103 protein-coding genes, 1 tRNA gene and 4 pseudogenes (2 of these 108 running past the window's edge) are annotated in these 111736 nt (G+C 63.4%); 56 read left to right on the top strand and 52 right to left on the bottom strand.

Annotated features, from left to right (window positions below; translation table 11 throughout):
* Positions 1-938 carry the 5' portion of an MFS transporter gene (locus AC56K1_RS07200; RefSeq protein WP_497157145.1) on the bottom strand. The gene continues 274 nt to the left of window position 1, outside the view, so the window shows 938 of its 1212 coding nt (coding positions 1-938); it begins with the start codon at positions 936-938; the stop codon falls past the left edge of the window.
* A gap of 173 nt (positions 939-1111) precedes the next feature.
* Between AC56K1_RS07200 and AC56K1_RS07195 the strand changes: the two genes are divergently transcribed.
* Genes AC56K1_RS07195 through AC56K1_RS07175 form a run of 5 tightly spaced genes read left to right on the top strand, consistent with a single transcriptional unit; the run spans position 1112 to position 4302 of the window.
* Positions 1112-1441 (top strand): ArsR/SmtB family transcription factor, encoded by a 330-nt coding sequence (locus AC56K1_RS07195; protein ID WP_497157144.1) that lies wholly within the window; start codon positions 1112-1114, stop codon positions 1439-1441.
* A gap of 28 nt (positions 1442-1469) precedes the next feature.
* Positions 1470-1949 (top strand): arsenate reductase ArsC, encoded by a 480-nt coding sequence (locus AC56K1_RS07190; RefSeq protein WP_497157143.1) that lies wholly within the window; start codon positions 1470-1472, stop codon positions 1947-1949.
* A 5-nt stretch (positions 1950-1954) separates the two neighbouring features.
* Entirely contained in the window at positions 1955-3235 is a 1281-nt protein-coding gene (locus AC56K1_RS07185; protein ID WP_497157188.1) for an arsenic transporter, read from the top strand.
* Between the two features lie 12 nt (positions 3236-3247).
* Positions 3248-3964: an arsenical resistance protein ArsH gene (gene arsH / locus AC56K1_RS07180; RefSeq protein WP_497157142.1), complete on the top strand. Its 717-nt coding sequence runs from the start codon at positions 3248-3250 to the stop codon at positions 3962-3964.
* An 8-nt stretch (positions 3965-3972) separates the two neighbouring features.
* Entirely contained in the window at positions 3973-4302 is a 330-nt protein-coding gene (locus tag AC56K1_RS07175) for a DUF4326 domain-containing protein (RefSeq protein ID WP_497157141.1), read from the top strand.
* Between the two features lie 19 nt (positions 4303-4321).
* Here AC56K1_RS07175 and AC56K1_RS07170 read toward each other — a convergent pair whose 3' ends face one another.
* Positions 4322-4951 (bottom strand): GIN domain-containing protein, encoded by a 630-nt coding sequence (locus AC56K1_RS07170; RefSeq protein ID WP_497157140.1) that lies wholly within the window; start codon positions 4949-4951, stop codon positions 4322-4324.
* 286 nt (positions 4952-5237) lie between these two features.
* Here AC56K1_RS07170 and AC56K1_RS07165 point away from each other — a divergent pair, with 286 nt between their 5' ends.
* Positions 5238-5705: a GyrI-like domain-containing protein gene (locus tag AC56K1_RS07165; protein WP_497157139.1), complete on the top strand. Its 468-nt coding sequence runs from the start codon at positions 5238-5240 to the stop codon at positions 5703-5705.
* A 256-nt stretch (positions 5706-5961) separates the two neighbouring features.
* On the opposite strand, the gene AC56K1_RS07160 is transcribed toward AC56K1_RS07165, so the two are convergent.
* The gene (locus AC56K1_RS07160) at positions 5962-6234 is read right to left on the bottom strand and encodes a hypothetical protein (protein WP_497157138.1); all 273 of its coding nucleotides are present in this window, start codon (positions 6232-6234) and stop codon (positions 5962-5964) included.
* A 267-nt stretch (positions 6235-6501) separates the two neighbouring features.
* Between AC56K1_RS07160 and AC56K1_RS07155 the strand changes: the two genes are divergently transcribed.
* Together AC56K1_RS07155 and AC56K1_RS07150 are read left to right on the top strand one after the other, a co-directional pair.
* Positions 6502-7293, top strand: coding sequence for a DUF4142 domain-containing protein (locus tag AC56K1_RS07155; RefSeq protein WP_497157137.1), 792 nt, complete (start codon positions 6502-6504; stop codon positions 7291-7293).
* A 116-nt stretch (positions 7294-7409) separates the two neighbouring features.
* Positions 7410-8024 (top strand): DUF4142 domain-containing protein, encoded by a 615-nt coding sequence (locus AC56K1_RS07150; protein ID WP_497157136.1) that lies wholly within the window; start codon positions 7410-7412, stop codon positions 8022-8024.
* Positions 8025-8129: 105 nt separating this feature from the next.
* Here the strand turns inward: AC56K1_RS07150 and AC56K1_RS07145 are convergent, their stop codons facing one another.
* Both AC56K1_RS07145 and AC56K1_RS07140 read right to left on the bottom strand, forming a co-directional pair.
* Positions 8130-8660, bottom strand: a complete 531-nt coding sequence (locus tag AC56K1_RS07145) for an FMN-binding negative transcriptional regulator (protein WP_497157135.1) — start codon at positions 8658-8660, stop codon at positions 8130-8132.
* Entirely contained in the window at positions 8660-9124 is a 465-nt protein-coding gene (locus tag AC56K1_RS07140; RefSeq protein ID WP_497157134.1) for an OsmC family protein, read from the bottom strand. Before AC56K1_RS07140 ends, AC56K1_RS07145 begins: the two co-directional genes overlap by 1 nt.
* A gap of 90 nt (positions 9125-9214) precedes the next feature.
* Here AC56K1_RS07140 and pdxR point away from each other — a divergent pair, with 90 nt between their 5' ends.
* From pdxR to mnmC1, 3 genes are read left to right on the top strand one after another with little or no spacing between them, the layout of a single operon-like run.
* Positions 9215-10705, top strand: coding sequence for a MocR-like pyridoxine biosynthesis transcription factor PdxR (gene pdxR / locus AC56K1_RS07135; RefSeq protein ID WP_497157133.1), 1491 nt, complete (start codon positions 9215-9217; stop codon positions 10703-10705).
* Between the two features lie 14 nt (positions 10706-10719).
* Positions 10720-11283: a DNA-3-methyladenine glycosylase I gene (locus tag AC56K1_RS07130; protein ID WP_497157132.1), complete on the top strand. Its 564-nt coding sequence runs from the start codon at positions 10720-10722 to the stop codon at positions 11281-11283.
* Positions 11249-12937, top strand: a complete 1689-nt coding sequence (gene mnmC1, locus AC56K1_RS07125) for an FAD-dependent 5-carboxymethylaminomethyl-2-thiouridine(34) oxidoreductase MnmC1 (RefSeq protein WP_497157131.1) — start codon at positions 11249-11251, stop codon at positions 12935-12937. The genes AC56K1_RS07130 and mnmC1 overlap by 35 nt, the downstream gene beginning before the upstream one ends.
* 37 nt (positions 12938-12974) lie before the next feature.
* Here mnmC1 and AC56K1_RS07120 read toward each other — a convergent pair whose 3' ends face one another.
* Positions 12975-14282 (bottom strand): dipeptidase, encoded by a 1308-nt coding sequence (locus tag AC56K1_RS07120; protein ID WP_497157130.1) that lies wholly within the window; start codon positions 14280-14282, stop codon positions 12975-12977.
* Positions 14283-14522: 240 nt separating this feature from the next.
* Between AC56K1_RS07120 and AC56K1_RS07115 the strand changes: the two genes are divergently transcribed.
* The 5 genes from AC56K1_RS07115 (at position 14523) to AC56K1_RS07095 (ending at position 21430) form a co-directional block, all read left to right on the top strand.
* On the top strand, positions 14523-16145 hold the full coding sequence (locus tag AC56K1_RS07115; RefSeq protein WP_497157129.1) for a S10 family peptidase: 1623 nt from the start codon (positions 14523-14525) through the stop codon (positions 16143-16145).
* Positions 16142-16486, top strand: a complete 345-nt coding sequence (locus tag AC56K1_RS07110) for an EF-hand domain-containing protein (RefSeq protein WP_497157128.1) — start codon at positions 16142-16144, stop codon at positions 16484-16486. The genes AC56K1_RS07115 and AC56K1_RS07110 overlap by 4 nt, the downstream gene beginning before the upstream one ends.
* 424 nt (positions 16487-16910) lie before the next feature.
* A complete protein-coding gene (locus AC56K1_RS07105) occupies positions 16911-18734 on the top strand; it encodes a M2 family metallopeptidase (protein ID WP_497157127.1) in 1824 nt (607 codons plus the stop codon).
* A 285-nt stretch (positions 18735-19019) separates the two neighbouring features.
* Entirely contained in the window at positions 19020-19727 is a 708-nt protein-coding gene (locus AC56K1_RS07100; RefSeq protein ID WP_497157126.1) for a sensor histidine kinase, read from the top strand.
* Positions 19724-21430 carry a tetratricopeptide repeat protein gene (locus tag AC56K1_RS07095; protein ID WP_497157125.1) on the top strand — a complete coding sequence of 569 codons (1707 nt, stop codon included), beginning with the start codon at positions 19724-19726 and terminating at the stop codon, positions 21428-21430. Before AC56K1_RS07100 ends, AC56K1_RS07095 begins: the two co-directional genes overlap by 4 nt.
* A 93-nt stretch (positions 21431-21523) precedes the next feature.
* Here AC56K1_RS07095 and AC56K1_RS07090 read toward each other — a convergent pair whose 3' ends face one another.
* A complete protein-coding gene (locus AC56K1_RS07090) occupies positions 21524-24739 on the bottom strand; it encodes a patatin-like phospholipase family protein (protein ID WP_497157124.1) in 3216 nt (1071 codons plus the stop codon).
* Positions 24740-24861: 122 nt separating this feature from the next.
* Positions 24862-25563 (bottom strand): PhaM family polyhydroxyalkanoate granule multifunctional regulatory protein, encoded by a 702-nt coding sequence (locus tag AC56K1_RS07085; RefSeq protein ID WP_497157123.1) that lies wholly within the window; start codon positions 25561-25563, stop codon positions 24862-24864.
* Between the two features lie 114 nt (positions 25564-25677).
* On the opposite strand from AC56K1_RS07085, the gene AC56K1_RS07080 reads away from it, so the two are divergent.
* Entirely contained in the window at positions 25678-26787 is a 1110-nt protein-coding gene (locus AC56K1_RS07080; RefSeq protein WP_497157122.1) for a DUF3108 domain-containing protein, read from the top strand.
* A gap of 1 nt (position 26788) precedes the next feature.
* Positions 26789-27541, top strand: a complete 753-nt coding sequence (locus tag AC56K1_RS07075) for a DUF3108 domain-containing protein (protein ID WP_497157121.1) — start codon at positions 26789-26791, stop codon at positions 27539-27541.
* A gap of 49 nt (positions 27542-27590) precedes the next feature.
* Here AC56K1_RS07075 and katG read toward each other — a convergent pair whose 3' ends face one another.
* Entirely contained in the window at positions 27591-29813 is a 2223-nt protein-coding gene (gene katG / locus AC56K1_RS07070; RefSeq protein WP_497157120.1) for a catalase/peroxidase HPI, read from the bottom strand.
* 302 nt (positions 29814-30115) lie between these two features.
* Between katG and AC56K1_RS07065 the strand changes: the two genes are divergently transcribed.
* From AC56K1_RS07065 to AC56K1_RS07055, 3 genes are read left to right on the top strand one after another with little or no spacing between them, the layout of a single operon-like run.
* Positions 30116-31492 carry a hypothetical protein gene (locus AC56K1_RS07065; RefSeq protein ID WP_497157119.1) on the top strand — a complete coding sequence of 459 codons (1377 nt, stop codon included), beginning with the start codon at positions 30116-30118 and terminating at the stop codon, positions 31490-31492.
* Entirely contained in the window at positions 31485-32219 is a 735-nt protein-coding gene (locus tag AC56K1_RS07060) for a hypothetical protein (protein ID WP_497157118.1), read from the top strand. The genes AC56K1_RS07065 and AC56K1_RS07060 overlap by 8 nt, the downstream gene beginning before the upstream one ends.
* 8 nt (positions 32220-32227) lie before the next feature.
* Positions 32228-35050: an ATP-binding protein gene (locus tag AC56K1_RS07055; protein ID WP_497157117.1), complete on the top strand. Its 2823-nt coding sequence runs from the start codon at positions 32228-32230 to the stop codon at positions 35048-35050.
* Between the two features lie 419 nt (positions 35051-35469).
* On the opposite strand, the pseudogene AC56K1_RS07050 reads toward AC56K1_RS07055, so the two are convergent.
* The 4 genes and pseudogenes from AC56K1_RS07050 to AC56K1_RS07035 all read right to left on the bottom strand — a co-directional run.
* Positions 35470-35951, bottom strand: a pseudogene (locus tag AC56K1_RS07050) (IS5/IS1182 family transposase); the annotation flags it as partial.
* A 220-nt stretch (positions 35952-36171) separates the two neighbouring features.
* Positions 36172-36263: transfer RNA gene (locus AC56K1_RS07045), tRNA-Ala, on the bottom strand.
* A gap of 96 nt (positions 36264-36359) precedes the next feature.
* A pseudogene (locus AC56K1_RS07040) lies at positions 36360-36464 on the bottom strand (phosphate acyltransferase); the annotation flags it as partial.
* Between the two features lie 57 nt (positions 36465-36521).
* Positions 36522-36764, bottom strand: a complete 243-nt coding sequence (locus tag AC56K1_RS07035; protein WP_497157187.1) for a hypothetical protein — start codon at positions 36762-36764, stop codon at positions 36522-36524.
* A 125-nt stretch (positions 36765-36889) separates the two neighbouring features.
* Here AC56K1_RS07035 and AC56K1_RS07030 point away from each other — a divergent pair.
* Positions 36890-37071 (top strand): annotated as a pseudogene (locus AC56K1_RS07030) (GntR family transcriptional regulator); the annotation flags it as partial.
* A gap of 79 nt (positions 37072-37150) precedes the next feature.
* Positions 37151-37849, top strand: coding sequence for a hypothetical protein (locus AC56K1_RS07025; protein ID WP_497157190.1), 699 nt, complete (start codon positions 37151-37153; stop codon positions 37847-37849).
* A 19-nt stretch (positions 37850-37868) separates the two neighbouring features.
* Here the strand turns inward: AC56K1_RS07025 and AC56K1_RS07020 are convergent, their stop codons facing one another.
* From AC56K1_RS07020 to AC56K1_RS06980, 9 genes are all read right to left on the bottom strand, one after another.
* The gene (locus AC56K1_RS07020) at positions 37869-38615 is read right to left on the bottom strand and encodes an SDR family oxidoreductase (RefSeq protein ID WP_497157116.1); all 747 of its coding nucleotides are present in this window, start codon (positions 38613-38615) and stop codon (positions 37869-37871) included.
* Positions 38616-38627: 12 nt separating this feature from the next.
* Positions 38628-39134 (bottom strand): RNA 2',3'-cyclic phosphodiesterase, encoded by a 507-nt coding sequence (gene thpR, locus AC56K1_RS07015; RefSeq protein WP_497157115.1) that lies wholly within the window; start codon positions 39132-39134, stop codon positions 38628-38630.
* Between the two features lie 10 nt (positions 39135-39144).
* Positions 39145-39993, bottom strand: coding sequence for a 3-methyl-2-oxobutanoate hydroxymethyltransferase (gene panB, locus AC56K1_RS07010; protein WP_497157114.1), 849 nt, complete (start codon positions 39991-39993; stop codon positions 39145-39147).
* Between the two features lie 74 nt (positions 39994-40067).
* Positions 40068-40193 (bottom strand): hypothetical protein, encoded by a 126-nt coding sequence (locus AC56K1_RS07005; protein ID WP_497157113.1) that lies wholly within the window; start codon positions 40191-40193, stop codon positions 40068-40070.
* A 2-nt stretch (positions 40194-40195) separates the two neighbouring features.
* On the bottom strand, positions 40196-40669 hold the full coding sequence (gene folK, locus AC56K1_RS07000; protein ID WP_497157112.1) for a 2-amino-4-hydroxy-6-hydroxymethyldihydropteridine diphosphokinase: 474 nt from the start codon (positions 40667-40669) through the stop codon (positions 40196-40198).
* Positions 40666-42117, bottom strand: a complete 1452-nt coding sequence (gene pcnB, locus AC56K1_RS06995) for a polynucleotide adenylyltransferase PcnB (protein ID WP_497157111.1) — start codon at positions 42115-42117, stop codon at positions 40666-40668. Before pcnB ends, folK begins: the two co-directional genes overlap by 4 nt.
* Positions 42110-42784 (bottom strand): histidinol-phosphatase, encoded by a 675-nt coding sequence (locus tag AC56K1_RS06990; protein ID WP_497157110.1) that lies wholly within the window; start codon positions 42782-42784, stop codon positions 42110-42112. Before AC56K1_RS06990 ends, pcnB begins: the two co-directional genes overlap by 8 nt.
* The gene (hda, locus tag AC56K1_RS06985; protein ID WP_497157109.1) at positions 42781-43464 is read right to left on the bottom strand and encodes a DnaA regulatory inactivator Hda; all 684 of its coding nucleotides are present in this window, start codon (positions 43462-43464) and stop codon (positions 42781-42783) included. The genes AC56K1_RS06990 and hda overlap by 4 nt, the downstream gene beginning before the upstream one ends.
* Complete coding sequence (locus AC56K1_RS06980; protein ID WP_497157108.1) at positions 43461-44615, bottom strand: AI-2E family transporter; 1155 nt, start codon at positions 44613-44615, stop codon at positions 43461-43463. Before AC56K1_RS06980 ends, hda begins: the two co-directional genes overlap by 4 nt.
* Positions 44616-44747: 132 nt before the next feature.
* Here AC56K1_RS06980 and purM point away from each other — a divergent pair, with 132 nt between their 5' ends.
* A complete protein-coding gene (gene purM / locus AC56K1_RS06975) occupies positions 44748-45791 on the top strand; it encodes a phosphoribosylformylglycinamidine cyclo-ligase (RefSeq protein WP_497157107.1) in 1044 nt (347 codons plus the stop codon).
* Between the two features lie 70 nt (positions 45792-45861).
* Here the strand turns inward: purM and AC56K1_RS06970 are convergent, their stop codons facing one another.
* The 6 genes from AC56K1_RS06970 to AC56K1_RS06945 all read right to left on the bottom strand — a co-directional run bounded on the left by AC56K1_RS06970 (position 45862) and on the right by AC56K1_RS06945 (position 54737).
* Positions 45862-47886 (bottom strand): alpha/beta hydrolase family protein, encoded by a 2025-nt coding sequence (locus AC56K1_RS06970; RefSeq protein ID WP_497157106.1) that lies wholly within the window; start codon positions 47884-47886, stop codon positions 45862-45864.
* A gap of 24 nt (positions 47887-47910) precedes the next feature.
* Positions 47911-49953 carry an alpha/beta hydrolase family protein gene (locus tag AC56K1_RS06965; protein WP_497157105.1) on the bottom strand — a complete coding sequence of 681 codons (2043 nt, stop codon included), beginning with the start codon at positions 49951-49953 and terminating at the stop codon, positions 47911-47913.
* Between the two features lie 123 nt (positions 49954-50076).
* Positions 50077-52149: a sodium:solute symporter family protein gene (locus tag AC56K1_RS06960; RefSeq protein WP_497157104.1), complete on the bottom strand. Its 2073-nt coding sequence runs from the start codon at positions 52147-52149 to the stop codon at positions 50077-50079.
* Entirely contained in the window at positions 52146-52466 is a 321-nt protein-coding gene (locus AC56K1_RS06955) for a DUF4212 domain-containing protein (protein ID WP_497157103.1), read from the bottom strand. The genes AC56K1_RS06960 and AC56K1_RS06955 overlap by 4 nt, the downstream gene beginning before the upstream one ends.
* Positions 52447-54030, bottom strand: coding sequence for a sensor histidine kinase (locus AC56K1_RS06950; protein WP_497157102.1), 1584 nt, complete (start codon positions 54028-54030; stop codon positions 52447-52449). The genes AC56K1_RS06955 and AC56K1_RS06950 overlap by 20 nt, the downstream gene beginning before the upstream one ends.
* Complete coding sequence (locus tag AC56K1_RS06945) at positions 54027-54737, bottom strand: response regulator (protein ID WP_497157101.1); 711 nt, start codon at positions 54735-54737, stop codon at positions 54027-54029. Before AC56K1_RS06945 ends, AC56K1_RS06950 begins: the two co-directional genes overlap by 4 nt.
* A 235-nt stretch (positions 54738-54972) precedes the next feature.
* Here AC56K1_RS06945 and recA point away from each other — a divergent pair, with 235 nt between their 5' ends.
* From recA to AC56K1_RS06915, 6 genes are all read left to right on the top strand, one after another.
* Entirely contained in the window at positions 54973-56064 is a 1092-nt protein-coding gene (gene recA / locus AC56K1_RS06940; protein WP_497157100.1) for a recombinase RecA, read from the top strand.
* A 24-nt stretch (positions 56065-56088) separates the two neighbouring features.
* The gene (gene recX / locus AC56K1_RS06935; protein WP_497157099.1) at positions 56089-56547 is read left to right on the top strand and encodes a recombination regulator RecX; all 459 of its coding nucleotides are present in this window, start codon (positions 56089-56091) and stop codon (positions 56545-56547) included.
* A gap of 544 nt (positions 56548-57091) precedes the next feature.
* A complete protein-coding gene (locus tag AC56K1_RS06930) occupies positions 57092-57667 on the top strand; it encodes a DUF2889 domain-containing protein (RefSeq protein ID WP_497157098.1) in 576 nt (191 codons plus the stop codon).
* A 67-nt stretch (positions 57668-57734) separates the two neighbouring features.
* Complete coding sequence (sucC, locus tag AC56K1_RS06925) at positions 57735-58904, top strand: ADP-forming succinate--CoA ligase subunit beta (RefSeq protein WP_497157097.1); 1170 nt, start codon at positions 57735-57737, stop codon at positions 58902-58904.
* Between the two features lie 15 nt (positions 58905-58919).
* Complete coding sequence (sucD, locus tag AC56K1_RS06920) at positions 58920-59801, top strand: succinate--CoA ligase subunit alpha (RefSeq protein WP_497133420.1); 882 nt, start codon at positions 58920-58922, stop codon at positions 59799-59801.
* 342 nt (positions 59802-60143) lie between these two features.
* Positions 60144-60641: a pilin gene (locus AC56K1_RS06915; RefSeq protein WP_497157096.1), complete on the top strand. Its 498-nt coding sequence runs from the start codon at positions 60144-60146 to the stop codon at positions 60639-60641.
* A gap of 102 nt (positions 60642-60743) precedes the next feature.
* Here AC56K1_RS06915 and AC56K1_RS06910 read toward each other — a convergent pair whose 3' ends face one another.
* Positions 60744-62795, bottom strand: a complete 2052-nt coding sequence (locus tag AC56K1_RS06910; protein WP_497157186.1) for a S9 family peptidase — start codon at positions 62793-62795, stop codon at positions 60744-60746.
* A 147-nt stretch (positions 62796-62942) separates the two neighbouring features.
* On the bottom strand, positions 62943-63656 hold the full coding sequence (locus tag AC56K1_RS06905; protein ID WP_497157095.1) for a flagellar brake protein: 714 nt from the start codon (positions 63654-63656) through the stop codon (positions 62943-62945).
* A gap of 175 nt (positions 63657-63831) precedes the next feature.
* On the opposite strand from AC56K1_RS06905, the gene AC56K1_RS06900 reads away from it, so the two are divergent.
* Together AC56K1_RS06900 and AC56K1_RS06895 are read left to right on the top strand one after the other, a co-directional pair.
* Positions 63832-65325: a DUF4214 domain-containing protein gene (locus AC56K1_RS06900; protein WP_497157094.1), complete on the top strand. Its 1494-nt coding sequence runs from the start codon at positions 63832-63834 to the stop codon at positions 65323-65325.
* A gap of 76 nt (positions 65326-65401) precedes the next feature.
* On the top strand, positions 65402-66175 hold the full coding sequence (locus AC56K1_RS06895; protein WP_497157093.1) for a DUF4386 domain-containing protein: 774 nt from the start codon (positions 65402-65404) through the stop codon (positions 66173-66175).
* A gap of 2 nt (positions 66176-66177) precedes the next feature.
* On the opposite strand, the pseudogene AC56K1_RS06890 reads toward AC56K1_RS06895, so the two are convergent.
* Positions 66178-66351 (bottom strand): annotated as a pseudogene (locus AC56K1_RS06890) (cyclic pyranopterin monophosphate synthase MoaC); the annotation flags it as partial.
* Positions 66352-66877: 526 nt separating this feature from the next.
* Between AC56K1_RS06890 and AC56K1_RS06885 the strand changes: the two are divergent.
* The 3 genes from AC56K1_RS06885 to AC56K1_RS06875 are packed head-to-tail and all read left to right on the top strand — an operon-like array spanning position 66878 to position 68470.
* Positions 66878-67141 (top strand): hypothetical protein, encoded by a 264-nt coding sequence (locus tag AC56K1_RS06885; protein ID WP_497157092.1) that lies wholly within the window; start codon positions 66878-66880, stop codon positions 67139-67141.
* 11 nt (positions 67142-67152) lie between these two features.
* Positions 67153-67443, top strand: coding sequence for a helix-turn-helix domain-containing protein (locus AC56K1_RS06880; protein ID WP_497157091.1), 291 nt, complete (start codon positions 67153-67155; stop codon positions 67441-67443).
* Positions 67424-68470, top strand: a complete 1047-nt coding sequence (locus tag AC56K1_RS06875) for a reverse transcriptase family protein (protein ID WP_497157090.1) — start codon at positions 67424-67426, stop codon at positions 68468-68470. The genes AC56K1_RS06880 and AC56K1_RS06875 overlap by 20 nt, the downstream gene beginning before the upstream one ends.
* A 376-nt stretch (positions 68471-68846) precedes the next feature.
* Here AC56K1_RS06875 and AC56K1_RS06870 read toward each other — a convergent pair whose 3' ends face one another.
* The 4 genes from AC56K1_RS06870 to AC56K1_RS06855 all read right to left on the bottom strand — a co-directional run bounded on the left by AC56K1_RS06870 (position 68847) and on the right by AC56K1_RS06855 (position 72603).
* Entirely contained in the window at positions 68847-70187 is a 1341-nt protein-coding gene (locus tag AC56K1_RS06870; protein WP_497157089.1) for a hypothetical protein, read from the bottom strand.
* A 171-nt stretch (positions 70188-70358) separates the two neighbouring features.
* Complete coding sequence (locus tag AC56K1_RS06865; RefSeq protein WP_497157088.1) at positions 70359-70658, bottom strand: hypothetical protein; 300 nt, start codon at positions 70656-70658, stop codon at positions 70359-70361.
* A complete protein-coding gene (locus tag AC56K1_RS06860) occupies positions 70655-70963 on the bottom strand; it encodes a hypothetical protein (RefSeq protein ID WP_497157087.1) in 309 nt (102 codons plus the stop codon). The genes AC56K1_RS06865 and AC56K1_RS06860 overlap by 4 nt, the downstream gene beginning before the upstream one ends.
* A gap of 1055 nt (positions 70964-72018) precedes the next feature.
* Positions 72019-72603 (bottom strand): recombinase family protein, encoded by a 585-nt coding sequence (locus tag AC56K1_RS06855; RefSeq protein ID WP_497157086.1) that lies wholly within the window; start codon positions 72601-72603, stop codon positions 72019-72021.
* 760 nt (positions 72604-73363) lie between these two features.
* On the opposite strand from AC56K1_RS06855, the gene AC56K1_RS06850 reads away from it, so the two are divergent.
* From AC56K1_RS06850 to AC56K1_RS06840, 3 genes are all read left to right on the top strand, one after another.
* Complete coding sequence (locus AC56K1_RS06850) at positions 73364-74446, top strand: DNA cytosine methyltransferase (RefSeq protein ID WP_497157085.1); 1083 nt, start codon at positions 73364-73366, stop codon at positions 74444-74446.
* A 23-nt stretch (positions 74447-74469) separates the two neighbouring features.
* Positions 74470-74868: a very short patch repair endonuclease gene (locus AC56K1_RS06845; RefSeq protein WP_497157185.1), complete on the top strand. Its 399-nt coding sequence runs from the start codon at positions 74470-74472 to the stop codon at positions 74866-74868.
* 81 nt (positions 74869-74949) lie between these two features.
* Positions 74950-75849, top strand: a complete 900-nt coding sequence (locus tag AC56K1_RS06840; RefSeq protein WP_497157084.1) for an HNH endonuclease — start codon at positions 74950-74952, stop codon at positions 75847-75849.
* 24 nt (positions 75850-75873) lie between these two features.
* Here the strand turns inward: AC56K1_RS06840 and AC56K1_RS06835 are convergent, their stop codons facing one another.
* Positions 75874-76770: a dCTP deaminase domain-containing protein gene (locus tag AC56K1_RS06835; protein ID WP_497157083.1), complete on the bottom strand. Its 897-nt coding sequence runs from the start codon at positions 76768-76770 to the stop codon at positions 75874-75876.
* A 3-nt stretch (positions 76771-76773) separates the two neighbouring features.
* Between AC56K1_RS06835 and AC56K1_RS06830 the strand changes: the two genes are divergently transcribed.
* Positions 76774-77292, top strand: a complete 519-nt coding sequence (locus AC56K1_RS06830) for a deaminase (protein WP_497157082.1) — start codon at positions 76774-76776, stop codon at positions 77290-77292.
* 128 nt (positions 77293-77420) lie between these two features.
* Here the strand turns inward: AC56K1_RS06830 and AC56K1_RS06825 are convergent, their stop codons facing one another.
* The 4 genes from AC56K1_RS06825 to moaC form a co-directional block, all read right to left on the bottom strand.
* On the bottom strand, positions 77421-78218 hold the full coding sequence (locus tag AC56K1_RS06825; protein WP_497157081.1) for a hypothetical protein: 798 nt from the start codon (positions 78216-78218) through the stop codon (positions 77421-77423).
* Positions 78219-78817: 599 nt separating this feature from the next.
* Positions 78818-79474 (bottom strand): GIY-YIG nuclease family protein, encoded by a 657-nt coding sequence (locus AC56K1_RS06820; protein ID WP_497157080.1) that lies wholly within the window; start codon positions 79472-79474, stop codon positions 78818-78820.
* A 60-nt stretch (positions 79475-79534) separates the two neighbouring features.
* Positions 79535-80467: a tyrosine-type recombinase/integrase gene (locus AC56K1_RS06815; RefSeq protein WP_497157079.1), complete on the bottom strand. Its 933-nt coding sequence runs from the start codon at positions 80465-80467 to the stop codon at positions 79535-79537.
* Positions 80468-80655: 188 nt separating this feature from the next.
* Complete coding sequence (gene moaC, locus AC56K1_RS06810) at positions 80656-81156, bottom strand: cyclic pyranopterin monophosphate synthase MoaC (protein WP_497157078.1); 501 nt, start codon at positions 81154-81156, stop codon at positions 80656-80658.
* A gap of 146 nt (positions 81157-81302) precedes the next feature.
* Here moaC and AC56K1_RS06805 point away from each other — a divergent pair, with 146 nt between their 5' ends.
* Positions 81303-82823: a M48 family metalloprotease gene (locus AC56K1_RS06805; RefSeq protein ID WP_497157184.1), complete on the top strand. Its 1521-nt coding sequence runs from the start codon at positions 81303-81305 to the stop codon at positions 82821-82823.
* Between the two features lie 237 nt (positions 82824-83060).
* Here AC56K1_RS06805 and AC56K1_RS06800 read toward each other — a convergent pair whose 3' ends face one another.
* The 3 genes from AC56K1_RS06800 to AC56K1_RS06790 are packed head-to-tail and all read right to left on the bottom strand — an operon-like array spanning position 83061 to position 84871.
* Complete coding sequence (locus tag AC56K1_RS06800; RefSeq protein WP_497157077.1) at positions 83061-83648, bottom strand: DUF2946 family protein; 588 nt, start codon at positions 83646-83648, stop codon at positions 83061-83063.
* A 1-nt stretch (position 83649) separates the two neighbouring features.
* Positions 83650-84633, bottom strand: coding sequence for a YheT family hydrolase (locus tag AC56K1_RS06795; RefSeq protein WP_497157076.1), 984 nt, complete (start codon positions 84631-84633; stop codon positions 83650-83652).
* Between the two features lie 43 nt (positions 84634-84676).
* On the bottom strand, positions 84677-84871 hold the full coding sequence (locus AC56K1_RS06790; RefSeq protein WP_171087614.1) for a zinc-finger domain-containing protein: 195 nt from the start codon (positions 84869-84871) through the stop codon (positions 84677-84679).
* Between the two features lie 221 nt (positions 84872-85092).
* Here AC56K1_RS06790 and AC56K1_RS06785 point away from each other — a divergent pair, with 221 nt between their 5' ends.
* The 11 genes from AC56K1_RS06785 to AC56K1_RS06735 all read left to right on the top strand — a co-directional run bounded on the left by AC56K1_RS06785 (position 85093) and on the right by AC56K1_RS06735 (position 96489).
* A complete protein-coding gene (locus AC56K1_RS06785) occupies positions 85093-85845 on the top strand; it encodes an AzlC family ABC transporter permease (RefSeq protein ID WP_497157075.1) in 753 nt (250 codons plus the stop codon).
* On the top strand, positions 85838-86182 hold the full coding sequence (locus tag AC56K1_RS06780; protein ID WP_497157074.1) for an AzlD domain-containing protein: 345 nt from the start codon (positions 85838-85840) through the stop codon (positions 86180-86182). The genes AC56K1_RS06785 and AC56K1_RS06780 overlap by 8 nt, the downstream gene beginning before the upstream one ends.
* A gap of 164 nt (positions 86183-86346) precedes the next feature.
* Complete coding sequence (locus tag AC56K1_RS06775; RefSeq protein WP_497157073.1) at positions 86347-87552, top strand: phosphoglycerate kinase; 1206 nt, start codon at positions 86347-86349, stop codon at positions 87550-87552.
* An 83-nt stretch (positions 87553-87635) separates the two neighbouring features.
* Positions 87636-89096, top strand: a complete 1461-nt coding sequence (gene pyk, locus AC56K1_RS06770) for a pyruvate kinase (protein ID WP_497157183.1) — start codon at positions 87636-87638, stop codon at positions 89094-89096.
* Between the two features lie 19 nt (positions 89097-89115).
* A complete protein-coding gene (gene fba / locus AC56K1_RS06765) occupies positions 89116-90180 on the top strand; it encodes a class II fructose-bisphosphate aldolase (RefSeq protein ID WP_497157072.1) in 1065 nt (354 codons plus the stop codon).
* 306 nt (positions 90181-90486) lie between these two features.
* Complete coding sequence (locus AC56K1_RS06760) at positions 90487-91383, top strand: phosphoribosylaminoimidazolesuccinocarboxamide synthase (RefSeq protein ID WP_497157071.1); 897 nt, start codon at positions 90487-90489, stop codon at positions 91381-91383.
* Positions 91384-91385: 2 nt separating this feature from the next.
* Entirely contained in the window at positions 91386-91883 is a 498-nt protein-coding gene (gene purE, locus AC56K1_RS06755) for a 5-(carboxyamino)imidazole ribonucleotide mutase (protein WP_497157070.1), read from the top strand.
* A gap of 27 nt (positions 91884-91910) precedes the next feature.
* Entirely contained in the window at positions 91911-93095 is a 1185-nt protein-coding gene (locus tag AC56K1_RS06750; RefSeq protein WP_497157069.1) for a 5-(carboxyamino)imidazole ribonucleotide synthase, read from the top strand.
* Positions 93092-94135 carry an L-threonylcarbamoyladenylate synthase gene (locus tag AC56K1_RS06745; protein ID WP_497157068.1) on the top strand — a complete coding sequence of 348 codons (1044 nt, stop codon included), beginning with the start codon at positions 93092-93094 and terminating at the stop codon, positions 94133-94135. The genes AC56K1_RS06750 and AC56K1_RS06745 overlap by 4 nt, the downstream gene beginning before the upstream one ends.
* 243 nt (positions 94136-94378) lie before the next feature.
* Positions 94379-95746, top strand: a complete 1368-nt coding sequence (locus AC56K1_RS06740; RefSeq protein WP_497157067.1) for an SGNH/GDSL hydrolase family protein — start codon at positions 94379-94381, stop codon at positions 95744-95746.
* A 59-nt stretch (positions 95747-95805) separates the two neighbouring features.
* Positions 95806-96489, top strand: a complete 684-nt coding sequence (locus tag AC56K1_RS06735; protein WP_497157066.1) for an OmpW/AlkL family protein — start codon at positions 95806-95808, stop codon at positions 96487-96489.
* A gap of 44 nt (positions 96490-96533) precedes the next feature.
* On the opposite strand, the gene AC56K1_RS06730 is transcribed toward AC56K1_RS06735, so the two are convergent.
* On the bottom strand, positions 96534-97208 hold the full coding sequence (locus AC56K1_RS06730; RefSeq protein ID WP_497157065.1) for a class I SAM-dependent methyltransferase: 675 nt from the start codon (positions 97206-97208) through the stop codon (positions 96534-96536).
* Positions 97209-97307: 99 nt separating this feature from the next.
* On the opposite strand from AC56K1_RS06730, the gene AC56K1_RS06725 reads away from it, so the two are divergent.
* Positions 97308-98198, top strand: a complete 891-nt coding sequence (locus AC56K1_RS06725; RefSeq protein ID WP_497157064.1) for a cupin-like domain-containing protein — start codon at positions 97308-97310, stop codon at positions 98196-98198.
* Here the strand turns inward: AC56K1_RS06725 and AC56K1_RS06720 are convergent.
* The 3 genes from AC56K1_RS06720 to AC56K1_RS06710 all read right to left on the bottom strand — a co-directional run bounded on the left by AC56K1_RS06720 (position 98195) and on the right by AC56K1_RS06710 (position 102415).
* Positions 98195-100114, bottom strand: a complete 1920-nt coding sequence (locus AC56K1_RS06720) for a putative bifunctional diguanylate cyclase/phosphodiesterase (RefSeq protein ID WP_497157182.1) — start codon at positions 100112-100114, stop codon at positions 98195-98197. The two genes, AC56K1_RS06725 and AC56K1_RS06720, sit on opposite strands and share 4 nt — an antisense overlap.
* A gap of 369 nt (positions 100115-100483) precedes the next feature.
* Complete coding sequence (locus tag AC56K1_RS06715; RefSeq protein ID WP_497126845.1) at positions 100484-101677, bottom strand: acyl-CoA dehydrogenase; 1194 nt, start codon at positions 101675-101677, stop codon at positions 100484-100486.
* 228 nt (positions 101678-101905) lie between these two features.
* Positions 101906-102415, bottom strand: a complete 510-nt coding sequence (locus AC56K1_RS06710; RefSeq protein WP_497157063.1) for a flavin reductase family protein — start codon at positions 102413-102415, stop codon at positions 101906-101908.
* Between the two features lie 131 nt (positions 102416-102546).
* Between AC56K1_RS06710 and msrA the strand changes: the two genes are divergently transcribed.
* Positions 102547-103086 carry a peptide-methionine (S)-S-oxide reductase MsrA gene (gene msrA / locus AC56K1_RS06705; RefSeq protein WP_497157062.1) on the top strand — a complete coding sequence of 180 codons (540 nt, stop codon included), beginning with the start codon at positions 102547-102549 and terminating at the stop codon, positions 103084-103086.
* Positions 103087-103140: 54 nt separating this feature from the next.
* Here the strand turns inward: msrA and AC56K1_RS06700 are convergent, their stop codons facing one another.
* Both AC56K1_RS06700 and pdxH read right to left on the bottom strand, forming a co-directional pair.
* On the bottom strand, positions 103141-104385 hold the full coding sequence (locus tag AC56K1_RS06700; RefSeq protein WP_497157061.1) for a class I SAM-dependent methyltransferase: 1245 nt from the start codon (positions 104383-104385) through the stop codon (positions 103141-103143).
* Positions 104386-104541: 156 nt separating this feature from the next.
* On the bottom strand, positions 104542-105738 hold the full coding sequence (gene pdxH / locus AC56K1_RS06695) for a pyridoxamine 5'-phosphate oxidase (RefSeq protein ID WP_497157060.1): 1197 nt from the start codon (positions 105736-105738) through the stop codon (positions 104542-104544).
* An 89-nt stretch (positions 105739-105827) separates the two neighbouring features.
* Between pdxH and tcdA the strand changes: the two genes are divergently transcribed.
* From tcdA to cysK, 3 genes are read left to right on the top strand one after another with little or no spacing between them, the layout of a single operon-like run.
* The gene (gene tcdA / locus AC56K1_RS06690) at positions 105828-106706 is read left to right on the top strand and encodes a tRNA cyclic N6-threonylcarbamoyladenosine(37) synthase TcdA (RefSeq protein ID WP_497157059.1); all 879 of its coding nucleotides are present in this window, start codon (positions 105828-105830) and stop codon (positions 106704-106706) included.
* Positions 106707-106741: 35 nt separating this feature from the next.
* A complete protein-coding gene (locus tag AC56K1_RS06685) occupies positions 106742-107278 on the top strand; it encodes an FKBP-type peptidyl-prolyl cis-trans isomerase (RefSeq protein WP_497157058.1) in 537 nt (178 codons plus the stop codon).
* Positions 107279-107306: 28 nt separating this feature from the next.
* A complete protein-coding gene (cysK, locus tag AC56K1_RS06680; RefSeq protein WP_497157057.1) occupies positions 107307-108239 on the top strand; it encodes a cysteine synthase A in 933 nt (310 codons plus the stop codon).
* Positions 108240-108407: 168 nt separating this feature from the next.
* On the opposite strand, the gene AC56K1_RS06675 is transcribed toward cysK, so the two are convergent.
* The 3 genes from AC56K1_RS06675 to AC56K1_RS06665 all read right to left on the bottom strand — a co-directional run.
* A complete protein-coding gene (locus tag AC56K1_RS06675) occupies positions 108408-109415 on the bottom strand; it encodes a cation diffusion facilitator family transporter (RefSeq protein WP_497157056.1) in 1008 nt (335 codons plus the stop codon).
* Positions 109412-109738, bottom strand: coding sequence for an ArsR/SmtB family transcription factor (locus tag AC56K1_RS06670; RefSeq protein ID WP_497157055.1), 327 nt, complete (start codon positions 109736-109738; stop codon positions 109412-109414). Before AC56K1_RS06670 ends, AC56K1_RS06675 begins: the two co-directional genes overlap by 4 nt.
* Before the next feature lie 90 nt (positions 109739-109828).
* Positions 109829-111736: the 3' portion of a M16 family metallopeptidase gene (locus AC56K1_RS06665; protein ID WP_497157054.1), read on the bottom strand. It continues 846 nt past the right edge of the window; only the last 1908 of its 2754 coding nucleotides appear in the window; its start codon lies beyond the right edge, outside the window — the gene reads right to left on this strand; it ends in the stop codon at positions 109829-109831.

Raw genomic sequence — 111736 nt, 5'->3', positions numbered from 1 at the left:
CCGTTGCTCATCCCATACAGCGCGCAGAATAGCGCCACCGCCCAGGCCTGGGTGCCGAGCAGCGCCAGCGACAGCAGGCCGAAGGGCAGGGTAGCGAATACGAAGCGCCCAACGGTCTGCGGCGCAGCATCGCGCGCGAGCGTGCGCTCGCCGATACGTCCCGCAACCTGCATCGGGCCTACCAGCGACGCCAGCAACACCGCCGTGCCCGCGGAATGACCGAGCGTCTTCAAGAGCGGGATCAGGTGTACCGCCAATGCAGAGAAGATAAAGAAGTTCACCGCGAATGCCAGCGCCAGCTTCCAGAAGATCGGATGCCGTATGGCTTCGCCCAGCGTGTGGCTGTCGCGAGGGGCGTCAGCAGCCGGTGGCTGGTGCGGCGCGTCGCGCCCCAGCCAGAGGTGGAGCGGCAGGCACACAAGCAGCTGCAGCAGGGCATATACGAGGAAGGTATCGCGCCAGCCGATGCGCGCATCGAGCGCGAAGGTCAGCGGCCAGAAGATGGTGCTGGCGAAGCCGGCGAACAGCGTCAGCGTCGAGATTGCGCGCCCTGCGCCGACCACGATCTTGCGGTTGAGCGTCGCGAAAGCGGCTTCATACAGCGACAGCGAACTGGCCAGGCCGATGACCGTCCAGGCAGCGAAGAAAGAGGCGGTCGTGGTGCAGCGCGCCAGCCACGCCAGGCCGATTGCGCTGACGACCGAACCGGCCGCCATCACGTAGCGGCCGCCATGTTTGTCCACTAGCGCACCGACCGGCGTCGAGGTCAGGCCAGCCACCAGCAGGCTCCATGAAAATGCAGCGAATGCCGTTTCGGTGCTGATGTGCAGCTCGCGCTGGATGTCCGGCGCCAGCACGGCAAACGCGTAATACATGGCTCCCCATCCCGCAATCTGCGTGATGGACAGGATGGCGATGGTCCTGCGAACTGCTGGCAAAGTGATCTCCCGGCGCGTTGCTGCGGTGCCGCTTGTGTAGTCCATCACTCTACCGCAGGTGGCGTATGCGTGCCGGCTTGTCATCATCCTGTCAAATTATTTCGATAATATTCGAAGGGTCACCAAGAAGCCGTTATAATTCGATAAATATGGAAACGATTGCGAGCACGTCGATGGACACAAAAACCGTTATCGCGGCACTGGCCGCACTGGCCCAGGAATCGCGCCTGGCCGTGTTCCGGCTGCTGGTCGAAACCGGGCCGGCGGGCCTGGCCGCCAGCAGGATCGCCGCCAGCCTCGGCATTCCGTCCTCGTCGCTGTCCTTCCACCTGAAAGAACTCAGCCACGCGGGCCTGATCGCGGCGCGCCAGGACGGGCGCTTCATCATCTACGCGGCCCAGTTCGACACGATGAACGGCCTGCTCGCTTTTCTTACCGAAAACTGCTGCGGCGGCAATCCCTGCACGCCCGTATGCGCGCCTGCCTGCGGCAGCGCGACCTGACTTCCATACTCATTCTTCTTTGGCTAACATGAACGTCCTGTTCCTCTGCACCGGCAATTCCTGCCGCTCGCTCATCAGCGAAGCGGTGTTCAACCACCTGGCCCCGAGCGGCTGGCACGCACTGAGCGCCGGCAGCCAGCCGATGGGCCGCCTGAATGCGCGCGCCCTGCAACTGCTGGCCGACAAAGGCATTCCAACAGAAGGCTATTACAGCAAGTCGTGGGACGACCTGCCGGTGGTGCCCGACATCGTGGTCACCGTCTGCGCCAGCGCCGCCGGCGAGACCTGCCCGGCCTACCTCGGCCCGGTCCTGCGCACCCACTGGGGCGTGGAAGACCCGAGCCATGTCGATGGCACGCAGGAAGAAATCAGCGCCGCTTTCGAGAAGGCCTACGCGATCCTGCGCGCCCGCATCGAAGCTTTCCTCGCGCTGCCGCTCGCCGAACTGGCGCAGGACCGCGCCCGCTTCAAGGCGGAGCTGGACCGCATCGGCACGCTGGAGGCTTGATCTTCGTGCTGCCCGCTTTCCTGATTTTTGCCGCCACCCTCATCCTCGTCATCTGGCAGCCGCGCGGCCTGGGCATCGGCTGGAGCGCCTCGCTCGGCGCCCTGGCGGCGCTGCTGGCCGGGGTCATCACCGTGGGCGACATTCCGGTGGTCTGGAACATCGTGTGGAACGCCACCGGCGCCTTTGTCGCGATCATCATCATCAGCCTGCTGCTGGACAAGGCCGGCTTCTTCGAATGGGCCGCGCTGCACGTGGCGCGCTGGGGCGGCGGCAATGGCCGGCGCCTGTTCGTCCTGCTGGTGCTGCTCGGCGCGGCCGTGGCGGCGCTCTTCGCCAACGATGGCGCGGCGCTGATCCTCACGCCCATCGTCATCGCGATGCTGGCCGCGCTGCGTTTCACCCCCAAGGCGACGCTGGCCTTCGTGATGGCGGCCGGCTTCATCGCCGACACGGCCAGCCTGCCGCTGGTGGTGTCGAACCTGGTGAATATCGTGACCGCCGATTACTTCGGCATCGGCTTCGCGCGCTACGCCTCCGTGATGCTGCCGGTGAACCTGGTGTCGGTGGCCGCGACCCTGGCGGCGCTGCTCTGGTTCTTCGGCCGCGACATCCCGCCCAACTACGACCTGGCGCAGTTGCGCAGCCCGGACGAAGCGATCCACGACCGCGCTACCTTCCTTGCCGGCTGGTGGGTGCTGGCGATGCTGCTGGCCGGCTTCTTCTGGCTCGATGAACTGGGTGTGCCCATCAGCGCGGTGGCCGCCTTCGGCGCGTTACTGCTGTTCCTGGTCGCCGCGCGCGGGCACCGGATCGCCACGCGCGCGGTGCTGCGCGACGCGCCATGGCAGGTGGTGGTGTTCTCGCTCGGGATGTATCTGGTGGTCTACGGCCTGCGCAACGCGGGCCTGACCGGCTATCTCACGGCGCTGCTGGAACGCTGCGCCGCGCAGGGCGTCTGGGGCGCGGCGCTCGGCACGGGCGTGATCACCGCCGCGCTGTCCTCGGTCATGAACAACATGCCCACCGTCCTGGTCGGCGCGCTGTCGATCGACGCCACCACCAGTACCGGCGCGGTGCGCGAAGCGATGATCTATGCAAACGTGATCGGCAGCGACCTGGGCCCGAAGATCACCCCGATCGGCAGCCTGGCCACGCTGCTGTGGCTGCACGTCCTGGAAAACAAGGGTATCCGCATCTCGTGGGGCTATTATTTCCGCGTCGGCCTGGTGCTGACGCTCCCGGTGCTGCTGGTGACGCTGGCGGCGCTCGCGCTGCGCTTGAGCTGACAAGGACTAGACATGACGAAGATTGCGGACCTCCCGAACATCCATCCCGAACAACTCGACATGCCGAGCATGGAGAAACTGGCGCAGCAAGGCGACATGCGCCATCCGCCGCGCATCCTGCTGCTGTATGGCTCGCTGCGCGAGCGCTCGTTCAGCCGCTTCCTGACCTTCGAGGCGGCGCGCATCCTCGAGCACTTCGGCGCCGAGGTAAAGATCTTCGATCCAATGGACTTGCCGATGGCCGGCAGCGTGCCTGAAACGCATCCGAAGGTGGTCGAGCTGCGCGAGTTGTCGCTGTGGTCGGAAGGCCAGGTCTGGTGCAGTCCCGAGCGCCACGGCGCCATCACGGCGGTGATGAAGAACCAGATCGACTGGATCCCGCTGGAGCAGGGCGCGCTGCGTCCGAGCCAGGGCCGCACGCTGGCCGTGATGCAGGTATGCGGCGGTTCGCAATCGTTCAACGTCGTGAACACGATGCGGCTGCTGGGGCGGTGGATGCGCATGTTCACGATCCCGAACCAGTCTTCGGTGCCGATGGCCTACAAGGAGTTCGACGAGGAGGGCAGGATGCGTCCGTCCGCCTACTACGACCGCGTGGTGGACGTGATGGAGGAGCTTTTCAAGATCACGCTGCTCATGCGCGGGCGCAGCGATTATCTGACGGACCGTTATAGCGAGCGCAGCGAACGCGCGCTTCGCAGGATCAACGCGCAGATCGAGAAACTCTAGGAGCCGCCGTGCAGCCAGGGCGCGTGCAACTGAGCAGGAAAAAGGGCTGGAAGCTGCCGGCCAATACCGCCTCGGTGGCGCGACCCGGGCGCTGGGGCAATCCGTTCTCGGTGGTGCCGGATGCGCCGCCGGGCACCCCGGTCGGAACACGCTACATCGCGATGCCGACCGTGGCCGATGCCGTCGCCGCCTTCCGGCGCTGGGTGACGGAAGACCCGGCCGGCCAGCGCCTCGCGCAGGACGCGAAGCTGGCGCTGCGCGGCAAGAACCTGGCCTGCTGGTGCCCGCTCGATGGGCCCTGCCATGCCGAGGTCTTGCTCGACATCGCCAACCGCTGAGCGGGCCGGCGCGCGGCGCTTACTTGACCGCGACCACGCTGCCGATGCCCGACACCGACTTGCTCACGACGCGCGGGTTGCCGTAATAGGTCAGGTTGCCCATGCCCTGCACCTTGGCATGGAGCTTGTCCCTGGCATGCACGCTGACGGCGCCGATGCCTTCGAAGCTGACGTCGGCTTCCTGCGTGACCAGGTCCTTGGTGTCGACTTCGCCCACGCCCTGCGCACGCAGGCGCAGCGTGCGTACTTCGCCGTCGATGGCCAGGCGGCCGGCGCCGCGGTAACTGACGTCAAGGCGCTCGCCGCGCACGTTAGTCAGGCGCATGGCGCCCGCGCCTTCGCCGCGGAAGGTCTGCAGTTCGGGCATGGTCACCACCACGCGGTCGTTCGAATCGATGTCGATGGAGTTGCGGGTGCTTTCCTTCATGCTCAGGCGCAGCTCGCCGCCGACCACTTCGCTGGTCACGCGCTCGATAAAGCGCGCGTCGCCATAGACCTTGAGCGAGAAGGCCTTGCCGGCTTCCACGGTGAGGCTGACCGGGCCATGGACGTTGATGCCCTTGAATGGCGTGACGCTGCGCGCCTGCTCATCGGCGTGGACGTTGAGCGAAGCGACGGACAGGACGGCGGCGAGGATCAGGCGTTGCATGGTGGTCTCCGGTAAAGGTGTGGTATGAGGCCATTCTAGGGAGAGGCGCGGTGGCGGGGTGGCGTTTGCGACGAACTGCACAATTTCGGGGGTGGAAGGTCGCGGGAACGGATGATGGGTTTCCGACAAGGCCGGGAGCGCGCTTTGGCGCCGTCAATACGGATGTGGCGACATTTCCCGGCAAGTAGAATGTTGATCGCGACAAATGACTGCGCACGATTGCGCAGATGGCAATATTGTCTAAGGGTTAAGGCTATAATTTCCTTGTCACCTTATAGGCAATACCATGCACATCTCAACCGTTACCCTACCTGAAATGAAGCTCGCCGGGCTGCCGCTTGCAGGTCCGTTTTCGGTTCTGGAAGCGGACCTGCCGGACACCTGGGATACCTTTCTGGAGCGCGAAGGCGAGCTGGGCGAACCCAAAGGCATGCGCTACAGCCTGCGCCTGCAAGAAAAAGACGGTGTCTACCTCGAATGCGTCGCCACCGAGGTCGCCGATTTGAATTCCCTGCCGCCGGGCATGATCGCAATTCGCATTCCGGAGCGGCGTTACGCCTTGCTGACGCACCGCGGGCCGATGGCGCACGTGCCCGCCACTTACGTGACCGGCAACGCCGCGATCGAGCAACTGGGGATGGTCCCGGACGAAGAGGCCTGGCGCATCGAGCGCTATGACCGCCGCTATACGCCGACCATCGACGATGGCAACCGGCCGGACAATGTCTACGACATCCTCATCCCACTGCTGTAAGCTCGAATAACCTGCTGCGCGTTGCACTATCAGCCTGCGATGCTCGCTGTACGTTCGTACAGCGAGCATTTTCCCTTGGGGGCTCGGCCGACATTGCTGCCGCTCGCGACGGTTCTTCGAGCTTCCAATAATTTGGTGCCGGTATATTTCCCGACCGCCGGCGCCGGTAGGGCGGCTCGCGCCGCCAGCGTCCCTTCCCAAGGACAGGCACAGTCTGCCTGCCGATTGTGACAGGCGTTTGACGAAGGCCGGTCTTTCAGGGTGCGTCGTCGACAGGCCGGTCGTCCGGTTCCTCGTGGGTGGCTGCGAAGACCTCGTTTTCAGCGTATTGCGTCAGGTCGTCGCCGCCATCGAGCATGACCTCGGGCGGGTGGAGCATATCGTGCAGCATGTCGCGCAGCGCGGGTGTGTCCCAGGCGATGCCGGCACGCTCGCAGCGCTCGATATAGTTCAGCACTTCGCGGTTCTGCGCAGGACTCAGCGGGAGCCCATGCCAGGCGCCGGTGGGAGACAAATCGGTTTTCATCATGACCTCCTCCGCGACCCTCGGCCGCGTCCATCCACTATACGCCGCGGGGTGCTGCAGGGCGCACGGGACGGCAACCCATTTTCACCAGCCGCGGGCCGTTTTCCGGACCGCCCAAGCTCGGATATTGCTATACGGCTAACGTGCGCTGTTCCGTTACCTGCAGGTCTACACTCGACTCGCTCGACATCGTCTGATGTCAAAAGACAGGAACGCCGCCCGGCAGCTTCCAGAGCGGCACCCATGCCAATCAAAAATCAGGAGAACACCATGCAGAAGAATCAGGTCGTCAAGAAATTGCTCGCAGTGAGCGCAGTTGCCGCCATGTTCAGCGCCTTCGGCGTGCAGGCGCAAACCAGCGGCCAGACCGCCCAGTCGATGACGAACCAGACTGCAACGGGCAAGCAGAACATGACCGGCAAGACCGCTGCCGACGGCACCGTCAACAACACCAGCAGCCAGGGCATGGAACACCGCAGCGCCACCGGCGCCAAGGGCATGACCCATGCCGATAGCGCCAAGCCGCACACCGGCGCCACCGACACCGCACAAACCACCTCGGGCGCATCGGGCGCCACCGGCGCCACCGGTTCGGGCGCGGCCAAGCTCAGCGCCGCCGACAAGAAGGGCATCATGGATATGGCCATGGCCAACATGGCGGAAATCGAAGCCGGCAAGCTGGCACTGAGCAAGAGCCAGAACGCCGAGGTCAAGACCTTCGCCCAGCAGATGGTCGACGACCACGGCAAGGCCCAGACCGAAGTGCAGACCCTGGCGCAGTCGAAAGGCGTGACCCTGCCGACCGAACTCAATGCCAAGCACAAGGCCATGTCGGCCAAGCTGGAAAAGCTCAGCGGCGACGCCTTCGACAAGGCCTACATGAAGCAGGCGGGCCTGGCCGACCACAAGGCGACCCATGCCAGGCTGAAGTCGATCACCAAGAGCGCCAAGGATCCTGACGTGAAGGCCGTCGCCCAAAAGACCATGCCGACCGTCGAGCAGCACCTGAAGGCCGCGCAGCAGATGTCGACGGCGAAGTCGGGTACGACGTCGGGCAAGTAAGCAGTTTAATCAACCGGCCGGCGCGCTAGCAAGCGGGTTTGCCGGCGAGTCATCCGCACCGTGCCGGTGGGACGTTCGCGTTCCGCCGGCGCGTCCGTGCGTCAAGGAGAATCACCATGCAGAAGACCCAGCGCATCAGCACCGTGCTCGCCGCCTCGCTCGCCGCGGCAATGTTTGGCATCGCGCCGGCCCTGGCCGGCCAGGCTGCGCCGGCCGGCCAGGGTGCAGCGGCACCTGCCGCCGCACCTGCAGCCAAGCTGTCCGACGCCGACCGCGATGCGCTCACCGACCTGGCCATGGCCAACATGGCCGAGATCGCGACCGCGAAAATTGCGCTCGGCAAGAGCGCGAATCCCGAAGTCAAGGGCTTCGCCCAGCGCATGCTCGACGACCATACCAAGGCCCAGGCCGAAGTGCAGGACGTGGCCAAGGCCAAGGGCGTGGAACTGCCTGTCGAGCTCAACGTCAAGTACAAGGCCAAGTCGGCGATGCTCCAGGCCCTGAAAGGCGAGATCTTCAACCGCACCTATATCAAGCAGTCGGGCCGTACCGACCATCTCGATACGCACAAAAAGCTCAAGGAAAATCTCGACGACCTGAAGGATCCCGAGGTCAAGGCGCTGGTCACGAAGATCCGTCCGATTATCGAACAGCACCTGATCATGGCTGAGGAAATGATCGCCAAGTCCGGCCGCTCCACCATGGGTACGGCGGGCGCACCGACCAAGTAAGAACCGCCAGTTACGCGTTCAGATTACGGTGCCGCAGCCCGTGCGCCGGTTCAAATTGCAACTATTACCGCGTGGGCGGAGAATCCTCCCATGGGGTGATCCTCGTCAAGCCTGCGGGCTGCCTTTCCATTTCCCTTCGATGCGCTCGATCACGATCTCGATGCCGACGATCGCCTTGAGCATGCCGTCGATATAGGCCGGCGGTGCATCCGCGATCGACCAGGGCTGCACCTGGGCCGCCTCGTGGTGGGCGGTCTGCCCGTGCAGGAGGCCGAGCAGCCAGGCCGGGTCCTCGACCGTCCGCAGGCGTCCGTGCACATGCACCACCTGGTAATCCCAGGTCGGCACCACGCGTCCACCGGTGGCGGCCTTTTCCTGCTGGTCTGGTGGCACATAGCTGGCCGGACCGCGGAACACCACCAGCACCGGTTGCCCGGCCCGGCGCCAGACCGGATTGGCACGGGCGACGTGCGCACGCAGCACGCCGTGCGGAGCGGCCTCGAAGAATTCGAAAGGCAGGTGGTCGGAATCGGGCAGTGCGCCGTCGTGCGTCACCAGCATGCCCAGCGCGTATTCGGCGATCAGCGCCTGCATCGCCTGCGCCTCAGGCTGGCGATGGCGGGGCGGCAGGTACATCAGCTACCCTCCATGACGACAATTGCGGTCTTGAGCGAATTGGCGACGTAGCAGCGTTCGTGGGCGAGATGGTGGATGGCGTCGAGCTCGGCGCCCGTCGGCTGGCGCGCGCCGGCAAACACGATGGCGGGGCGCAGCTCGATGCGCGTCATCGCCATCCGGCCCTCTATATCCTGGTCGAGAGAACCCACGGCCCGGTCGGCATAGCTGTCCACCGTGAAGCCGCGCTGTCCCGCGATCGACAGGAAGAACAGCATATGGCAGCTCGAGGCCGCGGCCACCAGGGCTTCTTCCGGATCGAGCGCCGCCGGATCGGACATCGGCACGGGCACCGACAGCGGCGAGGATGAAGCGGGCACGCGCAGGCCGCCGTCGAACTGCCAGTCGTGGGCGCGGCTGTAGCGCCCGTCGAGGAAAGCCTGGCCGGCGCGCTGCCAGCTCACCTGTGCTTCGAACTGTTTCATTGGTCCCCCATTGTGGTCGAACCGTCATCATAAGTAGCGGCTTGGCTTGCTCAAAGGTCCAATCCGGGCGAAGATGGGCGTACCAATTTTATGTACATCCACGACCTGTTTGCCGCCGTTCCCCTGGAGCGCGCCGCCGCCACGCCACTGTTCCGCCAGCTCTACGCCTGGCTGAAGGACGCCATCCTGCAGGGCAGGCTGGCTCCCGGCGCGCGCCTGCCCGCCACGCGCGACTTGGCGCGGATGCTGAAGGTATCGCGCCAGACCGTGCTGGCCGCCTACGAGCAGCTCACAGCCGAGGGCTACCTGCGCGGCGGGGTCGGGCAGGGCACCTTCGTCGATGCGGCGCTGCCGGTAGCGCAGCATGCATCGCCTTCTTCCGCCGGCCTGCTGCGCCCCTTGCCGGAACGCGGCGCCGCGATGGCGTCGGCCATGTCGCGGGTGCGCTACCACGACGGCCCGGTGCGCGCCTTCCGGCCCAGCATGCCCGGGCTGGACCTGTTCCCCTTCGACACCTGGCGCAAGCTGGAGCTGCGCGCGCTGCGCCGACCGGGCCCGCACCTGGGCTACAGCGAGCCCGCCGGCCACCAGCCCCTGCGCGAACTGCTGTGCGCCTACCTGCGCGCCTCGCGCGGCGTGGTGTGCACGCCCGGGCAGATCGTGATCACGTCCGGCTCGCAGCAGGCCCTGTACCTGCTGGCCCACCTGCTGCTGGCGCCGGGCGACGGGGTCTGGGTCGAGTCGCCCGGCTACCAGGGCGCCTGCGCCCCGATGACGGTGGCCGGCGCGCGCATCTGCACGCTGCCCGTGGATGCCGAGGGCATGGACGTGGCCTACGGCGCCATGCATTACCCGGATGCGCGCATGGTGTTCGCAACGCCCTCGCACCAGCTGCCGCTGGGCGTCACCATGAGCCTGGGCCGGCGCCTGGCGCTGCTGCGCTGGGCGGTCGAGAACAAGGCCTGGGTCATCGAGGACGATTACGACAGCGAATACCGCTACACCGGCCCGCCGCTGGCTTCGCTGCAAAGCCTGGACAGCGCCGGCTGCGTGATCTATGTCGGCACGCTCTCCAAAGTGCTGTTCCCTGGCCTGCGCCTGGGCTATGTGGTGGCGCCGCCGGCGCTTGCCGAACCGCTGGCGCGCGCCAAGGCCGTGGTCGACCGCCACAGCGCCGTCGTGCCGCAGATGGTGCTGGCGGACTTCATCGGCGAAGGCCATTTCGCGCGCCACATCCGGCGCACGCGCGAAGCCTATGCCGAGCGGCGCGAAGCCCTGCTCGGGGCGATCGACGCGCGCCTCGGGGACCGGTTGCGCTGCGGGCCATCGGACGCGGGGCTGGATCTGTGCGTGCATTTTCGTCCCGGCTCCGGCGGCCGCTTTCCGAACGAGGCAAGGGTGGCGCAGGCCGCGCTCGATGCCGGTATCGAACTGCGTCCGCTTGCCTACTATGCCAATGCGCAGGCGGTACCGGCATGCGCGGTCGATCCGGGATTGCTGCTGGGGTTTTCGGCGGTCGGTCCCGCGGACATCCGGCGCGGCGTCGAGGGGCTGGCCTCCGTGCTGGCAGCTGCGCGCTGATTTATACTCCTGCGATGACACCTACCCGCTGCTCCTGGGCCAACATGGCCAACCCGCGCTATCTCGCTTACCACGATCATGAGTGGGGCGTGCCCTGCCACGACGAGACTACGCTGTTCGAGATGCTCAACCTCGAAGGCGCGCAGGCCGGCCTGTCGTGGGAGACTATCCTGAACAAGCGCGACAACTACCGCGCCGCCTTCGACAGCTGGGACGCCGAAAAAATCGCGCGCTACGGCGATGCCAAGACCGCCGAGCTGCTGGCCAATTCCGGCATCGTGCGCAACCGCCTGAAAGTGGCAAGCGCAATCACCAATGCCAAGGCCTATCTCGCCATGCGCGAGCAGGACCTGACGCTGGATGCCTACCTGTGGGGCTGGGTCGACGGCAAGCCGATCGTCAACGACTGGCCGGATGGATCGCGTCCCGCCAAGACCGAGCTGTCGGACCGGATCTCGAAAGACCTGGGCAAGCGCGGCTTCAAGTTCGTCGGCTCGACCATCATCTATGCCTACATGCAGGGCATCGGGATGGTGGACGACCATGACCGGGCCTGCTTCCGGCACGCCGGGCGCTGACATGGACCTGCGCGCGCACTGGCGTGGCCGCGAACGCTATACGGTGTTCGCCACAGGCTACGGCGATGGCGCAGCCGTGCGCGCGCTGCAGGCCGACTGGCTGGCCGACCCACAGCGGCCCGCGCGGCTGCACGTCGTGGCGCTCGCGACGGATTTACAGCCGGGTTTCCACCGTATCCCGCAGGACGATCCGCGCCTGACCTTGACCTTGCTCGCGATGCCGCCGGAAGCTGCCCTGGCGCAGCTGGGCGCGCAGCCCGACGCCGTGTTCCTGGATGCCGTCCCCGGAACCGGCTTCGTGCGACCGCTCGCGCGCATCGTCGCAAGCGACGCGCGCTTGCTTGCCACCGCGCTGGACGAGGAACAACGCGCGGCGCTGGCGGCGCAAGGCTTCGTGTTCGGCCGCGATAGCGAGGCCGTCTTCGCCAGCCGCAAGCCGCGCCTGCCGGTGCCGCCGATCCCCGAGCGGCGTGCGCTCGTCGTCGGGGCGGGGCTGGCCGGCGCCGCCGCTTGCGCCTCGCTGTGCGCGCGCGGCTGGGAAGTCACCCTCGTCGAACGCCACCCGGCGCCCGCCATGGAGGCCTCGGGCAACCTGGCTGGCATCTTCATGCCGCTGCTCTCGCGCGACGACAACCTCCCGACCCGCCTGACGCGCGCCGCCTACCTGTATGCGCTAAGGGCCTGGCGCCAGCTCGGGGGCATCGGCGGCGCGATCGAAGGCCAGGCCTGCGGCGTGCTGCAACTGGCGCGCGACGCCGGTCATGCCGAGGTCTCGCGCGCCATCGCATCCGAGGGAAATTACCCGCCGGAGTTCGCGCGCTGGCTCGAGCGCGAAGAGGCCGAAGCGCTGCTCGGCTTACCCGCTCCCGATGGCGGCTGGCAGTTCGCCCAGGGCGGCTGGGCGCGTCCCGGCAGCGTGTGCGAAACGATGCTGGCTGCCTGCGGCGAGCGGCTGACACGACGCTTCGGCGTGGGCAGCATCACGCTCGAAAGTGAAGACGGCGAGTGGCTGGCGCGCGCCGAAGATGGCGCCGTCGTCGCGCGTGCGCCGACCGTGGTGCTGGCCAGCGGCGCCGGCGCGCGCCGGCTGGCGCAATCCGCCGGCCTGCCGCTGGCCGCACTGCGCGGTCAGGTCACCCACTTGCCAAACGGCGCCGCGCCCCGCTTGCCGCTGGTGCTGTGCCGCGAAGCCTACCTGACCCCGGCAGCGGGCGGCATCCTGTGTGCCGGCGCCACCTATGACCTCGACGACGATCCACACCTGCGCGCCTCGAGCCAGCAGGAGAACATCGGGCGCCTGCGCGGCCTGGTGTCCGACCCGATTGCTGCCGAAGGCGTGCCGTTGGCCGGCCGCGTGGGCTTCCGGTGCGTGGCGCCGGACCGCCTGCCGCTGGTGGGCCGCCTCCCGGATTTCGCCGCCGCCGGCGCCACCGAACGCCTGCGCGACGTCCCGCGCCATCGCGGCCTGCATTGCCTGCTCGGCTATGCCTCGCGCGGCCTGATCTGGGCGCCGCTCGCCGCCGAACTGCTCGCGGCCCAACTCGAGGGCGAACCGCTACCGCTGGAAACCGCGCTGGTCGACGCGCTTGACCCGGCCCGCTTCGTGCTGCGTGCGCGGCGCTCCGGCAAGGCGCCGCTCGCTGGTCCGGACTGAGACCGTCTGCCCGGTTGCGGCCGGTGGTTCGGTGGCCTCAAGGCTTGAAGAGGGCCTCGGACGGCAGTTCCCTGGCCTGGCGTCGTGCTGCTCCTTCATTCTCGCGCAGCACGCGCAAGATATTTCCGCGAGCTGCCTTGGCCATGTCCTCGTCGGTCCAGCCGCGGCGCGCCAATTCCTGGAAGAGGGCCGGATACTTGTCCACGCCGTCCAGTCCATCGGGGGTGTGCATGATCCCGTCGAGGTCGGCGCCGATGCCGACGCTGTCTGCGCCGGCGACCTTGCGAATGTGGTCCATGTGGTCGGCGACCATCGAGATGGTGGCGCGCGGTGCAGGATTGTTCTTTTTCCACGCATCGAGCGCGGCGGCGGCGCGCTCCGGTTGACCGATGTACAGGCCGGCGTAGGGAGGCGCATTGTAGCGGCTCTGTTCCGCGGCAAGCGCTGCTTCGTAGGTGGCAACGGCCTGCGAAACGTAACCTGGATTGAAGTTCACCATCACGATGCCACGGTTTTTTGCGACCAGTGCCAGAACCTCATCGTCCACACCGCGCGGATGGTCGAGCAAGGCGCGGGCATTCGAGTGAGAAAACATGACCGGCGCCCGGCTCGCGCGCAAGGCTGCCTTCATCGCCTCGGGAGAGACATGACTCAGGTCCACCATCATGCCAAGACGGTTCATCTCGCCGACCACGGCAAGGCCGAATGGCGACAAGCCCTTGTGCACCGGGTTGTCCGTGGCTGAATCGGCCCAGCCGGTGTTCGACGTGTGCGTGAGCGTCATGTAACGCGCGCCCATCGCGTACAACTGGCGAAGCACCGACAGGGAATTATCGATCTGGTGGCCGCCTTCGATCCCGATCAGGGAGGCGATACGGCTCGTTTTCCTGGCGCGTTCGATATCGTCGGCGCTGTACGCCATGACCAGATGGTCGGGATAGCGCTGCACCATCCGCTTGGCCAGGTCGATCTGTTCGATGGTCATCTTGATGGCCGCGGGTCCCGTCACGCCGGTGGGAATCCATACCGACCAGAACTGTCCTCCCACATGGCCGGCCCGCAGGCGCGGCACGTCGGTCATCAACGGCGGCAAATCGGATGGTCCACCCGGCGCCGGCGGCAGCGTGGCGGTGTTCGATCCCAGGTCGATCTTTCCGAGGTCGCTGCCGTAGCGATCGCGAAGCTCCCACAACAAATCGTTATGCGCATCAATGACGGGCGAGGTCTTCAGCAGCCTGCTGACCCGGGCACCCGTATCGGCATGCTGCGCCGCGGCCGGCAGCGCGGTGCAGATACCAAGTGCGATCGCAAGGGCAAGGAGGGGGCATCGGGATGAGTGTTTCATGGGTGCCTGTGGTGTGCGTCGAATTGTATGGATGGCATGGTGGACGAGAGCCTGAATGCGGTGATCAGGTCCGTCCGTGAGCGAACCCGACCGTTTGTTCAGCATAGCAGCTTGCCAATGCGCGGCATCGTTATAGGAATGTCGCTCAGCCAGCCCAGGCGGCAACCGCACTGATTACTGTTGAGTTTTTTTTCAGTCGGCGCATAATCGGCGTCATCCCCGATAGCTTTCCAAAAGAACATGACCGCCACTCAACGTTCTGCGCCAGCGCCGCGCCGCGCGGCTCATTTCTATCATTTGACCGGCATCCTGCTCGCGGCCTCCCTGGCCGCATGCGGCGGAGGTGGCGGCGGTTCTCCGGCACCCGCCCTGCCGGTGGTAGTGACGCCGCCACCGCCGCCGCCAGTCGCGGCGCTGCCGGGCAGCTACGCCGATCCGGTCATCTATTCCGGAGGAGCCTCGGCCGCGCTGGCCAGTGCGACGGAGAACGCCGCCACGGTCCAGGCGCGCATCAGCCTGGAGGGCCGTCCGCTCGACTACACCGCCACCACCGGCCACCTGACGGCGACCGACCTGCAGACCGGACAGCCGGCGGCGTCCTTCTTCTACGTCGCCTATACCGCCGGCGCGCTGCCGGCGGCGCAGCGGCCGGTCACCTTCTTCTACAACGGCGGCCCGGGTTCGGCCTCGATCTGGCTGCACCTGGGCTCGTTCGGACCGCGCCGGATGGCCACCACTTTCCCATCGACCGAGCCGCCCGTGACTGCGCCGGCATTGGTCGACAACCAGGAAACGCTGCTGGACCATTCCGACCTGGTATTTGTCGACGCCATCGGCACCGGCTATTCGCAGGCGATCGCGCCGCGCACCAATGCCCAGTTCTGGGGCGTCGACCAGGACGCGGCGGCCTTCCGCGACTTCGTGCGCCGCTATCTCGCCGCTAATAACCGGCAGGCCTCGCCGGTCTACCTGTTCGGCGAATCCTACGGCGGACCGCGCACCGCCGTACTGGCCAACCTGTTGGAGAGCGCCGGGGTGCGCGTGGCCGGCGTCATGCTGCAATCGCCGGCGATGAACTACAACTCCAACTGCGGCGTGTTCAATCCCGGCCAGCTCAGCTGCGAAGGCTATCTGCCGAGCTATGCGGCCGTATCGAGCTACTACCAGAACGGCGGCAGCCTGCCGACTGACTTCTCGTCGGTCTTGCAGCGCGTGCGCGAGTTCGCCGCAGGCGCCTACCGCAGCGAGGTCGGCGCCTTCCTTGCCAGCGGCGTGCCGCCGACCGACGCCACCGTGACCCAGCTGGCCGGTTACACCGGACTGCCGGCGCTGACTTGGCGCCAGGACTTGTCGATGGTCCCCGGCGCCTATCGCGCGCGCCTGCAGCCGGGGCAGGTGATCGGACGCTACGACGCCCGGGTGCGCGCCCCCGTCGGCAGTGCGCTGGCGGCCGGCGGCGACCCGTCGCTCAATATAGTCGGCAACGTCTTCAACAGCAGCATCCGCGGCTATCTCGAAACCGAACTGCGCTACAAGGCGCTGACGCCCTACCTCGGCTCGAACAATGTGCTCGACCAGTGGCAGTTCGCCCACGACGGCAAGGCGCTGCCCGACACGATCCCGGACCTGGCCGCGGCCCTAACGCTCAATCCCGCCATGAAGGTGCTCGCCATGGGCGGCTACCATGACCTGGCGACGCCGTTCTACCAAACCGAGCTTGACCTGGCGCGGCTGGGCTCCAGCGCCGGGATCCAGATCCGCAACTACGACAGCGGGCACATGAGCTACCTCGACGACCGCGTGCGCCGCCTCCAGAAGGCCGACCTGCGCACCTTCTACAACAGCCAATCGGTGGCACAATGAAAACCATGCTTCTGTTCCTACTCCTTGCCAGCGCGGCGGCCCCGGCCGCGGCGGAGCCCCAGGTCGGCGTCGACGGCATGGTGCCGCCAGCGCTGCGCAACCGTGCGGCCGAAGCGCCGCCGGCAACCGGCGCGGCGCTGCGCGCGCAGGCGCTGGCCAAGCTGGAGAAGCAATTCCGGGCGGCGGATGTCGACGGCAACGGCAGCCTGTCGGCCGACGAAGCGAAGAATTTTGGCTTCGTTGCCAGGCATTTCGACGAGATCGACACCGGGCGCCGCGGCGCCGTCAGCTTCGATGATTTGCGCGCCTATCTGACGCGGATGAAAGCAGACCGGCGCTAGGCCGTGAGCCGAAATGCGCTTGCAATGACTGTCTCTTCCGGTCAGGTGACTTGCTCGCTTTGAGGAAGACGCGGACGCTAATATAGGCCTGCGACCGCCCAATCGTCGCCGTTCGTCACCCGACTGATTCTCGCATTTGCCGGATATTCTTTTAGCGTCGGTTTTTCAGCCCGCAGGGCACATGGTTGCCGTCCTGGGAGGGCGGGCTGGCCTTGCTATTGATTGGCATGTCACCACTGTATATCGCTGCTTGCTTCTTCTTTGTGAAGCAGGGTGCGCTCACGTCCTCAATGCTTCGTCGTTCGCCAGTTCGCCAGCGTGAGGCTTGAACCGGCCGAAATCTGCCTTGTAACGGCAGTGCTTTGGTATGCTGGCGGTAACTGTATACAACAAAAGCAGACCCGCTCAATCGAAGGAGACAAGCTTGAAATTGCCACGCCCACCCCGCCTCGCCGCGCTGTTCGCGCTGACCGCCATCGCCGTCGCCAGCAGCGCGCTGGCCGCACCGAAAGCCACACCGACTGTGGCCGATGCCGAGAAGTTTTTATTGGCCACCGAAACCCGGTTCGCCAACGAGTACGAGAACATAGTCCGCGCTCAATGGATCGGCGCGAACTTCATCACCGACGACAGCGAAGCGATTGCGGCCTATTTCGGGGAAAAGGCCCTGACGGCGCAGGGGGAGGCGGCTCTGGCCGCACGCCGTTACAACGGCCTCAAGCTGAAGGATGACCCGGCGCGCAAGCTCAAGCTGCTGCAGCTGACCCTGATGCTGTCGGATCCGACGGAGCGCGCTGACTACGCCAGCAAGCAGGCTGCCCTGTCCGGCGCCTACGGCAAAGCCAAATACTGCCCGAGCGAATCGAAGGATGCCTGCCTTGCGCTGGGCGACCTTGAAAAGACCTTGGCCACTAGCCGCGATCCCGTCAAGCTGAAAGACGCCTGGACCGGCTGGCACCAGCAGGCGCCGAGCTACAAGCAGACCTATGTCGACTACGTGGCTCTGTCCAACAAGGGCGCGCGCGAAATGGGCTTTGCCGACACCGGCGCCCTGTGGCGCTCGCAGTACGACATGAAGCCCGAGCAGTTCGCCGCCGAGATGGAGCGCATGTGGCAGCAGGTCAAGCCGCTGTACGATTCGCTGCACACCTACACCCGCCTGAAGCTGCGCCAGAACTACGGCGGGGCCGTGGTGCCGGCCAGCGGTCCGGTGCCGGCTCACCTGTTCGGCAATATGTGGAGCCAGAACTGGGAGCACATCTATCCGCTGCTCAAGCCGGCTACCGGCAGCAGCAGCTTCGACTTGAGCAAGGTGCTGGTCGAGCGCAAAACTTCGGCCAAGGAAATGTCGCAGTACGCCGAGCGCTTCTACACCTCGCTCGGCATGCCGAAGCTGCCGGAGAGCTTCTGGACCCGCTCCCTGCTGACCAAACCGGGCGACCGCGACGTGGTGTGCCACGCATCGGCCTGGAGCCTCGACCGCCTGGACGACGTGCGCATGAAGATGTGCATCACGCCGACTGCCGAAGACTTCAAGACCATCCACCACGAGCTGGGCCACATCTATTACTTCCTGGCCTACAAGAAGCAGCCGATCCTGTTCCAGACCGGCGCCAACGATGGCTTCCACGAAGCCATTGGCGACACGGTCGCGCTGTCGATGACGCCAAGCTACTACCAGCAGCTCGGCTTCATGGACAAGGCACCCGAGGCCAATGCCGACATCGGCGAATTGCTGCAGGTGGCCCTGTCCAAGGTGGCCTTCCTGCCGTTTGCCTACTCGGTCGACAAATGGCGCTGGGATGTGTATGCCGGCAAGGTCAAGCCGGAAGACTACGACAAAACCTGGTGGCAGCTGCGCGAGCAGTACATGGGCGTGAGCCGCCCGACGCCGATGGCCGCGGGCGGATTCGATGCCGGCGCCAAGTACCACGTGGCAGCCGACGTGCCGTACGCACGCTACTTCCTGGCCCATCTGCTGCAGTTCCAGCTGCACCGCTCCCTGTGCGCGGAAGCCGGCTACAAAGGGCCGCTCCACCGTTGCTCGATCTATGGCAGCCAGAAGGCGGGTGCCAAGTTGCAAAGTCTGCTGGAAATGGGCGCGAGCAAGCCATGGCAGGAGGCGCTGAGGGTGGCCACGGGTGAAGACAAGATCGACGGCTCCGCATTGCTAGACTATTTTGCGCCATTGAAAACCTGGTTGGACGAGCAGAATAAACAGCTGGCCGCAGTCGAGGTCAAGAAGTAACAGCGATTAGCACGGATATGGCCGGTGCAAACCGGCCATGCGCTTGTGCTTATTTTGCGTCGGTCACTTTGATGCCGGAGATTATGGCATCGGTCACGTCGCCACATACTCGACGTCCTCGATGAGGCGTTGAAACTACAGCTACGGCAAGCTAAAGTCAGGCTGAACAAGTCGATCCTCAAAAGTGTTGTTGCGCCGCCCTCAGTTACTTTCCGAAAATGAATTGTCAAATTCATCGCGTTATAATTGACGTACAGTAACTTTTTCGGTCCGCCGGCCCCCGCGATGGAAGACTCACCACAATCGAACGAGCTGTTCCTGTTTCTGGCGTCCACCGCGCACGACATGAAGAACTCGATCAGTGTTCTGTCCGGCACGCTCGAGCGCCTGCTCGATGACGCTTCGCCTGAGACCGAAAAAGCCTATCCGCAGATGGCGCAGATGCTGTACCAGACGCGCCGCCTGAACGACAGCCTGATGCAGCTGCTGGCGCTGTACAAGCACGTCGGCACGCCGGAATACCCGTTCGACGTGCAGCCGATCGAAGCCGGCCAGCTGGTCGAGCAAGTGGTGGCGCTGGAGCGCGTGTTGCTGGAGTCGCGTGGCATTCAACTTGAACTCGACGTCGAGCAGGATCTGGTCTGGCATGTCGACGAAGACCTGATCGTCGGCGTGGTCTCGCATGCGATCAACAACGCCGTCCATTACACGCGCGACCGCATACGCTTGTCCGCGCGCGAGCGCGATGGCTGGCTGGAGATCCGCGTCGAGGACAACGGCGCCGGCTATCCGGCCTCGCTGCTGGAGGCCGGCAGCGCGGCGCTGAGCGGCACCTCCAGCGGTGTGAACTTCCTGACCAACAGTGCGGGCCTGGGCCTGCACTTCTCGCGCGAGGTCGCGAAGATGCACCGCCACCGCGAGCGCGTGGGCACGGTGCGGCTGGAAAACGGCGGCCCGCTCGACGGCGGCTGCTTCATCCTGGCGCTGCCATGAATGCGGCCTTGAACACCTTCACCGCACCCGCCGTCGCCGACCAGATCGACTGGGCCGGCAAGAACTATCTTGTCGTGGACGACTTCATCGGCGTGCGCCAGCTGCTGCGCGAGGCGCTGCGCAGCTTGGGCGCGCGCAATATCGACCAGGCGTCCAGCGGCGGCGAGGCCATGGGCATGCTGAACAAGACCCGCTACGACGTGGTGCTGTGCGACTTCAACCTGGGCGAGGGCAAGAATGGCCAGCAGGTGCTGGAAGAAGCGCGCATGCGCAACCTGCTGCTGCCTTCGAGCGTGTTCCTGATGGTCTCGGCCGAAAAAAGCGTCGAGTCGGTGATGGGTGCGGCCGAGCACCAGCCGGACGCCTACCTGGTCAAGCCGATCACCGAGGGCGTGCTGTTGTCGCGCCTGAACCGCGTGTGGCGCAAGAAGCAGGTGTTCAGCCTGATCGACCAGGCCTATGCCGAGAAGGATTACCTGCGCGCCGCACGCCTGTGCGACGAGCAGGTGGCGGGCAACAAGGTGCACGAGATCGACCTGCTGCGCATGAAGGCGCGGCTGATGGAGAAAAGCGGTGAGCCGGGCAAGGCGCGCGAGACCTATGAGCGCGTGCTGGCCCAGCGCGAGTACCAGTGGGCCCGTTCGGGCCTGGCCAAGATCCGCCTGGCCGATGGCGACTACGAGCAGGCACGCCAGATGTTCCAGACCGTGATCGCCGTGAACCGCTATTACATCGACGCCTATGACCAGCTGGCCCTCAGCTACCAGAACATGGGCCAGCACGAGGAAGCCCTCGGCATCCTGGAGCGCGCGGCCAAGCTCTCGCCCAATTCGGTGCCGCGCCAGCGCAACCTGGGCCAGGCTTGCCTAAAGCTGGGCAACGTGGGCATGGCCGAGAAGGCCTTCCGCAAATGCATCGCAGTCGGCGAATACTCGATCCGCAAGACGCCGGACGCCTACCTCGGCCTGGCGCGCGTCTGCGGCCTGAAGAACGATCCGAAGGAAGCGCTGCAGCTCCTGATCGCGGTGCAGCGCGACTTCGGCGCCGAGCATCCGGACATCGAACTGCGCGCCAAGATCACCGAAGGCCTGGTCTACCACGAGAGCGGCGACTACCGCCGTGCGCGCAAGGCCGGCGATGAGCTGGAGGCGCTGCTGCAGGCCAGCTCGGCGCGCCCGGACGTGCCGACCTGCCTGGAGATGGCCACGCTGCTGTTCGCGGTCGGCGTCAAGGAAGCGCCGGTCGAGCTGCTGTGCTACGTCATCCGCAATAACCACGACAACCAGCTGCTGCAGGACGAGGTGCAGAAGATTTTCGAAAAGGCGCGCATGGGCGAGGAGGGCGAAGCCCTGATCCGCGGCGCGCGCAAGGAAGCGATCGACCTGATGAACCAGGGCGTGCTGCTCTGGAAGACCAACAAGCTGGCCGAAGCCGTGGAGTGGATGCGCAACGCGCGCGCGGCGCTGCCGCACAATGTGCGCATCCTGTTCAATTCGGCGCAGATCCTGGTGTCGTACATGCAGCAGCGCGGTTACAGCGTCGAACGCCTGGAAGAGGCGCACGGCGTGCTGGGGCACGTCGACCGGCTGCAGCCGGGGCAGCAGCGGTTTGCGCAGTTGATGGAGCAGTTGATGCTGCTGGTGCCGAAGGTGGAGGAGCCGGTGGTGGTGAGTAAGGCGACTGGCGAGGTGGCTGCGGCTTGAGTTCGCGACTGTGCTACGAACTTGGGTTCCCGCCTTCGCGGGAACAATGCCATTGGCATCGTCTCCCCCGATTGCCCGCACACCACTAACGCATCAGCGGCACCGCTCCCGAACATTCCGGCACGGAAGGGGCGGCGGCGCATCCCCATGCCGCCGCGCCAGCTCCGTGCACAACATGCCCACGTCGATCGCGCCGTCATCCTTGCGCGCCGCATCCACCGCGCCGCCCAGCGCGCATTCGCCGATGTACTGTCCCAACGCCCGGTAGCTCTCGAACTGGGTCTCGTCGAACCACTGGTCCGCCGTGCTCTCGTGCGGATACGAGGGATGCACCTTGCGGTAGTTGAGCAAATCCGCGTTCTCGCGCCCGACGATGGCCGGCTTCAGGTAGACCAGGGTGCCGTCGACGCCGCCCTGGCCGATCTGGCTGTACGCTACCTTGCCGACCGCGCAGCTGGCGCCGCACAGGCCTTCGCCGCCGCGCTGGGCGAGCTTCGATACGTCCAGGTCGATGCGCACGTGCAGGTCGGTCGCGCACTTGCGGATCGCGTTGCCCAGGTCTTCAAAAGACAGCGCGCCGTCGCTGGCCACGTCCACCGCAATGATCAGGCGGCAGCGCCGCCGCACCAGCTCGTAAATGCCGAGGTTGTCGAAATGCCCGCCGTCGGACAGGTAGACATAGCTGGCGTCGGCATTGGTCAGGCCGAACAGCTCGGCCAGGAGGCTGAACAGGCCGACCGGTGGCGAGGACTGCTGCCAGGCGGCCTGGCGCGGGTTGGGGCACCAGCGGCCGAGACGCACGTTAAACATCGTCATCAGGAAGTTCAGCGGCGGCGAGGAGTGCGCGCCCATGTTGGGGCTGGCCGCGGCGCCCGACACCGCCACCGCCATGCCGAGCCGCACGCCGGCGTCGTCGTCGGCCCCGGGGCCGGAGCGCGAGCCATACTGGTCGGTCGGGCGGTAGCAGCCGCGGGTCGCATCATGTCCTGCATCGCTGCTGGCCGCCTGCTCGGGCAGCTCGAAGCCGCAGTAGCGCGACGTGAAGGTGAACGAGGCGGCCTTGCGGGTGCGCCATGCGAGTTCCTCGCCGCCGACCAGGTTGAGCGAGGTATTGATGATGTGGCAGGGGCGCTGGTTCTTCAGGTCTTCGAGCAGCGGATCGTCGCCGGGATCGAAGCCGGTGAACGGGTGCGGGTTGCGCGCGCGGCTGCTGGCGCCGAAATAGGCGCGCACCAGCCGGTTCCGGTACAGCATGTAGAGCGAAAACTTGTTGATGTCGACGCGCCAGCCGAGCAGCAGCGCGAAGAACATGAAGCCGCCGAAGGCCCACGCAAGCCGCGTGCCGCCGGTGGCGAGCGTGGCGCTGGCGTGGGCGCCGTACACGCAAACCAGCGTGATGGGGCCGTGGCAGTCGAGGTGGGGCGGGGCCACCACCAGCTGCACCAGGGTGCCCAGCAGCGCGAACACGCCGGCCGTGAACACATAGGGCGCCAGGCGCGCGGCCAGGTCGAGGCGCCAGTCGGCCGTGCGCATGCCGGTCGCGCTGCCGCTGCCGGCCTTCAGGCCGAACCAGGTCACGGCCAGCCAGCCGAGCAGGGTGGTGATGTGGCCCCACGGATCGTAGGTCAGCCAGGCCCAGTGCAGCAGGGGTCCGAGGAAGAAGGCGATGCCGAACATCGTGACCCAGGCCAGCGCGAAGATCCAGGCCCAGGCGCCCTGGCGGCTCCACCATTCGCGGCTGGCGTCGCTGTACATGCGGCCGATCAGGCCGATCATCAGGGTCATGGTGCTGGCGAACAGCGCCATCATCAGCGGCATACCGAAGGTGGCCAGGGCAATGGCATTGTTCAGCACCGGATGTTTGGCCGGCTGCGGCAGCAGCCCCAGTCCGAGCAGCAGCAGGATCGTGCCGATGGTGAGTGCGCCGATGGCGCACACCAGGTGCGCACCGCCTTCGATCAGTTCGTGGCGCGTCACGTCGGCCGATGGGCGGTTGGGCTGGAACCAGGCCGCGATGCCCAGCGCCACGGCCAGCACGAACAGGATGGCGGCCAGCACCAGCAACCCGCTCACCAGGTAGCTGCTGGTATCTGGCGCCATGAACTGCAGCAGGAATTTCGGGGCGAAGGTGCAGGCCGCCGCGGACAGGATCGCCATCACGGTGACCGCGCTGGCGGCGCAGGCCGTGTAGCCGGCGCGCCGGTAGGCGCTGGTGCGGTCGTGCGCGAGATACCAGCCGCAGGCCCACACGAAGAAGTACACGATGCCGGGCGCCAGCAGCCAGTAGGGCCGCCCCTGGAACTGGGCCGGCAGCGCGCCCATTTCCCACACCGGCGCGCCGCCATAGCGCCACAGTCCCACGCTGCCGAGGAAGCCCGCCAGCAGCAGCGGCAGGTTGATCCACCAAAGCACCGCGCCCTGCGACAGCGGGAAGCGGCGCAGGCCGCGCGAGCTCGAGGGCTTGCTGGAGATGCTCAGCGCGATGCCGAAGACGGCGCCGAGGAACAGCAGCGCCCCCAGGATCCAGGTGACGTCGGCATAGATGGCCCAGGGCCCGCCCGGGCTGACGATGCGGTGCACCGCCCACACGGCGGCGCGCGGCAGCAGCAGCAGGGCGCACAGCCAGGCCACCAGCATGGTGAGGTTGAGGCCCGTGTTGCGCACATAGGTGCCGATCAGGGTCCAGGTGTCGGCGCTGAACATGCCGCCGCGCGGCGACAGATAGTTGCTGTACTGGCGCAGGAAGCGCAGCGCCGGGGCCTCGGGCGTGCCGGCGGCGGGCGCCAGCATGGCTTCGACCGCGCCCACGTTGCCGCCCTGTTCGTGGATGCACTTGGAGAGCCAGCCGCCGATGAAGCCGCCGCCTGACACGGTTGACAGGTAGTCGAGCTGGCGCAGCAGACCCTTGCCGGCCAGTGCCTGCAGCACGCCAAGCCCGAAGGTGGCGCTGCGCACGCCGCCGCCTGACAGGGCCAGGCCGACCAGGCCGGCCGCATGGGCGCGCACCGGGAGTTCGCGAGTCGGGTTGGCGTCACGGGCCGGGCCATACTCCGGGCGCAGGAGGTCGAGTTCATCCTGGAAGACGTCGTTGAAGGTGGCGCCCGTGATGTCGTTGAGTCGTTGCAGGGTGACGTCGTCGAGCAGGCCGAGGCCGGCGATGCCGTGGCGGCGGCGGAACTCGACGATGGGCGCGGCCAGGTCGCCGAGCGTGTAGGCATGTGCGGGCGGCTGGCAGCCGGCGGCATCCAGCTTGCGACGCAGGTCGGCAAGCCGGGACGGCGACAGACTGGCAGGATCGATAGCGAGCACGCGCACACTCCGGCTGGACACGGTAGGCGGGACCCTTTGCGATGGTCCCGTTTGGTCCAGTTCAGCACGCCAGCAAGGCGTGCGCTACCGTTTGCGTCAAGTGTGCGCGGGTTTGCTGCTCGTCAAGCTTTGTCGGCTTTGCCGCGGGGATTGCGTCCGACCCGGCCGGCAGCCGGATTGCTGTTCGCAGGATCGGGTGCGCCACCGGAGACATCCAGCGGCGAGCTGCCTTTTCCCCTCGGCTTGGCAGGCGATGTGGTTGCCGCGCTTTCGTGCGGGGCGGAGGCCCCTTCGGGCGCCTCGCCGGGTGTCGGAATGGCGCTGGTTACCGCTTGGCGGAACTGGTCTTGCAACAAGTTCCACCAGGCGACGGCGGCCGGCATCGGATTGTCGGCCGCGGAGCCGTCGGCGGCCGCTTCGGCCTGGGTTCCGGGCGCCGCGGCAGGGGCGGCTGGCGGCGCCGGCGGGGCCGCGGGCGTGGCGGACTGGGCGAAGAACTGGGCGAAAGGCGCGGCCATGGCGGACTTGTCGCCGGCGCCGCCCATGGCCTGGGCCATGCTCTCGCTCATCGCCTTGAGCGTGGCCAGCGTGCCGCGCTGCACTTCGAGCGCCTGGATGGTCCCGCGCAGCATGGCGATGTTCAGGTTCAGCCAGGATTCGACGGCTTTCAGGTCGGCGATTTTCTTGTCCAGGTCTTCGGTGGACAGGCTGGACGTGGCGCCCGGCATCGTGACGCCGGGGATATTCATGCTACCCCAGAGATTCTTGACGAATTCGAGCGTATCGGTCATTCCGGCAGCGTTCGGCATAGGGGGCTTGAGCATCGTTGTTCTCCGTTGGGGGTGACACCCTAGCGTAGCAGATAAATAACACTGTTACAAAGTCGATCCGCAAGTCGTGGCTCGGCAGCGGCGCGGCGGTCAGGCTACACTAGCGCCATGAGTTTTGCTTTCCTCCGAGAGCGGCGCCGCCCCCTGGTGCTGGGTACCCTGGTCGTGCTGCTGCATTGGCTGGTGCTGGGCTGGATCACCGCCGGCACCCAGGGCCTGTCGCTGCCCGGGCGCGACGGCGGCACCTTGGTGAGCGTGACCCGGCTGCTCCCGCCGAAGGCCGCGCCGCCCCCCGAACCCGTGCCGCCGCCCGCGCCGAAGATGGCCCAGCCGCCCTTGCCCGATTTCGACCCGCTGCCATCGGACATGGTGGTCGCCGATGCCGTGGGCGAGCGCCTGCCGGCCGGCCCGCCGGTGGATGCGCCGCCCGCACCGGGCCCGGCCGCCAGCCCGGTGGCGGCAGCCGACCCCGCGCCGGCGCAGGCATCCGGGCCCGCACCCGCGCCCGAAGCGCCGCCTGCGCAAGACCTGGTGCGCCGCTACAAGGTCGACGTGCCACCGCCGGCCGACCTCACGCTCGACGTGGCGCGCCAGGATGCCGACGGCACCCTTTGGCGCGGCCAGGCCGTCCTGTCGTGGAAGCGCGACCAGGCCGGCGCCTACCGGGTGCGCATCGAAGCCGGCATCCGGGTCGTGTTCGCGCGCGTGAACCTGGTGGTCCTGACCAGCGAAGGACAGGTCGGCAACACGGGGCTGGCGCCAAGGACCATGACGGAAAAGCGCCGCGGCCGCGCGCTGACCGCGACCCATTTCGACTGGCCGGCCAATCAGGTGACGTTTTCAGGCTCGCAAGCGCATTACAATCTGCAACCGGGGGCCCAGGACAAGGCCACGGTGCCGCTGCAGCTGGCGGCGATCGCACGCGCCGATCCGTCCCAGCTCAGCGGCGACATCGACATGTTTGTCGGCGAAGACCGCGACGGCAGCGTTTATACCTTCAGGGTCGTCGGCCAGGAAGAGATCGACACCCCCCTCGGGCGCCTGCAGACCGTGCGCCTGACCCGTCCACCCAAGCCGGGCTCGTACAAATCGCGCCTGGATATCTGGCTGGCCCCGGCCCATGGCTGGATGCCGGTGCAGATCCGCAGCAGCGAAGCCAATGGCGCAGTGACCACGCAAACGGTGAACAAGATCGCCATGACCCAACCAGGATTTTGATATGCACAGTTCGACACTTCGACCTACCTGCTGCAGCCTGCTGCTGGCACTGAGCCTGGGCAGCGCTTGCGCCCAGGATGCGCCCGCCGCCATCAAGCGCCCATTCGCGCTGCCGCCGTCGGCCGACCTGAATTACGAGCTGCAGGCGCGCCACCGCGGCTTCAGCCTGAAAGGCGAGGCCGTGGTCACCTGGCGCGCCGGCGACGGCAAATACGCCGTCAGCGCCGAGTCGCGCGCGCCGGTGCTGGGCACCATTACCGAAGACCGCAGCAGCGGCGCGGTGGATGCCTTCGGCCTGGCCCCGGCCGAATTCCACGAAAAGCGCCTGCGCAAGGCCCCTACCACGACCACCTTCGACCGCGATGCGAAGTCCCTGAGTTTCAGCGAAAGCAAGCAGGTCTACGCACTCAAGGGCGGGGAGCAGGACCGCGTCTCGATCACCTGGCAGCTGGCCGCCGTGGCGCGCGCCGCGGGCGAGCGCTTCAAGCCGGGCTCGGAATGGCCTTTCTTCGTGGCCGGCCGGCGCGATGCGCAGACCTGGGTGTTCAAGGTGGTGCGCCGCGAAACGCTGCGCACCGGCCTGGGCCAGATCGAGACGGTGCTGGTGGCGCGCCAGCCGCTGGCCGACAAGAAGGACCAGGTGCTGGAAGTCTGGCTGGCGCCGAAGCACGAGTGGTATCCGGTCAAGCTGCGCTACCAGGATGGGGAGAAGGAGCAGATTGAGCAGACGCTCGCGACGGTGACGAAGCGTTGAGCAAGAAAGAGCCGTCGCTGACTCTACGGTTATCACCAATCGACCGGCCTCAAGCGGCCTTCGCATACTTCAGGTCAAACCGGTCCAGCTCCATCACCTTGGTCCACGCCTTCACGAAGTCCTGCACGAAATGCGCCTCGCCGTCGCCCGCGGCATACACCTCGCTCAGTGCGCGCAACTGCGCATTGCTGCCGAAGATCAGGTCGGCCAGCGTGGCGGTCCAACGCCGCTCGCCCGTCTTGCGATCGGTTCCCTCGAACAGGTGCTGGCTGCCGTCGACGCGCTTCCAGGCAGTACGCATGTCCAGCAGGTTGGTGAAGAAGTCCGGCGTGAGCGCGCCTGGACGGGTGGTGAACACGCCGTGCTGTTCGCCGCCGCTGGTGGCGCCCAGTGCGCGCATGCCGCCGACCAGGGCTGTCATCTGGGGCGCGGTCAGCATCAAGAGATTGGCCCTGTCGAGCATGGCATTGGCCACGTTACCCGCCGCGCCGGCGTGGATGTAGTTGCGGAAGCCGTCGACCGCGGGCTCGAACACCTCGAAGGAATTGACGTCGGTCTGCTCCAGCGCGGCGTCCATGCGGCCGGGCCGGAACGGTACCTTGACGTCGTGGCCGGCCTTCCTCGCGGCTGCCTCCACCGCGGCGCTGCCGCCCAGCACGATCAGGTCGGCCAGCGACACGCGCTTGCCCCCGGGCGCCGATGCATTGAATTCCTGCTGGATGGCTTCCAGCTGTTGCAGTACCTGCGCCAGCTCGGCCGGGTCGTTCGCTTCCCAGTCCTTTTGCGGCGCCAGGCGGATACGGGCGCCGTTGGCGCCGCCGCGCATGTCGCTGCCGCGGAAGGTGGATGCCGAGGCCCACGCCGCCTTCACCAGCTGCGGGATGCTCAAGCTTGACGCGAGCACCTTGGCTTTAAGTGCCGCGATGTCGGCCTCGTCCACCAGCGGGTGGTCCGCTGCCGGAACTGGATCTTGCCAGATCAGGTCTTCTTGCGGCACCAGCGGGCCGAGGTAGCGCAGCTTCGGTCCCATGTCGCGGTGCGTCAGCTTGAACCAGGCGCGGGCAAAGGCGTCCGCGAACTCCGCCGGGTTGGCCAGGAAGTGGCGCGCGATCTTTTCGTAGGCGGGGTCGAAGCGCAGGGCCAGGTCGGCGGTGGTCATCATCGGCTGGTGCAGCCTGCCGGGGATATGGGCGTCCCGCACATTGCGGCCCGCATCGCCGACCGGCTTCCACTGGTGCGCGCCGGCCGGGCTCTTGGTCAGCTCCCACTCGAAGCCGAACAGCGTTTCCAGGTAGCTCATGTCCCATGTGGTCGGTGTCGCGGTCCAGGCGCCTTCCAGGCCGCTGGTGATGGCGTGCGCGCCGACGCCGCTTTCGTAGGCACTTTTCCAGCCCAGGCCCAGCTCTTCGATGTTGGCGCCCTCGGGATCGGAGCTCAGGTGGTGCGCGGGGCCGGCGCCATGGCATTTGCCGAAGGTGTGGCCGCCGGCCACCAGCGCCACGGTCTCGACGTCGTCCATGGCCATGCGCCCGAAGGTGTCGCGGATGTCGCGCGCCGAACCGACGGGGTCGGGCGTACCGTTGGGGCCTTCGGGATTCACGTAGATCAGTCCCATCTGCACCGCGGCGAGCGGCTTGGCCAGCTCGCGCTCGCCGCTGTAGCGCTCATCGCCCAGCCAGGTGGATTCCGGACCCCAGTCGATCGGCAGTGGTTCCCAGATGTCCTCGCGCCCGCCGCCGAAGCCGAAGGTCTTGAAGCCCATGGATTCGAGCGACACATTGCCTGCCAAAATCATCAGGTCGGCCCACGACAATTGCTTGCCGTACTTTTGCTTGATGGGCCAGAGCAGCCTGCGCGCCTTGTCGAGGTTGCCGTTGTCGGGCCAGCTGTTGAGCGGGGCGAAACGCTGCTCGCCCGATCGGGCGCCGCCGCGGCCGTCGAAGATGCGGTAGGTGCCCGCCGAGTGCCAGGCCATGCGAATGAAGAAGGGACCATAGTGGCCGTAGTCGGCCGGCCACCAGTCCTGCGAATCGGTCATCAAGGCGTGCAGGTCGGCGATGACGGCGTCCAGGTCGAGTTTCTGGAATTCCTTGCGGTAGTTGAAGTCTTCCAGCATCGGGTCGCCCAGGTTGGCATGCTGGTGCAGCACACCCAGGTTCAGCTGGTCGGGCCACCAGTGGGCATTGGTCCGCGTCTGCATCGACTTCTTGTCATGCCCCATGGGGCATGTCATTTCCTGCTCGGCGGTTTTCAGATCCATCTCGTCGCTCATGCTGCATTCTCCTTGATTGGTCAGGGCCTGACCTGTTAACGCCAGCATAAGGCGATAGTGTCAATGCATCCAATTGGCTTTCTTGATAGGAATCATAGGTAAAACCGCAACTTCCGCGTTTATTGCATTTTGATCAAGTAAATCGGGCTGGATGAGTGTGTCTTTCCTGCAATGCAGCGCCTGTCGAGGAGCCTTCGGACTGCTAATTGCCCAGCCTAAACTGTTATACTGGCGCCCCCGCGGACCGGCTGTGCCTGCCAAGACAGGCGCCGCCGCCCACGCATGGAGAACGGTATTTCACGATGATCGACACACTGGCCAGCGCGGCACTCGCCGCGGATTCCCTATCGCCGCAAGAAGACGACCCGCTGCAGGCGCACTTCCAGCAGGGCGTGGCGCCTGACGAGATCGAGCAGGTTTACCACCTCAAGCGCGCCCAGCCCATGCTGTCGGCGTTCACGGCCCTGTTCCACGGCACCCAGGACGGTGTGCTGGTGCGCCTCCTGGTGCTGCGCGAGCTGGCCAGCGATACCGCCACGTCAAGCTTCTCGCGCGGCGACATCAACAACAAGCTGGCCTACCTGACCGCGGAAAGCCTCGAAACGGTGCTGAACCGCCTGCGTGGCCACGGCCTGCTGGCCTGGGATGCGCCGGCCGCGGTCTACCGCATCACGCCGCTGGCGCGCAATGTGCTGTCCGCACTGGACACCCTGTTCAACCTGGCCAAGCCGGAAGAAGACGATGCCGAGATGGGCTTCCTGCTGTCGCAGGTGGCGGGCGCCCAGGCGGTGGGCGGCATCACGGTCGAACAATTGCGGCACCTGCTGGGCCGCCTGGTCGAGCTGACCGAGGAATTCCGCGATGCGATCGCCTCCGGCTCCGAATTCAAGCTGCGCACCTCGCAGGCGAAATGGCACATGGCCTGCGACTGGGTCGAGAAGGGATCGAGCATCCTGCGTGCGATCACCGCGGACCCGAACGCCGATTCGGCCACCCACAAGGCGGCGCAAGCCATCGGCAGGGCACAAAGCGCACTCTTGAACATGCAAGGCATGTTTTCTCGTGCTTTAAACCAGATCGAGCGCCAGCGCGTGCACCTGGGCCAGTCCGGCCTGTCGACCACCGACGTGAAACGCTGGCTGCTGGCCCACGACGACCTGGCCAGCCTGGCCGAAGGCGCGATCGACCGTCCGGTGGTGCCGCTGTTCGGCACCCCGGCCGAGATGATCGACGTGGCCGAGACCGAGCTGCTGCTCGAGCGCGTGACCTCGACCGGCCCCAAGGGCCTGCCGACCGGCCAGGATGCGCCGCTGACGGTCAACGACAGCCCTGCCATGCAGGGGGAACTGAACGACTGGATCAACAAGCTGGCCGACTTCGCCAACCTCGGCAACTTCCCCGAGTTCTCCGAGAGCGGCCCGAAGAAGGTGGCGCTGCACGAGTCGCTGCTGCCGGCGAGTTTTGCGGTGGCGTCCTACCGCGCCTCGCTGCTGCCGCTGCTGGGAGATGCGGCCGAGGCCAGCCTGCAGGGCGCGACCGCCGAGCTGGCGCGCCTGCCGGTGCGCTTCGAGACGCTGGACGACATGATCCAGCTCGACGACCCGGAAGTGGCGGCCATGTCGATCGCTTCCCTCGCATTACATACTGACAGTCCTGAAAGCGGTACGAGCAATGAATGACGATGCACAAATCCTGATCGCGCGCCTGCTGACGCACCAGACCCTGCGCCGCGACGACAAGATGGTCAAGCGCGCGCTGTCGGACGAGCAGTTCCGCATCGAGGTGGACAAGCGCCTGTTGGAATCCGGCCTCAAATTGCTCGACAACGTGTACGCCGACCACGTCACGATCGCGCTGCACCGCAACGTGGAGCCGAAGATTTTTGGCGCCAAGGACATCTGGCAGAACAATAATTTCGGTTTGACCCGCGACGGCGTGGCCCTGCTGGTGGTGCTGTGGGCGCAGATCATCCTGCCCAAGCGCGAGCGCCAGGAGACCCACGTCACGGTGCTTGATGACCAGACCGACATGTTCGAGAAGGATGCGCCGATCCCGCGCGCGGAAGACACCTCGATCGGCATCTCGTACACGGCGCTGCTGTCGGACTTCGGCGACAAGCTGGGCAAGAAGACCCGCATGGACATGAACCTCGGCGTGCTCTCGAAGCTCGGCTTCATCGAGCGCCGCGGCGACGTGATCCTGGAAGGCCCGCTGCTGGACCTGATGATGGACACCGACGTGCTCAAGGAACGCATCATCAACGGCGCCCTGGCCGACGTGTTCAAGCGCGCCCCGCTGGCCACCGTCCCGCGCCGCGCACCGCTTGAGAGCGAAGCAGCCAACGATGCCGTGGTCGAAGCCGCGGTCGACACCGTGGCCGATGACGCCGCCGACACCCCACACTGAGATAGCCCATGTTCCACATCAAATCACTCGAACTGGTCCATTGGGATTACTGGCAGCGGATCAAGAACATCCCGCTCGACGCCAAGATCATCACGATCGCCGGCCAGAACGGCTCCGGCAAGACCACGCTGCTCGACGCGCTGCGCACCCTGTTTGGCCTGGATTGCTCGATGGGCCGTACCTATAAACACTACGCGCGCCACTCGGGCCAGCAAAGCGCCTGGATCCGCGCCGTGGTCGACAACAAGGCGGTCGGCAAGCAGTTGTCGAACCGCCCGTTCCGCCATTCCGGCTTCTTTGCCGACGACGAAGTGACGCTGTTCTGCCAGATCCAGAAGAATGGCGGCGACTGGAAGCGCCAGTACCTGATGCGCCCGGGGAACGTCGACATCGAAGAAGTCACCGAAGCGACCGACTGGCTCGGCGTCGAGAATTACCGCAAGCGCCTCGCGTCCGCGGGCCTGTCGCCGGCCATGTCGAAAGTGCTGGCGCTGGAGCAGGGCGAGACCGACAAGCTGTGCGAATACGCGCCGCGCCAGCTGCTCGACCTGGTGTTCCAGGTCTTCGGCGACAAGGAAGTGCTGGACGCCTACGACGAAGCCAAGCGCCACCAGCGCGACACCGAAACGGAACTGAAGCGCTTCGAGTCCGAACTCGAGACCTCGCGCATCAACCTGGAAGGCCTGCGGCTGCGCGTAGCGAACTACCACCAGTGGTCGGACCTGCACAAGGAAAAGCGCGGGCTGCAGGAAGAAGTGCTGCCGGCGCTCGAATACCACGAGGCGCGCGAAAAAACCGGCACCATCAGCCGCAACCTGCGCGAGGCACGCAAGCCCTTGCTGCAGGCCGACTCGATCCTGGCCGAGAAGCGCCAGCAATTGGCGGCGCAGCAGCGCGCCCTGACCGAAGCGCAGAAGCTGGAGACCCAGCTCGAGCAAGAGGGCAACGAGCTGGCGGGCCGCCTGACCGAAGTCAATCGCCGCCTGAAACCACTGGAAAGCCTGGTCGAGCAGAAGGAACGCCTGCACAAGCTGGCTGCGGATGCCGGCGCCGACATCGCCGAAGTGGCCAAGCAGCTGGACGAAAAAGAAGCCGAGCTGGCCAAGCAGAAGGCCAAGCGCGACGCCATCGGGGCAAAAATCGCCGCCGAAATGGCGACGGTCTCGGCCCTGCAGGGCAAAAGCGCGATGCCGGAACCGGAAGCGCAACGCCTGATGCGCCGCGTCCTGCGCGACGAGGGCATCGCCCACGCCATGCTGTCGGATATCGTCGAAGTGACCGACCCGAAATGGCAGGGCGCAGTCGAAGGTGTGCTGGGCGGTTACGCCTCGGTCGTGCTGCTCGAGAAAGCCAAGGATGCCCCGGCGGCCTATCGCCTGGCCGAGAAGGAGCGCTACCGCCACTTCATCGTGCCCGATTGCGTCGAGGCGCCGGTGGTCAAGGACGACAGCCTGCTGTCGGTGGTGCGCTTCTCCGGCAAGGCACCGGGCTGGCTGATCGATCAGCTGGAACGCATCGAGCGCGTGGACTCGGTCGACGAGGGCTTCAAGACCCGTGCCGACGAATGGATCACGCCGGACGCCTACCACCGCGAACGCCGCGGCGGACGCTCGCTGTTCGTGGAACCGTCGCGCTACCGCTTCGGCGCCGCCGGCAAGACCCAGCGCCTGGAAGCGATCCAGAAGCTGCTGCCGAACCTGGAAGCCCAGGAGGACGCGCTCACGCTCACCATCAGCAAGCTGGCCGCCGAAGTCGGCGCCCTCAAGGGCCGCATTGCCGGCGTCGACGCTGCCAAGGAACTGGCCGCACGCCAGGCCGAGTTCGAGGAAGCGCTGCGCGCTATTGCCCCGCTCAAGGCCGAGCGCCTGGAAGTAGGCGCGCGCCTGGGCGAGCTGCAGATGCTGACCAAGAATGCGACGGTGGCGCGCACCCGTGCCGACACCGTGTGGCAGAACGCGCGCATGGCGCTGTCCGAAGCCGAAGCCGGCACGCGCCTGAACAACCGCCGCACGATCGAGCAGCGTAACGAGCACGCCAAGGCCCTGCTCGCGCTGCGCCGCAGCTGGCGCCATGTGCCAAGCAACTGGAAGAACGGCGCCTGGCGCGGCGCCCTGGTCGCCAAGCACCAGAATGCCCACCAGGTCAACCTGCGCCTGTCGACGCTCGAGCATTCCCTGGCGCGCGAAGACTGGGAACAGGACGGCACCGTAATCGACCAGTACGGCCGCCTGAACGACCAACTCAGTGGTCGCCAGTCCGAGACCGAGGAGCGCCGCTACCAGAACAACCGCGCGATCGAAGCCACCGCCAATGCGCGCGGCGCCTACATCGAGCGGCTACGCTACACGATCAAGACCTATTCCAAGAACATCAAGGACCTGGGCGAACTGGCCGGCATCGACGTCCAGGCCGACCCGGTGCGCCTGGAGAACGACGACGTGCAACTGGCGCAAGCCGGCCTGCACGTGCGCTTCAAGTTCGACGGCAAGGACCAGATCGGGATGAACGACGGCGAAGCCTCGGGCGGCCAGCAGGTGATGAAGTCACTGGTGCTGCTCATCGGTTTGCTCAAGTCGGAAGAAGGCTCGGGCGGCTTCGTGTTCATCGACGAACCGTTTGCGCACCTGGACATCCGTAACATCCAGCTGGTCGGCGAGTTCCTGAAAAACACCGACGCGCAGTACTTGATGACCACGCCGCTGACGCATAATACGGACGTGTATGACCCGTCGGAGCTGACGCTGATCACCAGCAAAAAGAAGAAGGACGTGCAGTGGGCGCAGCCGATCTTCGTGCTGCAGCGGAGGAAGGAAGGGGCGAAAGCCGCTTGATGAAGGGGAGCCGGTGGGCTCCCTTTTTTATGTCCGGACGTTCAATAGAACTTTCGGCAGGTGATGGAAGCAGCAAGTCGATACACTGGACGATATTACGCGTCTGCAATCGGCCCAGCCCGTGTAAAAACTCAGATCGAAGGACTGAGAGCCGATTTGTACGGACGAAAGCAAATCCTGGAGTGCATGGCAGTGCCCCAGGCGTCGCAATGCCGTTTTAGCATTTTCGGCAAGGCCAGCATGAATACCGCTTTGCGCAAGCCTGCAAGCGTCAGAAAATGGGCGTACGCCCTGATCGCTGCCAGCACCCCCTGCATGCCGAGCAGCGACATCAAGCGCCTGAAATACGAGGGACTCGCCTGCCGGGCCGCGATACTCGTTCTTAAGTGGGTCGTAAATGAAATCTGCCTTGTCGAATCGATGCCTGAACCACGCCTCATCATCGAACGTGAGTCCGGGTCAGTCAGCGAAATCTGCGTTTCGCCAGTCGTTTCAAGCTTCGCTTCAATTTCCTTGAGCGTGGCCATTTGAGATTTCAACGCTGCGATCTTATCGTTCAGACGAACGCTTTTCGACTACGCAGTCGCCGGCTCCTGCCGGTCGGCTGTGTCGAGTTCCGTCAGGTAGCGACTGATATTCGCCTCAATTTCTGGCATCCTGCGCTTGAGTTTGGCATCGGTAAAGTTGCGGTCGCTGCTGTTGACGGCCTTGAACTTGCTGCCATCGATCGCGACGACCGCATCCGAGAACAGATCCAGCTGCTGGCACAGCACGACGAACTGCCGGCAGACCTTGCCGATCGCCTTGCCGTTATCTTTTCGGAAGTTCCCTATCGTCCTGAAATCGGGCGCCGGCGTCCCGTTGGCCACATCAGCCCGACGTTGCGCTGGGCCTCGCGCTCAGAGTGTTGCAGCAGGCGAAAGAATCACGTTAATTACCAGTGACGTACCCCCGGCATCCGTTGCGTCTGCTGTGAGGCCGACAGCGGCCGGTCGTGGCAGGTGCGAGCTTTTTCGCCTGGCGCGGTGCTGTACTTAGCCTACCGGCTGGAATCGGCCGGATGCAGATAACGCTACTGCACCTATGTGTTAGTCCTTTGACTAGAATGCCTGTCATCAGGGAGAAGGGGGCTGGATTTGAACCAGCGACGCCTACAGTTCCGTATAGGCCAAAGATGCGACTTTGGTGCCTTCGACCACTCAGCCACCCCTTCAGTAGAAACAATTCTAGCAAAAATGCTGGCTGGCATGACAATATGTTACACGCGCTCACAAAAACCTTGCGGTAACAGTTGTAGATTGAAATTGTCCCTCTTCCCAATTACCCGATCAATAAATTGCAGATGGAGATGTGTTGTGCTGATCGTCCCGCACATCATCCCGTCGGCTTCGCCCTTACGTACCATCATTGCGCCGGCCGCATCGGAGAATTGCGGCTGCATCACCGGATAGCGACCGACTATTCTTTGCCATTATGGGAAGGTCAAGTCCAATCTGAGCCTGCTGATAAAAACAAAGGTGACGAGCCCCAAGCCCGAGAGCGATAGCACGAAGACTGCGGCCACCTTGCCAACCGCGCGTAACACCGCGCGCTTCTCCTTCTGCTTATCCTGTTCCTTCTTCCCTTGATCGTAATGCCACTTGATAGCGAAGAACATGCCGGTGCCTAACGCGAGAACCTTGAACGTACCGGCGACTATAGGGAACCAATCCATGATTTTGAGTATTTCCAGGCTATTACTTGAGAGAGGAGAAACGTCAGCGACTGCCCTGCAAGAATGGCGTTGCTGCACGATCTAAGGCATTCTACTTAAAAGCAACTTCCATACATTGGGACAAAATGTCCCAGTTGCAAACCGTACAAGATGAAAATGCGCCAATCGGGTTGCCGCGATTGGGCGTGCACGGCGGGCCACGTTTTTGCAGATAGCGGACGCGTTGCAGGCAGCGGAGGTAGACGGGTCGCTGAAACCGGGCGACCGTCTACCTCCGCAGCGCGAGTTGGCAGCGCAGCTGGAGATCATCGAATGTGTAAAGGAGCGTCGAAGTGAATCCACGAGTCGGTCCCCGTCCCCTCACGCGTGCCAATGCAGTGCACAGCATGCGCGTCCGCCTGCTGCGCAACAGCTTCCCCCGCATCCAGATGTTCATCCTGGTGTCCCTCACGGGCCTGGCCGGATTCGGTGCATCGGTGGCCATGCTCGCCGCCGGGGTCGATGCGATGGCGTTGCGCTACACGCTGGCGATGGGCGTCGGCTACATCGTGTTCCTCCTGCTGCTCTGGCTGTGGTTGCGCACGAGTGCAGCGGATTACGCCGACCTCGTTCCTACCGACTCAGGCGGTGGACCGGGAGCCGATACGCCGGACGCTGATTTCACCGGTGGTGGCGGGACTTTCGACGGAGGCGGCGCCAGCGCCAACTTCGATGTCGGCGCGGGCGACAGCGATATCGGCGCCGTCGTGGAAAAGCCGCTCGAAGTCATCGGGCATGCCGAGGAGGCCGCGATTCCCCTGGTCGTGGTCCTGCTCGCCCTGGGCATCGCGCTGTCATCGCTGTTCGTGATCTGGTCGGCGCCGATCCTGTTTGCCGAAATCCTGGTGGACGGGCTGCTGGCGGCGGGCCTGTACCGGCGGCTGCGGGTGCTGGATCCGCAGCACTGGATGGTCGCGGCGCTCAAGCGCACGCTCATCCCGTTCGTCCTGACTACGCTACTGGTGGCCGGCGCAGGCTGGGGAATGCAGGCCTATGCGCCGGAGGCGCGATCGCTGGGCGGCGTCCTGCTCCATCAATCGCCTTGACCGTAGCCCAGGATTTCCCTCAGCGTCCGCCCGAGACGTCGATGAAGCTGCCCGTCGTATACGACGCCTCGTCCGAGAGCAGCCACAACACGGCACGGGCCACTTCAAGGGGAAGTCCTCCGCGGCCCATCGGCACCGAGGAAGCCAGGCGCGCAACGCGTCCCGGTTCGCCGCCGCTGGCGTGCATGTCCGTTTCAATCAGCCCGGGGCGCACACCGTTCACGCGGATACCCTCCTGCGCGACTTCCTTCGACAGGCCGATCGTCAGCGCATCCAGGGCCGCCTTCGAGGCCGCGTAGTCGACGTACTCGCTGGCCGCGCCAAGCACTGCTGCGCGCGACGAGACGTTGACGATCCCGCCTCCCGCCCCGCCATGCAGGGTCGACATGCGGCGCACCGCTTCGCGCGCACACAAGATCGCGCCGACGACATTGGTCGCCATGATGCGATGGATGCGGGCAGCACTCATCTGGTCGACGCGCATCTGCTGGGACAGCACGCCGGCATTGTTGACCAATGCGTCGAGGCGCCCGAAGCGCTCGTCGATCGACGCGAACATGCGTTCTACCTGTGCTTCATCGGCGATATCGGCCTGGATCGCAAATGCCGTACCTCCGTGGCTGTCGATGGCATCGACCACGGTGGCAGCGGCCGCGCCGTCGGACAGGTAGTTGATGCAGACCCGGTAGCCCAGTTGTGCGGCGTGGATCGCGCATGCCGCGCCGATCCCGCGTCCGCCGCCCGTGATGAGGATGGTTCTTGTCATGTGATGTGAATGTCAGCCGTATTGGCGCAGTACCGTGTACACGCCGTTCGTCGATTCGACGAGCGCATACTCGCGCGCGTCCCACGAGACTGGCGGTAAGCCGGCAGGCATGGCAGCCCCGGTGGCACGGCGCGCCATGGTCACGTGCGGCCGGTAGGGACGGGATTCCGGGTGCAGGCCAAGCGCGAACAGGGCTTCGGCCAGGCGCGCGTGCAGCGCTGACAGCTCTGGCGGCACGAGCTCCGGCTCCAGCACCGCGATCCCGTTATGCCACACGGCGGCCGTGCCCAGTTCGAGCCGAAAGGGCTCGAGCGGCACCGCAAAACCGTCGAGGAATTCCTGCAGCCGCTCGCTCGGCAAGCCGCCGAGGAAATGCAGGGTCACGTGCAGCTTGTCGGAAGGGACGGGTGCGGCGCCCTTCGGCCAGCCCCAGGCGTCGCGCCACTCCTTCAGGAGGTGGCGCATGGCGGGATCGGGCCAGAGGGCCAGGAACAGGCGGTTGGTGGGCTGCCTGTCCATCTGCGTCACCTCAGAAGCAGTGTTCCGGCGCCGGGAAGCTGCCGTCCTTCACCGCCGTCACATAGGATGTGACGGCCGCGTCGATGCTGGCCTGGCCTTCCATGAAGTTCTTCACGAAGCGCGCCTTGTGGCCGGGGAAGACGCCCAGCAGGTCGTGCATCACCAGCACCTGGCCGGAGCAGTCCGGACCGGCGCCGATGCCGATAGTCGGGATGGTCAGCAGTTCGGTGACATCCTTGCCCAGCGCCGCCGGAATCGCTTCCAGCACCACCATCGAGGCGCCCGCTGCCTGTAGCGCCAGGCCGTCGGCCTTGAGCTGCTCGGCCGCGGCGTCGGTCTTGCCCTGCACCTTGAAGCCCCCGAAAGTGTGCACGAATTGCGGGGTCAGGCCGATGTGGGCGCACACCGGGATGCCGCGCTCGACCAGAAAGCGCACGGTCTCGGCCAGCCAGGTGCCGCCTTCGATCTTGACCATCTGGGCGCCGGCGCGCATCAGCGTTACTGCATTGTTATAGGCTTCCACCGGGGTGGTGTAGCTGCCGAAGGGCATATCGGCCAGCACCAGGGCGAGCTTGTTGCCGCGCGCGACCGAGGCCGTGTGATAGGCGACATCGGCCACCGTCACCGGCAGGGTCGAGTCGTAGCCGGCGCAGACCATGCCGAGCGAATCGCCGATCAAGAGCACGTCGACCGCGCAGCGGTCCATTAGCGAGGCGAAGCTGGCGTCGTAGGCGGTCAGCATCGCGATCTTGTCGCCGGCGGCGCGCATGGCCAGCAGCGACGGTGCGGTGACGGCTTTGCGCGCGCGTTTCGGTGCGTCGTTGGCGGCCGGGTCCTGGCCCTGCAGGTAAGCGCTCATGGGGTTCCTTTTAAGACGATCGTTCGACAATTGCGTAGTGTAATCCGCCTGCCGCAAACGTGCACTGCCAGGATCTAGGAGCGGAAGATGAAGTACACCGCGCCGACCAGGCACAGCGTCGCCCACACGTAATCGAGCTTGATGAAGATGTTCGACAACGCCAGCAGGCCGGCCGTCTGGAACCAGACGGGAAGCTGCATGGTCAGCCAATCTTGTCGACGTCCTGGAGCGCGATGAGCGGCAGGAAATCATGTATGGGGCCGCGGCCCGGGATGATGAGGTCGGGCGCGATCTCGGCAAGGGGGGCCAGCACGAAACCGCGCTCGTGCATGCGCGGATGCGGTACGGTCAAGGATTCGGTGACGATGACCTGGTCGCCGTAGAGCAGCAGGTCGAGGTCGAGGGTGCGCGGCGCATTGCGGTAGGGGCGCTCGCGGCCATGCGCAAGTTCGATGTCCTGCAGTGCGGCCAGCAGTTCGTGCGGGTCGAAGCTGGTGTCGATACAGGTCACCGCATTAATGTAGTCCGGGCCACATGAATCGATCGGCGCCGTGCGGTACAGGCCGGAGGTGTGCACCAGTGCGGTGCCGTCCAGCAGTGCGAGGCGGCGCACCGCGTCGAGCACGTTGGCCTGGGCATCGCCCAGGTTGGCGCCGATGCCGACCCAGGCGATCATTCCTCGCCGCCGCCCTGTGCCGCTGGTGCAGCGCCTTCTCCGCCGCCACTATTCTTGCGGGGGCCGCGGCGCGGTGCGCGCTTGCGCTTCGCGGCCGGCGGATTCTCGCCGCCCTGGTCGTCGCCCGCCTGCGTTGCGCCGGAGGCCGAACGCTGCCCGCCCGAGCGCCCGCCGCGCGAATTGGCAGCCGCCAGCAGCTGTTCGCGCTCGCCGCCTTCGGCCGCATAGAACGCGGTCCACCATTCGCCCACTTCGCCCGGCAGCTCGCCGGATTCGCAGCGCAGCAGCAGGAAGTCGTAGCCGGCCCGGAAGCGCGGGTGTTCCAGCAGCTTGAACGGCGCCTTGCCGGTGCGGCGCTCGAAGCGCGGCTGCATGGCCCAGATGTCGCGCATGTCGGTGGCGATGCGGCGCTGCAGGGCCAGGTTGTCGGTTTGCGTATCGAGCACGTCGTCGGCCGCCAGGTGCAGGGCGGGAATCGGCGCTTCGCCGGCGGCGCGGTAGGCATTCCACTTTTCCAGCACCTGGTGCCACAGCAGCGAAGCAAACAAGAAGCCGGGCGAGACGCCCTTGCCGGCCTTGACGCGGGCGTCGGTCGATTCCAGCGCGAGCGTGACGAACTTCATGCCTATCGGCTGCTCCAGCACGACGTCGAGCAGCGGCAGCAGGCCGTGGTGCAGGCCAGCCGAGCGCAGCTCGCGCAGGCAGGCCAGCGCATGGCCCGACAGCAGGAGCTTGAGCATCTCGTCGAACACGCGCGCCGCCGGCACGTTGTCGATCAAGGGGGCCATGACGGGAATCGGCGCGCGCGTGGTTGGCTCGATGGTGAAGCCCAGCTTGGCCGCGAAGCGCACCACGCGCAGCATGCGCACCGGGTCTTCGCGGTAGCGCGCTTCGGGCACGCCGATGATGCGCAGCAGCTTGGCGCGGATGTCTTCGATGCCGCCATGGTAGTCGAGCACCGTTTCGCTGGCCGGGTCGTAATACATGGCATTGATGGTGAAGTCGCGACGCGCCGCGTCTTCGTGCTGCGGACCGAAATTATTGTCGCGCAGGACGCGGCCATGCTCGTCCTTCGGGGCGTTGTCGCTGCCGTTGCCGCGGAAGGTGGTTACTTCCAGCAGGTCCTGGCCGAACATCACGTGCACGATCTGGAAGCGGCGGCCGATGATGAAGGCGCGGCGGAACAGGCGCTTGACCTGCTCGGGCGTGGCGTTGGTCGCGATGTCGAAGTCTTTCGGCTTGATACCCAACAGCAGGTCGCGCACGGCGCCGCCGACCACGAAGGCCTGGAAGCCAGCGTCCTGCAGGGTTTGCGTGACCTTGATCGCGTTGCTCGAGACCAGGCGCGGGTCGATGCCGTGCTCCTCTAGGCCGAGGATGCGGGGTTCGGTCGGGTCGCGGCCGTCTTCCTTGACGCCCAGGATTTTGCGGATGAATTTCTTAATCATTGAATAGATGGAGTGTTGGCCAACCCTGCTCGCGCGCATGGGTGGCGAGCTTGGTGCTCGGGTTGGTGGCGACCGGATGGCTGACGATCGACAGCAGCGGGATGTCGTTATGCGAATCGCTGTAGAAGTGGCTGCGCTCGAAGTCCTCGAACGTGTAGCCGAGGCGCTCGAGCCACGCGTGCATGTGCGTGATCTTGCCCGCGCCGGAGGTCGGGGTGCCGGCCAGCTTGCCGGTCAACTGGCCCTGGGCGTCGACTTCCGGCATGGCGCCGATGTGGTGCCCGACGCCGAAGGCGGCTGCGATCGGCGCCGTGATGAAATGGTTGGTGGCGGTGATGATGGCCACCAGGTCGCCCGCTTGCTGGTGCTCGCGCACCAGCCTGAGTGCACGCGGCTTGATCGCCGGTTCGATGACTTCCGCCATGTAGCGTGCGTGCAGGGCATCGAGCTCAAGGCGCGGGAAGCGTGCCAGGGTGCCCAGTGCGAACTCGAGGTATTCGACCGGATCGAGCGTGCCGGCCTGGTACTGGGCGAAGAAATCGTCGTTGCGGCGGCGGAAAGCGGTTTCGTCGACTGCGCCTACGCGGACCAGGAATTCGCCCCATTCGTAGTCTGAATCGATCGGCAGCAGGGTGTGGTCGAGGTCGAACAGCGCAAGGTGTTTCATTCTTTGGGTTCCAACTGCTGGTTTTCTTGAAGCAACAAATCACGCAGCAGGGGCACGGTGACGGGGCGCTGGGTCTCGAGCGAATACTGGTCGAGGGCGTCCAGCATCGTCGCCAGCGACCGCATGTCGCGCTTGAAGTGAGACAACAAATAGGGTAACACGCTGGCCGACAGCGTCAATCCGCGCGCCTCGGCGGCCTGGGTGAGGGCGGCGATCTTCTCGTCGTCGGACAGGCCCTTGATTTCGTACACCAGCCCCCAGCCCATGCGCGTGCGCAGGTCTTCGCGCACCTGCAGCACCGCCGGCGGCACCGGGCCGGTGCTGACCATGTAGGTGCCGTGTTCGCGGATTTGGTTGAACAGGGCAAAGGCGTCGATCTGGCGCTGCGGCGACAGGCAGTGGCAGTCGTCCAGCAGATACAGCGTGACGCTAGGGGTATGCACGAACTGGTCTTCCGGCGCGTTGAACGGGATGTAGCGCGAGGCCGGGCTGGCCGCCAGGGCCTGCAGCAGGTGGGTCTTGCCGGCGCCGGTGTCGCCCCACAGGTAGGCGAAATGCTCGCGCGATGCACGCTGCGCGAACTGGTGCATCAGGTGCGCCAGTTCGGCATTCTCGCCCACCTGGAAGGTGTCGAGGCTGTGCGCCGGTTCGGCGCCTAAATCGAGCACCAGCTGTTTCATGGTGTCGCTTTCACGCGGGAAGCATCGGGTTCGGATTCTGGGGTGTAGACAAGGCTCTGTTCCATGCTACCGGCATTATAAAAGCTGCTGCGCAGGTAGTGGCGCCGCACGTGGCGGAAACCGACCATCAGCACCGCCGATGCCGGCAGCGCCAGCAGCACGCCGGCAAAGCCGAACAGTTCGCCGAAGGCCATCAGCGCGAAGATTACTGCCAGCGGGTGCAGGCCGATGCGCTCGCCGACCAGGCGCGGAGTCAGGACGAAGCTTTCGATTAGCTGGCCGGCGGTGTAGATCGCGACCACCCAGGCCAGGCCCGCCCAGCCGGAAAACTGCAGCAGCGCCGCGACCAGCGCCAGCAGCATTCCCAGGCCAAAACCGAGATAGGGGACGAAGCCCAGCAGGCCGGTGAGCACGCCCACCGGCAGCGCCACGTCCAGCCCGATGAAGTAGAGCGCGGCCGAGTAGTACACGGCCAGCACGATCATCACCAGCAGCTGGCCGCGCAGGTACTGGGCCAGCAGGACGTCGGATTCACGCGCCATGCCGACCGTTTGCGGGGCCCAGCGGCGCGGGATGGCGCCTTCGATACGCGCCAGCAGCGAATGCCAGTCGAGCAGCAGGTAGAACAGCACCACCGGCACCAGGGTGAGCGTGGCGATCCAGCCCAGCAGGGCGCTGCCGCCGACCTTTACCTTGGCCAGCACCGAAGTCCACATATCGTCGCCGCCGGCCGCCACCTGCTGTTCGAGCAGTGCGCGCAGCCCGGCGCTGTCGAGTTTGACGTGGATGCCGTACTTGCCCAGCCAGGGCGCAAGGTAGGTGTCGAGCCAGGTGAAGAAAGCGGGAATCTTGGCCTGCAACAGGGGGATCTCGGCGCGCAGCACCGGCACCACGATCAGGAACAGCGCCACCACCGCCGCGCAGAAGGCGGTTAGCACGAGCGAGACGGCCAGCACGCGCGGCATGCGGCGGCGCCCAATGCGCGCCCGCGCCAGCCGGTCAACCGCGCCGCCCAGCATGTAGGCAAGGATGGCGGCCGCAATGAAGGGCGACAGGATCGGTCCGAGGGTGTACAACAACAGCGCCACCGCGAACCAGAGCGCCAACCAGAATGTGGATTGTTTTTGCTCCAGGGAGAGGAAAAATGGCATGTAGTTATTGTTATGGTCGCGAATTGGGGTGAAATCGGCTTGGGCGGGGGGCGATTTGCTAATGCTAAAATGATGGATTGACCTGGTTTGGGTCTGCCGCCTTCTATTTTACCGCCTCTGCTGCCAAATACCATGAGCCAACCATCTAATGTTTCCCTCTCCTACCGCGACGCCGGTGTCGACATCGACGCCGGCGACGCCCTGGTCGAAGCGATCAAGCCACTCGCCAAGCGCACCATGCGCGAAGGCGTCCTCGGCGGCATCGGCGGTTTCGGCGGCCTGTTCGAGATCAGCAAGAAGTTCAAGGAACCGGTGCTGGTGTCGGGCACCGACGGCGTCGGCACCAAACTCAAGCTGGCTTTCGAGCTGAATCGCCACGACACGGTCGGCATCGACCTGGTCGCCATGAGCGTCAACGACATCCTGGTGCAGGGCGCCGAGCCGCTGTTCTTCCTCGACTACTTCGCCTGCGGCAAGCTCGACGTAGCGACCGCCACCGCCGTGGTGAGCGGCATCGCCAAGGGCTGCGAACAGTCCGGCTGCGCGCTGCTGGGCGGCGAGACCGCCGAGATGCCGGGCATGTACCCGGACGGCGAATACGACCTGGCCGGCTTCGCAGTCGGCGCGGTCGAAAAATCGCAGCTCATCGACGGCAGCAAGATCGTCCCGGGCGACGTGGTGCTGGGCCTGGCCTCGTCGGGCATCCACTCCAACGGCTATTCGCTGGTGCGCAAGATCATCGACGTCGCCAAGCCGGACCTGGAAGGCGATTTCCACGGCCGCAAGCTGTCGGACGTACTGATGGCGCCGACCCGCATCTACGTCAAGCCGCTGCTCGCGCTCATGGCGTCGATGGAAGTAAAAGGCATGGTGCACATCACCGGCGGCGGGCTGGTCGAGAACATCCCGCGCGTGCTGCAGGACCACGTGACGGCCGTGCTGGACGCATCGTCGTGGACCATGCCGCCGCTGTTCCAGTGGCTGCAGCAGCACGGCGGCGTAGCGGATGCCGAGATGCACCGCGTGTTCAACTGCGGTATCGGCATGACTGTCATCGTTTCAAAAGAAAACGCGGATGCCGCGATGGCCCAGCTGCAGGCTGCCGGCGAGACCGTGTACCGCATCGGCGAGATCCGTGCGCGCGAAGAGGGACAGGCGCAGACGATCGTGCAGTAAGCGGTTTTTTGACGGTTTGTACAAGAACGGGCGCCGCGGCGCCCGTTCTTCGTTACAGCCAGCCCGCCGCCTAGCGTGCCGCGCCCGGGCCGATATGCCGGTCCAGGAACTGCTCGACGCGCTTCCAGAAATCGTAGCTGTTCTCTGGCAACGCCCAGCCGTGGCCCTCGTCCTGGTACACCACCCACTCGACCTGCTTGTTGTGGTTCTTCACCGCATCGCGGAACTTGATGCCGTGGTAGAGCGGCACGCGTTGGTCGACCGCGCCGTAGGCCATCAGGAGCGGCTGGGTGATGCGCGCCGCCTGTTCGACCGGGGAGGTGGCCTTGAACTGGGCCGCATCCTTGACCTGGTCGCCGATTAGCACCGGCATGCCGTGCTTCTTGAATTCTTCGCCCACGTCGGATTCGAAGCTCCAGTGCCCGTTGTACAGCAGGTTGATGTCGGTGACGCCGATCCAGTTGATGCCGCACTTGTAGAGGTCCGGGTCGTTCACGAGGCCCATCAGCGTCGCGTAGCCGCCGTAGCTGGCGCCCGCGATGCAGATACGCTTCGGATCGGCGATGCCCTGCGCAATCGCCCAGCGCGTGGCGTCGGCGATATCGTCCTGCATCGCCAGGCCCCACTGTTTCCAGCCGGCCCGGTAGTGGGCGTCGCCATAGCCGGTGCTGCCACGGAAGTCCGGCTCCAGCACGGCATAGCCGCGCGATGCCAGGAATTGGGTTTCCGGATTCCAGCCCCAGTGGTTCCCGCGCACGTAAGGCCCGCCGTGCACCAGTACCACCAGCGGCAGGTTCTTGCCTGCATTGGCCGGCACTGTCAGCAGCGCCGGGATCTCGCGGCCGTCGCGCGCCTTGTAGCGCACCGGGTCCTGGCGCCCCATGCGCCGGGGATCGATGCCTTCGCGGCTCTTGCCGACCGCATTGAGGGCGCCGGTCTTGGGGTTGTACAGGTTGTAGAAGCGCGGTTTCACGTCCGAGTACGAGGCGACCAGCATCCACGGGGCATCGGGCCGCGAGGCCGGCGAGACCAGGTTGACAGTCCCCGGCAGCAGCTTGTCCACGCTCTCCTGGACCGCTTGCATGTCCTTGTCGAACCAGATGTGGGCGGCCGCGTCGGTTTCGACCGATACGCCGAGCAGCTTGCCGCGCTGGCTGATCAAGCCTCCGCTGAAATCGTAGCCGGGCGTGACGACCAGCGGTTCGGGCCTGACCTTGCCGGTGGCCAGGTCGAGCGTATGCAGCGAATCGGTGTCTCCACCATGACTGGAGCTCACGTACAGCGTGCCGTCGCCGCCGAAGCCCACCGGCCAGAACGCGCCGGTGCTGCCGGTATAGCTGGCGAACTGCGCGAGCGTGCGCCATTTGCCGCCCTCCGGTTCGCGAAGGAAGAAAATTGTCTTGCCGTCTTCCGAACGGATCGCCAGGCGTGGCTCGCCATTATTGTCGAGCATCCAGCTGTCGACCGGGCCCGGGCGCTGCACGGTCACGAAGCGGCCGGTCAGGGTATCGAGGTGCAGCAGGTTCGAGGTCCGCACGTCGCCATTGTTATCGAATTCGACGCTGCTGACATAGACCTTGTCGGAATCCTGCGCGCCGCGCTGGCCGAGCATGAAGGTATGCCACGGCAGGATGCGGCGGTCGATGTTGGAGCCCCCTTCGACCACGAACTCGTTGCCGCGCCGGTTGGCCAGCTGCCGCAGGCCCTCGCCGTCGCGGTTCACCGCATACAGGCCGCTGGCCAGGTAGCGGCCGCCCGGACCGATCTTCTTGTCGGTGACGTTGAACAGCAGGCGCTGGTCGTTCACCCACTGGAACTGGAGGATGTCGACGTCCTTGTAGCCGGCGACCAGTTTGCCCTTGTTTTCCACCAGGTCGATCACCACCAGCATGTCGCGCCGGCCCGGCGCACCCGACAGGGCGGCCAGGTAGCGGCCGCTCGGCGAAAGCAGCGCGCGCTCCAGCAGGGGATTGGAAAAGAAGGCTTCGACCGGGATCGGCGCCGGTGCCGTCTGGGCGTGGGAAGGGACCGCGAAGGCGGTGCTCAGCGCGCATGCGAACAGGACGCGGGCGCACAGGACAGGAAGTGTGGACATGATGTTTTTATGTGAAGCGAAGGCTTATTGTTTTACCGCGCCGGGGCCGATGTGCTTGTCCAGGAAGCGCTCCACGCGTCCCCAGAAGTCGACGCTATTCTTCGTCAGCCTGAAGCCGTGGCCTTCTTCCGGATATTCGACCCATTCGACGTTGCGGTTGGTCTTCATGACGGCGTCGCGGAATCTGGTGCCGTGGGTGATCGGCACGCGCCGGTCCACCCCGCCGTAGGCCAGCAGCAGCGGTTGCGTGATGCGGCCGGCCTGCTCGAGCGGCGAGGTGGCCTTGAGCTGGGCCGCGTCCTTGATCCGGTCGCCGACCATTTCCGGCATGCCATAGGATTTCCATTCTTTCGAGAGGTCGCTGTCGAAATTCCAGCCGCTGTCGTACATCAGGTTGATGTCGGTGACGCCGATCCAGTTGATGCCGCACTTGTACATGCCCGGGTCGTTGACCAGGCCCATCAGGGTAGCGTAGCCGCCGTAGCTGGCGCCGGCAATGCACACGCGCCTTGCATCGGCGATGCCCTTGCCGGCGGCCCAGTGCACGCCGTCGGCGATATCGTTCTGCATCGCCAGCCCCCATTGCTTGAAGCCGGCCTTGAAGTGCTTGACGCCGAAGCCCGTGCTGCCGCGGAATTCCGGCTCGAGCACTGCATAGCCACGCGATGCCAGGAACTGGGCCTGCGCGTCCCAGCCCCACGAACCGCCACGCACGTAGGGGCCGCCGTGCACAAGTACCACCAGCGGCAGGTCGGCAGGCTTGGCGCCGCGCGGCAGCGTCAGCAGCGCCGGGATCTCCAGGCCGTCGCGCGCCTTGTAGCGCACGAACTGCTGGCGTCCCATCTGCGCCGGATTGATGGCCGGCCGCGTGTCGGCGATCTTGTTGATCACCCCGGTCTGGGTGTTGTAGAGCGAATAGCTGCCTGGATGGACGTCCGAGTACGCGTACACCAGTACCCAGGGCGAGGCGGCCTGCGCCGGCACCGAAATCAGGTTGACGGTGGCCGGCAGCAGCTTGTCGACCGCCTGCTGGACCGCTTTCATGCCGGGATCGAACCATTCGTTCGATGTCGCATCGGTGGTGAAGCGCGCGCCAAGCACCTTGTCGCGGTTGACCACCAGGCGGCCGTCGAAATCATAGCCGGTGGTGACCAGCACCGGTTCCGGGTTGACTTTTCCGGTGGCGATGTCGAACAGGTGCAGCGAGGTGGTGTCGCGCCCGCCGGCGCGCGCCAGCACGAACAGGTTGCCATCCGGCGTGAAGCCGACCGGTTGCAATTCCTTGCTGCCGTCGCCATAGGCCGGGTAGCTGGCCAGCACGCGCCATGTGCCGCTCGACGGCTCGCGATAATGCAGCGTGACCGTGTCGCGCTCCATCGACCAGGCCAGGCGGGGCTCGCCCTTGTGGTCGAGCGTCCAGCCGCGCACGTTGTAGGCCGGGCGCGGCACCGCCTGGGTGGAACCGGTCAGGGTGTTCAGGCGCAGCAGGTCGACGCTGCGCACCTCGCGCGCGGTATCGAAATTGACGCTGGTGACATACACGTATTCCGAATCCTGCGCGCCCTCCTGGTCGAGCATGAAGGTATGCCACGGCAGGATCTTGCGGACCGTGCGCCGGCCGAGCGACGAATTGCTGCCGGTCCGGTCGGCCAGTTCCACGAACTTCTCGCCATCGCGGTCGACCGCGTACAGGCCGGGCGCGTAACGCTGGTTACCCTCCCCGACACCTTTTTCACGCGTGTCGAACAGCAGGCGTTCGTTGCTGATCCACTGGAAGTCGCCGATGTCGGCGTCGTTGTACGAGGCGACTACCTTGGCGCTGTTGGCCTGCAGGTCCACCACCACCAGCGCATCGCGCCGGCCGGGCGCACCGGAACGGGTGGCCAGGAAGCGCGCGTCAGGCGACAGCTTGGCGCCGCTGATCGGGGCGCTGGAGAAGAAACTGGCGATGGCCGGCAGCGCGGGCGCAGCCGGCGAAGGTGCTTGCGCATGCGCGCCGGGCAGTGCGCATGCCAGTGCGGCAGCGAGGGCTGCGCCGCGCAATGCACGGGAAAGGAATAGGGTCATACACGCTCTTGGAAATGGATGGATGCCTGGGGCGGCATCCAACAATAGCAGTCTTGCCGGGCCAGCAAAACCCATTGGCCCACATCCATGCCGCGTGCATATGCACTGTGGCGCCGGCGCACATCAGGGCTTGTGTGGAGGGTCCTGCTCGGGCGCGCGGATGTACTCGACCATGCCGATGCTGGTGCGGCTCGGCGGCGCGCTCAAGAGGCTGCCCAGCACCGTCGCAAACAGGCCGCCCGGCACGCCGAACACGCCCGCGGCCAGCGGCTGGATGCCGAACCAGGCGTCGTCCACGCTGCCGCCCAGCGTCGGGCTGGCGCGCAGCATGTACCAGAGGCAGATAGCGAAACCGGTGAGCATGCCGGCGATCGCCCCCGCGTGGTTGGCGCGCTTCCAGAACACGCCCAGCACCAGTACCGGGAACAGGGTGGAACCAGCCAGCGAAAACGCCGCGCCGACGAGCGACAGGATGTCGGCCGGCCGCTGCGAGGCCGCGTAAGCAGCGATGAAGGCCACCGCCAGCAGCAGCAGCTTGGAAATCGTGACCCGTTTCTGGGTCGAGGCGCCCGGGTCCACCATCTTGTAATACACGTCGTGCGAGAGCGCGTTGGAGATCGCCAGCAGCAGGCCATCGGCCGTGGACAGCGCCGCCGCCAGGCCCCCGGCCGCGACCAGTCCCGAGACCACATACGGCAGGCCGCCGATTTCGGGCGTGGCCAGCACCAGCACGTCGGCGTCGATCGCGACTTCGGCCAGCTGCACGATGCCGTCGCCGTTGATGTCCACCACGCTGAGCAGGGGACTGACCTTGTCGACGTTGGCCCAGTACGAAATCCAGGTCGGCAGCGCGGAAAAATCGCTGCCGACCAGCGAGGTATAGATATCGTACTTGGCCAGCACCGCCAGCGCGGGAATGGTCAGGTAGATCAGCAGGATGAAGAACAGGGTCCAGAACACCGACACCCGGGTCTCGTGCACCGAGGGCGTGGTGTAGGACCGCATCAATATATGGGGCAGGGCGGCGGTGCCGAACATCAGGCAGAACACCACCGCCAGAAAATTATTGCGGCGCTTGTCCGACTCGGCTTCGGTCGCGCCGGGGAAAGGCGTGGCATGCGGCTCGGGCGGCCGCGCACGCTGCAGGTTGGCTTCGCGCAGCTCCAGCCACGTCGTGCGCGCTTCGTCGGGCGAACCCGGATAGGTATTGAGCGCGCGCTCGGCCTGGCGCACTTCTCCCAGTGAGGCATTGCTGGCGCGGACCGCCCGCAGTGCGCGCTGTGCTTCGAGCTTGCCGGCTTCCCACGATGCCGGCAGTGCTGCCAGGCGCGCATCGAACTCGCCGGCGCGGCGCCGGAACTCGGCGCGCACCTCGAGTTCGCGCGGGTCCTGCGCCAGCTGCCGCTCGCGCGCTGCCAGTTTCGGCAGGAGCGAGCCGTAGGCCACCTGCGGCACCGGGTTGTCGGCATGCTTGGCCGACAGCCAGATGGTCGGGATCAAGAAGGCGACCAGCAGGATGATGTACTGGGCCACCTGGGTCCAGGTAATACCGCGCATCCCGCCAAGGAAGGAACACACCAGGATGCTGGCCAGGCCCAGGAAAATCCCGACCGAGAAGTCAACGCCGGTGAAGCGCGAGGCGATCAGGCCGACCGCGTAGATCTGCGCCACCACGTAGGTGAAGGACACCATGATGGTGGCGCCGACGGCGAGCGCCCGCACCGGCCCGCCACGCCCACCCGCACCGCCGCCGTAGCGCGCCGCCAGAAAGTCGGGGATGGTGTACTGCGCGAATTTGCGCAGGTAGGGCGCGATGAGCAGCGCCACCAGCACATAGCCCCCGGTCCAGCCCATGATGTAGGCCAGGCTGTCGAAGCCGTGCAGGTACAGGCCGCCGGCGAGGCTGATGAAGCTGGCTGCCGAGATCCAGTCGGCCGCCGTGGCCATGCCGTTGAACAGGGCCGGCACGCGCCTGCCGGCCACGTAGTATTCGGTGACGTTCGAGGTGCGCGCCACCACGCCGATGGTGGCGTACAGCGCGATCGTGGCGAACATGAAGATATAGCCGATCCACAGGCGCGGCATGCCTTCCCGCTCGAGCAGGGCCAGCGACGCCAGGAACAGCGCGAAGCAGCCGGTGTACCAGAGGTAGTAGCGCGACAGCTTGCGGAAATAGGACGGCTTGGGCGTGCTCATGCGCCTGCCTCCGGCGCGGCGTACAGCCGGTCGAGGCGGCGCATGCGCCAGGCGTACCAGGCGATGATGGCCAGCGACACCAGCGAGGCTCCCTGCGCCGCCATGTAGAACGACAGCGGCCAGCCGAACACGCTGAACTGGGCCAGCTCGCGCGCGAAATACACGGTGCCGAAACCGGTGGCCAGCCACAGGACCAGCAGCACGGCGGTCAGGCGCCGGGTGCGCTCCCAGTGCGCGGCGCGGGCCGCCAGCAGGCGCTGGTGGCAGGCAGCCGCGTCGGGCAGGGGCGAAGAAGGGTCAGTCGGCTGGTTCGGCATCGGCGTCGTCGGCGTGGTGCAGCGGTGGCGGGAAGGTCAGGCGGAACAGGCTCCCAGGGTGCTTCCTGGACTCGCTGCGCGGATTGTTGAAGATGTCGACTTCGGCGCCGTGCTGCTGGGCGATCTCGCGCACGATCGCCAGCCCGAGGCCGCTGCCCTGCACGTTGCTGCCCAGGATGCGGTAAAAACGCTCGAACACGTGGGCACGCTCGCTTGGTGCGATGCCGGGGCCGGTGTCCTCGACTTCGAGCAGCACGTGCTCGCCGTCGCGCCGCACCCGCACCGTCACGCTGCCGCCCTGCGGCGTGTAACGCAGCGCATTGTCGATCAGGTTCGACAGCAGTTCGCGCAGCATCAGCGCATTGCCGGCGATGACAGGTGGATCGCCCGGCGCCTGGTCCGGCAGCTCCAGCCCGAAGTCGATCCGGTGCGCGAACGAAGCCTGCACCCAATCCTGCACGGTGGCATGCGCCAGTTGCGCCAGGTCGACCGCCTCGAAGGCCAGGCCGGCATGCGGCTGGTTCTCGGCGCGCGCCAGCGCCAGCAACTGGTTGACCAGGCGCGTAGCCGAATCCGAACTCTTGGCCAGCTGCTCGAGCGAGCGGTGGATCTCTTCCGGGTCGACCTGGCGCAGGGCCAGCTCGGATTGCATGCGCATGCCGGCCAGCGGCGTCTTCATCTGGTGCGCGGCGTCGGCGATGAAGCGCTTCTGCATCTCGACGGTCTGGGCCAGGCGCTCGAGCATGTCGTTGAAGGAGCCGACCAGCGGCGAGATTTCTTCGGGCACCTGGCGCGGATCGATCGGCGACAAATCGTCGGGGGGACGGGCGCGGATGCGCTCCTGCAGCTCGGCCAGCGGCGTGAGGCCGCGCGACAGGGCAAACCAGACCAGGGCCAGGATCACCGGCAGGATGATGAACTGCGGCAGGATCACGCCCTTGATGATCTCGTTGGCCAGGTGAGCGCGCTTGTCGAGGGTTTCCGCCACCTGCACCAGGGCCTGGTCCGGCGCCGCGGCGCGCCCGGCGTCCTCGCTGCGCAGCGGGTCGAGGTGCACATAGGAATAGGCCACGCGCACCGGCGTGCCATGGATGCTGTCGTTACGGAAGCTCACGGTGTCGCTGCGGCCGCCATCGGCGGCGGCGCCCGGCACACTGGCGCGCGGACGCGGCAGGTCGCGATCGCCGTCAATGTGCAGGCCGTCCGGCCCGCTGATCTGGAAGTAGACGCTGTCGACGTCGTCGGCGCGCAGCACGTCGCGCGCGCTGCCCGGCAGTTGCACGGTCGGCCGGCCGGCCACGGTGCGGATCTGCTGCGACAGCACGGTGACCCGGTCTTCCAGCGCATCGTCGAAGGGTTGGTTGGCGATCGACTTGGCCACCAGGTAGGTGATCGCGATGCTCATCGGCCACAGCAGCAGCAGCGGGGCCAGCATCCAGTCGAGGATCTCGCCGAACAGCGAATGCCGGATATTCTCGTCCGGTTCGGGATTCGGCGGAATATAAAGCGGCTCGGCCGCCCAGGGACCGGGCGCGGCGTCGAACCCGGTGTGGCGTTCGCTCACTTGTCGGCGGATTTGCTGTCGGCGAGGGCGCGCGGGGTGTCGGAGAACTTCTCGAGGCAGTAGCCCAGGCCGCGCACGGTGGCGATGCGCACGCCGCCGACCTCGATCTTCTTGCGCAGGCGGTGCACGTAGACCTCGATGGCGTTGTTCGACACTTCCTCGCCCCATTCGCACAGGTGGTCGACCAGCTGCTCCTTGGAGACCAGGCGCCCGGTGCGCGCCAGCAGCACCTCGAGCAGGCCGAGCTCGCGCGCCGACAGGTCGAGCATCTGCTCGTTGATGTAGGCGCTGCGGCCGACCTGGTCGTACACCAGCGGGCCATGGCGCACCACGGCTGGGCCGCCGCCGGCGCCGCGGCGGGTGAGGGCGCGCACCCGCGCCTCGAGCTCCGACAGGGCGAACGGCTTGGCCATGTAGTCGTCGGCGCCGAGGTCGAGGCCCTCGACGCGCTGCTCGACCGAATCGGCGGCGGTGAGGATCAGCACCGGCAGCAGCGAAGAGCGCGCGCGCAGGCGGCGCAGCACCTCCAGGCCGGACAGCTTGGGCAGGCCGAGGTCGAGGATGAGGAGGTCGAATTCCTGGGTGGACAGCGCGGTGTCGGCGTCCTCGCCGTTCTTGACGCAGTCGATGGCATAGCCGGACTGGCGCAGCGAGCGCGTGAGTCCGTCGGCAAGTACGCTATCATCTTCGGCGAGCAGAATTCGCATGGGGGCACCTGGTAAACGTTGGACTTTCGGCAGGTCCTATTGTGTTTGATTTATCGCAACAATGCGAGCCTCCTCTTAACAACATGGAGGTTTTTTTCGCTTGCATAAACTACTGGATTTATATACAGTAGTGACTTGAATTCACGTTTGAGAACCACTGGAATTTTATACAGTAGTGACCTTGATTTGCGCGGTAGTGACCCTACCTTGCCTACTCCACAGCTGAAAGTACACCATGGACGACAAAAAAACCGCAGTAAACGCCGTTGAAAAGGGCAAGGCGCTGGCCGCCGCCCTGGCGCAAATTGAAAAGCAGTTCGGCAAGGGTTCGGTCATGCGTATGGATGCCAATACGCCGGTCGAGGAGGTGCAGACTGTTTCCACCGGCTCGCTGGGCCTGGACATCGCGCTGGGCGTCGGTGGCCTGCCGCGCGGCCGTATCGTCGAGATCTACGGTCCTGAATCGTCGGGTAAAACCACCCTGACGCTGCAGACCATCGCGCAAATGCAAAAACTGGGCGGCACCTGCGCCTTTATCGATGCCGAGCACGCGCTCGACGTCGGCTATGCGCAAAAGCTGGGCATTAACCTGTCCGACCTGCTGATCTCGCAGCCGGATACCGGCGAACAGGCTCTCGAAATCACCGACGCACTGGTGCGTTCGGGTTCGGTCGACCTCGTGGTCATCGACTCGGTGGCGGCACTGACCCCGCGCGCCGAGATCGAAGGCGACATGGGCGACTCGCTCCCGGGCCTGCAGGCACGACTGATGTCGCAGGCGCTGCGCAAGCTCACCGGCTCGATCAACCGTACCAATACCCTGGTGATCTTCATTAACCAGATCCGTATGAAGATCGGCGTGATGTTCGGCAGTCCGGAAACCACGACCGGCGGTAACGCGCTGAAGTTCTACGCCTCCGTGCGCCTGGACATCCGCCGTACCGGTTCGATCAAGTCGGGTGACGAGGTGATCGGTAACGAAACCAAGGTCAAGGTCGTCAAGAACAAGATCGCACCTCCGTTCAAAGAAGCGCACTTCGACATCCTTTATGGAGAAGGCACGTCGCGCGAAGGCGAAATCCTGGACCTCGGCGCCGACAACAAGATCGTCGAGAAGTCGGGCTCTTGGTACAGCTATAACGGCGAACGCATCGGACAGGGCAAGGATAACGCCCGCCAGTTCCTGCGCGATCGTCCTGCGCTGGCCCGCGAGATCGAGAACAAGGTCCGTACGGCCTTGGGCGTGCGTGAACTGCCGCCGGTCACTGCTGCTGTCGCTGCCGCTGAAGAAGCCGGCAAGGTGAAGCTGCAGGCGGTCGGCGAGTAATCGCCGGCAGCCGGTCGCTAGTCCATGCCAGCACCCCAGCTCAGCCTTAAAGGGCGCGCGCTTCGCTATCTGTCGATGCGCGAGCACAGCCGGCTCGAGTTGGGGCGCAAACTGGCCCGTTATGCCGAGGAGGGCGATGACGTGGAAGCCCTCCTGGATTTCCTTGAAAAGAATAACTGGCTGTCGCAAGAACGCTTCGCCGAATCGCTCATCAACAGGCGCGCGGCACGTTTCGGCAACAGCCGCGTCATGGCCGAGCTGAAAAGCCATGGCGTCAATGGCGAGACCCTGGCCGAACTCAAGGCCGGCCTGACCGACACCGAAACGGCGCGCGCGACCGAAGTCTGGCAGCGCAAGTTCGGCACCGTCGCGCTTGACGCGGCCGAGCGTGCCAAGCAGATGCGCTTCCTGCTGCAGCGCGGCTTTTCGCAGCGCGCCGCGCGGATTGCGATGCAGGGCGGGCCGGAAGACGACGAGTTCTGACGAAGACGGGTTTCCGTCCTGGCAGCCTGTTTATAGCAACATCATCTAATAGCATCTTTGAGCGGGGCCTTCCCTGGCGCGCTGGTTTTGCATTTCGTCTCCCAATTCCACCGCATGTTCCGCGGGCGTGACTCCGTGCGTACTCGGGACTCTGCGCGCACCCGCGACTTTGAACGCACGCGCAACCATGAACGCACTCGCCACCCGTTGCGCGCCCGCGTATCGTAGCGTGGGCAAGTCTGTATGGCACAGGGACATAGGTAACAGTTGTCCAGGGACATAGGTAACACCCGTTCTACTACCGAGCCCATCAGCACACAGCGTCCGAGCCACTGCAACATTGCCCACTCTGCAAGAAACCCCGCCGAATATGCCTGCCAAGCCCTGAAAACGGCTCTGTTGCAGTGCAACCTACAACGCCCTGTGATAAACTTTTGTGGTTTAAGCAGCGCCGCATGAGCGGTTGTTGTCGTAGAAGCTACGGCAACGTGCATAACGCACACTGGCTGCACCACTAACGGCCGCGCAAGCGGCATTGGTTTTTATGCCCCTGTCTCTTCCCGTATCGCGCTCGCTCCGGCATACGCGCGCCATCACTGTCGAAGCCTATGCGCGCGATGATGGCCTGTGGGATCTGGACGCCAGCATCCGCGACGTCAAAACCCGTGACATCCAGCTTGCTTCCGGCACCCGCCCCGGCGGCCTGCCTGTGCACGACCTCAAACTGCGCGTCACCATCGACCGCAACCTGACCATCGTGGATGCCGAAGCCGCGTCCGATGCCGTTCCGTATCCCGGTTTCTGTGAGACGATCGTCCCAGCCTACAAAAAGCTGGTCGGCCTGTCGCTGATGAACCATTTCCGGTTGCACCTGAAAGACCGCCTTTCGGGCGTGCTCGGTTGCACCCACCTGACCGAATTGGCCCAGGTGCTGCCTACCGCAGCGCTGCAAGCCTTTGCCGACGACGTGTTCGACACCCGCGGCGGCGCCGACGCGAATGGCAGTATGCACTCGGCCGAACGGCCTTTCGAGCTCGATCGTTGCCATGCGCTGCGCAGCGACGGACCCGCCGTGGCCACCTATTATCCCCGCTGGTCGATCAAAGCCGTCGCGGGTTAGCATTCGATGTTTGTCATTTGTATTTCAACCGTATTTCTAAATCAGTAATAGACGAAGGGAAGCCAGCATGAAAATCCATGAGTATCAAGGCAAAGAGATCCTCCGAAAGTTCGGAGTGACCGTTCCGCGCGGCATTCCGTGCATGTCGGTCGAAGAGGCGGTCAAGGCCGCTGAAGAACTGGGCGGTCCGGTCTGGGTCGTCAAGGCGCAGATCCATGCTGGCGGTCGCGGCAAGGGCGGCGGCGTCAAGGTTGCCAAGTCGCTGGAGCAGGTCAAGGAATACGCAGAACAGATCATGGGCATGCAGCTCATCACGCATCAAACCGGCCCTGAAGGCCAGAAAGTGCGTCGCCTGCTGGTCGAAGAAGGCGCCGACATCAAGAAGGAACTGTACGTCTCGATGGTCACCGACCGCATTTCGCAGCGCGTCGTGCTGATGGCCTCGTCGGAAGGCGGCATGGACATCGAAGAAGTCGCGCACAGCAACCCGGAAAAGATCCACTCGATCGCGATCGACCCGGCCGTCGGCCTGACCGATGCTGAAGCCGACGAGATCTCGACCAAGATCGGCGTGCCTGCCGAATCGCTGGCCGACGCCCGCGTGCAACTGAAGGGCCTGTACAAAGCCTACTGGGAAACCGATTCGTCGCTGGCCGAAATCAACCCGCTGATCCTGACCGGTTCGGGCAAGGTCATCGCCCTCGACGCGAAGTTCAACTTCGACTCGAACGCGCTGTACCGCCAGCCGGAAATCGTCGCCTACCGCGACCTGGACGAAGAAGATCCAGCCGAAGTCGAAGCATCGAAGTTCGACCTCGCCTACATCTCGCTCGACGGCAACATCGGCTGCCTCGTGAATGGCGCCGGCCTGGCCATGGCCACCATGGACACCATCAAGCTGTTCGGCGGCGAGCCGGCCAACTTCCTGGACGTGGGCGGCGGTGCGACGGCTGAGAAAGTCACCGAAGCATTCAAGATCATGCTGAAGAACCCTGGCCTGAAAGCCATCCTGGTCAACATTTTCGGCGGCATCATGCGCTGCGACGTGATCGCCGAAGGCGTGATCACCGCATCGAAGGCTGTGTCGCTGCAGGTGCCGCTGGTCGTCCGCATGAAGGGCACCAACGAAGACCTGGGCAAGAAGATGCTGGCCGACTCCGGCCTGCCGATCATCGCTGCCGATACGATGGAAGATGCAGCCAAGGCCGTCGTCGCCGCTGCAGCTGGTCAAGCCTAATTAAGGAATAAACAAATGTCGATCCTGATCAACAAAGATACTAAAGTCATCACCCAGGGTATCACCGGCAAGACCGGTCAGTTCCATACCCGTATGTGCCGCGACTACGCGAACGGCAAAGCTGCCTTCGTCGCAGGCGTGAACCCGAAGAAAGCCGGCGAAGATTTCGAAGGCATCCCGATCTACGCCAACGTGTCGGAAGCCAAAGCCGCTACCGGCGCCACCGTGTCGGTCATCTACGTGCCGCCGGCAGGCGCAGCCGCTGCGATCTGGGAAGCCGTCGAAGCCGACCTGGACCTGGCAATCTGCATCACCGAAGGCATTCCAGTCCGCGACATGATGGCCCTGAAGGACCGCATGGCCAAAGCCGGCTCGAAGACCCTGCTGCTGGGCCCGAACTGCCCAGGCCTGATCACCCCGGACGAGATCAAGATCGGCATCATGCCGGGCCATATCCACAAGAAGGGCCGTATCGGCGTCGTGTCGCGTTCGGGTACCCTGACCTATGAAGCAGTCGGCCAGCTGACCGCACTGGGCCTGGGCCAGTCGTCGGCAGTCGGCATCGGCGGCGACCCGATCAACGGCCTGAAGCACATCGACGTGATGCGCATGTTCAACGACGATCCTGATACCGACGCGGTCATCATGATCGGCGAAATCGGCGGTCCGGACGAAGGCAATGCTGCCTACTGGATCAAGGACAACATGAAGAAGCCAGTGGTCTGCTTCATCGCTGGTGTCACCGCTCCTCCGGGCAAGCGCATGGGCCACGCCGGCGCGCTGATCTCGGGCGGCGCCGATACCGCGCAAGCCAAGCTGGACATCATGGAAGAGTGCGGCATCAAGGCCACCAAGAACCCGTCGGAAATGGCACGCCTGCTGAAGGCCATGCTGTAATACTGACGACCTCACGGTTGCAGAAAGCGGGGAGCGCAAGCTCACCGCTTTTTTTTTCGCCCGCGGTTTTCGCCAGCCGGCACGCGTGCCGGGAGCTGGCATGGCGAATGTGGTCTATGCATGACAAATTGCGTTACGTAAACTGTTCAAGTGACAAAAATTGCTGGCATCACCTGACAATTTTTGTCACCGATCAAGCCAAAACTTGCGTTGACAGGCCGTTTTGTTATCTCTTTTTTCATAAAATCGACATTTTTGGGGCTGGCACACCGCTTGCATATATGAAAGCGTGGCACTGAGCAGTAACCCAAATTCACCTGACACACCACCTGGAGATACAAAATGAACTTCAAGCAAATGCAAGCCAAAAAAGCCCAAGGCGGCTTCACCCTGATCGAACTGATGATCGTCGTCGCCATCATCGGTATCCTGGCTGCCGTGGCCATCCCTGCGTACCAGGATTACATCGCCAAGTCGAAGGCAACCGCTGCCTACGCCGATATCTCGGCAGGCAAGACCGGCTACGAAATGGCTGTCGTTGAAAGCAGCGCTGATTCGCCTGAGACCTTCCTGGCAAAAGCGGGCCTGTCGGCAACCACCGGCAATTGCACCACCATCGCCGCAGCGGTGCCGACCGCCGAAGGTGGCGCTGCCCTGACCTGCACCATCGCCAACCCAGGCCGCCTGGCTGCTGATGCCGATACTGCGCCGACCATCGCCCTGAGCCGTAGCGCAGCCGGTGTCTACACCTGCGTCACCACCGGTTTCGCCGAGACCGAAGGCTACAAGCCTGCTGGTTGCGACATCCCTGCTGCTGATGCTCCAGCCCCAGCGCCATAATCGCAAGCCATCGTGAATGACCGCGGAAGCGGTCAGAAAAAGAGACCGCCGCGGCGGTCTCTTTTCGTTAACCCATCCGCTTACGGGAAGCGGGCGCCTTGCTTACTGCTTCAGGTGCTTGTCCAGCCAGTTGATTACCGTGTGATGCCATTGCAGCGAGTTCGCCGGCTTGAGCACCCAGTGGTTCTCGTCCGGGAACACCAGCAGCTGGCTGTCGATACCCTTGCGCTGCAGCGCGGTAAACGTCGACAGGGCCTGCGCGGTCGGGATGCGGAAATCCAGGTCGCCCTGGATCACCAGCATCGGCGTCTTCCACTTGTTCACGTGATGGACAGGATTGAAGCGTTCGTGGTTCTGCGGCACTGCGAAATAGGCGCCGCCGTTTTCCCAGTCGGTGAACCACTGTTCCTCGGTCGAATAGGCCATCCCGCGATTGTCGAACACGCCGTCGTGGTTGACCAGGCAGCGGAAGCCGTCGTTCCAGTTCCCCGCGATCCAGTTCATCATGTAGCCGCCGTAGGATGCGCCCAGTGCGCAGCTGCGGCCGCGGTCCAGCCATGGGAACTGCTTGACCGCCGCGTCCAGGCCTTTTTGCAGGTCTTCGAGCGGTTTGCCGCCCCAGTCGCCGCTGATCGAATCGGTGAACTTCTGGCCATAGCCGGTCGAGCCGTGGAAGTCGATGAACACGGTGGCATAACCCGCGCCCGCATACACCTGCGGGTTCCAGCGGTAGCTCCAGCCATTGCCGAAACTGCCCTGCGGGCCGCCGTGCACCAGGAAGGCGACCGGATACTTCTTGCCGGCTTCCGCGTTCCACGGTTTCATCACGTGTCCGTAGACGGTATCGCCGTTGGCGCCCTTGAAGCTGAACTGCTCGTACTGGCCCCAGCGCACGTCCTTCAGGCGTTCGGTGTTCAGGGTGGTCAGCTGGTTTGGGGGGCTTCCCAGCTTCATCGAAAACAGCTGCGCGCCGGAGGCCAGGTTGGCCTGGGTATAGGCGACCGTATCGCCGCGCACGTCGAAGGCGCCGACCGCGCCCTTGTCGGTCAGTGCAGCGACCTTGCCACTGTCCACGTCGATCGAATACAGGCGGTGCTGGCCGATGTCTTCGGCGTCGACAATCAAAGCCTTGCCGTCGGCACGCCACTGGATGCTGCCGACCGAACGGTCCCAGTCGGCCGCGAGTTTACGCGTCGAGCCGGTGGCCACGTCCATCAGCATCACCTGGAAGCGATCGGCCTCGAAGCCGGGACGCGCCATGGAGAGATAGGCGAGGGTGCGGCCGTCCGGCGAATACACGCCCTTGGCGTCCCATGCCGGATTGTCGGCCGTGAGGTTGCGCGGCGCCGCGCCGCCGGCGGCGGGCACGGTGTACAGGTCGAAATTGGTCGACCAGGCTTCTGTCTTGCCGGCCAGGCGCACCGAGAACACGATGGTCTTGCCGTCCGGGCTGAAGCGGAATTCCTCGCGGTCGCCGAAAGGTTTCGACGGCACGTCTCCGTCGAGCGTACCGGACAGGCTGACCGGCATGCTAACCACCTTGCCGCCTGCGTCCAGCGGCGCCGAGAACAGCACGGCGTTGCGGTGGTCGGCCCAGGTATCCCAGTGGCGCACGAACAGGCGGTTGTACAGCTTGCCGCTGGCCTTGTCCTTCGCCTTGGCATCGGCACGCTTCTTGGTGCAGGCGAGCTCAAGGCAGTCGCGGAACACCGACATGCTCATTGCGATGCGTTCGCCGGTGGGCGAAACACGGAAGCTGTCGACGTCGAGCGGCAGGTCGGTGACCTTGGCCGGCTTACCACGCGCTTTGCCGCCGTCGACCGGCAGGCGCCACACCTGCGAAGAGCCCGAGCGGGCCGACAGGAAGTAGACCGCGTCGCCGGAGGCCGCCCATTCCGGATCGGTGCTGCTGGAGGCGTGGCTGGTCAGGCGTTGCGGCGCCGGATTGGCGGCGCGCAGGTCGACCATCCAGAGTTCGGTGTGGCCGCGGTTCTTGCCCATGTCCGTGCTGCGCACGGTATAGACGACGCGGCTCGCGTCAGGTGACACGGCCGGGCTGCCCACCCGTTCCATGTTCACCAGGTCTTCCACGGTAAAGCCGCGCGGCGCGGCCATTGCGGTGGTGGCGGCCAGGGTAGCCGCCGCGATCGGCATTAGTTGCAGCACTTTCGGCAGCAAACTCGGCAAACGAAATTTCATGCTCCATCCTCGTTGTCATGTCAGCACGCGGCAGGGCGCCGCGCATAGGCGAGCAATTTACCATGTGACATGTTGGAGGGCGGCGCCAGCCTGGGCGGATGCCTAGACGATCTTCAGCCGGTCCGCGAGCAGGGCTTCATACGTCATGTTCTGCAGCAGCGTGTAATGCACCGGGTCGAGGTCGACGAACTGCACGCCATAGCTGAATACGTCCAGCTTGTCGGGCCCCGACTTGGCCACCGTCGTGTTCCTGATGGCGGCCAGCGTTTCGACCTGCACTTCCTGGTTGCTCGGCGACGTCGTCAGCGTGAATGTGAGCCCCACGACTTCGTTATCGGGCGGCAGCGGATGCTGGGATTCGATACGCGCGCCGCTCACCGACACGTTGGTGAGGAAGCAGTCGACCGGCCGTCCACCGCTTCCCATCGGGGTGACCCGCGCCGGAATCGCGGCCTTGACCCGCATGGCGCCGCGCAGGCTGGTGCCCTGGATCGAGGTCGGGAAGGACAGGTGAAGATAGAACAGCGGGCGCGCGAAAACGCGCACGACCGAGCACGCGAAAGAACAGACGTTCACTCCCGAAAACACCCGCACCGTCAATGGATCGCCTTCCGTGATCGAAATCGGCATGCCGTTCTCGGTCGGGATCTTGATGATGATGTACTCGTCCTTGACGTATCCGATCAGGGTCGAAAAATACTGGACCGGCTTCATCTGCCGATGCGTCATCACCTGCAGGCGGACGCCGACCTGCAGGTTCATTGTCTCGAATTCGAATTCCTGCTGCTTGAGCTCCTGGACTTGGGCGCTGTTCATGTGGTGTGGGCCAGTTTGCCGTTGGGTGGAATGCAAAAAAGGCGAATCATAGCAGCTAACAATCACCCCGTCCGGGTAAAAACGGGAAAGTGGAGATTGGCGAGATTTGGCGTCGGCATGCGTCGCTACAATGCCTCTTCCCTGCGTAAAACCACGTCTTTCCCGAGGAGCTGGCATGACCACCGTGCGCGTCAAACTGTCCCAAGCCGTGATCGATATGCAGCAGAATGCGCAGGCCGGCGAGCTCGGATTCAACGGCGACCTCGGAAGCCTGGTCGACCTGTTTGCCACGACCAGCCACGCGATCGGGCAGAATTATTTGTACTACTCGTCGTACAGCTACCTCGGCACGACCTTGCGCCTCGACTTCCCCGACGGTGCGACGCGCAGCTTCTATGGCGTCCAGATGGCCGACCCGAATGCGGCCAGCGGCAAGGCTTCGGCGACCAGTACCGAATTCATCGCGCCGCAGGCGCTGACCTTCAGCGTCGCCGGGCAGATGAACTACGACTACGTCATCAGCACCCAGGGCTTGTCGCTGGTCCCGTCGAAGACCCAGGCCTCGACGCTGAATGCGATCCGCATTGCCACCAACCTGCCAAGCTGGAGCCCGGACTACGATCCGCAGGTCGGCAATGTGGCCATCCTGATGAACGGCGCGCTGACCATGACCGCCGCCGGGATCGTCGCGGGCACGCTCAGCCAGCTCACCGCGACTTCGGACAAGTTCATCCTCTCGAGCGTGATCGACGGACGCTTCAAGGTGTCGGGCGATTTCAACAGCATGGGCCCGGGCTTGTCGCATGGCGTCGTGGACGGCACGCTCACCGCCTACCGCACGAGCTTCCGCGATGGCAGCTTCTTCAACGTCACCGACACCCAGACCGCATTGCGTTCGACCGACGTGATCGAGGACGCGCTGATGCGCGCGTCGTCTGGCAACGACGACATCAACGTCGAACTGCCGGCCCGGCTCTCTGAGGACGTGGTAGTGGACGCGGGCGACGGCAACGATACCGTCACGCTCGCCGGCGGCGGGGGGCGCCTGCATGCTGCCGGCGGGGCGGGCAAGGACGTGTTTTCGCTGCTGGGCGGCAGCCACCAGGTCGATGGCGGCTCCGGCCTGGATGTCGTGAAGCTTTCGTCGCTGCGCGCCGACGTCACCGTGAAAGCAGGCGCCACGGCGTCGGCGTTTACCGTGAGCGACAAATCCGGCGCCGTCAACCAGCTCGTCAACGTGGAGCGCATCGTGTTCGCCGATGCCACGCTGGCGCTGGATATCGATGGCAATGCAGGGCAGGCCTACCGGCTGTACCAGGCGGCGTTCAACCGCACCCCAGACAGTGGCGGGCTGGGTTACTGGATCGGCGCGATGGACAAGGGTTCGAGCCTGGACAGCGTGGCGGGCAACTTCATTAATTCGGACGAATTCAAGGGTATCTACGGCGCCAGTCCGAGCAACCAGCAACTGGTGACCCGCTTCTACGAAAACATCCTGCACCGCGCACCGGAAGCGGCGGCACTTGCCTACTGGAGCGACCTGTTGAATCGGCGCGCCGCGACCGTGGCCGAGGTGTTGGCGGATATCAGCGAAAGCGGGGAGAACAAGGCTGCACTGGTGGGGGTGATTGGGAATGGGTTCGGCTTTACGCCTTACGGCGAAGGCTGAGGCAGCGGAAGAACGTTGACCTTATGAAATCATTGTCATAAGCTCGGCTGCACGACGACTCACCAGGGGAAGCGGCATGGCCGAAGGACATCGCATCCAGAACGATACGCGCGCCGTGCAGCGCGCTGCGCGAACCGGGGGATTTCTTTACCTGATCATCATCGTGATTGGCCTCGTCGGCGAGGCGGTCATCCGGAACGGCCTGGTCGTCGCAGGCGATCCTGCCGCCACCGCCCAGCGCATCCTCGAGTTGGAATTCCTGTGGCGCGTGGGCATTGCCAGCCAGCTCGTCCTGCTGGTCTGTGCGGTGGCCTTGAGCGCGATCTGGTACTTCCTCCTGCGGCCAGTAAACCGGCACCTGGCGGTAGCCGTGGTCTGCTTCGGGCTCGTGTCGCTTGCGGTCGAAAGCCTGTGCGCACTGCAGCTGCAGGCGGCGCTCGATCCCTTGACCAGCACTGCCTTGGCGAAGGTCACGAGCGCCGAGCAGCGCTATGGCCTGAGTTATATGGCCATCGTGGCGCATGCGAATACCTTCGGAGTCGCGCTGATTTTCTTCGGCGTGCAGTGCCTGCTGGTGGGCTACCTGATCCGGAAATCCGGTTATCTGCCCGCAATGCTCGGCGTAGGGATGCAGATCGTGGGCGCCTGCTACCTCGTTAACAGCTTCGCCATGTTCCTGTCGCCGGCAGTGCAGGGTGTCTTGTTCCCGGCGATCCTGCTGCCGGCCTTTCTCGGGGAGACTGCGATGTGCCTCTGGCTGCTGATGAAAGGCGTGGACGTGGCAAAGTGGCGTGGAAAGCAGCTTGTCCCGGCAACCGCGGGCCTGCCTGAGAGGGCAACCCGGCAGTGAGCTTAGAGGTCAGCCGTCCAATCCCCGCTCTTGCCCCCATGCTTCTCCAGCACCCGCACATTGGTCATCACCATCCCGCGATCCACCGCCTTGCACATGTCATACACCGTCAGCAGGCCCACCTGCACGGCAGTGAGCGCTTCCATCTCGACCCCGGTCTTGCCGATGGTTTCGACGATAGCGAGCACTAACCGTCGAGCGCGTAAGTAACTTCAAATAATCTGTTCTGCCCACGAAAAGGGACAAATTTGGGACAGGATTTTTGCCCTGTCTGACGCCAGTTTACCTGAATGCAAAACGAACTAGCAACAACCAATTTCACTGTCAGTGAAAATTTATGGACAAGAGTATTGACATAGCTAGGTACGTATGGTCTACTCATCAACAGACCGAGTGCTACCGCTCGGATGGTTTTCAAGGTTTTACGTTGTTTCCTTCTCAGACGCAAAGTTAGCAATACGACCCAACGTACTAGGGTTGCCCGCTTCCAGAAGTAGGCTAAATGTCACGCATGGGCGCTACGTCCGATGCGACGAGACGACAGATCACGCAACCGCGCTGCCATTCCTCTGGCATGTGGGGCTGACGTGGGGCTGTGGTCTCAGAGACGATGACTGGTAATGGGCTTGTTATGTCGGGCTGGCATCTTCCGGCTTTTGCTTATGGGGCTGGGCACTATCGCCCGGAATGAGGAAAACAATCATGAAAAAACGTAACATTGAAAACAGTGTCTTGATGTTGAAAAAACTGAGAGACATGCACCATTGCCAGCTCGACATTAGTGTTGTAGGGGAGTTGAACCAGGTTATTGCTGACCTTGAAAGGGTCAGTGAAGAAGCTGAATCAGCGGATATGCAAGCATTGGGCTTGCGTGTTCTTCAGCTTCTCGGGGTAGTCATCAGTGTGGTCAGCAACATCAAAGACCTCATGAAGACCGACTTTTCGAAGACACAGCAAGCCCATTAATTTTCAAAGATATGAACCTCGGAAAATCTATCCAAACTTGTAGACTGCAACGTGGGTTATCCCAAGGCGACCTCGCGTCCAAGGCAGGCATTTCGGTTTCGTATCTGTCGATGCTTGAGAATTCCAAACGTGACCCGACAGTATCTACTGTGAAGAAAGTTGCGGAGGCATTAGGTGTGCCTGTGGAGATCTTGTTCTTCCTCGGCGCCGAAGACAGCGAGTTAGCCGGGATTGACAAAGCCCTAGCTGGTCAACTGGCGCTTGCCGCCCTGGGTCTGCTTAATGAAAAAAAAATTAAATGATTCGGTATTGTCCGCGCGCTACCCCCATGCTGGCATCCACGGGCTTGCCGAACTGTCAAAGGCGCTTAGAGTTCATCAGAGTGTTCTCGTCCAGTGTGCCTCAAATGCTTCCAAGATGTATCGTCTTGCCAAGCAGGAAATCAAGCCCGACAAGTCAATACGGCAAACCTTCGATGCCCGTCCTCGCCTGAAGGCTGTCCAGATAAGAATCAAAGAACGACTCTTGCAGCGTGTAATATTCCCCAACTATTTACACGGAAGTATTCGCGGCCGTAGTCCTCGGACAAATGCCGCTATGCACGTACGTGCGAAGATAACCTTTGCTGAAGACATAACTCAGTTTTTCCCCTCTGCGAGCCGAACCTTGGTAACGCGCACATGGGTTAATCTCTTCGGATTTTCCAAGGATGTAGCAGACCTACTGACGGACCTAACTACATTGAACGGGGGGCTACCCCAAGGTGCAGTCACCAGTTCGTTTTTGGCAAACCTTGTATTTTGGAACTATGAACCCTTCTTAGTAGAGACGCTGGCATTGCGTGGACTTACCTATTCACGTTATGTTGATGATGTTACCGTGTCATCCAAACAAAGGATTGAGCCTGAAGATAAGACGTATGTCGTCGCACAGATTTACGGCATGCTTCTTCATCATGGGTTTTCTCCCAATCGGCGAAAGCATGAAATAACAACTTCCAAAAATCCTTTGCGCACGACCAAGCTTTTGCATAATACAAAGGTAGCTTTGCCGGTTGCTGAGCGTAAGAAAATACGTGCTGCCGTGTTCGAGTTGGAACGCAGGGTATCTTTGGGGGCGCGGGGCGACGAGGTAACAAAAGCGTTGGCTAGTGTATCTACACGGGTGGGGAGATTAGGTAGCTATCACAAGGTTTCTGCTGATGCCCTCAAAAAACGCTTGGCCGTCCTGAGGGTCCTCTTGACACCCTCGGAAGTCAGTTCGAGTTATGCGATAAAAAATGAGGTCGAACCTTCCTCAAACTCCATTTCTCCACCGTGGCTGATTTGATAATTAACATAAGTTCTGTGAACTCCATAGTATCCAGATCAGTGCTAATTTGGGCATCATCCTTATCAGTCCTACTAAGGATATCTCTAGTATACATGGCTTACAACATCCTCTGCTCAGCCATTATTAATGATGAATGAAAGTGCAAGGGACAGATAAATAGCATCTCCAGCCTTGGCGGTTCACTCATCATTCCTTATCAGTCCTACTAAGGATAACTCTAGTTATACCTAGCTCACTAGCTTCTCTGTTCATCATACTAGAAGCAGTAACAAAGTGCAGTAGAGGCCATGTAATTGACCTACGCGCTTATAATCCGAAATCTGTTAGAGATAAACAGGGCTGAAATTCCACGTCGCTATTGGCCTCAGTCCAATCACGATGCCTCTACCCGGACGATTCCGGCGATGCCAAAGCGTTTTTGAAACACATCAAGCATCACCGCCATGGCGAGATCCTGATGCGGCACAGCGACTATGACAGCGTCGTGGATGGGTAGCGCAACAATTCCCAAGCAACTCAATTTGGTCAGAACTTCAACAAGTATCTGGCTTTCCTCGTACAGAAGCCTCATACCAATTCCTGTGTAGAAGTATTTTTCGATATAACGATGCTCAAGTCGGATGCCTGCAACAATATCCTTGATCCTCATACCGCACGGGAACAAATCAGCCGTACCTCTAGGCATCTTGGTCATCGGTGAGGTCCGATGCAGCATAGAATTGAATACCGCCTTAACGCCCTCACGGGATTGCTCCAGACCTGGTAAAGAGTAGGCATCAATATGTGCACAGTGATGGTCTGCCAGTCCATACAGAATTCTTGGGTTCATCTGCCCGAAATCAAGCGTGACTGTCGGTGTGCCGTTAATTTGGATGTTCCGGCGGTCGGTCTTCGTCATGGTCATCCAAAACCCGCCAAATAATCGTCCCCCTTGCTCAAACGATCCGTTATTGAAAAATCGCTGTAGATGACGGTTAGTGAGGTCAACCATCTGCAGCCTATCGGAAAGGTAACCGATTTCAGCGTGGGCAAGTTGTTCGTTAATACGCTTTAGGTCAGCACGATACGAGTTCGTTTGGTTGGTGTCTTCATATTGAAGCCATGCTCCAGGATCATCACGACATTTTTTTCGGTCCTTCAAGACGATCACCTCCATTGAACTATCTAGCTTGAAGTCAGCGCAGCTGAGACCATATTCCTGCATTCGATGCTTCAGAGGTGCGCCAGCACGGATCGTTGTTAGGGCGCATTTACTGCGATCTGAAGGAACCCAAAGACCCTTGGTGTATTCGATCCAGCCAACAGGAGGCGCTTTCATCAGGTCCAATACGTCCTTGATCGTCTTGCTGATTGCTGCAGGTTTGTAACGGTCGCGTGACCCCAATGCGGTGTTCGCCAACGATATCGTCAGCGCCCCATTAGGACACGTTAATTCCCTGTGGACTAGGTCACATATAAGAGCTTCGACTTGCCTCTCAAAAGTCTGTAAATCCATTACCCGCCGCTTCCGCTTGCGTGGTACACAGTATGCTTCATAATTGAGTAAAATTCGTTTCATCTCGGAGACTAATGCCGCAGCCTTTTCGGTAGCCGCGGCTCTAAAGGGATTAAGGGGCCGGTCTCTGCCAGACGACGAGAGTTGGCAATGGTCAGAACGGGGGGAGCGCATTGTTTCAGCGTTGGTCAAGCGATTAATATCTTGGATTTCAAACATGATTCAAGCATCTTGAAAATGCAGCGGCCGAGCCTTATTGGGAAAGCTCGGCGCTTCAAATCTTAGTTAGGTGTTGAGATGGGGGAAACTGGACAACAGGGAGAGTTGGCTCGGGTGTGCGCCTGTGTTTGCTAGGTATAGGTCTAGCTTAGGCAGTAGCGTAGGCCAAACTCAAGATTTTCCAATCCATGTTGACATCCTGATAACATCAGCCAGTTCAGCGAATAACCGATCTACCGTCACCGGCCCCCAGCGTTTACCGGCAGACGTAACCACTCCACGCTCATTCAAGCACTTGGCTAAACGAGAACGTCTAAACAGGCCATCAGCTTCAAATGCTTCAAGCACTGGGAGCAGTCCAAGGGAAAACACAGCTCCCGACCCAAGGCGCACCGCACCTTTAGAATTCTGAATACGCTGCTGTGCAGCTTTGACGTTCGCACAATTTACTTGGATGACGCTGTTGCTCATACGGCCCCCTCAGAAGCCTTGATGACTGCAAGTCGGCCGATCAAATTTGTGACGGCCCTGACAGTCCATTGCCCGCCCCGCGCCGTTGAGATGTTCCGTGCGCTAAAAGCCGTAGCAATTGCGGTGTGGCCTGTCACGCCTTGCTCTTTCAACTCCTTCAGAAGAGGCTTCAACCTAATCGCATAGGCGTCAGCTTTGTCCTTAAGAACTTTGGCACCGGCATGGCCAACTACCTTTTGTCGCTGTTCGCTTGCGACTTTCTCGTCACCGCCTTGCTCGGTACTGATATTTACAAAGTTGCTCATGCTGCGCCCTCCGTTGCCTTGACGACTGCGAGTCGCCCAATTAGGTTCGTTACTGTGGTCACAGCCCATTTTCCATTACGTGCTGTCGGTACCCCACGGGCGTTCAAGGCCGCAGCCACTGCGACGTGGCCGACAATGCCCTCGGCCGTAAGTTTCTGAAGCACCGGAATTAGGCTTACTGCGAAAGCGTTGGCTCTGGTCTTGGCGACGTTGGGAAACTTTTTGCGACCAGTCGTTTCATCGGTTCCTGGTGGCGTTGTGTTCGTGTTTGTTTCGTTTTGAATAGTCATGGTGTAGTAAAAAATTAGTTGTTGGATGTGCAGACGCCATGCCTCCTTGGACAGGCGTCGCAGCCGTAGTGGGAAGCTTGGTTTTGAGTTGGTTACTCTTAGGTGTGTGTTTTAGCTTTTGACCCTGAAATGCGGGTCTGCCGGACTGGCCCCCATCGGACGCAAAAGACATGAAGCAGTGGTTGGTCAAGAGCTAACGAAAGCTCAGGGCGTCATAGTGGGGAGCTTGGTTTTGAGTTGGTTACTCTTAGGTGTGTGTTTTAGCTTTTGACCCTGAAATGCGGGTCTGCCGGACTGGCCCCCATCGGACGCAAAAGACATGAAGCAGTGGTTGGTCAAGAGCTAACGAAAGCTCAGGGCGCCAGTAGGCCGCTCAGCCCGCGTATAGGCCGACAACATCGAGTTCACACACACCTGCAACCAGTGAACGGCAATGACCGCCAGAGGTGTATGCGTGGCTTAGGATGGCTTTGCGTTCCCGTGGTGGGAGAGGAGATGAATCGGGCTGTGATTGTGCTGCTGGATCAGGATCATCAGTGGTCTTCAGCTACCTGTTGTCCAGTTGAAAACAAAGGTGTCTGAGGCAATGATCAACCACCGTCAACATTCAAACAATGATGTTCTTCGTACACCTATATAAGCAGTGCTTAAAAAATAGGCGGTCGAAAGTATAATAAGCACAAGGGCATATGGACTCATTGGTAGCTTTCGATGCCCGAGACTGCTCCAATCCCAGCGCAGCCCGACTTGAAGCCCTGAGTGTCCTTAGGCAGCTTGGCGAAGATATTGATAAATGGTCTCACGGCTGATACCGAATTCCCTAGCAAGGGCGGTCTTCTTTGCACCTGTTGCAGCCTTGGCTTGCAGGTCCGCGACCTGTTCAGCATTCAATGCAGGCTTCCGACCAAGGTACACATCACCCTTGGCCTTTGCCACTGCAATACCCTCACGTTGACGCTCTCGAATCAGCGATCGCTCAAACTGTGCGAAGGCCGCAAGCATCGTGAACATCAATTCATCCATCGGGTTGTCTGTGCCAGCGGTGAACGTCAGCCTTTCTTTGACGAAGTGAACGGTAACGCCTTTGGCTTTGAGTTCCCTGACGATCCGTTGCATGTCCTCAGAATTCCTAGCGAGACGATCCATGGAATGGATCATGAACGTGTCACCGGCCCTAGCGTGCTTGATAGCAGCCTGAAGCTGTGGCCTATCTGTGTCCTTGCCAGATGCCTTGTCGGTGAAAACCTGGTCAAGCTGTACGCCGTCAAGCTGACGTTCGCTGTTCTGGTCGAGCGAACTGACCCGAACGTATCCGATGGTCTGTCCTGTGATTTTGGTGGCGGTCTTCATGGTGTCTTATCGTGCGTTAGTGTCAGGATAGATTCTAAGATCATGAATCAGTACTGTCAATAAAATCTTAAGCGGACTCTAAGCTGACAGAAATTACGGTTCGTACTGTCAGGTAAATGTGTGGTACTGAAGTACACCTTATCCTGACACCTTCTTAGTAGCCCTCAGCGCATACGCGACGAATGGCTATTGAGAATTGTTGAGTTTACTGACGTGAACCTTAATGCGCAGCTACGTTGGCTGCCACTGTCGCTTCAACTAATTCGCAACAGAGTAGTGGGGCAACGCTCGGGCCAAATAAATTACATCCTAAAAAAGACCCCCCTACAGTGTCTTTTGGCTAATAAATCAAATCTTCCCTAAAGGTCAAACTGGTTTGTTGTTGTTGGGAAATCAACGGGTGGGTAAGTTTTTGATTTTGGCAACACACCCCCCCGGGGGGAAGCTCCCAAAAGAGATCGCTTTTGACTGATGATCTTCCTGGTATGAGGGTACCCCCCCATGCCCCGGTCCCGTTTTAGGTTACAAGATCTCGGAGTCTGCCGAGGTGAGGCAGCAAGCGGGAAGAGCAGTTAGAAGAGACGTGGTTTTCTTACGATTGATTCTAGATCAAGTGTGTGGTCATTGCTTAAACCACTGGTTTTTTGTACAGTACTCGCTGTTGTCCCACCCGTGAAATAATGCTGTGTAAGTGAGGCGATGCAAGCCATAATTATCGTTTTTACTTACACCCGACTGTGTAGTGCAAGAAGAGCAACCAATGAGCTATCGTGTAATTGATTTATTTTGTGGAGCAGGGGGCATGACGCTAGGCTTCGTTGACAAACGCTTCGGCGGTGGCTTCGAGTGCGTACTTGCGGTTGACAATGACCGTGCCGCGATCCGGACGCACGAAGAAGCCTTTGGCGGTAAAGCGGTTTCAGGAAGCATCGAGGACTGGTTGGCGGGGCAGCCCGAAATTCCGGCAGCGGATGTGGTAATTGGCGGTCCGCCATGCCAAGGTTTCAGCTTGCTGAACAAGAACCGTGTGGGAGACGTGCGCCGCGCGCTTTGGGAGCCCTACATGGACATTGTGAGGGCGAGCGGAGCTAAGGTCTTCGTGATGGAAAATGTCAAGGAACTGCTCAAGTCTTCGGAGTTCGATGACATTCGTCGTCGGGCTGAGGAAATGGGTTTTGAGATCAAGTCAGAAATCCTGAATGCTGCTGACTATGGTGCGCCTCAAGTGCGGCGTCGAGCTGTGATCGTTGGATGGCACGCAAAGGCTGGCGTCGCACGCCCGGAGTTTCCTCCGGAGGCAACTCGGTCTGCCCCGGGTTCAAAGGACAATCTGCCGGACTGGGTTACGGTGAAGGATGCTATTGGTGACCTCCCTGACCCTGTAGGCGTTGAAATCCGCGACATTGAAGGTCACCTAAACCTTCATTTCGGACGGAATCCGACGCCGAAGAGTCTTGCGCGGTACAAGGTCGTTCCACCAGGCGGCAATCGGTTTGATCTCCACAGGAATGCGCCTGAGTTGACGCCGGATTGTTGGGTTCGCAAGACTTCTGGGGGGACGGATTTGTTTGGTCGCCTGTGGTGGGATAAGCCTTCCGTCACCATCAGGACAGAATTTTTCAAGCCTGAAAAAGGTCGATACCTTCATCCTGAGAAGCACCGCCCTATTACCCATAGAGAGGCAGCACGTCTGATGGGGTTCCCAGACGATTTCGCCTTTGTCGGAAGTAAGACCGAAGTTGCTCGTCAAATCGGCAACGCTGTTTGTCCACCGTTTGCTGGTGCGATTTCCAAGATGGTTAGGGAGATGCTGGACGCGACAAACGTGGAGAAGGCTGCCTAACTGGAGATCGTGTGGCAGATGTGATGACGCCGCAGCAAAGAAGTCGCTGCATGTCCAAGGTGAAGAACAAAAATACGAGTTTGGAGGTCAAATTTCGTAAGGTTCTATGGGCGCGGGGCTTGAGATACCGTCTTGGTAGGAAGCTTCTTGGCAAGCCCGATTTAGTGTTTGTCTCGGCCAGAGTTGCAGTGTTCATAGACGGTTGTTTTTGGCATGCGTGTCCCATCCACGGTCAAGAGCCAAAAACTAACGCCGATTTCTGGTCGCAGAAGCTGGCCAACAATAGGCTGCGCGATCAAACGGTCAATGTCGGACTAGCTCAGCTTGGTTGGACCGTGGTCCGGTTCTGGGAGCACGAGGTTAAGGACGACGTTGAGCGGTGTGTCAATGAGTTAGTGAGAATCGTAAGGAATAGAGAATAGATGGCGCGTAGACCAGTCCAAAACACCCCTGAACTCATCAGAATCCAACTTGCTGACGTGCTTAAGGACTTCGGAAATGAGATGGCACATGCCGACCTGAGGCATAGGGTCTTGTCTTTGATCCCTGCGTTTCATTTATTACGCGACCTCGGTAGTTCCTTGATTAACGAGAACATTCCTGCTGCGCGGGATCGCATCATTTTTTATTTCAAGACGTACCCTCAAAAGATTATCCACGGTGATGAGTTAATGGTCGTGTCAGGTATCAGCGAATGGGCGCGCAGGGTAAGGGAGTTGCGCGTCGAATTCGGTTGGTCAATCCTGAGCGGGCTTACTGCTCAAGAGCTGGCTGAAGCAGAAGAAGAGGAAGGAAATGTGATCGAGATTGATGGCAAATTGTTGTCCTCAATCAAACCCGAAGAGTATCTTTTAATGAAGGACACTCAGGACTTGGAAGCGGCATACAGGTGGAACGTATCTAAATCCATCCGGAAATCGAACGCCTCCGTTCAGGACAAGATTCTTGCCTTTTTGCGGCAGAACGTCGGCAAACAGGTTACGGGCGAGGAACTCAGGTATGTCGCGGGGGATAAGACGGAATGGGCGCGGCGTTCGCGTGAGTTGAGGACGCAGTTGGGCTGGCCCGTCGTCACGAGGTCACAAGGACGTTTAGACCTTCCTATCGGCGTTTACGTCCTGGAAGAGGACCGCCAGTTGCCCCAATGGGATCGTAAGATTCCCGATGGAGTTCGCGTATCGGTTTTGAAACGAGACGGGATGGCTTGCCAGAAATGCTCTTGGAAGCATAGCGACTTCACGCCCTCCGATCCACGTAAGATTCTGGAACTTCATCATCGGATACATCACGGACGCGGTGGGCCAAACACGGCAGAGAATCTCATTACCCTTTGTAACGTGCATCACGATGAAATCCACGCTCTGGACATGGAGGTAGATGAGTACCTCAAGAGGGAAGATTAATCTGCTGAATGCTAAATAACTGGTTTATGTTTTTGGCTGTTGCTGTTGCTGTTGCTGTTGCTGTTGCTGTTGCTGTTGCTGTTGCTGTTGCTGTTGCTGTTGCTGCTGTGCTTGCGCTTGCGGGGTGACTGGATTGGGCAAAGCAGCAGCCGCGTCCCGCTGTGCAGCCCTTTTTGCTTCGTCTTCTAAAGCCTGCAATCTCCGATCAAAGTCTATGAGCTTTGCTTTATCACCCGCATTTTCGGCAAAAACGCTATATGCCATCGGAGCAAAAATTGCGGCGATAGAGATTGCGATTGCTGCGACTGTCAGAATGTATGCCCATTTTGGCATTCTCAGAATTTCTTTCCCGACTTCATCCGTAAGCTGAGCCATGTTCAAAAAGGTATCTGAAAATGCGCGGGATTTATCGGCAATGCGGCTGAGGTAGTGTTTCCGATCAATATATGTTGGAGGTCTTGGCGAGGGTACCGCGTCACCTTGAAGAAACATCACACGAATGAATGGGTCGCCTTTGGAAATCGTCACAGGGTCACGACCGAAGTTCACCAACGCTGTGGCAACTGGTCCTTTCCACCCAGGATCAATCACACCGACGTTGAGAGCAAATACTCCGTCGTGTGCCCAAGAAGTCTTAAGAGAGGCAAGCCCCGTAACATTCGACGGTACGTTAAACTCCTCCTTGGATACTACCCATACCACTCCCCGACTCTTAAGGGTATGAGAGGTACTATGGACTACTCTCCCACACTCGATAATTTCTGCGATTGTAGTGTCGTACGTTGTATCCCGACGAGCATCGATGTCACCGTTTGGTACAATGTTCGCATCTTTTATTTGTTTCGACGTTAAAACCATTTCTTCCTCATGAGCGTGAGCAATACGAAAAAATTTTCCAGCCAAACTGAAGCAGACCGCCATTACATGGCTGAAGCATTTGTTGAGCGAAGTTTAACAGATGATCCGAAAGGAAAGATTATTCTTGCGTCGTCTGTAGGGGCAGTAATTGCTGACCCAACTCGAATGATTGCTTGTTCCGCGAACGTCTTGCCTCCTTCGCTGAAAAAACGCTATCTTGAAACGGCACAAAATGTGGCTGATGATGACCGCTATCACGTGATTGAACATGCAGAGCGTGCCGCAATCTTTAAAGCCTTCCATTCTCACGCTGACATGAGCAAAGCAACCATTTATTGCACTCGATTTCCATGTAGTGATTGCGCTAGAGCTATCGTATGGTCAGGCATTAAACGCGCAGTATTTGCGGGTGGATTCGCTGGTGAAAAGCGATGGCTCCCTGCTCAACGGGCGGCGCTTAAAATTCTACGAGATTCGGGAGTGATAGTGCGATATTTGTCGAAAGGTTCTGATGCTGAAAGTACTGAAGGTAGTGTGGTCGCTACAGTAGCTGAAACGCTTGTGGGGCAGAACCCGATCAAATAATACTAAGCGAGGCTGTTTGCCACCTGGAGTTGTGCTTTATGGATAAAAGTTCGATTTCAACCAAGATCACCCTCCAGATTGGTAAGCCGCGCCCTGTCTTAGCATGGTGCGGCGTTCCCGGCATCTAACTAAATATTCGGGTCAAAGGTTCCATCTGGTCGAAAGTCTACAATTTCATAAAGTTTAGGCTCGCCTCTGATATTCTGGACTCTTACATTCACTACGTATGCCAAGTCGGTCCATGGTTTATTGAACGCGGCAGCGGTCTGAAGCATTGCTTGCTCGATTGACGGATTCTCGAAGATCACCTTTAGGGGGAAAGGCGAAATGTCTTCTATGATTGCCTTATAGCCTGTGATCAAAGACGGGTTAGTCTCATGCCAAATTAATACCTTGTTACGGATTAAGTCTGCGTTCTCCGAAGAGGCTCTTCCAAGCACGCGCCTAATAGTTTTTTGCGCCGTTTTGGCATCGTCGGACGTTATAACAAAATTGTTGATAACCCCGTTGCCAGAAGCAGTCAAAACAAACTGCGCGCCATTCTCGTTTGAAATTGGTCCAAGAATTGATCCCCACATTTGCACGTCTTGTATACCTATACCACTTGGTACCTTCTCAGTCTTGCCTGTGAGCCAGCTCATCATTCCCTTCGTAGCCTCTACCCATTCGTTGAGGGAGCCACCTTGAAAAATTAGTGGCATAAGAGGGACTGTATTTGCTACGATCTCGAATACCAATGATCCAGAGCGCACATCACTTACATAGAGTTTGACTTCTGGGAAGTAATCGTCGGGACAAGCTCTTTCGACAAAGCGAACGAACTGATTATTAATAGCGAAGAGCGAAATAGTCAAATCAGTAACTGATACAGGCTCTCTCGTATCGAACTTAATCTCTAACCGATCTTTGTAGTCCATGTCGAGCAAGTTGATCTCCAATTAGCGCCAAACGGCATGATCAGAACAGTTTAAGCATTCTTCGTGGCAATGTCCATGTAGAAATACCTGCCTCGTCAGCGTATCGGTAGCATCGTTTGCGTTCAGGTAGCTCCGTCCACTCATAGACGTTAAGTCTGAGCGCACATGAGGGATGGCATGCGTAGGTAGCTTCGTGTTCTTGAGATTGCACTGACCAAGGGGGCACATGGATTTCTGGCCCTTCCAGTAGCTTGAGTGACCAGCCGAGATGCTTACTTAAGGACGCAGGGCACCCGACTCGGTATAATTCTTGACCCAAAACTTGACCCAATGACCCAGAGAAATTGATAGCGGTGTCGGGGACGTCCCATAGGGTCTCTAGCTCATGCTTGGTTAGAGCAGCAGACTCGAAGTCCGTTGTTGCCCTCGTCAGGAAACGAAGTTGACCGGGGAAAAGACCCCCTCCGGTTCGGCAGATGCAACGACTTAAAGCCAGTAGAGGTCGTTTTTGCGTATTGTTTGGTGTTGTACGAGGGTGTAGATTTCCAAAATAGCAGAAGTCTGGTAGCACACCTCCGTATGTTTAATATGCAGAGACTACCCAGTGACTAATTCTTGCATTTGTCGAAATGGTAGCGAGTCATGTTGCCGCCCTTACCGCGATAGCTGCAACGGGGACACTCGACCTCCTTGAGGTTCCTTTTGCGACCGCGAGGATCAGGCGGCACTGGTCTCACGCCAAGCAGGGCGATCCGAGCCTTATGGGACTCACTCATTTTCTTGCGCGTCTCTTCGCTAAAAGTCCTCCCCCGCTGCGACTTCGACATTTCCAACTTCTGCGAGGCAGGCTTTGGCTTCCCTGTGGTGTGATGTGAAATGTTCGCGTAGTGGATTGTCAACGTCTCCGAACGCTTTTGCCGCTCGGCGTTGGATTGCTGTCTCTGGTTTCGTTTGGCGCACTTCTCTGGCGTCATGCCTTGCCAGCCGCCTAATCCACCAGGTATGCGGTTCATCATGAGCGGATCAGAATGAATTTTCGCCCATGTGACTAGCGTCGCTTCTTTCGCATAAGCTGCTTCTTCAATGTCGAAGAATTCAATAGTTCCAGTAATCAGGTGTACCCCACGTTCTAAGCATCCCCTGACCCAATCCCCGCTGCCCTGATACCTGTCGAAGTAAGGCTTTCGGGTGGTGTGAACGCCAATGTAATACTGGCCCGTAGCAGGGCAAATGGTCTTATACACGATCGAAGTTTTGATAGTCATTGCCTTCTCATTCCGCATAGACTTGGTTGAACCTGAAAAAGCTTCCATAGAGAGCCGCTTTCAACCTAGCTTTTGAGCCAATACCTCAGCTTTCGGGTGGTAGTACCGCTTAAGCATCTGGATAGTCTGATGGCCCGTAACAGCAGCCAGTTCGATGACATTAGGAAGCTTTGTTGCTAGAGTGGTGGTGGCCGTGTGCCGCAGATCATGAAACCTTAAGTCAACGATCCCTGCACGTTTGCAGGCGTGGACAAAGCAGTTATTCATCGTCATGAACGAGATTGGGAAGACCGGGCCATTCGTACTGGCCTGAAGTGCCCTAAGGGTCGCTACAGCCTTCAGTGACAACGGGACGATACGAGCCGTGCCATTCTTCGTAAGCGGCAGGATGACAGTCTGAGAGTCGAGGTCGATGTTTTCCCACTGCATGGCTAACAGTTCTCCTCTGCGCATGGCAGTTTCAAGGGCAAGAACTACAAGGGGAATCATCAGAGGGCTGCGGCGTTTTACGGGGCGCAGTTCATCCAGGAGACGGCGCTCTTCGTCGGCTGTGAGAAGCCTTGTGCGACCCTGTGGCGTTGCAGGTTTGCGCACCAATGCACACGGGTTCGGTGTGGGTACACCCCATTCTCGACGAGCATGAGAAATTGCACCCGATAGGATGCTTAGTTCCCTGATGATGGTTCCTGCGCTGACGGTCTTCAGCCGCGCGTCCCTGTAGCCAGCGACTACCGCCGGGGTCAGCGTCGCCATGCTATGCCCGGTGAACTTTTGGCGGGTCATGAAGTCGATGCTTTCACCTTCGCGCTGCGCTCCCCGTTTGGTCGGCGTTACCTCGGCTTTGTAGCGTAAAAGTACGTCCCTGAGAAGCAGGTGTCGCGCTTCGTGGTACGGCTGATGCGTACCCTTGTCCATTGCAGCTTCAACGCCACGTGCCCATGCTTGGGCTTCTGTCTTTGTCGCGAACGACTGTGACTCTTCGGGGAAACCCATGCGCCTCACACGGGCTTGCCACGTTCCTGATCGAATTCTAATAGTTGCCATACGTCTTCCATTGGGACAGACGTGGGCCAAGAACAGATTTTGAATACTGAAGCAGTCGTATGACGCGCTATGGCATTGGCCGGTACAGGCTATGGTGGAGCGATGGAATTCTGAGAAATCCCAAGGAAATCAACGCTTTAGAGTTCGGCTGTCCAATCCCCGCTCTTTCCCCCATGCTTCTCCAGCACCCGCACATCTGTCATCACCATCCCGCGGTCCACCGCCTTGCACATGTCATAGATAGTCAGCAGGCCGACCTGCACCGAAGTGAGCGCTTCCATCTCTACCCCGGTTTTACCGATCGTCTCCACCTGCGCCCGGCAATGCACGCTGCTGGCCGCCGCATCGATCTCGAAATCCACCGCCACCCGCGTAATCGGCAGCGGATGGCAGAGCGGCACCAGGTCGCTCGTGCGTTTCGACGCCATGATGGCCGCGATGCGCGCAATCCCGATCACGTCGCCTTTTTTTGCATTCCCGGACTGGATCAGTGCCAGCGTCTCGGGCTTCATGCGGATCGTGCCGGCGGCGACGGCGACACGGTGGGTGTCCTGCTTGGAGCCGACGTCGACCATGTGGGCCTGGCCGGTGGAATCGAAATGGGTCAGGTGCTCGGGTGGCGGAGTAGGGGAGCTCATTGCAGGGAAAAATTAGGGGTGGATTAAAGTGCTTCGCTGGGCAGCAAGGCGGCTGCGGATAAGGTTATGATAGCACTGTGAAATATGCTCCCCGCCCAGCATCGGCGCGCCGCTGGCGCCCTGCATTGACCGCCCTGGCCTTGTCCATGGCGGCCGCATTCGCCATTGCCGCTCCCGCCGAGCCCCAGAAAAAGCCCGATAACAACCGCCTGCCGACGCTCGGCGACGCGGCGCGGCAAGACCTGTCGCCGGTCGTCGAGCGCAAGCTGGGCGAGGAAATCATGCGCGACGTGCGGCGCGACCCGGCCTATCTCGACGACGACCCGATCACCGAATACCTGAACAACCTCGGCAACGCGCTGGTCGTCGCCGTGCCGGGCGCGCGCGGCGAGACCAATGCCGATTTCTCCTTCTTCGCCATGCGCGATCCGAACCTGAATGCCTTCGCGCTGCCGGGCGGTTTCATCGGGGCGCATACGGGGCTGATCGTCGCGGCCCAGAACGAATCCGAGCTGGCCGGCGTGATGTCGCACGAGATCGGCCACGTATCGCAGCGCCACATCGCCCGCATGCTGGGGCAGCAAAAGCAGGACGTACTGCTGCCGCTGGCGGCGATGATCCTGGCGGCGCTGGCTGCCCGCACCAGTTCCGACGCCGCGATGGGCGTGCTGATGGGCGGGCAGGGCCTGGCCGTGCAGCGCCAACTCAATTTCAGCCGCGACGCCGAGCGGGAGGCGGACCGGGTCGGCTTCCAGATCATGAGTGCCGGCGGCTACGACACCACCGGCATCGTGGGTTTCTTCAAGCGCCTGCAGACCGCCACCAAACTGTATGGCGATATCCCGGCCAACATGGCCACCCTGAGCAGCCACCCGCTGACGGCCGAGCGCATCACCGACATGCAGGCGCGCATCCGCGAGATCCCGAAGAAGCCGCGCGTCGACAACCTGGATTTCCAGCTGGTGCGCGCGCGTGCACGCGTGCTGCAAGACGAAAGCGTCGGCGGCCGGCGCGACACGAAGCATGCCTTCGAGACCCAGCTCAAGGAAGGGCACCGGCACCTGCAGGCCGGCGCCCAGTACGGCTTGGCCCTGCTGGCGCTGCGGCAGGGGAATACGCTTGATGCGCAGTCGTGGCTGGACAAGGCGCGCACCACCGTGAAGCCGAAAGATGGGGTGTTTTCCAGCGAATCGAGTGCCGGCGATGGGGCCACGATGTTCACCGGGCTGGCGCTCGAGATCAAGCTGGCGCCCGGCCAGCCGGCAGCCGTGGTGCAGCAGGCGGTGCAGGACGCGGACCTGGCGCGCCAGCGCTATCCGCTGTCGCGCGCGCTGGCACGCCAGTATGGCGAGGCGCTGATCGCGGCCGGCAAGCTGGAAGAAGCGACGCGCTACCTGCGCGACCAGACCCAGCTCTACCGCGAGGAGCCGAAACTGCACGACATGCTCGCCCGGGCCTATGCGAAGCAGGGGAAGATCGCCTTGCAGCACATGGCGCTGGCCGAATCGTATGTGGTGGCGGGCGCGCTACCGGCCGCGGTGGCGCAGCTGGAGTTGGCGCGCAAGGCGGGCGATGTGTCGTTCTATGACCAGTCGGTCATCGATGCGCGCGAGCGTGAGCTGAAGGCAAGGCAGAAGCTGGAGAAGGAAGAAGAAAAGGAGCGGTAAAACGCACTTGCCACGGTGCCCGCATCATCGCGCACCGCAGGGTGGGCAGGTTTCCTGCCCACGCGTTCAACCAGCGGAAGAATTGTCGTGCAGCTCTTCATGCTGGGTTTGAACGCGCGGGCGGCATCCACGTTCCAGGCCAAGCATCTTCCCGGGTGAAGCCGCGCCACCCTGCGAGCCGGCGTTTTGCACGTTAGGAGCCGGGGATGAGCACGTTATGCGCCCAGGTTTTGCACATTACGCCCCAGGCAGTTGCACGTACCCGAAGCGGCGCGGCAACGCATCCGCGGCCAGGCGTTCGACGCGCACGCGCCCCTCGCCCAGCGCCAGCACCAGCTCTTCCGAATCATCCTCGAGCCAGACCATGATCGCCTCGATCGACGCCGGCCGGCCGTCGAGCTCCATCCGTCCCAGCACCTGTTCCACGTCGCGATCATCCAACTGCGCGACGACATCACCCGCCTGCAGGATCAGCGCGCCGGCGTCGGTCATGAACACCCCGTCCACCCCCGCCAGCGCCTGCCCGGTCTGCAATACAAAACCCTGCACCGGGTCGGTGCGCGCGATGAAAGGTGTCGCCTCGAGGTTCACGTACACGCGCTGCGGCCCGTTCTGGAAATACCAGCGGCCCTTGTCGTCGTGCGCGTAATTGCGGTTGATGAAGCCGATCAGCGCCACGTGCGCCAGCTTGTCGCCGGGGGCGTTGCTGCGCTGTGCGGTGTCGTCGCGCATGCGCCAGTTGCCGCGCGCGTCCAGCGCCAGCCACCCGTAGCAGTGGGGTACGTTGGGCCACTTGGCCATCGCCTGTTTTACGATCTCGTCCATGTCACGAAGCTTCGCATAGTTCGTGCGCCCGGGTCGCGCAGTTCGGGGCCGCGCCATCGAAGAAATGCAGGATCTTTTGCGGAAGCCAGTCGATGCGGCCCGGGAAGGGGCCGACCGAAAAGCCGACGTGGCCACCTTCGTCCGGATATTCCAGCGTCACCGCGTCCGATGCGGTGAGGGGCAGGTGCTCGCCCGGCAGGAAGGGGTCGTTGCGGGCGTTGAGCACCAGGGTCGGCACCGTGATCTCGTGCAGCACATGGCGGGCACTGGCGCGATGCCAGTAGTCGTCGGTGTCGCGGTAGCCGTGCAGCGGCGCGGTGACGACGTTGTCGAACGCGTAGAGGTCGCGCGCGCCAAGCAGGGCGTCGCGGTCGAACAGATCGGGATAGCGTTCGAGCTTGGCCAGGCATTTGGGCTTGAGCGTCTGCAGGAACATGCGGGTGTACAGCATGTTGAAACCGGAACCAAGGGCCTTGCCGCCCTGCGCCAGGTCGAGCGGGGCGGAGACTGCGCAGGCTGCGTCGACGATGCCGGCGGCGTGGCCCGATTCGCCCAGCCAGCGCAGCAGTGCATTGCCGCCCAGGGACACGCCGGCGGCGAACAGCAGGCCGCGCGCGCGCGCATGCAGCTTACGCACGATCCAGTCGACTTCGTCGGCGTCGCCCGAGTGGTAGAAGCGGGGTTGCAGGTTCGGCTCGCCCGAGCAGCCGCGGAAGTGGGGCACGGCGCCGGACCAGCCGCGCGCGTGCAGGGCCGCCATGAGCGAGCGCGCGTAATGGCTGTTCGAGGAACCTTCCAGCCCGTGGAACAGCACCACCAGCGGTTTGCCCGGCTGGCCGTCGACGAAATCGACATCGACGAAATCGCCGTCGCCGCTCGTCCAGCGCTCGCGCCGATAGGTGACGGGCGGCCTGGCAATGCAGGTCGCCGGGTAGATGGTCTGGAGGTGGCCGCCGGGGAGCCACGCGGGCGCACGGTAATGCATGAGGGAGCTGGCGCGGTGTCGAAGCGCGCCGATGGACAGCAGATTAGTGATGCTTGAGCACGGTGCCCGCCGCCAGGCGGTACTGGGTGCCGCAGTACGGGCACTTGGCGTCGCCATGGTGGTCGAAATCGAGGAAGACGCGCGGGTGCGACGACCACAGCGGCATGGCCGGGTTCGGGCAATGTGCCGGCAAGTCCTTGGCCTCAAGCTCCACCACGGGCATCGTCTTTTGGTTCATCTGGTTCTCCGTCAAGCTAAAGTTGGACAAAGACGCGATTCTACCGGATTCACCCTGCATACCGAAATGATCGGTAGAATAACAAACTGACTACAATCGAGCCCGGGCGCAGCTTGGCCACCCGGCGCCGCATCCTTGCACATCTTTTACATGCGTTTCATGCCCCGTCGTTTCAAGCCCGTCGCCGCAGCTGCCTGTCATGGCCGTTGCGGGAAGACCACATGAGCCAGGCCGCCCCGCCGGGCCAGCCCCATCCTGTATTGAAGGAAGCGCACGACCCCGCCGCCTGGCGCGAAGGCTTCAAGACCGGCCTGCCCACCCTGTTCGGCATCGGTGCCTGGGGCCTGGTGGTGGGCATTGCGATGGTCAAAAGCGGCTTGACGCCGGTGCAGGCGGCCGGCATGACCCTGCTGGTGTTCGCCGGCTCCGCCCAACTCGCCTCGCTGCCCCTGATCGCGGCCGCCGCGCCCATCTGGGTCATCTTCGCCACCGCGCTGGTCGTCAACCTGCGCTTCGTCATCTTTTCAGCCCTGCTCGGGCCGCATTTCGCCCACCTGCCCTGGAAGCAGCGCTTCCTGCTCGGCTACGTCTCCGGCGACATGACCGTGGCGATGTTCCTGCAGCGCTATCCGACCGCCGAACGCGTGGCCGGCAAACTATCCTATCTCAAAGGGTTGATGTATCCGAACTGGTTCGCCTGGCAGATCGGTTCGCTGACCGGCATCTTCCTTGGCAGCGCGATTCCGTCCGAATGGGGCCTGGGCTTTGCCGGCACGCTGGCGATCCTCTGCATCATGGTCCCGCTGATCATCAACAGCGCGGCCCTGTGCGGCGTGGTCGTGGCGGTGGCCATCTCGGTGCTGGCCTACGGCTTGCCATATAAGCTGGGCCTGCTGCTGGCGGTCGTGGTTGGCATGGTCACGGCGATGGTGGTCGAAGAAACCTTCGCCAAGCGAAAGGCGAAACATGTCTGATTGGGAAATCTGGGCCATCATCGGCGTGCTGTGCCTGGCCACCGCCGCCACCCGTAGCTCGTTCTGGCTGATCGGCCACCGCGTGACGATTCCGCCGCGGGTGCAGGAAATGCTGCGCTATGCGCCGGCCTGCGCGCTGGCCGCCATCGTCGGGCCGGACATGCTGGTCGACGCCCAAGGCGAGGCGCACCTGGCGCTGGCCAACCCGAAGCTGCTCGCCGGGCTGGCAGCGCTGGCGTTTTACATGTGGCGCCGCAGCATGATTTTGACCATTTTGTTCGGCATGCTTGTCTTCACACTGTTGCGCATATCACACGTTTTTGGCGCCCCCGGCTAGCAAACCTCGACAAACCTGCTGCGCGTTGCCGTGCCAATCTGCGATGCTCGCTGTACGTCCGTACAGCTGCGCTTCTCGACCGGCACAGCTACCGCTCGCGACGGTTTTTCGAGGTCTGCTAATGTACAATGACGTTCTTTCATCATTTAACCCTTGACTAGCCAATGGACGACGTTCTCAGTTTCACCCGCTTGCAAGACCTGATCGACCGCGATGCGCTGAAAAACAAGCGCGTCTTTATCCGCGCCGACCTGAACGTGCCGCAGGATGACGCTGGCAACATCACCGAAGACACCCGCGTGCGCGCTTCCGTGCCGGCCATCCAGGCTGCACTCAAAGCCGGCGCCGCCGTGATGGTCACTTCGCACCTGGGCCGTCCGACCGAGGGCGAATTCAAGCCGGAAGACAGCCTGGCGCCGGTCGCCGCGCGCCTGTCCGAGCTGCTCGGCCAGCCAGTGGAACTCAAGCAAAACTGGACGGACGGCGTCGACGTCGCGCCGGGCCGGGTCGTGCTGCTGGAAAACTGCCGCGTCAACAAGGGTGAGAAGAAGAACGACGACGCGCTGGCCCGGAAAATGGCCAAGCTGTGCGACGTCTATGTGAACGACGCTTTCGGCACCGCGCACCGCGCGGAAGCCACCACCCACGGCATCGCCAAGTTTGCCCCGGTGGTCGCGGCAGGCCCGCTGCTGGCGGCCGAACTCGACGCGCTGGGCAAGGCCCTGGGCCAGCCGAAGCGTCCGCTGCTGGCCATCGTGGCCGGCTCGAAAGTGTCGAGCAAGCTGTCGATCCTGCAGAGCCTGGCAGGCAAGGTGGACAACCTGATCGTCGGCGGCGGCATTGCCAACACCTTCATGAAGGCCGTCGGCCTGAATATCGGCAAGTCGCTGGTCGAGAACGACCTGGTCGCTGAGGCGAAACAGATCATCGACATGATGAGTGCGCGTGGCGCCTCGGTGCCGATTCCCGTGGACGTCGTCTGCGCGAAAGAGTTCTCGCCAACGGCTGCGGCCACCGTCAAGGATGTGGCCGACGTCGCGGACGACGACATGATCCTGGATATCGGCCCGAAGACGGCCGCCATGCTGGCCGGGCAGGTGGCCACGGCCGGTACTATCGTCTGGAATGGCCCGGTCGGCGTGTTCGAGTTCGACCAGTTCGCGGAAGGCACCAAGACCCTGGCGCTGGCGATTGCCAACTCGCAGGGCTTCTCGATCGCCGGCGGCGGCGACACCCTGGCGGCGATTGCCAAGTACGAAATCGGCGACCAGATCGGCTATATCTCGACCGGCGGCGGCGCGTTCCTCGAGTTCCTCGAAGGGAAGACCCTTCCGGCAGTCGACATCCTGCTCCAGCGTCAGGCGAAATAAGGCCAGCAAGTACCAGCGCAGCTTAGAAAGCTGCGCTTCTCTTTTCAGAATCAAGGATCCAAACCATGCAACCTGCGCGTCCCCTGTATAACGCCACCAAGATTGTTGCCACCATCGGTCCGGCGTCGACCGACTTCGATATCCTCGTGAAAATGATCCGGGCCGGCGTCGACGTCGTGCGCCTGAATTTTTCGCATGGCAAGGCCCAGGACCATATCGACCGCGCCGCGCTGGTGCGCCGCGCCGCCGCCGAATGCGGCACCGAAGTGGCGATCATGGCCGACATGCAGGGTCCGAAGATCCGCGTGGGCAAGTTTGAAGAAGGCAAGATCTTCCTGAACAATGGCGACCGTTTCATCCTGGATGCCAAGTGGGGCGAGAACGGCGAACTGGGCAACCAGGAACGCGTGGGCCTGGACTACAAGGCGCTGCCGCGCGACGTCAAGCCGGGCGACAAGCTGCTGCTCAACGACGGCCTGATCGTGCTGATCGTCGACAAGGTCGTCGGCCACGAGATCTGCACCACGGTGAAAGTGGGCGGCGAGCTGTCGAACAACAAGGGCATCAACCGCCAGGGCGGCGGCCTGACCGCGCCGGCGCTGACCGCCAAGGACATGGAAGACATCAAGACGGCGATGAGCTTCCAGGCCGACTACCTGGCGATCTCGTTCCCGAAGAACGCCACCGACATGGAAATGGCGCGCCAGCTGGCCAATATCGCCGGCGAGCCCTACCACCACAAGCCGATGATGATCGCCAAGATCGAGCGCGCCGAAGCGATTCCGGTGCTGCAGGAAATCCTGGACGCGTCCGACGGCATCATGGTCGCCCGCGGCGACCTGGCGGTGGAAGTGGGCAACGCGGCCGTGCCGGCGCTGCAAAAGCGCATGATCCGCATGGCGCGCGCCTCGAACAAGCTGGCTATTACCGCGACCCAGATGATGGAGTCGATGATCGTCAACGCCGTGCCGACCCGCGCCGAAGTGTCGGACGTGGCCAACGCCGTGCTGGACGGCACCGACGCCGTCATGACCTCGGCCGAAACCGCATCGGGCAAGTACCCGGTTGAAACGGTCGAGATGATGGCAGCGATCTGCCTGGAAGCGGAACAATCCGAATACAACAAGCTCGATGCCGATTTCCTGAACGTCCAGTTCACCCGCATCGACCAGTCGATCGCCTACGGCACGCTGTTTACCGCCCACCACCTGAAGGTGAAAGCCATCGTGGCCCTGACCGAGTCGGGCTCGACCGCGCTGTGGATGAGCCGTCATTCGATCGATACCCCGATCTTTGCCCTGACCCCGTCACAGACGACGCAACGCAAGGCGTCGCTGTACCGGAACGTGCGAGCATTCCACCTGCTGCAGGAAGGCGGCAGCCACGCCGTGCTGCGCAAGGCCGAAGAAGTGCTGATGCGTGAAGGCATGGTGTGCAAGGGCGACCTGATCGTGGTCACCTGGGGCTCGCCGATGGGACAGGCCGGTGGCACCAATGCGCTCAAGATCGTGCGCGTGGGCGAGCTGGACGAAAAAGTTTCTTAATTGTTTGGAGTAATCAACCATGGCACTCGTATCGATGCGTCAACTGCTGGACCATGCCGCCGAACATGGCTACGGCCTGCCGGCATTTAACGTCAACAACCTGGAACAGGTGCAGGCCATCATGGCTGCCGCCGACGCGGTCAACGCCCCGGTGATCATGCAGGCCTCGGCCGGCGCCCGCAAATATGCAGGCGAAGCCTTCCTGCGCCACCTGATCGACGCCGCCGTCGAAGCCTACCCGCACATCCCGGTCGTCATGCACCAGGACCACGGCCAGTCGCCGGCGGTCTGCATGGCCGCGATCCGCTCGGGCTTCACCTCGGTGATGATGGACGGCTCACTCGAAGCCGACGGCAAGTCGGTTGCTTCCTACGAGTACAACGTCGAAGTCTCGCGCGAAGTGGTCAAGTTCGCGCACTCGATCGGCGTGACCGTCGAAGCCGAACTGGGCGTACTGGGTTCGCTCGAAACCATGATGGGCGACAAGGAAGACGGCCACGGCGCCGACGGCGCCATGACCCGCGAACAGCTGCTGACCGATGTGGCCCAGGCTGCCGACTTCGTGGCCAAGACCCAGTGCGACGCGCTGGCGATCGCCATCGGCACCTCGCACGGCGCCTACAAGTTCACCCGCAAGCCGACCGGCGACATCCTGGCGATCGACCGCATCAAGGAAATCCACCTGCGCATCCCGAACACCCACCTGGTGATGCACGGTTCGTCGTCGGTGCCGCAGGAACTGCTGGCGATCATCCGCGAATTCGGTGGCGACATGAAAGAGACCTATGGCGTGCCGGTCGAAGAGATCCAGGAAGGCATCAAGCATGGCGTCCGCAAGATCAACATCGACACCGACATCCGCCTGGCCATGACCGCTGCGATCCGCAAATACATGTTCCAGAACCCGGGCAAGTTCGACCCGCGCGACTACCTCAAGCCTGCACGCGAAGCCGCGACCGAGATCTGCAAGGCGCGCTACCTGTCGTTCGGCTGCGAAGGCATGGCTGCGAAAATCAAGCCTATGCCGCTGGAGAAGATGGCCGAGCGCTACAAGGCGGGCGAGCTGTCGCAGATCGTGCAGTAATTGTGCAGTCAGGCTGCGCAGCGAAATTCAGTATGCTGCGCGGCAGGATTCACGCAGTACGTTTCACCACCGTTCCTCATCAAGGTCATCCCGGCGAAGGCCGGGACCCAAGTTTCGCAGCGCGTCGCCAAGGCATCAGTAATCGGTACGCATGGAAAATTGGGCCCCCGCCTGCGCGGGGGTGACGGAGGGGGGCGCAGGTGGCCGAAAGCGAATTGACGTAAAATCACGCATTGGCACAGGCCCTCCGGCCTGATCCACTCGACCGGTGGTCCCCACCGGTTCCGTTTCCCTGATATCCCATCTATGAACAGCCTCTACCAATCCTCTATCCAGTCCCTGCCACTGCTCGGTCACGGCAAGGTACGCGACAACTACGCCGTCGGCGACGACAAGATCCTGATCGTCACCACCGACCGCCTGTCGGCCTTCGACGTGGTCATGAACGAGCCAATTCCCGGCAAGGGCATGGTGCTGAACCAGATGAGCGACTTCTGGTTCGGGAAGCTCGGCCACATCGTGCCGAACCACCTGACCGGCGTGGCGCCCGAGAGCGTGGTAGCTCCGGAAGAAGTGGCGCAGGTGCGCGGCCGCGCCGTCGTGGCCAAGCGCCTCAAGCCGATCATGGTCGAAGCCGTCGTGCGTGGCTACATCATCGGCTCGGGCTGGAAGGATTACCAGGCCAGCGGCGCGATCTGCGGCATCGAGCTGCCCGCCGGCCTGCGCCAGGCCGACAAGCTGCCGGAACCGATCTTCACGCCGGCCGCCAAGGCCGACCTGGGCGAGCATGACGAGAACATCTCGTTCGACGACATGGAGCAGCGCATCGGCAAGGAACTCGCCGCAAAAATGCGCGACGTCAGCATCAAGCTCTACACCGCCGCTTCGGAATACGCAGCGACCAAGGGCATCATCATCGCCGATACCAAGTTCGAATTCGGCCTGGACGACAACGGCGTCATGCACCTGATGGACGAAGTGCTGACCGCCGACTCGTCGCGCTTCTGGCCGCTTGAGTCGTACGCGCCGGGCATGTCGCCGCCTAGTTTCGACAAGCAGTTCGTGCGCGACTACCTGGAAACCCTGAGCGACTGGAACAAGACCGCGCCCGCCCCAAGCTTGCCGCAGGACGTCATCGACAAGACCCAGGCCAAGTATTTCGAAGCGATCGAACGCCTGACCGGCGAAAAGCTGAAGGCTTGACGATGACCGACCAAGCAAAGCCAGTTGTCGGCGTCATCATGGGTTCCTCGTCCGACTGGGACGTGATGCAGCATGCCGTCGCCATCCTGAAGCAGTTCAATGTGCCCTTCGAGGCGCAGGTGATCTCGGCGCACCGCATGCCGGACGAGATGTTCACGTACGCGGAAACCGCGCGCGAACGCGGCCTGCGCGCGATCATCGCCGGGGCAGGGGGCGCCGCCCACCTGCCGGGCATGGTAGCCGCCAAGACCATCGTGCCGGTACTGGGCGTGCCGGTCCCGTCGAAATACCTGCGCGGCGAGGATTCGCTGCTGTCGATCGTGCAGATGCCCAAAGGCGTGCCGGTGGCGACCTTCGCCATCGGCGAAGCCGGCGCCGCCAACGCCGCCTTGACCGCAGTGGCGATGCTTGCCGCAAACGACGACGCGCTGGCCCAGGCCCTGCTGGCCTTCCGCCTCGAGCAGACCGCGGCCGCCCAGGCTATGGTTCTTCCTGCTTGACCAATGGCTAAAGTGACCGATCCGGCAATGGCAGTGCCATTGCTCCCCAGCGCCCAACCGTCGGCCTGGCTCGGCGTGATGGGCGGCGGCCAGCTCGGCCGCATGTTCGCCCACGCCGCACAAAGCATGGGCTTCAAGGTCGCCGTGCTCGAACCGGGCCGGGACTGCCCGGCAGGGCAGGTTGCCGAACGCTTGATTCCCGGCGCCTATACCGATGCAGGCGCTCTCGGCGAACTGGCAGCGGCCTGCGTGGCCATCACCACCGAATTCGAGAACGTCCCGGCCGACAGCATGGCCTGGCTGGGCGAGCGCAGCTTCGTCGCACCCAGCGCCTCCTGCGTGTCGATCGCCCAGGACCGCATCGCGGAAAAACGCTTCTTCGTTGACTGCGCGCCGACCTCCGGCGTGATGCCGGCGCCGCACAAGACCATTGCCTCGCATGCCGACATCGACGATATCAAGGACGAGCTGCTGCCGGGCATCCTCAAGACCGTGCGCATGGGCTATGACGGCAAGGGCCAGGTGCGGGTGGGTTCGCGCGAGGACGTGCGCGCCGCGTTCGATGCCATGCAGGGCGTGACCTGCCTGCTGGAGAAGATGCTGCCGCTGGCCTACGAAGTGTCGGTGCTGACCGCGCGCGGCGCGGACGGCACCTCGGTGGTCTATCCGATCGCCGAGAACGTGCACCGCGACGGCATCCTGTTCACCACCACCGTGCCGGGCCCGAACGTGTCCGAGGCCTGCGCGAAGCAGGCGCAGGATGCAGCGCGCGCCATCGTGGCCCAACTGGGTTATGTGGGCGTGCTGTGCATCGAGTTCTTCGTACTGACCGATGGCAGCCTGGTCGTCAACGAGATGGCGCCACGCCCGCACAACAGCGGCCACTACACGATGGACGCCTGCATCACCAGCCAGTTCGCGCAGCAGGTGCGCGCGATGGCGCGCCTGCCGCTGGGCGAGGTGCGCCAGCATTCGCCCGCCGTGATGCTCAACATCCTGGGCGACGTCTGGTTCGACGAAGGGAGCGACACGCCACGCGAGCCGGCCTGGGACCGCGTGCTGGCGCTGCCGGGCGCCAACCTGCACCTGTACGGCAAGGACGACCCGCGCCGGGCGCGCAAGATGGGCCACGTCACCTTCGTTGCGCCGACGCTGGCGCAGGCGCAGGCCAGCCTGCTCGATGCCTGCGCCATCCTCGGTATCGCGCAATGACGATGGACGCTATCGACCACGCCGCCATCGATGCCGCGGCGCGCGCGCTGGAGCAAGGTAGGCTCGTCGCCTTCCCGACCGAGACCGTGTACGGCCTCGGCGCGGATGCCGAGAACCCGGCGGCCGTCGCCGCCATCTACGCCGCCAAGGGCCGCCCGCAAGACCACCCGGTGATCGTCCACCTGGCGCCCGATGCGCCGCTCGACTACTGGGCCACCGAGATTCCGCAGGAAGCGCATGCGCTGGCGGAGGCCTTCTGGCCCGGACCCCTGACGATGATCCTCAAGCGCGCGCCGGGCATCCCGGCAGCCGTCAGCGGCGGCCAGGACACGGTTGGCCTGCGCTGCCCCTCGCACCCGGTGGCGATCGCGCTGCTGCGCGCGTTCAAGGGTGGCCGCGGCGGCGTGGCCGCGCCCTCGGCCAACAAGTTCGGCGCGGTGAGCCCGACCCTGGCCCAGCACGTGCGCGATGAATTCGGCCTGGATGGTTCGGTCGCCATGGTGCTCGATGGCGGCGCCTCGCAAGTGGGCATCGAATCGACCATCGTCGATTTGTCGCGCCTGGCCACGCATGGGCCGGTGCTGCTGCGTCCGGGCTACATCAGCGCCGACGCGATCGCCGCCGTGATCGACCGCGTGCCGAGCGCACCCGACGCCGCGGCGCCGCGCGCTTCGGGCACCCTGGAATCGCATTACGCGCCGCACACGCCGGTGGCGATGCAGGACAGCGCCACGCTGCGCCAGACGCTGGCGCAACTCGCGCAGGCGGGGCGCAAGGTCGCGCTGATCCATTACTCGGACATGCCATCGACCCATGCTGCGCTGCGCCTGCCGGCCACGCCCGATGGCTTCGCGCACGCGCTCTACGCCGCGCTGCGTGCGATGGATGGCGATGGCGCAGACGTGATCCTGGTCGAGGCGCCGCCGCAAGGCGGCGACTGGCACGGCGTCAACGACCGCCTGCGCCGCGCAGCCCACGGCTCGACCGGCATCGTGCACGGCCTGCTGAACGACGCCGCCTTCAGCGCACCGTCCGCCTGAACCCGCGAACCCGGCGGAGCGCCTGTCTGTACGGGCGTTCTGCCAATTCGCTTCGTTCAAAAACCCTTCTGCCCAGCAATTTTCCGGAGCTATAATCGGCTCCCGATGCGTTCGCCACTTGTCGTCAGGAACTGACGAAGAGGCAACAATTTCTATACAAGAAAGTTGAACGCTGGCATATTATTATTGATACGAATAGTACGGCCGTTCGTTTCAATAAAAACTTCCCTATCAGGAGACAAAATGCGTCAAACCAAACTCGCGCTCGCACTGTTGACGGCGGCCGTACTGGCTGCTTGCGGCGGAACCAGTCCAAGCGGCGGTGAACAGATCCAGAAACTCACGTTCACCCAGCAGGTGTCGTTCGGCGACAGCCTGTCGGACGTGGGCACCTATGCCGTGGGCGCGGTCAAGACCGCCGGCGGCGGCAAGTTCACCATCAACGGTGATGGCACGGCCAAGAATCCTGAACTGACCGGCAAGATCTGGGTTGACTACCTGGCAGCGGAACTGAAACTGCCGGCGCCCTGCGCGGCCCAGACCGGCCTGGTCGGCAATGCCGCCCAGGGCTTCTCGGTTCCGGTGGTCCAGAACCTGAGCTGCTTCAACTACGCCCAGGGCGGTTCGCGCGTGACCAACCCGGTCGGCCCGGGCAACCCGGCCACCGGTTCGCCGATCGGCGAGACCACCGTGCCGCTGGTGACCCAGGTCGCCAACCACCTGTCCCGCAACGGCAACAAGTTCAGCGGCACCGAACTGGTCACCCTGCTGTCGGGCGGTAACGACGTGCTGATGCAGCTCGCTACCCTGTCGGCTTCCGCCACCGCTGCAGGCAACGCTGCCGGCGCGCAAACCTTCGCCACCTCGCTGACCATGCAACTGGCTGCCGGCGCGACCAACCCGCAGAGCGCCGCCCAGGCGATCGGCGTGGCGATCGCCACCGAAAACGCCCGTCCGGGCAAGACCGACCAGAGCGTCGTCCAGGCTGCCGTGATGGCCGCCGCGACCCAGCCGGGCAATGCCGCCGTGGGACAGCCGGCCGTGTATGGCCCGATGGTCGCCAAGGCCCAGGCCGACGCGACGGCTGCCGGCACCAAGGCAGGCAACGACTATGCTGCCGCCAACGGTCCGAAGCTGGTTGCCGAACTGGGCGCCGCCGGCGCGCAGATGGCTGCACTGGTGAAGAACGAAGTCGTGGGCAAGGGCGCCAAGTATGTCGTGGTCGCCAACCTGCCGGACGTGGCCAGCACCCCGGCCGCCAAGTCGAAGCCTGCCGACATCCAGGCCTTGACCGCCGCCATGGTCAACGCCTTTAACACCCAGCTCAAGTCCGGCCTGGGCACCGACGACCGCATCCTGTACGTCGACCTTTACACCGTCAGCAATGACCAGGTGAAGAACCCGGCGCCTTACGGCCTGACCAACACGACGACCCCGGCCTGCGGCGCGAACGCACTGGGCACCACTTCCCTGATCTGCACGAACGCCAATACGGTGGCGGGCGACGTCAGCCACTACATGTTCGCCGACGACATCCATCCGACGCCGTTCGAGAACAACCTGGTGGCGCGCTTCGTCCTCAAGGAAATGGCCGTCAAGGGCTGGCTGTAAAGACTGCGCGGGCCCGTCCGGAGGGCGGGCCTCACCACCAGAATCAGGAGAAAACAAGAATGAAAAACCAATTCAGCAGCGTCGTCAAAGCGCTGGCAGTAGCTGCCGCGCTGGCCTGTGCCTCGACGGCATCGGCCCAGTCGGCCGGCCAGTTTACCGCCAAGCTCGGGCTCAACCAGATCACCCCGAAGGTCAGGAGCGGCGACATCAGCGCGCCGGCCCTGCCTGGCACCAAGGCCGATGTCGGCAGCGACATCCAGCCGGTGTTGAGCTTCGCCTATGGCGTGACCGACAACATCTCGCTCGAAACCTGCCTGGGCACGCCCTACAGGCACAAGATCTACGGCGCCGGTGCGATTGCCGGCACTGGCCAACTGGGTTCGGTCGAAGTGCTGCCTCCGACCCTGTTCGCGCAATATCACTTCTTCGCACCGACCGCGACCTTCCGTCCCTTCGTCGGCATCGGCGCCACCTACGCCTACTTCATGAAGGAACGCGGTTCGGCCAGAATGACTGCGGTGACCAACCCGGGCCGCGGTGTGCCGACGACCTTCAGCATCGACAACAAGTTCACCTACACCTTGCAGGCCGGCGTGTCGATGAACATTAGCGAGAAGTGGTTCGCCGACATCAACGTCAACAAAGGCCGCCTGCGCACGGACGTGCACTTCTCGACCGGCCAGAAGCAGCACATGGAGCTCGATCCGGTGGCGGTGATGCTGGCTGTGGGTTACAAGTTCTAAGAGGCGTTCGCTTCGTCCGATGGCCCGCCGCGTGCGGGCCTTTTTCAAGGCGCGAGCTGGCCCACCAGGATCAGCGAGACCGGCTTGCCCGACTGCGGATGCACCGGTTCGCGCATCTCGCGCAGACGCAGGCCGTGGCGTTCGAACAGCGCGATCCAGCTCGAGAGCGTGCGAAAATACCAGGGCGGGGCGTCCTGGAAGTCGCTGCTGAAACCCGCCCAGCTGCCTGTGCGCCAGCCGTCGACATAGGGCGCATCGCCGCAGGCCATGAGCGGATGCACGGTCTGCACGACCATGAGCCCGCCCGGGCGCAGGTAGAGTGGTGCGGCCCGGAACAGGCCGTCGACCGCCTCGTTCCCGATCAGCGAAAAATTGCAGACGGCGAGATCGGCCGACAAAGCCAGCTTGCCCCGGGCGATCTCTTCGTAGCTCAGGCAGCGGAAGTCGCCTTGCGCATCCGTGGCGCGGGCTGCGTCCACCAGGCCTTCAATCGCATCGACGCCAACCATCTTCACTTCCGGCAGGGCGCGCACCAGCCAGCCTTCGCCGCAGCCCAGATCGACGGCGGTGTGCGGCGCATACGCCCGCACCGTGTCGACGATGGCCCCGTTGGTGACCAGCACCCGGGTTTCGATGTCGCCGTTGCGCACGGCGGCCACCCAGGGGTCGGTATTGCGGGACCAGGAGTCGATGATGCTGGTATCAAGTTGGTTGGACATGGGGCCTCTCGGGTTGCAGGTAAAAGGGGGTGTTTGGTCTGGCTGCCATCGCGACTATACTCTCGCCTGACAGATCGGATCGCAGAAAGCACAGCACCAATGGTAAGAGAAAAACGTCCCGCGCCGCGCCTGCCGCCGCTGCCCCTGGCTGCGCCCGCCACTCCGGAGGAAGCCGCCGCCAGGAAGGCCGCGCGCGAGCAGAAGGATGCCCAGGTCCGCGGCGTCGCCTCGATCGATGAGATGCGCGAGGAGATCAAGCGCGTCGCGCGCAGCCTGCCCGTGCTGACCGAGATCCCGCGCGTCAAGCGCCTGGACGCCGCGGCCTTCCGCGCGCGCGCCATGCAGGGCCTGCCTTTCATCATGACCGGGGTAGTGGACCGCTGGCCGCTGCTGTCGCTGACGCCCGCCGACCTGCGCGAACGCTACAGCCACCTGCGGGTGCGCGCCCGCGTGGGCGACTACATCAACACCGCCTTCCATCCCGACCGCGCGATGCAGGACATGTCGCTCGGCGAGTACCTCGACCTCGTCCCGGGCACGAACGAGCTGCCGCCCTATGTCGGCAACCTGGAATTGCGCGAACTGAACCGCATGTGCCACTGGCCCGCGTATTTCGGCAAGATGGGACCGCCGCGCTTCTGGATGGGCCCCGAGCGCACCATGACGCCGTTGCATTGCGACTACGACGACAACATCTTCGCGCAGATCTGGGGCACCAAGCGGATCTTCCTGGCGCCGCCGCATCACGACGCCTTCCTGTACCCCAGCGAAGCCAATGCCATCCTGTTCGGCTCCCCGGTCGACCCGGAGGCGCCGGATTTCGAGCGCTTTCCATTGGCGCGCCAGGCGGCGCTGGTCGAATGCATCATCAAGCCGGGCGAGATGCTCTACGTGCCGGCCGGCTGGTACCACCAGGTGCGGGCGCTGAGTTTTTCGCTGTCGTCGAATCGCTGGGCGCGGGGCCTGCCGCTTGCGCTGCTCGGCGCCTAGTGCACGTTGCGTGCATACTGCGCGAAATGCTCGGCGCTGATCGCGTGCTGGTACAGGAAGCCCTGGTAGATGAAGCAGCCGGCGTCCGACAGGAATTGCCGCTGTCCCGGCGTCTCGACGCCTTCTGCTATCACCTGTAGCCCGAGGCTGTCGCCCAGCGCGATGATCGAGCGCACGATCGAGGCGTCGTTCTGGTCGGTGAGCACGTCGCGCATGAAGGACTGGTCGATCTTGAGCTGGTCCAGCGGCAGCTTGCGCAGGTAGGCCAGCGACGAGTAGCCGGTGCCGAAGTCGTCCAGCGAGAAGCTGATGCCGCGCTGCTTGAGCATGCCCATCGTGTGCGCGGTCTGGGTGAAGTCTCTCACCACCAGGCTTTCGGTCAGTTCCAGCTTGAGGCTGGACGGCTGCACGCCGGTCTGCTCGAAGATCTCGCTCAGCATCGGCACGAAGTCCGGCTCGGTGAACTGGCCGGCGCTGACATTCACCGACAGTGTGAGCCCGGCGGTGTCGGGGAAGCGCTGCCAGCGCGCCAGCTCGGCGCAGGCGGTGCGCAGCACCCAGCGGCCGATCTCGATGATCATCCCGCTTTCCTCGGCGGCGTGGATGAACTCCGCCGGATACAGCAGGCGGCCGTCCGGCAGGCGCCAGCGCAGCAGCGCTTCGGCGCCGATCACGCGGCTGCTGCGGTCGAGCTGGGGCTGGTAGTGCAGCACGAATTCGTTGTCGCGCAGCGCGCGCCGCATGCCGTTTTCCAGCTCGGCGCGCGCCGACCATGCGGCCTGCACCGCCGGGTCGTGGAAGCGGTAGGTGTTGCGCCCGCAGGCCTTGGCCTGGTACATCGCGGCGTCGGCCTGGCGCAGCGTCGACTCCACCGTGTCCACGGTGCCGCACATGGTCGCCACGCCGACGCTGACCGACACCGAATACATCATCTCGGCCAGCTGGAAGGGCGCTGCCATCGCGGCCACCACCTTGGCGGCCACCGTCTCGGCCTGGGCCGCCGCGCCCTCGCGCGTGTCCTCGACCGGCTGGATCAGGATCACGAATTCGTCGCCGCCCAGGCGCGCCACCATGTCTGCTTCGCGCACGCAGTGCTCGAGGCGGCGCGCAACGGCCTGCAGCAGCAGGTCGCCGGCCGCGTGGCCCTGCGAATCGTTGAGGTATTTGAAGTTGTCGAGGTCGCAGAACATCAGGGCGCCGCACTTGCGCGTGCGCGCGCTGCCCAGCAGGGCGCGGCGCAGGTGGTCGAGCAGGCTGGCGCGGTTGGGCAGATCGGTAAGGGCATCAAAAAAGGCGAGGCGGTAGATCTTCGCTTCGTTGTGCTTGCGTTCGCTGATATCGGTGCTGATGACAAGGATCTTCTGCTGGGCCCCGAATGCCAGGTCGGCGCCCAGCAGCGTCCAGCGCGTGTCGGTCTCGATGCACAGGCCATCGCGCCGCATGTGGGAGAGTTCGCCTGACCATTCGCCTGTGGCAAGCGTTGTCTCGTAGGCGGCGTGGTAGGCCGGCAGGTTCTCGCACAGCAGCTCGCTAAACTTCTTGCCGCGCGCTTCGGCGGCGCTCCAGCCATACAGACGCTCGGCGCCGCTGTTCCAGTAGGAGATGCGCGAATTCATGTCCATGGCAACGATGGCGTCGCGCGCACGCTGCAGGTAAGACGCCTGTTCGTGCACCAGCATGTCAGCGTTGCGCAGGCGGGTGTAGTCGAACAACAAGCCTTCCAGCACGTGACCCTGCTTCTGTCGCACGGCCGACCCCTGTTCGCACACCCATTTCAGGTCGCCGTTAGCGCAGCGGATGCGGTAGGTCAGCTGGAATTCACCGCCATCTTGTATGGCGACAGCGATGCCGCGTTCCACGCCATGGCGGTCTTCGGGAACGATAATGTTAGCGTAGGAAAGCCCGGGGCGGGCCATAAAGGCGGCGGCGGGGTAACCGGTAAGCCGTTCGATTCCATCGCTGACGAATTCCATCGTCCAGTCACTATCGTTCAGGCAACGGTAGGCCGCACCTGGCAGATTGCGGAGCAGCAGCTCAAGGGATAACGCAGGAGCGTCTTCCATGGCTTGCGAATGCGGTCCATCGAGAGCGCTCATCGGGCCTCGCGAAGTGGTCGTTGAAACGTCTAGTTATATGAAACTGGTAACTATCGTACCGCAAACAAGAGCAGTATTGACAGCAATCGAGTGAAATCCGTAAATAACTTGTTGTAATGAAGTCAGAATGACCGAATGTGGCAAGGCCGCCAGCTGTTGCTGGAGGCACAAGGGCTCACAACGCGGAAGTCAGAAAGCGGCGATGCCGGTCTGGGCACGGCCGAGGATCAGCGCGTGGATGTCGTGGGTGCCTTCGTAGGTGTTGACCACTTCGAGGTTGACCATGTGGCGCACGATGCCGAATTCGTCCGAAATACCGTTGCCGCCGAGCATGTCACGGGCGACGCGGGCGATGTCGAGCGACTTGCCGCAGGAATTGCGCTTCATGATCGAGGTGATCTCGACGGCGGCCGTTCCTTCGTCCTTCATGCGGCCCAGGCGCAGGCAGCCCTGCAGGCCGAGGGTGATCTCGGTCTGCATGTCGGCCAGTTTCTTCTGCACCAGCTGGTTGGCAGCGAGCGGCTTGCCGAACTGGTGGCGATCCAGCACGTACTGGCGCGCGGTGTGCCAGCAGTCTTCGGCCGCGCCCAACGCGCCCCAGGCGATGCCGTAGCGCGCCGAATTCAGACAGGTGAACGGGCCCTTCAGTCCGCGCACGTCCGGGAAGGCATTCTCTTCCGGGCAGAACACGTTGTCCATCACGATTTCGCCGGTGATCGAGGCGCGCAGGCCGAACTTGCCGTGGATGGCCGGGGCGCTCAAGCCCTGCATGCCCTTGTCGAGCACGAAGCCGCGGATCGCGCCTTCATCGTCCTTGGCCCAGACCACGAACACGTCGGCGACCGGCGAATTGGTGATCCACATCTTGGAGCCGGTCAGGCTATAGCCGCCGTCCACCTTGCGCGCGCGGGTGACCATCGAGCCCGGGTCGGAGCCGTGGTTCGGCTCGGTCAGGCCGAAGCAGCCGATCCATTCGCCGGTGGCCAGTTTCGGCAGGTATTTCTGTTTCGTGGCTTCGTTGCCGAATTCAAAAATCGGGACCATCACCAGCGAGGATTGCACGCTCATCATCGAGCGGTAGCCGGAGTCGACGCGTTCGACTTCGCGCGCGATCAGGCCGTAGGCGACGTAGTTCATGCCGGGGCCGCCGTACTGCTCGGGAATGGTGGGCCCGAGCAGGCCGAGTTCGCCCATTTCACGGAAGATCGAGGTGTCCATGCGCTCGTGGCGGAAGGCCTCGAGGATGCGCGGCTTGAGCTTGTCCTGGCAATAGGCGGCGGCGGCGTCGCGCACCATGCGTTCTTCGTCGGTCAGCTGGCTGTTCAGCAGCAGCGGGTCATCCCAATGGAAGGCGGCTTTGCGGGGCGAATCGGAACGGTTCATGGATCATCCTGTCTCGGTAAGTTCTTGGTCGAATCTTGTACGTATCGAATACGAATCTTGCAAATAAGGCGCGCGCGGACATGGCCACGGGTTGCGCACAGTCTGGCCATTATAGGGAAGGACGCGCCGCTGCATCTTTTGAAATGGCGACAACGATTTTCATTTTTGGCCGGGACGCATAGGCCGGGACGCGTAGTCCGGGCGGGAAGGGCTGCGCCCGGCAGGAACTCAGCGCTGCGGTGTGGCGCCGAAGCGCCCGCCGTGGAACAGCAGGGCCGGCTGGGGATGGACGGCGCATTGCTCGACTTCGCCCACGAAGATGACGTGGTCGCCCTCGGGATAGCGGCTGCGGTTATGGCATTCGAACCAGGCCGAGACGCCCTTCAGGATCGGCTGGCCGGTGCGCGAGAGCTCGTAGTCGACGCCCTCGAAGGGGTTGTCGGTGCGGCGCGAAAAGCGCATCGCCAATTCTTCTTGCCCGGCAGCGAGGATGTTGATGACGTAGTGCGAATTGCCGCTGAAGATGGGCAGGCTGTTGGCGCCGGCGCCCAGGCTCCACAGGACGAGCGGAGGTTCGAGCGAGACCGAGTTGAAGGAACTGGCGGTCAGGCCACGGAATGTACCGTCGGCAAGGCGCGTGGTGATGACGGTGACACCGGTGGCGAACTGCGACAGCGCATGGCGGAAATGCGCCGAATCGAAACCGCGCGATGCGGCGTGGGGGGCACGTGTATTCATTGGAACCTTGAAGGATGGCGTCATTATGCCATTGTCGGGCGCCATGCCGGTTCCGTATTCCTGCTGCACTGCAGAGGGAGCGGGTTTGCGTTACATTAAGGGGTATCAAAACTGACGAACCAAGGTGTGTGATGAGCGAGCAAACAGCAACCGAAGTGGCCATCCTGGGGGGCGGATGCTTCTGGTGCCTGGAGGCGGTGTACCTGGAAGCGCGCGGCGTGACCCAAGTCGAATCGGGCTATATGGGCGGGCACGTGGTCAACCCGAGCTACGAGCAGGTGTGCGCGGCCACCACCGGCCATGCCGAGGTGGTGCGGGTGGAATTCGACCCCAGCGTGATCTCGTACCGCGATATTCTCGAGGTGTTCTTCACCATCCACGATCCGACCACCCAGGACCGCCAGGGCAATGACGTCGGGCCGCAGTACCGTTCAGTGATTTTTACCACTTCGCCCGAGCAGGAAGCCATGGCGCGCAAGGTGATGGCCGAGATGGCCTCGGTGTGGGATGCGCCGATCGTCACGCAGTTGCTGCCGCAGGAGACCTGGTACAGGGCCGAGGACTATCACCAGAATTATTTCGCGCAGCACCCGCTGCAGGGATATTGCGCGTTCGTGGTGGCGCCGAAGGTGGCGAAGTTTCGGAAGACGTTTACTGATCGCCTCAAGTAAGGTGGCGGGTGCTTCGCGTGGACATCGTACTCTACGGAGCCCACTGTTCTAACGTCACGGATACATGTATTTCCGCGACCACGGCATCTGCCCCGGATCCCCACCCGCCTTCCCGCACACGATCTGGTACAGGCTGATCCTGTCATGCGCGAATGCATACGCGCAGCCGGCCAGGTACAAATGCCAGATCCGGAAACGCTTCTCGTCGGTCAGCGTCCGGATATGCTCGGCATTGCTCTCGAAATTATCGGTCCAGAGCGCGCAGGTTTTCGCGTAATGGCGCCGCAAATTTTCCACGTCGCGCACTTCCAGTCCGCCTTCCTGCATGGCGTGCACCACGGTGGACAGGTGCGCCAGTTCGCCGTCCGGGAAGACGTATTCGTCGATGAAATTGCCCCCGCCATACGGCGTGGCGCCGTTGTCGGTGTTGGTGGTGGTGATCCCGTGGTTCATGACGACGCCGCCCGGCGCCAATAATTTGTCCACTTGTAAAAAATAGGCGGCCAGCTGCGCCACGCCGACGTGCTCGAACATGCCGACGCTGGTGATGCGGTCGAACTGTCCGGCCACGTCGCGGTAGTCTTGCAGTCGGATGTCAACCTGGCCCCGCAGCCCGGCCTGCGCCACCCGTTCGCGCGCCAGCGCCGCCTGGTTTTCCGACAGCGTGACACCCACGCAGCGCGCGCCGAACTGCTGGGCCGCGCGCAGCACCAGCGCGCCCCAGCCGCAGCCGATGTCGAGCAAAGCCTGGCCCGGCTGCAGGTCGATCTTGCGCAGGATGTGGTCGATCTTCTTTTGCTGGGCCGTGGCCAGGTCTTCGTCGCCGTTCTCGAAATAGGCGCAGGAATACACCATGCCGGGATCGAGCCAGGCGCTGTAGAAATCGTTGGAGACGTCGTAGTGGTAGCGGATGGCTTCGGCGTCTTTTTCGCGCGTGTGCGGCGCACGGTGGAAGCCGAGGCGCAGCGCGTCGGCGAAGCGGTTGCTTGTTCCGGCCAGGTTGGCGGCCAGCGTGTTGCCGACGCTGATGATGTCGGCGGCGCGCCCCTTGATCTCGATGGCGCCTTCGACATAAGCCCGCCCCAGGCTGTAGAGCGAGGGCGAGCGCAGGTAGCGCAGGGCGGAGCGATCGGGCACGCGGATGGTCACGCGCGGAGCGGCGGCTCCCGGAGCGGCGGCTCCCGGCCCCTCGGAAGAAAACTCGAGTTGCCGGCCGTCCCACAGTTCGACCCGCAAGGGCAGGGACAGCTTGTCACGCAGGCCTGCACTCCAGGCCGACAACATCATCTGTTCGAACACGATTACCTCCGGCGTTAACAGCCGGAGTGCAGTGTTGCGCCACGCCCGGCCCTACGAGCGTGTGAAAAATTCCTCCATGGCTGCCTTGCATTCGTCCCGCCGTACTGGCGTACTGTCTTCGACGATGCGCCTTGCCCTGGAGTTTTTTCACAAGCCCTACGGTTGCAAACGCAGGCGCGTCCAGCTGCCGTCTTCCTGCCGCTCGTAGACGATGCGGTCGTGGAAGCGGGAGCGGCGTCCCTGCCAGAACTCCAGGCGCTCGGGCACGAGGCGGAAGCCGCCCCAGTTGTCCGGTCGTGCCGGATCCTCGCCAGCCTGCCGCGCGGTGGCGTCAAAGTTGGCTTCGAGCTCGGCGCGGCTGCCGATGGGAGCGCTCTGTTGCGAGGCGATGGCCGACAGGCGGCTTTTCAGTGGCCGGCTGCGGAAATACCGGTCGCTTTCCTCAGTGGACGTGCGCTCCACGCGTCCTTCAATGCGAACCTGGCGTTCGAGTTCACTCCAAAAGAATAGCAAGGCTGCTTGTGGATTATTTTGCAACTCCTCAGACTTTCGGCTGTTATAGTTTGTATACCAGGTGAAGCCGCGCTCATCGAATTGCTTGACCAACACAATGCGCGAGCTCGGCCGGCCGTCCGCGCCCACGGTGGCCACCGACATCGCGTTCGGCTCGTTCACCTCGGCACGCAAAGCCTGCTCGAACCACTGCGTGAACTGCAGCATCGGGTCGTCCATCACCTCGGTTTCATTCAGGCTGGTCTGGCCATAATCCTTGCGCAGGTCGGCGACCGCCTGCCCGACGTCCGGCACGGCATCCTGCACTCCGCCAATGCCGCGGCGCGCCTGCATCGCCTTGCCCAGTTGCGCCATCTGTTCCGGACTGAACAGGCGCATCGCCATCGGCGCCATCGTGCTTTCCTCACGGTCCATGTGCGAGCAATAGCGCTGGCTGAAGCGCTGCACCGCACTGGCCGACAGCACGCTTGACCTGCCTTCGGCAATCGCCACCAGCTGCTCGTGCAAGTCCTGCCACAGCGCGTCCATGTCCTTGTGATCCTGCAGGATCACCGGCGCCAGCGCCTGCAGCGTGGCGGCATCGTCGCCTTGCGCCACGGCGCGCAGCATCGGGATCAGGTCCTGCTCCTCGTCCTCGTGGTGCAGGTGCGCCGCCTTGTCGAAATATTTCAGGACCGCTGCCGCCGCCTGGCGCGCCTGCTCGTCGGCGCCGAATTCGGGCAGGTGGGCCAGCAGCTTGTCGAGGGTTGCAAGCTGCTTGCGGATGCGTCCGTGGCAATGCTTGAGGACGGCGATCGGCTGGTCGAAATCGGGAGCGGTTTCGTGGAGGAGTTGGGTCATGGGGCGTTTTGTTAACAGGCGAGGATAATTTGATTGACGAGAAGTTATTTTAGTGCAGATGCGAAACGATCGTCCGTTAAAATGGCGGGATGACCCTGATCGACACCCCCACTATTGCAGCTACCCTGGACGACGAAGTCGACTTCGCACGCCGCTTCGGCGGGATTGCGCGCCTCTACGGCGAGCGTGCACTCGAACGCTTCCGTGCGGCGCACGTTTGCGTGATCGGCGTCGGCGGCGTCGGCTCCTGGATCGTCGAGGCATTGGCGCGCAGCGCGGTCGGCCACCTCACGCTGATCGACCTCGATAACGTGGCCGAATCGAACATCAACCGCCAGCTGCAGGCCCTTACGTCGACCATCGGCATGGCGAAGATCGAAGCGCTCAAGGAACGTATCGCGCAGATCAACCCGTTCTGCAAGGTCACGCTGGTCGAGGATTTCATCGACCCGGCGAATATCGAGGCGATGGTGGCGGGCAAAGGTTTCGACTACGTGGTCGATGCCATCGACGGCGTCAAGTCCAAGGCGGCCCTGATCGCCTGGTGCAGCGCCAACCGGATGCCGCTGATTGTCATCGGCGGCGCCGGCGGCCAGATCGATCCGACGAAAATCGAAGTGCGCGACCTGGGACGCACCGAGCAGGAGCCGCTGCTGAAAAAGGTGCGCAAGCTGCTGCGTTCACAGTACGGTTTCGCCCGCGGCGAGAAGAACAAGTACCACATCGACGCGGTGTTCTCGATGGAGCCGCTGCGTTATCCGGACAGCGGCGACGCCTGCGCGGTCGACCCCAACGGCGTCACCGGCCTGAACTGCGCCGGCTTCGGCTCGAGCATGGTGGTCACGGCGACCTTCGGGATGGTGGCTGCCGGGCACTTGTTGCGCAAGCTGGCCGACGCGGCCAATGCCGAGCCGCTTGAGGGCGCCCAACCGGAAACTGTGCAAGCGGAAGAGGCCTTGCTATCATAGGATCAGTTAATGATCTTTTGATTGGAAGAGCCACCATGATTCGTCGCACCCTCTTGTCCGCCCTGATGCTGGTCGCCACCGTCGCCAGCGCCCAGGACACCACCGCCCAGGACGCCTCCAAGCCGACCACCCAGCCTGCGCCCGAGCAGCAAACCGTGCCGCAGGCGAGCCAGCCGCAGGCGACCCCACAGGCCGCACCGACCCTGCCGCCGCTGCCGACCCCGCAGGTCGAGATCATCGACCGCGTCGTCGGCAAGGGCAAGGAAGCCACGCTGGGCAGCAATGTCGTCGTCAACTACACCGGCTGGTTCCACAAGCCGCTGGCGCCGAAGCAGCGCGGCCGCAAGTTCGATTCCTCGCTCGACGCCGGCCGCGAGCCGCTCGAGTTCCAACTGGGCGCGGGCCGTGTCATCAAGGGCTGGGAGCAGGGCGTGGCGGGCATGAAGGTGGGCGGCAAGCGCACCCTGATCATCCCGAGCGCACTGGCCTACGGCAAGCGCGGCGCCGGCGGCGGCGAGATCCCGCCCGACGCCGACCTGATCTTCGACGTGGAACTGCTCAACGTTAAGTAAGTCTAATCACATCAAACGGGAGAATGGCATGCGAATCGCGAACGATGTCACTGAGCTGATCGGCAACACTCCCTTGGTCCGGATCCGCAGGCTGGCGCAGGGCGCCGGCGCGGACATCCTTGGCAAGCTCGAATACCATAATCCCGCCCACAGCGTGAAAGACCGCATCGGCCTGGCCATGATCGAGGCCGCCGAACAGGCCGGGCTGATCAAGCCCGACACCGTCATCGTCGAACCCACCAGCGGCAACACCGGCATCGCGCTCGCGATGGTGTGCGCCGCGCGCGGCTACCGCTGCAAGCTGGTGATGCCCGAGACCATGAGCAGCGAGCGGCGCATGCTGCTGCGCGCCTATGGCGCCGAGCTGGTGCTCACGCCGGGCAGCGAAGGCATGCTGGGCGCGATCCGCCGCGCGGAAGAGCTGGTGGCGTCCCATCCCACTTATTTCATGCCGCAGCAGTTCAACAATCCGGCCAACCCGGAAATCCACCGCAAGACCACCGCCGAGGAAATCTGGCGTGATACCGACGGCAAGGTCGATATCCTCGTGGCCGGCGTGGGCACCGGCGGCACCATCACCGGCGTGAGCGAGATCATCAAGTCACGCAAACCCGGCTTCCAGGCGATCGCCGTCGAGCCGGAGGCCTCGCCCATGCTCTCGAAGGGCAGCAAGGGCCCGCACCCGATCCAGGGCATCGGCGCCGGCTTCGTGCCGCAGGTGCTCAATACCCACGCCTACGATGAAGTCATCACCGTGAAGAACGAGGATGCCTTCGAGACGGCGCGTGCCGCCGCGCGCGAGGAAGGCCTGCTGGTGGGGATTTCATCGGGCGCAGCCCTGTGGGCGGCGATCCAGGTGGCGCGCCGGCCCGAGAACGCGGGCAAGCTGATCGTGACGATCATTCCGTCGTTTGGGGAGCGGTATTTGAGTACGGCGCTGTATGCGAATCTGGCGGGGTGATTGCGCGCCTTAGTTTAACGCGACGAACTTCGGCCCCGGCCTTCGCCGGGGCGACGTGCTGGAGGTGCGGGCCAAGAGCATAATTATCTTCTCTCGCTAACCTAAAGACCGTCATCCCGGCGAAGGCCGGGATCCAATTCCGTCGCACCGCGTTAGCGAAAACCGCAGTCAGTGCGCATGCGCAGGTTCATCATCATGACGATGATGCTCATGCCCCTCCAGCGCGCAATCATGATGCGTCGTGCCTTCCTCCACTTGCAGCGTGCAGTGATGGATGCCGAAGTCCTGCCTTAAGCTGGCCACCATCTCGTCGAGCACCCGGTCGCCCGGATACCCGCCCGGCATCACCACGTGCGCGGTCAACGCATTCTCGGTGGTGCTCATGGCCCAGATGTGCAGGTCGTGCACTTCCTTCACGCCCGGCTGGGTGGCCAGGTAGCCGCGCACCGCGCCCGCGTCCACGCCGGGCGGCACGGCGGCCATCGACAGCTGCACCGATTCGCGCAGCAGCGACCAGGTGCCCAGCACGATCACCACCACGATCACCAGGCTCACCGCCGGGTCGATCCAGGTCCAGTTGGTAGCGAGGATCACCAGGCCCGAGATCACCACGCCCAGCGACAGCGCCGCGTCGGCCGCCATGTGCAGGTAGGCCCCGCGCAGGTTCAGGTCGCCCTTGCTGCCGGCCAGGAACAGCCAGGCCGAGAAGCCGTTGATGAGGACTCCGATCGCCGCGACCACGGTGACTGTCATGCCCTCGACCGGCGCCGGGTTGGCGAAGCGCTGCACGGCTTCCCAGGCGATGGCGCCGCAGGCCACCATCAGCAGCAGGCCATTGCCCAGCGCCGCCAGGATCGACGAGCCGCGCAGGCCGTAGGTATAGCGGCCATGCGGCGCGCTTTTCGCCAGCACCGCCGCGCCCCAGGCCAGCACCAGGCCCAGCACGTCCGACAGGTTGTGGCCGGCGTCCGCCATCAGGGCGGTGGAGTGGGCGATGAAGCCGTAGACGAATTCGATGACGACGAACAGCGCATTGACGCCGATCGCCAGCGCAAAGGCGCGCCCGTTGCCGGCCGGGTCGGGCATGTGGTGATGATGGTGTCCGAAGCCGTGCGCGTGGCCGTGGTCGTGGTGATCGTGATCATGATCGTGGTGGTCGTGTTTGTGGTCGCTCATGCGTCCAATCCGGTGGCTGGTTCGGCGATATGCTCGAACATGTTGGCGAGCAGGCTGCTGATGTGGGCATCGGCGGCCGAGTAGAAGACCTGCTTGCCTTGGCGCTCGGCCTTGACGATGCGGGCCGCGCGCAGCAGGCGCAGGTGGTGGCTGACCAGCGAACTGGACAGCTCGAGCGAAGCGGCGATCTCGCCCACCGCGGTCGGCTGGGCCAGGCAGGCCAGCACGATACGCAGGCGGGTGGCGTCGCCGAGCAGGTGGAACAGGTCCGCCAGCTCCTCGACGGCGCCGGCCGCGAGTTCGAAATCCGTGTGGTGGATCATAGGTGAGATTTGTTCAACATGTGAATAGCTGTTCACATGTTAGGCTAAATTGGCGGACGCGGCAAGTGCCGCGCCGTCCCCCATGGCTGGTCAGCGGGTCCCTGGCAGCTGCCCGTCGCTGTCGCGCAGCTCGGCCGTGCCCAGCCCCAGCGGCTGCAGCTGCGGCAGGATGCGCTTGCGGTCGCCCACGGCCACCACGATCATCCGCGCCGGGTCCAGGTGCTTGCGCGCGGCCTCCTGCACCTGCGGGGCCGTCACCGCTGCCAGCTGGGCCGGCAGGCGGCTGTAGTAGTCGAGTGGCAGCCCGTATAAGAAACTTTCGGCCAGGCTGGCCCCGATGTCGGCATTGGTCTCGAACTGGCCGGGCAGCGACAACAGCTGCGCGTCGCGCGCGGCGGCGAGTTCCGCCGGCGGCAGCGCGGCCTCGCGCATGGCGGCGACTTCGCGGAAGATCTCGCGCACCGAGGCGCCGGTGGCGCTTTGCTTGACGCTGCCGGCAATCACGAAAGGCCCCGGCGTGCGGTCGTAGCGGAACTCCGAAGACACGCCGTAGCTGTAGCCACGGGTCTCGCGCAGGTTGTTGTTCAGGCGACTGGAGAACATGCCGCCCAGCGCGCCGTTCATTACCTGCAGCGCCGGATAGTCCGGGGTGTCGCGGGCGACGCCAATGGCGGTCACGCGCAATGCGGTCTGACCGGCGTCGGGGTGGTCCACCACGACCAGGCGCGCGCTGGTGCCGCTCGGGGCGCCCGGGCTGCCGCCGGGCGCATCCGCGCCGGCCCAGGCGCCGAAGCGCGCTTCGGCCAGCACCTTGAGTTCCGCGCGCGTGATATCGCCCGTCACCACCAGCGCCGCATTCTCCGGCACATAGTGACGGCGCCAGAAGCCGGCCACGTCGTCGCGGGTGGCGCTGCGGATGGCCGGCTCGGTGCCGAGCTGGCCGTAGCCCTTGGCGTGCTTGCTGCCGTAGAGCGCGCCGGCGGCCGCCACCGAAGCCACGCTTTCGGGATCGTCGCGCTGCTGGATCAGTTCACCGATGCGGTCGGCGCGCTGGCGCTCGACTTCGGCAGTGGGGAAGGCCGGGCGCTGCACGATATCGGCCAGCACGTCCAGCGCCGGGGCGAAGGTCGAGCGCAGCGACAGCAGCGAGACGATGGAGGCGTCCGCGCCCGTGCCGGTGTCAAGAAAAGCGCCGAGCTGCGCGATCTCGTCGGCGATCTGCGGCGCGCTGCGCGTGGCCGTGCCTTCTTCCAGCATCTGGGCGGTGAAGCCCGCCAGGCCAGGCAGCGCGGGCGGGTTGGCGGCACTGCCGCTGCGCACCACCAGCTGGGTCGATACCAGTGGCAGCGCCGGGTTGTGGTGGTGGATCACGGTGAGGCCATTGGCCAGCTTGAACGACTCGCCCTGGGGCAGCGTGAAATGCGGCGCCGGGCCGGCTTTCGGCGCCTGCGCGCGCCACGGCTCGGGCGCATTGATGCCGGCGCTGTCGCTACTGCCTGCCCTGGGCGGCTTGGACGCGCGCGGATCGTTGACCACCTGCTTGCCGGGCAGGCCGGTGACGACGGCGCGCGCCTGCTGGGCCAGGAAACTGCGCACGGCACGCTGCACGTCCGCCGGGGTCACGCGGCGCAGGCGCTCCAGGTCTTTCGCCAGGTAGCCCGGGTCGCCGGTGTATTGGTTGTAGTGGTTGAGCTGGTCGGCCAGTCCGTCGCCGCCCAGCTTTTCGATGGAGCTCAACAGGGCTGTCTCGAGGCTGTTGCGGGCGCGTTCCACTTCGCGCGCGGTAGGCCCTTTCTCGCGCAGCAGGGCGAGTTCGGCATCGACCGCCGCTTCGAGCTCACGCGCCTCCACCCCGCTGCGCGCGGTGACGTCGATGACGAAGGTCGAGCTCAAGCCATACGAATTTTGCGAGGCGCCGACTTCCTGCGCGATCTGGCGTTCGTACACCAGCTTCTTGTACAGGCGGCTGGCCTTGCCGCCGCCGAGGATCTCGGCGGC

The organism is Telluria sp. ZB4P37, assembly GCF_059685855.1.
The sequence above is the reverse complement of the archived record's forward strand: the minus strand, read 5'-3'. Positions and strand labels throughout refer to the sequence as shown.

What these genes read in the sequence shown, in the direction of transcription:
- AC56K1_RS07195 (WP_497157144.1), top strand. Translation starts at nt 1,112, where the DNA reads ATGGACACAAAAACCGTTATCGCGGCACTGGCCGCACTGGCCCAGGAA.
- AC56K1_RS07190 (WP_497157143.1), top strand. Translation starts at nt 1,470, where the DNA reads ATGAACGTCCTGTTCCTCTGCACCGGCAATTCCTGCCGCTCGCTCATC.
- arsH (WP_497157142.1), top strand. Translation starts at nt 3,248, where the DNA reads ATGACGAAGATTGCGGACCTCCCGAACATCCATCCCGAACAACTCGAC.
- AC56K1_RS07170 (WP_497157140.1), bottom strand. Translation starts at nt 4,951, where the DNA reads ATGCAACGCCTGATCCTCGCCGCCGTCCTGTCCGTCGCTTCGCTCAAC.
- AC56K1_RS07165 (WP_497157139.1), top strand. Translation starts at nt 5,238, where the DNA reads ATGCACATCTCAACCGTTACCCTACCTGAAATGAAGCTCGCCGGGCTG.
- AC56K1_RS07160 (WP_497157138.1), bottom strand. Translation starts at nt 6,234, where the DNA reads ATGATGAAAACCGATTTGTCTCCCACCGGCGCCTGGCATGGGCTCCCG.
- AC56K1_RS07155 (WP_497157137.1), top strand. Translation starts at nt 6,502, where the DNA reads ATGCAGAAGAATCAGGTCGTCAAGAAATTGCTCGCAGTGAGCGCAGTT.
- AC56K1_RS07150 (WP_497157136.1), top strand. Translation starts at nt 7,410, where the DNA reads ATGCAGAAGACCCAGCGCATCAGCACCGTGCTCGCCGCCTCGCTCGCC.
- AC56K1_RS07145 (WP_497157135.1), bottom strand. Translation starts at nt 8,660, where the DNA reads ATGTACCTGCCGCCCCGCCATCGCCAGCCTGAGGCGCAGGCGATGCAG.
- AC56K1_RS07140 (WP_497157134.1), bottom strand. Translation starts at nt 9,124, where the DNA reads ATGAAACAGTTCGAAGCACAGGTGAGCTGGCAGCGCGCCGGCCAGGCT.
- pdxR (WP_497157133.1), top strand. Translation starts at nt 9,215, where the DNA reads ATGTACATCCACGACCTGTTTGCCGCCGTTCCCCTGGAGCGCGCCGCC.
- AC56K1_RS07130 (WP_497157132.1), top strand. Translation starts at nt 10,720, where the DNA reads ATGACACCTACCCGCTGCTCCTGGGCCAACATGGCCAACCCGCGCTAT.
- mnmC1 (WP_497157131.1), top strand. Translation starts at nt 11,249, where the DNA reads ATGACCGGGCCTGCTTCCGGCACGCCGGGCGCTGACATGGACCTGCGC.
- AC56K1_RS07120 (WP_497157130.1), bottom strand. Translation starts at nt 14,282, where the DNA reads ATGAAACACTCATCCCGATGCCCCCTCCTTGCCCTTGCGATCGCACTT.
- AC56K1_RS07115 (WP_497157129.1), top strand. Translation starts at nt 14,523, where the DNA reads ATGACCGCCACTCAACGTTCTGCGCCAGCGCCGCGCCGCGCGGCTCAT.
- AC56K1_RS07110 (WP_497157128.1), top strand. Translation starts at nt 16,142, where the DNA reads ATGAAAACCATGCTTCTGTTCCTACTCCTTGCCAGCGCGGCGGCCCCG.
- AC56K1_RS07100 (WP_497157126.1), top strand. Translation starts at nt 19,020, where the DNA reads ATGGAAGACTCACCACAATCGAACGAGCTGTTCCTGTTTCTGGCGTCC.
- AC56K1_RS07095 (WP_497157125.1), top strand. Translation starts at nt 19,724, where the DNA reads ATGAATGCGGCCTTGAACACCTTCACCGCACCCGCCGTCGCCGACCAG.
- AC56K1_RS07085 (WP_497157123.1), bottom strand. Translation starts at nt 25,563, where the DNA reads ATGCTCAAGCCCCCTATGCCGAACGCTGCCGGAATGACCGATACGCTC.
- AC56K1_RS07080 (WP_497157122.1), top strand. Translation starts at nt 25,678, where the DNA reads ATGAGTTTTGCTTTCCTCCGAGAGCGGCGCCGCCCCCTGGTGCTGGGT.
- AC56K1_RS07075 (WP_497157121.1), top strand. Translation starts at nt 26,789, where the DNA reads ATGCACAGTTCGACACTTCGACCTACCTGCTGCAGCCTGCTGCTGGCA.
- katG (WP_497157120.1), bottom strand. Translation starts at nt 29,813, where the DNA reads ATGAGCGACGAGATGGATCTGAAAACCGCCGAGCAGGAAATGACATGC.
- AC56K1_RS07065 (WP_497157119.1), top strand. Translation starts at nt 30,116, where the DNA reads ATGATCGACACACTGGCCAGCGCGGCACTCGCCGCGGATTCCCTATCG.
- AC56K1_RS07060 (WP_497157118.1), top strand. Translation starts at nt 31,485, where the DNA reads ATGAATGACGATGCACAAATCCTGATCGCGCGCCTGCTGACGCACCAG.
- AC56K1_RS07055 (WP_497157117.1), top strand. Translation starts at nt 32,228, where the DNA reads ATGTTCCACATCAAATCACTCGAACTGGTCCATTGGGATTACTGGCAG.
- AC56K1_RS07035 (WP_497157187.1), bottom strand. Translation starts at nt 36,764, where the DNA reads ATGGATTGGTTCCCTATAGTCGCCGGTACGTTCAAGGTTCTCGCGTTA.
- AC56K1_RS07025 (WP_497157190.1), top strand. Translation starts at nt 37,151, where the DNA reads ATGCGCGTCCGCCTGCTGCGCAACAGCTTCCCCCGCATCCAGATGTTC.
- AC56K1_RS07020 (WP_497157116.1), bottom strand. Translation starts at nt 38,615, where the DNA reads ATGACAAGAACCATCCTCATCACGGGCGGCGGACGCGGGATCGGCGCG.
- thpR (WP_497157115.1), bottom strand. Translation starts at nt 39,134, where the DNA reads ATGGACAGGCAGCCCACCAACCGCCTGTTCCTGGCCCTCTGGCCCGAT.
- panB (WP_497157114.1), bottom strand. Translation starts at nt 39,993, where the DNA reads ATGAGCGCTTACCTGCAGGGCCAGGACCCGGCCGCCAACGACGCACCG.
- AC56K1_RS07005 (WP_497157113.1), bottom strand. Translation starts at nt 40,193, where the DNA reads ATGCAGCTTCCCGTCTGGTTCCAGACGGCCGGCCTGCTGGCGTTGTCG.
- folK (WP_497157112.1), bottom strand. Translation starts at nt 40,669, where the DNA reads ATGATCGCCTGGGTCGGCATCGGCGCCAACCTGGGCGATGCCCAGGCC.
- pcnB (WP_497157111.1), bottom strand. Translation starts at nt 42,117, where the DNA reads ATGATTAAGAAATTCATCCGCAAAATCCTGGGCGTCAAGGAAGACGGC.
- AC56K1_RS06990 (WP_497157110.1), bottom strand. Translation starts at nt 42,784, where the DNA reads ATGAAACACCTTGCGCTGTTCGACCTCGACCACACCCTGCTGCCGATC.
- hda (WP_497157109.1), bottom strand. Translation starts at nt 43,464, where the DNA reads ATGAAACAGCTGGTGCTCGATTTAGGCGCCGAACCGGCGCACAGCCTC.
- AC56K1_RS06980 (WP_497157108.1), bottom strand. Translation starts at nt 44,615, where the DNA reads ATGCCATTTTTCCTCTCCCTGGAGCAAAAACAATCCACATTCTGGTTG.
- purM (WP_497157107.1), top strand. Translation starts at nt 44,748, where the DNA reads ATGAGCCAACCATCTAATGTTTCCCTCTCCTACCGCGACGCCGGTGTC.
- AC56K1_RS06970 (WP_497157106.1), bottom strand. Translation starts at nt 47,886, where the DNA reads ATGTCCACACTTCCTGTCCTGTGCGCCCGCGTCCTGTTCGCATGCGCG.
- AC56K1_RS06965 (WP_497157105.1), bottom strand. Translation starts at nt 49,953, where the DNA reads ATGACCCTATTCCTTTCCCGTGCATTGCGCGGCGCAGCCCTCGCTGCC.
- AC56K1_RS06960 (WP_497157104.1), bottom strand. Translation starts at nt 52,149, where the DNA reads ATGAGCACGCCCAAGCCGTCCTATTTCCGCAAGCTGTCGCGCTACTAC.
- AC56K1_RS06955 (WP_497157103.1), bottom strand. Translation starts at nt 52,466, where the DNA reads ATGCCGAACCAGCCGACTGACCCTTCTTCGCCCCTGCCCGACGCGGCT.
- AC56K1_RS06945 (WP_497157101.1), bottom strand. Translation starts at nt 54,737, where the DNA reads ATGCGAATTCTGCTCGCCGAAGATGATAGCGTACTTGCCGACGGACTC.
- recA (WP_497157100.1), top strand. Translation starts at nt 54,973, where the DNA reads ATGGACGACAAAAAAACCGCAGTAAACGCCGTTGAAAAGGGCAAGGCG.
- recX (WP_497157099.1), top strand. Translation starts at nt 56,089, where the DNA reads ATGCCAGCACCCCAGCTCAGCCTTAAAGGGCGCGCGCTTCGCTATCTG.
- AC56K1_RS06930 (WP_497157098.1), top strand. Translation starts at nt 57,092, where the DNA reads ATGCCCCTGTCTCTTCCCGTATCGCGCTCGCTCCGGCATACGCGCGCC.
- sucC (WP_497157097.1), top strand. Translation starts at nt 57,735, where the DNA reads ATGAAAATCCATGAGTATCAAGGCAAAGAGATCCTCCGAAAGTTCGGA.
- sucD (WP_497133420.1), top strand. Translation starts at nt 58,920, where the DNA reads ATGTCGATCCTGATCAACAAAGATACTAAAGTCATCACCCAGGGTATC.
- AC56K1_RS06915 (WP_497157096.1), top strand. Translation starts at nt 60,144, where the DNA reads ATGAACTTCAAGCAAATGCAAGCCAAAAAAGCCCAAGGCGGCTTCACC.
- AC56K1_RS06910 (WP_497157186.1), bottom strand. Translation starts at nt 62,795, where the DNA reads ATGCCGATCGCGGCGGCTACCCTGGCCGCCACCACCGCAATGGCCGCG.
- AC56K1_RS06905 (WP_497157095.1), bottom strand. Translation starts at nt 63,656, where the DNA reads ATGAACAGCGCCCAAGTCCAGGAGCTCAAGCAGCAGGAATTCGAATTC.
- AC56K1_RS06900 (WP_497157094.1), top strand. Translation starts at nt 63,832, where the DNA reads ATGACCACCGTGCGCGTCAAACTGTCCCAAGCCGTGATCGATATGCAG.
- AC56K1_RS06895 (WP_497157093.1), top strand. Translation starts at nt 65,402, where the DNA reads ATGGCCGAAGGACATCGCATCCAGAACGATACGCGCGCCGTGCAGCGC.
- AC56K1_RS06885 (WP_497157092.1), top strand. Translation starts at nt 66,878, where the DNA reads ATGAAAAAACGTAACATTGAAAACAGTGTCTTGATGTTGAAAAAACTG.
- AC56K1_RS06880 (WP_497157091.1), top strand. Translation starts at nt 67,153, where the DNA reads ATGAACCTCGGAAAATCTATCCAAACTTGTAGACTGCAACGTGGGTTA.
- AC56K1_RS06875 (WP_497157090.1), top strand. Translation starts at nt 67,424, where the DNA reads ATGAAAAAAAAATTAAATGATTCGGTATTGTCCGCGCGCTACCCCCAT.
- AC56K1_RS06870 (WP_497157089.1), bottom strand. Translation starts at nt 70,187, where the DNA reads ATGTTTGAAATCCAAGATATTAATCGCTTGACCAACGCTGAAACAATG.
- AC56K1_RS06865 (WP_497157088.1), bottom strand. Translation starts at nt 70,658, where the DNA reads ATGAGCAACAGCGTCATCCAAGTAAATTGTGCGAACGTCAAAGCTGCA.
- AC56K1_RS06860 (WP_497157087.1), bottom strand. Translation starts at nt 70,963, where the DNA reads ATGAGCAACTTTGTAAATATCAGTACCGAGCAAGGCGGTGACGAGAAA.
- AC56K1_RS06855 (WP_497157086.1), bottom strand. Translation starts at nt 72,603, where the DNA reads ATGAAGACCGCCACCAAAATCACAGGACAGACCATCGGATACGTTCGG.
- AC56K1_RS06850 (WP_497157085.1), top strand. Translation starts at nt 73,364, where the DNA reads ATGAGCTATCGTGTAATTGATTTATTTTGTGGAGCAGGGGGCATGACG.
- AC56K1_RS06845 (WP_497157185.1), top strand. Translation starts at nt 74,470, where the DNA reads ATGACGCCGCAGCAAAGAAGTCGCTGCATGTCCAAGGTGAAGAACAAA.
- AC56K1_RS06840 (WP_497157084.1), top strand. Translation starts at nt 74,950, where the DNA reads ATGGCACATGCCGACCTGAGGCATAGGGTCTTGTCTTTGATCCCTGCG.
- AC56K1_RS06835 (WP_497157083.1), bottom strand. Translation starts at nt 76,770, where the DNA reads ATGGCGGTCTGCTTCAGTTTGGCTGGAAAATTTTTTCGTATTGCTCAC.
- AC56K1_RS06830 (WP_497157082.1), top strand. Translation starts at nt 76,774, where the DNA reads ATGGCTGAAGCATTTGTTGAGCGAAGTTTAACAGATGATCCGAAAGGA.
- AC56K1_RS06820 (WP_497157080.1), bottom strand. Translation starts at nt 79,474, where the DNA reads ATGACTATCAAAACTTCGATCGTGTATAAGACCATTTGCCCTGCTACG.
- AC56K1_RS06815 (WP_497157079.1), bottom strand. Translation starts at nt 80,467, where the DNA reads ATGGGTTTCCCCGAAGAGTCACAGTCGTTCGCGACAAAGACAGAAGCC.
- moaC (WP_497157078.1), bottom strand. Translation starts at nt 81,156, where the DNA reads ATGAGCTCCCCTACTCCGCCACCCGAGCACCTGACCCATTTCGATTCC.
- AC56K1_RS06805 (WP_497157184.1), top strand. Translation starts at nt 81,303, where the DNA reads ATGGCGGCCGCATTCGCCATTGCCGCTCCCGCCGAGCCCCAGAAAAAG.
- AC56K1_RS06800 (WP_497157077.1), bottom strand. Translation starts at nt 83,648, where the DNA reads ATGGACGAGATCGTAAAACAGGCGATGGCCAAGTGGCCCAACGTACCC.
- AC56K1_RS06795 (WP_497157076.1), bottom strand. Translation starts at nt 84,633, where the DNA reads ATGCATTACCGTGCGCCCGCGTGGCTCCCCGGCGGCCACCTCCAGACC.
- AC56K1_RS06790 (WP_171087614.1), bottom strand. Translation starts at nt 84,871, where the DNA reads ATGAACCAAAAGACGATGCCCGTGGTGGAGCTTGAGGCCAAGGACTTG.
- AC56K1_RS06785 (WP_497157075.1), top strand. Translation starts at nt 85,093, where the DNA reads ATGAGCCAGGCCGCCCCGCCGGGCCAGCCCCATCCTGTATTGAAGGAA.
- AC56K1_RS06780 (WP_497157074.1), top strand. Translation starts at nt 85,838, where the DNA reads ATGTCTGATTGGGAAATCTGGGCCATCATCGGCGTGCTGTGCCTGGCC.
- AC56K1_RS06775 (WP_497157073.1), top strand. Translation starts at nt 86,347, where the DNA reads ATGGACGACGTTCTCAGTTTCACCCGCTTGCAAGACCTGATCGACCGC.
- fba (WP_497157072.1), top strand. Translation starts at nt 89,116, where the DNA reads ATGGCACTCGTATCGATGCGTCAACTGCTGGACCATGCCGCCGAACAT.
- AC56K1_RS06760 (WP_497157071.1), top strand. Translation starts at nt 90,487, where the DNA reads ATGAACAGCCTCTACCAATCCTCTATCCAGTCCCTGCCACTGCTCGGT.
- purE (WP_497157070.1), top strand. Translation starts at nt 91,386, where the DNA reads ATGACCGACCAAGCAAAGCCAGTTGTCGGCGTCATCATGGGTTCCTCG.
- AC56K1_RS06750 (WP_497157069.1), top strand. Translation starts at nt 91,911, where the DNA reads ATGGCAGTGCCATTGCTCCCCAGCGCCCAACCGTCGGCCTGGCTCGGC.
- AC56K1_RS06745 (WP_497157068.1), top strand. Translation starts at nt 93,092, where the DNA reads ATGACGATGGACGCTATCGACCACGCCGCCATCGATGCCGCGGCGCGC.
- AC56K1_RS06740 (WP_497157067.1), top strand. Translation starts at nt 94,379, where the DNA reads ATGCGTCAAACCAAACTCGCGCTCGCACTGTTGACGGCGGCCGTACTG.
- AC56K1_RS06735 (WP_497157066.1), top strand. Translation starts at nt 95,806, where the DNA reads ATGAAAAACCAATTCAGCAGCGTCGTCAAAGCGCTGGCAGTAGCTGCC.
- AC56K1_RS06730 (WP_497157065.1), bottom strand. Translation starts at nt 97,208, where the DNA reads ATGTCCAACCAACTTGATACCAGCATCATCGACTCCTGGTCCCGCAAT.
- AC56K1_RS06725 (WP_497157064.1), top strand. Translation starts at nt 97,308, where the DNA reads ATGGTAAGAGAAAAACGTCCCGCGCCGCGCCTGCCGCCGCTGCCCCTG.
- AC56K1_RS06720 (WP_497157182.1), bottom strand. Translation starts at nt 100,114, where the DNA reads ATGGCCCGCCCCGGGCTTTCCTACGCTAACATTATCGTTCCCGAAGAC.
- AC56K1_RS06715 (WP_497126845.1), bottom strand. Translation starts at nt 101,677, where the DNA reads ATGAACCGTTCCGATTCGCCCCGCAAAGCCGCCTTCCATTGGGATGAC.
- AC56K1_RS06710 (WP_497157063.1), bottom strand. Translation starts at nt 102,415, where the DNA reads ATGAATACACGTGCCCCCCACGCCGCATCGCGCGGTTTCGATTCGGCG.
- msrA (WP_497157062.1), top strand. Translation starts at nt 102,547, where the DNA reads ATGAGCGAGCAAACAGCAACCGAAGTGGCCATCCTGGGGGGCGGATGC.
- pdxH (WP_497157060.1), bottom strand. Translation starts at nt 105,738, where the DNA reads ATGACCCAACTCCTCCACGAAACCGCTCCCGATTTCGACCAGCCGATC.
- tcdA (WP_497157059.1), top strand. Translation starts at nt 105,828, where the DNA reads ATGACCCTGATCGACACCCCCACTATTGCAGCTACCCTGGACGACGAA.
- AC56K1_RS06685 (WP_497157058.1), top strand. Translation starts at nt 106,742, where the DNA reads ATGATTCGTCGCACCCTCTTGTCCGCCCTGATGCTGGTCGCCACCGTC.
- cysK (WP_497157057.1), top strand. Translation starts at nt 107,307, where the DNA reads ATGCGAATCGCGAACGATGTCACTGAGCTGATCGGCAACACTCCCTTG.
- AC56K1_RS06675 (WP_497157056.1), bottom strand. Translation starts at nt 109,415, where the DNA reads ATGAGCGACCACAAACACGACCACCACGATCATGATCACGATCACCAC.
- AC56K1_RS06670 (WP_497157055.1), bottom strand. Translation starts at nt 109,738, where the DNA reads ATGATCCACCACACGGATTTCGAACTCGCGGCCGGCGCCGTCGAGGAG.